The sequence below is a fragment of the Haloarcula halophila genome, assembly GCF_029278565.1.
In the GTDB taxonomy this organism is placed as follows: domain Archaea; phylum Halobacteriota; class Halobacteria; order Halobacteriales; family Haloarculaceae; genus Haloarcula; species Haloarcula halophila.
This window is the reverse complement of record NZ_CP119560.1, coordinates 342,816-458,158: the sequence shown is the minus strand read 5'-3', so window position 1 is coordinate 458,158 and position 115,343 is coordinate 342,816. Positions and strand designations below refer to the sequence as shown.

95 protein-coding genes and 1 pseudogene (2 of these 96 cut by a window edge) are annotated in these 115,343 nt (G+C 61.7%); 50 read left to right on the top strand and 46 right to left on the bottom strand.

Going from position 1 to position 115,343, the window contains the following annotated elements:
• The 4 genes in view from P0204_RS18105 to P0204_RS18090 are tightly spaced (at most 35 nt apart) and all read left to right on the top strand, a layout consistent with a single transcriptional unit that may run on beyond the window.
• Positions 1-497 carry the 3' portion of an ABC transporter substrate-binding protein gene (locus P0204_RS18105; protein ID WP_276223613.1) on the top strand. It extends 460 nt beyond the left edge of the window, so the window shows 497 of its 957 coding nt (coding positions 461-957); the start codon falls outside the window, past its left edge; the stop codon is at positions 495-497.
• Between the two features lie 35 nt (positions 498-532).
• Positions 533-1,156, top strand: coding sequence for an ABC transporter permease (locus P0204_RS18100; RefSeq protein WP_276223611.1), 624 nt, complete (start codon positions 533-535; stop codon positions 1,154-1,156).
• Positions 1,153-2,112 (top strand): ABC transporter ATP-binding protein, encoded by a 960-nt coding sequence (locus P0204_RS18095; RefSeq protein WP_276223609.1) that lies wholly within the window; start codon positions 1,153-1,155, stop codon positions 2,110-2,112. Before P0204_RS18100 ends, P0204_RS18095 begins: the two co-directional genes overlap by 4 nt.
• On the top strand, positions 2,105-2,797 hold the full coding sequence (locus P0204_RS18090; RefSeq protein ID WP_276223606.1) for an ABC transporter permease: 693 nt from the start codon (positions 2,105-2,107) through the stop codon (positions 2,795-2,797). The genes P0204_RS18095 and P0204_RS18090 overlap by 8 nt, the downstream gene beginning before the upstream one ends.
• A gap of 4 nt (positions 2,798-2,801) precedes the next feature.
• Here P0204_RS18090 and P0204_RS18085 read toward each other — a convergent pair whose 3' ends face one another.
• Positions 2,802-4,283 (bottom strand): HAL/PAL/TAL family ammonia-lyase, encoded by a 1,482-nt coding sequence (locus P0204_RS18085; RefSeq protein ID WP_276223604.1) that lies wholly within the window; start codon positions 4,281-4,283, stop codon positions 2,802-2,804.
• A 138-nt stretch (positions 4,284-4,421) separates the two neighbouring features.
• Between P0204_RS18085 and hutU the strand changes: the two genes are divergently transcribed.
• From hutU to P0204_RS18055, 6 genes are all read left to right on the top strand, one after another.
• Positions 4,422-6,131, top strand: coding sequence for a urocanate hydratase (gene hutU / locus P0204_RS18080; RefSeq protein WP_276223602.1), 1,710 nt, complete (start codon positions 4,422-4,424; stop codon positions 6,129-6,131).
• A 2-nt stretch (positions 6,132-6,133) separates the two neighbouring features.
• The gene (locus P0204_RS18075; RefSeq protein WP_276223600.1) at positions 6,134-7,525 is read left to right on the top strand and encodes a dihydroorotase; all 1,392 of its coding nucleotides are present in this window, start codon (positions 6,134-6,136) and stop codon (positions 7,523-7,525) included.
• A 91-nt stretch (positions 7,526-7,616) separates the two neighbouring features.
• Positions 7,617-8,615, top strand: a complete 999-nt coding sequence (locus P0204_RS18070; protein ID WP_276223598.1) for an NAD(P)H-dependent amine dehydrogenase family protein — start codon at positions 7,617-7,619, stop codon at positions 8,613-8,615.
• A gap of 3 nt (positions 8,616-8,618) precedes the next feature.
• The gene (locus P0204_RS18065) at positions 8,619-8,759 is read left to right on the top strand and encodes a hypothetical protein (protein WP_276223596.1); all 141 of its coding nucleotides are present in this window, start codon (positions 8,619-8,621) and stop codon (positions 8,757-8,759) included.
• A gap of 28 nt (positions 8,760-8,787) precedes the next feature.
• A complete protein-coding gene (locus P0204_RS18060) occupies positions 8,788-9,792 on the top strand; it encodes a YeiH family protein (protein WP_276223594.1) in 1,005 nt (334 codons plus the stop codon).
• Between the two features lie 59 nt (positions 9,793-9,851).
• Positions 9,852-11,453, top strand: a complete 1,602-nt coding sequence (locus P0204_RS18055; protein ID WP_276223593.1) for an N-acyl-D-amino-acid deacylase family protein — start codon at positions 9,852-9,854, stop codon at positions 11,451-11,453.
• Here P0204_RS18055 and P0204_RS18050 read toward each other — a convergent pair.
• From P0204_RS18050 to P0204_RS18040, 3 genes are all read right to left on the bottom strand, one after another.
• The gene (locus P0204_RS18050; protein WP_276223591.1) at positions 11,450-11,893 is read right to left on the bottom strand and encodes a RidA family protein; all 444 of its coding nucleotides are present in this window, start codon (positions 11,891-11,893) and stop codon (positions 11,450-11,452) included. The two genes, P0204_RS18055 and P0204_RS18050, sit on opposite strands and share 4 nt — an antisense overlap.
• 89 nt (positions 11,894-11,982) lie before the next feature.
• On the bottom strand, positions 11,983-13,239 hold the full coding sequence (locus P0204_RS18045) for a Zn-dependent hydrolase (RefSeq protein WP_276223589.1): 1,257 nt from the start codon (positions 13,237-13,239) through the stop codon (positions 11,983-11,985).
• A gap of 1,367 nt (positions 13,240-14,606) precedes the next feature.
• Entirely contained in the window at positions 14,607-15,383 is a 777-nt protein-coding gene (locus P0204_RS18040; protein ID WP_276223587.1) for an IclR family transcriptional regulator, read from the bottom strand.
• A gap of 438 nt (positions 15,384-15,821) precedes the next feature.
• Between P0204_RS18040 and P0204_RS18035 the strand changes: the two genes are divergently transcribed.
• Positions 15,822-16,586: an SDR family NAD(P)-dependent oxidoreductase gene (locus tag P0204_RS18035; RefSeq protein WP_276223585.1), complete on the top strand. Its 765-nt coding sequence runs from the start codon at positions 15,822-15,824 to the stop codon at positions 16,584-16,586.
• 43 nt (positions 16,587-16,629) lie between these two features.
• Positions 16,630-17,703 carry an Ldh family oxidoreductase gene (locus P0204_RS18030; protein WP_276223583.1) on the top strand — a complete coding sequence of 358 codons (1,074 nt, stop codon included), beginning with the start codon at positions 16,630-16,632 and terminating at the stop codon, positions 17,701-17,703.
• A 53-nt stretch (positions 17,704-17,756) separates the two neighbouring features.
• Here P0204_RS18030 and P0204_RS18025 read toward each other — a convergent pair whose 3' ends face one another.
• Entirely contained in the window at positions 17,757-18,536 is a 780-nt protein-coding gene (locus P0204_RS18025; protein WP_276223581.1) for an SDR family NAD(P)-dependent oxidoreductase, read from the bottom strand.
• Positions 18,537-18,661: 125 nt separating this feature from the next.
• On the opposite strand from P0204_RS18025, the gene P0204_RS18020 reads away from it, so the two are divergent.
• The 5 genes from P0204_RS18020 to P0204_RS18000 all read left to right on the top strand — a co-directional run bounded on the left by P0204_RS18020 (position 18,662) and on the right by P0204_RS18000 (position 23,595).
• Positions 18,662-19,753: an ABC transporter ATP-binding protein gene (locus P0204_RS18020; RefSeq protein ID WP_276223579.1), complete on the top strand. Its 1,092-nt coding sequence runs from the start codon at positions 18,662-18,664 to the stop codon at positions 19,751-19,753.
• A gap of 108 nt (positions 19,754-19,861) precedes the next feature.
• The gene (locus P0204_RS18015) at positions 19,862-21,337 is read left to right on the top strand and encodes an ABC transporter substrate-binding protein (protein WP_276223578.1); all 1,476 of its coding nucleotides are present in this window, start codon (positions 19,862-19,864) and stop codon (positions 21,335-21,337) included.
• Positions 21,338-21,423: 86 nt separating this feature from the next.
• Positions 21,424-22,383, top strand: coding sequence for a carbohydrate ABC transporter permease (locus P0204_RS18010; RefSeq protein ID WP_276223576.1), 960 nt, complete (start codon positions 21,424-21,426; stop codon positions 22,381-22,383).
• Positions 22,380-23,261 (top strand): carbohydrate ABC transporter permease, encoded by an 882-nt coding sequence (locus tag P0204_RS18005; protein ID WP_276223573.1) that lies wholly within the window; start codon positions 22,380-22,382, stop codon positions 23,259-23,261. The genes P0204_RS18010 and P0204_RS18005 overlap by 4 nt, the downstream gene beginning before the upstream one ends.
• Positions 23,262-23,379: 118 nt before the next feature.
• Entirely contained in the window at positions 23,380-23,595 is a 216-nt protein-coding gene (locus P0204_RS18000; protein WP_276223571.1) for a hypothetical protein, read from the top strand.
• Between the two features lie 650 nt (positions 23,596-24,245).
• On the opposite strand, the gene P0204_RS17995 is transcribed toward P0204_RS18000, so the two are convergent.
• From P0204_RS17995 to P0204_RS17980, 4 genes are all read right to left on the bottom strand, one after another.
• Positions 24,246-24,803, bottom strand: coding sequence for a hypothetical protein (locus tag P0204_RS17995; RefSeq protein ID WP_276223570.1), 558 nt, complete (start codon positions 24,801-24,803; stop codon positions 24,246-24,248).
• The gene (locus tag P0204_RS17990) at positions 24,800-26,125 is read right to left on the bottom strand and encodes a divalent metal cation transporter (RefSeq protein WP_379802034.1); all 1,326 of its coding nucleotides are present in this window, start codon (positions 26,123-26,125) and stop codon (positions 24,800-24,802) included. Before P0204_RS17990 ends, P0204_RS17995 begins: the two co-directional genes overlap by 4 nt.
• Positions 26,126-26,238: 113 nt before the next feature.
• Positions 26,239-26,778, bottom strand: coding sequence for a helix-turn-helix transcriptional regulator (locus P0204_RS17985; RefSeq protein ID WP_276223568.1), 540 nt, complete (start codon positions 26,776-26,778; stop codon positions 26,239-26,241).
• Between the two features lie 139 nt (positions 26,779-26,917).
• The gene (locus tag P0204_RS17980) at positions 26,918-27,562 is read right to left on the bottom strand and encodes a hypothetical protein (protein ID WP_276223565.1); all 645 of its coding nucleotides are present in this window, start codon (positions 27,560-27,562) and stop codon (positions 26,918-26,920) included.
• A 270-nt stretch (positions 27,563-27,832) separates the two neighbouring features.
• Here P0204_RS17980 and P0204_RS17975 point away from each other — a divergent pair, with 270 nt between their 5' ends.
• Positions 27,833-28,816 (top strand): hypothetical protein, encoded by a 984-nt coding sequence (locus P0204_RS17975; RefSeq protein WP_276223563.1) that lies wholly within the window; start codon positions 27,833-27,835, stop codon positions 28,814-28,816.
• Between the two features lie 6 nt (positions 28,817-28,822).
• Here the strand turns inward: P0204_RS17975 and P0204_RS17970 are convergent, their stop codons facing one another.
• Entirely contained in the window at positions 28,823-29,488 is a 666-nt protein-coding gene (locus P0204_RS17970) for an HD domain-containing protein (RefSeq protein ID WP_276223561.1), read from the bottom strand.
• Positions 29,489-29,948: 460 nt separating this feature from the next.
• On the opposite strand from P0204_RS17970, the gene P0204_RS17965 reads away from it, so the two are divergent.
• Positions 29,949-30,980 (top strand): Gfo/Idh/MocA family protein, encoded by a 1,032-nt coding sequence (locus tag P0204_RS17965; RefSeq protein ID WP_276223560.1) that lies wholly within the window; start codon positions 29,949-29,951, stop codon positions 30,978-30,980.
• 217 nt (positions 30,981-31,197) lie between these two features.
• Here P0204_RS17965 and P0204_RS17960 read toward each other — a convergent pair whose 3' ends face one another.
• On the bottom strand, positions 31,198-33,330 hold the full coding sequence (locus P0204_RS17960; RefSeq protein WP_276223558.1) for a hypothetical protein: 2,133 nt from the start codon (positions 33,328-33,330) through the stop codon (positions 31,198-31,200).
• On the bottom strand, positions 33,331-35,196 hold the full coding sequence (locus P0204_RS17955; RefSeq protein ID WP_276223557.1) for an AAA family ATPase: 1,866 nt from the start codon (positions 35,194-35,196) through the stop codon (positions 33,331-33,333).
• A gap of 401 nt (positions 35,197-35,597) precedes the next feature.
• On the opposite strand from P0204_RS17955, the gene P0204_RS17950 reads away from it, so the two are divergent.
• The 7 genes from P0204_RS17950 to P0204_RS17920 all read left to right on the top strand — a co-directional run bounded on the left by P0204_RS17950 (position 35,598) and on the right by P0204_RS17920 (position 42,904).
• The gene (locus P0204_RS17950; protein WP_276223555.1) at positions 35,598-36,023 is read left to right on the top strand and encodes a hypothetical protein; all 426 of its coding nucleotides are present in this window, start codon (positions 35,598-35,600) and stop codon (positions 36,021-36,023) included.
• Positions 36,024-36,859: 836 nt separating this feature from the next.
• Entirely contained in the window at positions 36,860-37,147 is a 288-nt protein-coding gene (locus P0204_RS21165; protein WP_379802033.1) for a winged helix-turn-helix transcriptional regulator, read from the top strand.
• A 268-nt stretch (positions 37,148-37,415) separates the two neighbouring features.
• Complete coding sequence (locus tag P0204_RS17940; RefSeq protein ID WP_276224002.1) at positions 37,416-39,029, top strand: sensor histidine kinase; 1,614 nt, start codon at positions 37,416-37,418, stop codon at positions 39,027-39,029.
• A gap of 194 nt (positions 39,030-39,223) precedes the next feature.
• On the top strand, positions 39,224-41,116 hold the full coding sequence (locus P0204_RS17935) for a hybrid sensor histidine kinase/response regulator (protein ID WP_276223553.1): 1,893 nt from the start codon (positions 39,224-39,226) through the stop codon (positions 41,114-41,116).
• 262 nt (positions 41,117-41,378) lie between these two features.
• Positions 41,379-41,699, top strand: coding sequence for a DUF7471 family protein (locus P0204_RS17930; RefSeq protein ID WP_276223551.1), 321 nt, complete (start codon positions 41,379-41,381; stop codon positions 41,697-41,699).
• Between the two features lie 57 nt (positions 41,700-41,756).
• Entirely contained in the window at positions 41,757-42,317 is a 561-nt protein-coding gene (locus tag P0204_RS17925; RefSeq protein ID WP_276223550.1) for a nitrous oxide reductase accessory protein NosL, read from the top strand.
• A gap of 68 nt (positions 42,318-42,385) precedes the next feature.
• Positions 42,386-42,904 carry a winged helix-turn-helix transcriptional regulator gene (locus P0204_RS17920; protein WP_276223549.1) on the top strand — a complete coding sequence of 173 codons (519 nt, stop codon included), beginning with the start codon at positions 42,386-42,388 and terminating at the stop codon, positions 42,902-42,904.
• A 1-nt stretch (position 42,905) separates the two neighbouring features.
• Here P0204_RS17920 and P0204_RS17915 read toward each other — a convergent pair whose 3' ends face one another.
• The 10 genes from P0204_RS17915 to yicI all read right to left on the bottom strand — a co-directional run bounded on the left by P0204_RS17915 (position 42,906) and on the right by yicI (position 55,622).
• A complete protein-coding gene (locus P0204_RS17915) occupies positions 42,906-43,718 on the bottom strand; it encodes an ABC transporter permease (RefSeq protein WP_276223547.1) in 813 nt (270 codons plus the stop codon).
• A complete protein-coding gene (locus tag P0204_RS17910) occupies positions 43,715-44,431 on the bottom strand; it encodes an ABC transporter ATP-binding protein (RefSeq protein WP_276223546.1) in 717 nt (238 codons plus the stop codon). The genes P0204_RS17915 and P0204_RS17910 overlap by 4 nt, the downstream gene beginning before the upstream one ends.
• On the bottom strand, positions 44,428-46,341 hold the full coding sequence (locus P0204_RS17905; protein WP_276223544.1) for a NosD domain-containing protein: 1,914 nt from the start codon (positions 46,339-46,341) through the stop codon (positions 44,428-44,430). The genes P0204_RS17910 and P0204_RS17905 overlap by 4 nt, the downstream gene beginning before the upstream one ends.
• A gap of 90 nt (positions 46,342-46,431) precedes the next feature.
• The gene (locus P0204_RS17900; protein WP_276223543.1) at positions 46,432-47,406 is read right to left on the bottom strand and encodes a C-terminal binding protein; all 975 of its coding nucleotides are present in this window, start codon (positions 47,404-47,406) and stop codon (positions 46,432-46,434) included.
• Positions 47,407-47,770: 364 nt separating this feature from the next.
• Positions 47,771-48,082, bottom strand: a complete 312-nt coding sequence (locus tag P0204_RS17895; protein WP_276223542.1) for a DUF7521 family protein — start codon at positions 48,080-48,082, stop codon at positions 47,771-47,773.
• A gap of 1 nt (position 48,083) precedes the next feature.
• Complete coding sequence (locus P0204_RS17890) at positions 48,084-48,455, bottom strand: ArsR/SmtB family transcription factor (protein ID WP_276223540.1); 372 nt, start codon at positions 48,453-48,455, stop codon at positions 48,084-48,086.
• 365 nt (positions 48,456-48,820) lie between these two features.
• Positions 48,821-49,546, bottom strand: coding sequence for a LolA family protein (locus P0204_RS17885; protein WP_276223538.1), 726 nt, complete (start codon positions 49,544-49,546; stop codon positions 48,821-48,823).
• Between the two features lie 1,715 nt (positions 49,547-51,261).
• Positions 51,262-52,041 (bottom strand): IclR family transcriptional regulator, encoded by a 780-nt coding sequence (locus P0204_RS17880; protein WP_276223537.1) that lies wholly within the window; start codon positions 52,039-52,041, stop codon positions 51,262-51,264.
• 53 nt (positions 52,042-52,094) lie between these two features.
• Positions 52,095-53,222: an ABC transporter ATP-binding protein gene (locus P0204_RS17875; protein WP_276223536.1), complete on the bottom strand. Its 1,128-nt coding sequence runs from the start codon at positions 53,220-53,222 to the stop codon at positions 52,095-52,097.
• 57 nt (positions 53,223-53,279) lie between these two features.
• Positions 53,280-55,622, bottom strand: coding sequence for an alpha-xylosidase (yicI, locus tag P0204_RS17870; RefSeq protein WP_276223534.1), 2,343 nt, complete (start codon positions 55,620-55,622; stop codon positions 53,280-53,282).
• A gap of 91 nt (positions 55,623-55,713) precedes the next feature.
• Here yicI and P0204_RS17865 point away from each other — a divergent pair, with 91 nt between their 5' ends.
• Genes P0204_RS17865 through P0204_RS17855 form a run of 3 tightly spaced genes read left to right on the top strand, consistent with a single transcriptional unit; the run spans position 55,714 to position 60,239 of the window.
• On the top strand, positions 55,714-57,942 hold the full coding sequence (locus P0204_RS17865) for a glycoside hydrolase family 3 N-terminal domain-containing protein (RefSeq protein ID WP_276223532.1): 2,229 nt from the start codon (positions 55,714-55,716) through the stop codon (positions 57,940-57,942).
• A 43-nt stretch (positions 57,943-57,985) separates the two neighbouring features.
• Positions 57,986-59,251 (top strand): mandelate racemase/muconate lactonizing enzyme family protein, encoded by a 1,266-nt coding sequence (locus P0204_RS17860; protein ID WP_276223530.1) that lies wholly within the window; start codon positions 57,986-57,988, stop codon positions 59,249-59,251.
• Positions 59,252-59,273: 22 nt separating this feature from the next.
• Positions 59,274-60,239, top strand: a complete 966-nt coding sequence (locus tag P0204_RS17855) for a C-terminal binding protein (RefSeq protein WP_276223529.1) — start codon at positions 59,274-59,276, stop codon at positions 60,237-60,239.
• A gap of 120 nt (positions 60,240-60,359) precedes the next feature.
• Here P0204_RS17855 and P0204_RS17850 read toward each other — a convergent pair whose 3' ends face one another.
• Together P0204_RS17850 and P0204_RS17845 are read right to left on the bottom strand one after the other, a co-directional pair.
• On the bottom strand, positions 60,360-61,220 hold the full coding sequence (locus P0204_RS17850; protein WP_276223528.1) for a carbohydrate ABC transporter permease: 861 nt from the start codon (positions 61,218-61,220) through the stop codon (positions 60,360-60,362).
• A 1-nt stretch (position 61,221) separates the two neighbouring features.
• On the bottom strand, positions 61,222-62,214 hold the full coding sequence (locus P0204_RS17845) for a carbohydrate ABC transporter permease (RefSeq protein WP_276223526.1): 993 nt from the start codon (positions 62,212-62,214) through the stop codon (positions 61,222-61,224).
• 245 nt (positions 62,215-62,459) lie between these two features.
• Here P0204_RS17845 and P0204_RS17840 point away from each other — a divergent pair, with 245 nt between their 5' ends.
• From P0204_RS17840 to P0204_RS17820, 5 genes are all read left to right on the top strand, one after another.
• Positions 62,460-63,437, top strand: coding sequence for a YeiH family protein (locus P0204_RS17840; protein WP_276223524.1), 978 nt, complete (start codon positions 62,460-62,462; stop codon positions 63,435-63,437).
• A gap of 57 nt (positions 63,438-63,494) precedes the next feature.
• A complete protein-coding gene (locus tag P0204_RS17835) occupies positions 63,495-63,818 on the top strand; it encodes a UxaA family hydrolase (RefSeq protein ID WP_276223522.1) in 324 nt (107 codons plus the stop codon).
• Positions 63,819-63,820: 2 nt separating this feature from the next.
• Entirely contained in the window at positions 63,821-64,987 is a 1,167-nt protein-coding gene (locus P0204_RS17830; RefSeq protein ID WP_276223520.1) for a UxaA family hydrolase, read from the top strand.
• Complete coding sequence (locus P0204_RS17825) at positions 64,987-65,991, top strand: Ldh family oxidoreductase (RefSeq protein ID WP_276223519.1); 1,005 nt, start codon at positions 64,987-64,989, stop codon at positions 65,989-65,991. The genes P0204_RS17830 and P0204_RS17825 overlap by 1 nt, the downstream gene beginning before the upstream one ends.
• A gap of 76 nt (positions 65,992-66,067) precedes the next feature.
• The gene (locus P0204_RS17820; RefSeq protein ID WP_276223517.1) at positions 66,068-67,456 is read left to right on the top strand and encodes an ABC transporter substrate-binding protein; all 1,389 of its coding nucleotides are present in this window, start codon (positions 66,068-66,070) and stop codon (positions 67,454-67,456) included.
• Between the two features lie 112 nt (positions 67,457-67,568).
• On the opposite strand, the gene P0204_RS17815 is transcribed toward P0204_RS17820, so the two are convergent.
• Both P0204_RS17815 and P0204_RS17810 read right to left on the bottom strand, forming a co-directional pair.
• Positions 67,569-68,444: a dihydrodipicolinate synthase family protein gene (locus P0204_RS17815; RefSeq protein WP_276223515.1), complete on the bottom strand. Its 876-nt coding sequence runs from the start codon at positions 68,442-68,444 to the stop codon at positions 67,569-67,571.
• Positions 68,445-68,535: 91 nt separating this feature from the next.
• Complete coding sequence (locus P0204_RS17810) at positions 68,536-70,914, bottom strand: methyl-accepting chemotaxis protein (protein WP_276223513.1); 2,379 nt, start codon at positions 70,912-70,914, stop codon at positions 68,536-68,538.
• A 122-nt stretch (positions 70,915-71,036) separates the two neighbouring features.
• Here P0204_RS17810 and P0204_RS17805 point away from each other — a divergent pair, with 122 nt between their 5' ends.
• Positions 71,037-72,014, top strand: coding sequence for a DUF726 domain-containing protein (locus tag P0204_RS17805; protein ID WP_276223511.1), 978 nt, complete (start codon positions 71,037-71,039; stop codon positions 72,012-72,014).
• A gap of 61 nt (positions 72,015-72,075) precedes the next feature.
• Entirely contained in the window at positions 72,076-73,557 is a 1,482-nt protein-coding gene (locus tag P0204_RS17800) for an aldehyde dehydrogenase family protein (protein ID WP_276223509.1), read from the top strand.
• A 13-nt stretch (positions 73,558-73,570) separates the two neighbouring features.
• On the opposite strand, the gene gfo6 is transcribed toward P0204_RS17800, so the two are convergent.
• Positions 73,571-74,656 (bottom strand): D-xylose 1-dehydrogenase Gfo6, encoded by a 1,086-nt coding sequence (gene gfo6, locus P0204_RS17795; RefSeq protein WP_276223508.1) that lies wholly within the window; start codon positions 74,654-74,656, stop codon positions 73,571-73,573.
• 84 nt (positions 74,657-74,740) lie between these two features.
• On the opposite strand from gfo6, the gene P0204_RS17790 reads away from it, so the two are divergent.
• Positions 74,741-74,914, top strand: a complete 174-nt coding sequence (locus P0204_RS17790) for a hypothetical protein (RefSeq protein ID WP_276223506.1) — start codon at positions 74,741-74,743, stop codon at positions 74,912-74,914.
• A 459-nt stretch (positions 74,915-75,373) separates the two neighbouring features.
• On the opposite strand, the gene P0204_RS17785 is transcribed toward P0204_RS17790, so the two are convergent.
• The 3 genes from P0204_RS17785 to P0204_RS17775 all read right to left on the bottom strand — a co-directional run bounded on the left by P0204_RS17785 (position 75,374) and on the right by P0204_RS17775 (position 82,023).
• On the bottom strand, positions 75,374-77,056 hold the full coding sequence (locus P0204_RS17785) for a sensor histidine kinase (RefSeq protein WP_276223504.1): 1,683 nt from the start codon (positions 77,054-77,056) through the stop codon (positions 75,374-75,376).
• A gap of 549 nt (positions 77,057-77,605) precedes the next feature.
• The gene (locus P0204_RS17780) at positions 77,606-80,083 is read right to left on the bottom strand and encodes an efflux RND transporter permease subunit (protein WP_276223502.1); all 2,478 of its coding nucleotides are present in this window, start codon (positions 80,081-80,083) and stop codon (positions 77,606-77,608) included.
• Positions 80,083-82,023: a COG1361 S-layer family protein gene (locus P0204_RS17775; protein ID WP_276223501.1), complete on the bottom strand. Its 1,941-nt coding sequence runs from the start codon at positions 82,021-82,023 to the stop codon at positions 80,083-80,085. Before P0204_RS17775 ends, P0204_RS17780 begins: the two co-directional genes overlap by 1 nt.
• A 350-nt stretch (positions 82,024-82,373) precedes the next feature.
• On the opposite strand from P0204_RS17775, the gene P0204_RS17770 reads away from it, so the two are divergent.
• Together P0204_RS17770 and P0204_RS21160 are read left to right on the top strand one after the other, a co-directional pair.
• Complete coding sequence (locus P0204_RS17770) at positions 82,374-82,721, top strand: helix-turn-helix domain-containing protein (protein ID WP_276223499.1); 348 nt, start codon at positions 82,374-82,376, stop codon at positions 82,719-82,721.
• Positions 82,721-83,059 carry a DUF7521 family protein gene (locus P0204_RS21160; protein WP_419181156.1) on the top strand — a complete coding sequence of 113 codons (339 nt, stop codon included), beginning with the start codon at positions 82,721-82,723 and terminating at the stop codon, positions 83,057-83,059. The genes P0204_RS17770 and P0204_RS21160 overlap by 1 nt, the downstream gene beginning before the upstream one ends.
• A 28-nt stretch (positions 83,060-83,087) precedes the next feature.
• Here the strand turns inward: P0204_RS21160 and P0204_RS21000 are convergent, their stop codons facing one another.
• The 3 genes and pseudogenes from P0204_RS21000 to P0204_RS17760 form a co-directional block, all read right to left on the bottom strand.
• Positions 83,088-83,285, bottom strand: coding sequence for a hypothetical protein (locus tag P0204_RS21000; protein ID WP_336406476.1), 198 nt, complete (start codon positions 83,283-83,285; stop codon positions 83,088-83,090).
• A 225-nt stretch (positions 83,286-83,510) separates the two neighbouring features.
• Positions 83,511-83,675: pseudogene (locus P0204_RS20995) on the bottom strand (hypothetical protein); the annotation flags it as partial.
• Between the two features lie 353 nt (positions 83,676-84,028).
• Positions 84,029-84,751, bottom strand: a complete 723-nt coding sequence (locus P0204_RS17760; RefSeq protein WP_276223498.1) for a hypothetical protein — start codon at positions 84,749-84,751, stop codon at positions 84,029-84,031.
• 421 nt (positions 84,752-85,172) lie between these two features.
• Between P0204_RS17760 and P0204_RS17755 the strand changes: the two genes are divergently transcribed.
• A complete protein-coding gene (locus tag P0204_RS17755; protein WP_276223497.1) occupies positions 85,173-86,132 on the top strand; it encodes a mannonate dehydratase in 960 nt (319 codons plus the stop codon).
• A 108-nt stretch (positions 86,133-86,240) separates the two neighbouring features.
• Here P0204_RS17755 and P0204_RS17750 read toward each other — a convergent pair whose 3' ends face one another.
• From P0204_RS17750 to uxaC, 8 genes are all read right to left on the bottom strand, one after another.
• The gene (locus tag P0204_RS17750) at positions 86,241-87,989 is read right to left on the bottom strand and encodes a glycoside hydrolase family 2 protein (protein WP_276223496.1); all 1,749 of its coding nucleotides are present in this window, start codon (positions 87,987-87,989) and stop codon (positions 86,241-86,243) included.
• A gap of 292 nt (positions 87,990-88,281) precedes the next feature.
• The gene (locus P0204_RS17745) at positions 88,282-89,466 is read right to left on the bottom strand and encodes an ABC transporter ATP-binding protein (RefSeq protein WP_276223494.1); all 1,185 of its coding nucleotides are present in this window, start codon (positions 89,464-89,466) and stop codon (positions 88,282-88,284) included.
• Positions 89,467-89,468: 2 nt separating this feature from the next.
• Entirely contained in the window at positions 89,469-90,383 is a 915-nt protein-coding gene (locus P0204_RS17740; RefSeq protein ID WP_276223493.1) for a carbohydrate ABC transporter permease, read from the bottom strand.
• Between the two features lie 3 nt (positions 90,384-90,386).
• Complete coding sequence (locus P0204_RS17735; protein WP_276223491.1) at positions 90,387-91,343, bottom strand: carbohydrate ABC transporter permease; 957 nt, start codon at positions 91,341-91,343, stop codon at positions 90,387-90,389.
• Positions 91,344-91,373: 30 nt separating this feature from the next.
• The gene (locus P0204_RS17730; protein ID WP_276223489.1) at positions 91,374-92,915 is read right to left on the bottom strand and encodes an ABC transporter substrate-binding protein; all 1,542 of its coding nucleotides are present in this window, start codon (positions 92,913-92,915) and stop codon (positions 91,374-91,376) included.
• Between the two features lie 224 nt (positions 92,916-93,139).
• Positions 93,140-94,630 (bottom strand): family 4 glycosyl hydrolase, encoded by a 1,491-nt coding sequence (locus P0204_RS17725; protein WP_276223488.1) that lies wholly within the window; start codon positions 94,628-94,630, stop codon positions 93,140-93,142.
• Positions 94,631-94,836: 206 nt separating this feature from the next.
• Positions 94,837-95,622 (bottom strand): SDR family NAD(P)-dependent oxidoreductase, encoded by a 786-nt coding sequence (locus P0204_RS17720; RefSeq protein WP_276223487.1) that lies wholly within the window; start codon positions 95,620-95,622, stop codon positions 94,837-94,839.
• Between the two features lie 104 nt (positions 95,623-95,726).
• Positions 95,727-97,091 (bottom strand): glucuronate isomerase, encoded by a 1,365-nt coding sequence (gene uxaC, locus P0204_RS17715; RefSeq protein ID WP_276223486.1) that lies wholly within the window; start codon positions 97,089-97,091, stop codon positions 95,727-95,729.
• Positions 97,092-97,791: 700 nt separating this feature from the next.
• On the opposite strand from uxaC, the gene P0204_RS17710 reads away from it, so the two are divergent.
• The 9 genes from P0204_RS17710 (at position 97,792) to P0204_RS17670 (ending at position 107,060) form a co-directional block, all read left to right on the top strand.
• Positions 97,792-98,556, top strand: coding sequence for an IclR family transcriptional regulator (locus tag P0204_RS17710; RefSeq protein WP_276223485.1), 765 nt, complete (start codon positions 97,792-97,794; stop codon positions 98,554-98,556).
• 191 nt (positions 98,557-98,747) lie between these two features.
• Complete coding sequence (locus P0204_RS17705) at positions 98,748-99,686, top strand: dihydrodipicolinate synthase family protein (protein ID WP_276223484.1); 939 nt, start codon at positions 98,748-98,750, stop codon at positions 99,684-99,686.
• A 50-nt stretch (positions 99,687-99,736) separates the two neighbouring features.
• Positions 99,737-100,810, top strand: coding sequence for a mannonate dehydratase (locus P0204_RS17700; protein WP_276223483.1), 1,074 nt, complete (start codon positions 99,737-99,739; stop codon positions 100,808-100,810).
• 88 nt (positions 100,811-100,898) lie between these two features.
• On the top strand, positions 100,899-101,744 hold the full coding sequence (locus P0204_RS17695; protein WP_276223481.1) for an NAD-dependent epimerase/dehydratase family protein: 846 nt from the start codon (positions 100,899-100,901) through the stop codon (positions 101,742-101,744).
• A 1,056-nt stretch (positions 101,745-102,800) separates the two neighbouring features.
• The gene (locus P0204_RS17690; protein ID WP_276223479.1) at positions 102,801-103,082 is read left to right on the top strand and encodes a DUF8028 family protein; all 282 of its coding nucleotides are present in this window, start codon (positions 102,801-102,803) and stop codon (positions 103,080-103,082) included.
• The gene (locus P0204_RS17685; RefSeq protein ID WP_276223477.1) at positions 103,079-103,264 is read left to right on the top strand and encodes a DUF8106 domain-containing protein; all 186 of its coding nucleotides are present in this window, start codon (positions 103,079-103,081) and stop codon (positions 103,262-103,264) included. Before P0204_RS17690 ends, P0204_RS17685 begins: the two co-directional genes overlap by 4 nt.
• A 644-nt stretch (positions 103,265-103,908) precedes the next feature.
• A complete protein-coding gene (locus P0204_RS17680) occupies positions 103,909-104,778 on the top strand; it encodes a universal stress protein (protein WP_276223476.1) in 870 nt (289 codons plus the stop codon).
• Positions 104,779-104,954: 176 nt separating this feature from the next.
• Positions 104,955-105,770, top strand: coding sequence for a hypothetical protein (locus P0204_RS17675; RefSeq protein ID WP_336406471.1), 816 nt, complete (start codon positions 104,955-104,957; stop codon positions 105,768-105,770).
• Between the two features lie 102 nt (positions 105,771-105,872).
• Positions 105,873-107,060, top strand: a complete 1,188-nt coding sequence (locus P0204_RS17670) for an ABC transporter substrate-binding protein (protein ID WP_276223472.1) — start codon at positions 105,873-105,875, stop codon at positions 107,058-107,060.
• Between the two features lie 517 nt (positions 107,061-107,577).
• Here the strand turns inward: P0204_RS17670 and P0204_RS17665 are convergent.
• From P0204_RS17665 to P0204_RS17655, 3 genes are all read right to left on the bottom strand, one after another.
• Positions 107,578-109,050 (bottom strand): methyl-accepting chemotaxis protein, encoded by a 1,473-nt coding sequence (locus P0204_RS17665; RefSeq protein WP_276223470.1) that lies wholly within the window; start codon positions 109,048-109,050, stop codon positions 107,578-107,580.
• 368 nt (positions 109,051-109,418) lie between these two features.
• Positions 109,419-110,480 (bottom strand): thiamine ABC transporter substrate-binding protein, encoded by a 1,062-nt coding sequence (locus tag P0204_RS17660; protein WP_276223468.1) that lies wholly within the window; start codon positions 110,478-110,480, stop codon positions 109,419-109,421.
• Positions 110,477-110,794 carry a thiamine-binding protein gene (locus P0204_RS17655; RefSeq protein WP_276223467.1) on the bottom strand — a complete coding sequence of 106 codons (318 nt, stop codon included), beginning with the start codon at positions 110,792-110,794 and terminating at the stop codon, positions 110,477-110,479. The genes P0204_RS17660 and P0204_RS17655 overlap by 4 nt, the downstream gene beginning before the upstream one ends.
• Before the next feature lie 126 nt (positions 110,795-110,920).
• Here P0204_RS17655 and P0204_RS17650 point away from each other — a divergent pair, with 126 nt between their 5' ends.
• Positions 110,921-111,940 carry an AIR synthase family protein gene (locus P0204_RS17650; RefSeq protein ID WP_276223465.1) on the top strand — a complete coding sequence of 340 codons (1,020 nt, stop codon included), beginning with the start codon at positions 110,921-110,923 and terminating at the stop codon, positions 111,938-111,940.
• A gap of 44 nt (positions 111,941-111,984) precedes the next feature.
• Here the strand turns inward: P0204_RS17650 and katG are convergent, their stop codons facing one another.
• A complete protein-coding gene (gene katG, locus P0204_RS17645) occupies positions 111,985-114,117 on the bottom strand; it encodes a catalase/peroxidase HPI (protein ID WP_276223463.1) in 2,133 nt (710 codons plus the stop codon).
• 245 nt (positions 114,118-114,362) lie between these two features.
• On the bottom strand, positions 114,363-115,343 hold the 3' portion of the coding sequence (locus P0204_RS17640) for an ABC transporter substrate-binding protein (RefSeq protein ID WP_276223461.1). It continues 210 nt past the right edge of the window; 981 of the gene's 1,191 nt are visible here — the last part of the coding sequence; the start codon falls outside the window, past its right edge — the gene reads right to left on this strand; it ends in the stop codon at positions 114,363-114,365.

The window sequence follows — 115,343 nt, the reverse complement described above, 5'->3', positions numbered from 1 at the left end:
CGGACTGGCAGGAGGAAACCGGCGTCGAGACCCTCTCGGGGTTGGCCGAGTACATCAACGACGGCGGCGAGGTGACGTGGGCGGTGTCACAGGAGTACATCAACAACCCGACTGCCTTCGGGGATCTGCCCGACTTCTACGGGTACAGGGAGAACATGGACAACGTCACCTACGAACGGATGGCGATCGGGACCATCAACTACCGGGCAGTCGCGGAGGGCGAGGTTGACCTCGGCGTCGGCTTCGCGACGAACCCGAACTTACAGGAGTTCGACATCGCGACCATCGAGGACGACCAGAACTGGTTCGTCATCTATTACCCCGCGCCCATCGTCGACCAAGACGTGCTCAATGACACCATCCGCGAGGCGCTGAATGCCCCCGCCTCGGCGCTCGACACCGAGACGATGGTCGAACTGAACGCTCGGGTCTCGATTGACGAGGAGAGCCCCGAGAACGTCGCACAGGACTGGCTCGAGTCCGAGAACCTGCTATAGACAGTCCAATGATTCTTCGAGAGACAGTCGATTGGATGCTCGGGAACACCGACCTGCTCGTAGAGCAGTTACTCGAGCACATGGACATCGCGTTCACGTCTATCGGTATCGGAACCGTCCTTTGGGTTCCCCTCGGCGTGGCCATCTACCACTACGACCGGTTTTCTACGCCGGTCATCGGCGTCGCGGGGATGATACTGACCCTGCCCAGTCTCGTGTTGTTCCCCCTGCTCATCCCTATCGTCGGGATCGGAACGACACCCGCGATAGTGGCGCTGGTGCTGTACGCGGCGTTGCCAATCACGCGGAACACGTATACGGGTTTGGAGGAGGTCGACACCGCGGTCGAACGGGCGGGAGAGGGGCTCGGAATGACCGAGCGACAGTTGTTAGCTCGCGTGAAGCTACCGATGGCAGTCCCGGTGATATTCGCGGGAATCCGGCAGGCTGCGGTGCTGATTATCGGTATCACGACGATCGCGGCCTTCTTCGGGGCGGGCGGGCTCGGCGCGTCGATCTTCGCCGGTATCAGGCTCAATCTCCCGAAACAGATCGTCGGGGCGACCCTCGTCGTCTCCCTGTTCGCGATTCTCACTGACTACGGACTGGGACTGATACAGCGACGGATTCCGGGCGGAAAGCGGGGGCTCAACGCATGATAGAACTCAACGACGTACGCAAGGTCTACGGCGACAGTACCGAGGCGGTCAGTCAGGTGAGTTTCGAGGTCGAACAGGGCGAAACGGCGACGCTGGTCGGCCCGTCCGGGTGTGGCAAGACGACGATGTTGACGATGATAAACCGGCTCACAGAGCTGACCGACGGGGAGATAATCATCGACGGGACGCCGATCAGCGAACACGACAAGATAGAGTTGCGACGCAACATCGGGTACGTCATCCAGGAGATCGGCCTGTTCGACCACATGACCGTCGGGGAGAACATCGGTCTCGTTCCGGACCTGCGGGGATGGGACGAACAGCGAAAGCAGGACCGCATCGACGAACTGCTGGAGTTGATCCAGCTCCCCGCGGGCGCGAAAGACCGGTATCCCGAGGCCCTCTCGGGCGGTCAGCAACAGCGCGTCGGTGTCGCACGCGCGCTGGCGGCCGAGCCCGACATCATGCTCATGGACGAGCCGTTCGGCGCGCTCGACCCGATCACGCGCGAGGAGCTACAGGACGAGTTTGTCGAGATTCAGGCCGGGCTCGACGTGACGATCGTCTTCGTCACACACGACATCAACGAGGCGTTGAAGATGGGTGACAAGGTCGCGGTGCTCAACAAGGGGGAGCTGGTGCAGTACGACTCCCCAAGGGACCTACTCGCGAACCCGAAAAACGAGTTCGTCGAGGACTTCGTCGGCGAAGACCGCCTCCTCAAGCGGCTCTCGCTGATTTCCGTCCGCGAAGTCATGACCTCGCACGAATTGTCCGACCGGACGGAGACCGTGTTGCACCCGGACGACAGTCTGAAAGCCGCGCTACAGACGTTCTATCACGCGACCGAGCCGCTGTCGGTCATCGAAGACGGGACGGTCGTCGGCTCGCTCAGCGAAGAAGACATCCGAGATGTCGCCTCTGACTCCACGGTCGAGGGTGTCACGAATGTTTAGTCCGCTCCAGGGCCTCGCGACGGGGTGGTTAGAGTACATCATGGCGAATCAGAACCAGTTCCTCGAACTGCTCGCCGGCCACATCCGGATGGTCGGCATCGGCGAGTTGATCGCCATTATCATCGCCGTGCCGGCGGGTATCCTCGCGACGCGAGATCCCCGCGCTGCGCGGGTGATCGAGAGCCTCGGGGCGACCGCACAGACGATTCCGGCGCTCGGGGTCGTTGCGCTCACGTTCACGGTTCTCGGGCTCGGCCAGCGGCCGACGATTCTGGCCATCGTCATCTACGCCGTCTTCCCGATCCTGAAGAACACGGTGGCCGGCATCCGACAGGTCGACGACTCGATGGTCCGGGCGGGCCGGGGTATGGGGATGACGAACCTCCAGCGGCTCCGACAGATCGAACTGCCCTACGCCTTGCCCGTCATCTTCGCCGGGATTCGGACCTCGACGGTGCTGTGTATCGGCGTCGCCTACATCGGGGTCTTCGTGGGCTCGGGCGGACTGGGTATCTGGGTGCAGGCCGGGCTCACGTCGGTTAGCTACGACATCATGCTCGCCGGCGCGATTCCGGGCGCGTTGACCGTGTTGGCCTTCGACCAGCTGTTCAAATACATCGAACAGGCGGTCACGCCGGAGGTCATCTCGGGCGACCTCGAAGCCGACACGAATGTGGCGGCCTAACGGCTCACTCGATATCGACGCCGCTTTGCCTGACTGCATCCACGAGCGATCTGTCCCGAACTGCGTCACCCAGCGACGAGATGTCGGCCGACCACGGCACGTCGCCGCTCCGCACGTCGGCCGCGTCCTCGACGAACTCCCGGGCAGCGGCGAGACCGGGGGGCAGCGTCGTCCCCGTCTGTCGTGTCGCACGGGCACAGCAAATGAGTTCGACGGCGACGACGCGGGCGATCTTGTCGACGGTCGCCAGCAGGTTCGCGCTGGCGACGTTGCCGGCACTGTGGATGTCCTCCTGTCCGGAGGAGGCGATAAACGACCGGTCGCTGGCCGTATCCAGCGTCCCCGCTTCGGTCACTAGCGACGCCGCGGCGTACTGGGCGCGCGCGAGGCCGCTTTCCAACCCCGGCTCGTCGGCCAGGTGGGGGCTGTGTTCGTCGGCAGCTAGCAACAGTGACGATCGCGCTTCGCTTCCGGCACCGACTTTCCGCGTCGTCAGTGCCAAGAGGTCGGCGACGCCGGCGACGTACTGGGCGTTGAACGTCCCACACGATCGCGCGGTCTTGTCGGGGAAGATCAGCGGGTTGTCGGTCGCGCTGGCGAGTTCGGTCTCGACGGTGTCAGTCGACATACCGAGGTGTTCACGCAGTGCACCGTTGACCTGTGGCAGACACCGAATCGAGAGCGGGTCCTGTGTCATGTCCGCCGAGGACGGTGTCGCGCTGGTCAGCACCCGGACGTGTGCGGCGGTGGTGGCGTGGCCCGCCACGGGCCGGGCGTCGAATATCCGCTCGTCGAAGGCCCCCGGCTCCGTCCCGACGAGTTCGAACGTCCACGCGCCGGCGATGTCGGCCGCTGTCACAAGCGCCCGGAGGTCCGCAATCGCCACCGCGGTCCGGGCCGTCGTCACGGCGGTGCCGCTGATAAGCGCGATGCTCTCCTTCGGTCCGAAGCGGAACGGGTCCAGTCCGGCGGCGTCGAGTGGCTCCGATCCCGAACACCGTTCGCCGTCGACGAGCGCCTCGCCCTCGCCGGCCAGCACGAGGCCGACGTTGGCGAGTTCACACGCGTTGTCGGCGCTCCCCTCCGAGGGGATCAGCGGGAGCACGTCCATGTTGAGGAGCGTGCAGAGCCGGTCGACGAGTTCCGGGCGGACCCCGGACACGCCGACGGCGAGCGCGTTCGCGCGAACGGCCAGGATGGCCCGCGTCAGCCGCGGCGACACGGGCGGTCCCGTCGCTGTCTGGTGACTGCGAAGCAGGTTCTGCTGGTGTTGTTCCATCTCCTCGCGGCCGACCGAGATGTCCTTGAGGTCCCCGAAGCCGGTGTTGACCCCGTAGACCGAGATATCGTCGCCGTCGATGATGTCGTCGACTGCCGCCCGACTCTGGTCCATTCGTTCCCGGGCGTCGTCGGTGAGTTCCATCGGTTCGCCGTCGGCCACGGCCCGCACCTCGTCGACGGTGAGACTGCCGTCGATCGGTATCATGACACCACAGCGAGTGGCGGACTAGCGGTTGTCTTGGCTTGCATTGTCAGTGGTCCGAGAGGCGGTGCGAGCGGAATAAAACATTGACCCTCCGAGGGGAGAGGCTATTTATTTGCGGTAATTGGGGCCAGTGACCCTATGGCGAGCGAGACACCCAGCGACGTGTGGCGCGAGTACCGAGGCGCGCGGACGGGGACGGAGATCGAGTGTGAGGGGTGGCGACAGGAGGCCGCCCTCCGTATGCTCAACAACAACCTCGACCCCGAAGTCGCCGAAGACCCCGAAAACCTCGTCGTCTACGGCGGTGTCGGACAGGCGGCTCGCTCGTGGGACGCCTACGACACGATAGTCGAGACCCTCCGGGAACTGGAGAGCGACGAGACGCTGGTCGTCCAGTCTGGCAAGCCTGTGGGCCGGCTCCGGACACACGAGCGAGCCCCGCGAGTGCTCATCGCCAACACGAACCTCGTGAGCAAGTGGGACAACTGGGAGGAGTTCCGGCGGCTCAAGGCGGACGGGAAGATGATGATGGGGAACTATACCGCCGGGTCGTGGGGGTATATCGGCTCCCAGGGCGTGTTACAGGGCACTTACGAGACGCTGGCCGCGGTCGCCGAGCAGGAGTTCGACGGGGACCTGACCAACCGTCTCGTGGTGACCGCCGGCCTGGGCGGGATGGGGGGGAACCAACCGCTCGCGGTCACGATGAACGGCGGCGTCTGTCTCGTCGCCGAAGTGAGCGACGAGCGCATCCAGCGCCGCATCGACGAGGGGTACTGTCAGGAGTCGGCCGCTTCGGTCGAGGACGCACTGGAGCGGGCACGGGCGGCGATGGAGGCGGGCGAGGCCTGCAGTATCGCGGTGCCGGCCAACGTCGTCTCGCTGCTGGAAGGGATGCTCGACCGGGAGTTCGTCCCCGACGTTATCACGGACATGACCGCCGCCCACGACGAACTGACGGGGTACTATCCGGTCGGCTATACGATCGACGAAGCCGACGACCTCCGTGAGCGGGACCCCGACCGCTACCGCGAGGAGAGCCTCGACACCATGGAACGGCACGTGCGAGCGCTGCTGGACATGTACGAACGGGGTGCGGTCACGTTCACCTACGGGAACGGTATCCGAGGACAGGTCGCGGACCGGCGCGGCATGACCGAGGCCCACGACCTCCCGGGGTTCGCACCGGAGTACGTCCGACCACTGTTCTGTGAGGGCCGTGGCCCCTTCCGGTGGGTCGCCCTCTCGGGGGACCCCGAGGACATCGACCGCACGGACGCGCTTATCGAGGAACTGTTCCCCGAGAACGACTCGCTGTTGCGCTGGATCGACCTCGCACAGGAACACGTCGACTTCCAGGGACTGCCCGCGCGGGTCTGCTGGCTCGGCTACCAGGCCGGCGAGGACGGACTGAGCGAGCGCGCCCGGTTCGCGCTCCGAGTGAACGAACTCGTCGCCGAGGGCGAGATAGCAGCGCCGATAGTGGTCACGCGCGACCAACTCGACGGCGGGAGTATCGCGAACCCCAACGAGGCTACCGAAGACATGAAAGACGGGACCGACGCCGTCGCCGACTGGCCCATCCTCAACGCACTCCTGAACTGCGCCGCCGGCGCCGACATCGTCAGCCTCCATTCGAGCGCCGGGGCCGTCGGCGAAGTGACCTCGACGAACAACCACGTCGTCCTCGACGGCTCGGAACTGGCCGAGGAGAAGGCCCGCCGCGTCTTCGACGTCGACCCCGCGAGCGGGGTCATGCGCCACGCCGATGCCGGCTACGAGAAGGCACTGCGGGAGGCCGACCAGTCCGGTATCGAGATCCCGATGGGGGACCAAGTGGGGGAGTGACGATGCACGACGTTGCCATCAAAGGCGGCACGGTCGTCAGCCCCGAACAGGGCGTCTTCGACGCCGACATCGGCATCGGCGGGGAGCTGATAACTACCGTCTCGACGGCGGGCGACATCGACGGGGACCGGGTCATCGACGCCACCGGTCGGCACGTCTTCCCGGGCGTCATCGACCCGCACACCCACTTCGGGCTCTTCCGGCCGCTGGCCGACGACGCTGACACGGAGTCACGTTCGGGGCTGGTGGGGGGCGTCACGACGACCGGGAACATCTTCCGACGGGGGAAGTCCTACCCGGACATCATGGACGACTTTTTCGCGAAAGCGGAGCCGAACTACCGCCACGACTACTTCTTCACGCTGGGGCTCCTCTCGCACGATCACGCGACTGAGATAGACGCGGTCATCGACGAGTTCGGTATCACGTCGTTCAAGTGGTACATGAACTACAAACTGCAGGCCGCGGAGCGGTTCGGCGTGGAGCAGAACCTGCTCGACGACGTGGCCGACCACTTCATCTCGGAACTGGCGGAGATCGACGAACCGACGACGCTCGCGTACCACGCCGAGAACGCCGAGATAACGGCCCACCTGACCGAGCAGCTACAGGACGCCGGCCGGGACGGGTACGACGCCATCGTCGAGCGGTTCCCCGGATACGCGGAGGCACAGAGCCTCGTCGCCGGCGCGTCACACACCCGACAGCACGGCTACGACGACGACTTCTACGCCGTCCACGTCAGCGCGAAGGAGACGGCCGAGGAACTGGCCCGCCTGCAGTCGATGGGCTACGGGGTGACCGGCGAGACCTGTACGCACTATCTCTGTCTGACGAGCGAGGAGTGTGACGACCGGATGAAGATCAACCCGCCGATCCGGTCGCAAGCCGACCAAGATGCCCTCTGGGAGCATCTGGCCGGGGGGACCCTCTCCATCGTCGGGACGGACCACATCGCCAACAAGCGGGCGAACAAGATCGGCGAGGACATCTGGGAGTCGATGTGGGGCTCCCCGTCGACAGCGACGATGTTCCCGCTCGTCCTCTCGGAGGGGTTCCACGAGGACCGCCTCGGGCTCCGGCGCGTCGCAGCCGTGACGAGCACCAACGCCGCGAAGGCGTACGATCTCTACCCGAAGAAGGGATCGCTCCGCCCGGGGACCGACGCCGACATCGTCGTCGCCGACATCGAGGAGACGAAGACGGTGACCCCGGAGCTGTTGCAAAGCAGCGCGGACTACACGATGTACACCGGGCGGGAGGTAACCGGCTGGCCGACCCAGACGCTCGTCCGGGGGCGAATCGCCTACGAGAACGGGGAGGTGACCGCCCCGCCAGGCCACGGCACGCACATCGACCGGCCGATAGCCGCCGGCGACGAGCGGGACGGGTGACATTGCCCCTCCATTCGGAGCGGGGAGAGATACCCGCGCAGTCGGCGTTCGTCACGTACTGAACGCCGGAACGAGAGCCGGCATCACAGCCATGACAGACGAGACACCAACCGCTGTTCAGTACGGTATCGGGCCGATAGGAAGCCGCATCGCGAACGCCGCCCACCGGACCGGGTTCGAGTTCGTCGGGGCCGTCGACATCGACCCCGAGAAGGTCGGCGCCGACCTCGGGGAGGTCGCCGGGTTCGGCGAGTCCGTCGGCGTCGAGGTGACCGACGACGCGGCGGCGGCGCTGGCCGCGGATCCCGACGTTGTCTTCCATTCGACGGTTTCGGACGTCGAAACCGCGCTCCCGCAGTTACTGGAGATCGTCGAGTCGGGCGCAAACATCGTCTCGACGACCGAGGAGCTGGCGTACCCGCAGTGGGCCGCGCCGGATGCCGCCGTCGAACTGGACGAGGCAGCGACTGACAGCGGCGTGACGGTACTGGGGACCGGTATCAATCCCGGGTTCGTGATGGACACGATGCCGGCGTTCCTCTCGACGCCGATGGCCAGCGTCGACCGCGTCACCGTCGAACGGGTACAGGATGCCGCAAGTCGCCGGGAGCCGCTACAGCGGAAGGTCGGGGCTGGCGTCACTGTCGAGACCTTCGAACGCGATATCGCCACCGAGGCGGGCCACGTCGGGAGCACGGAATCCGTCGCCATGCTCGGCGACGCGCTCTCCTTCGACATCGACGACATCGAGGAGACCATCGAACCGGTCATCGCGGAGGATCGCGTCGAGACGGAGTATCTCACTGTCGAAGCCGGCGAGGTGGCCGGCATCCGGCAGGTCGCACGCGGCTACGCGGACGGCGAGGAGCGCATCACGCTCGACCTGCAGATGTACGTCGGTGCCGACGAGCCACGCGACGAGGTCCACTTCGAGAGCAAACCGCCCGTCTCCGTCACGGTTGACGGTGGCTACCACGGGGACGTGAGCACCTCCGCGGTCGTCGCAAACGTCGCCCCGACGGTCATCGCCGCCGACCCGGGCCTGCGGAGCATGACGGACCTGATACCGACGTTCACCCGGGAGGTCTGAACGATGGCGACCGCCGACCGCGTGACTCGACTGCTGGTGACGGCCGCGGGACGCGTGGCCGCCCTCGACCGCGGTTGGCGGGCGATAGTCGTCGCGGCGCTGGTCACTGGCCTCGTGATCGGTGGACTCCCTATCCCGTGGTGAGGTCGGGGGACAACCAACCGGCGCACAGATGAGGGCCACACTGCTTGAGACCACGGAGCGGTACGCTCCGTGGCTGCTCGTGCTCGCTGGCATCGCGCTGGTCGCCCGCGGGCTCGGCTCCGTCCTCCCTTACGCGACACCGCTCATCCTCGCCGTCACGCTGGGACTGGTCGTGGGTAACGCCCTCTCGATACCCCGATGGGTCGAACCCGGAGCCGACACACACAAACTCTGGCTCGAAGCGGGCATCGTTCTCATGGGTGCGCGAATCTCGATCGGAACGGTGCTGGGCGTCGGGCTCGAACTGCTGGCCGTCACGTTGTCGGGTGTCCTCGTGACGATACTGGTCGTAGAGACGTTGAGCCGCACCGTCTTCGGCATCAAGGGGAAGCTCGGTTCGTTACTGGCCGCCGGGGCGGGTATCTGTGGGGTCTCGGCCGTCGTCGCGGTCGCCGGAAGTATCCGAGCCGACGAGAGACACGTCGCCTACGCCGCCGGGACCGTCCTGCTTTTCGATGTCGTGACGCTGTTTGCGTACCCCGTAGTCGGGGCGTCGCTCGGACTCACCGACCGCGTGTTCGGTATCTGGGCGGGCATCACCATGTTCAGCACCGGCCCGGTCACGGCGGCGGGATTTACCGTCTCGGAGACTGCTGGAGAGTGGGCGACGGTCACGAAGGTCACACGGAACCTCCTGTTGGGGCTCCTCGTCGGTGGCTACTCGCTCGTTTACGCCGACACGGCCGAGGACTTCTCGGTACGGACGCTCTGGGACTCGCTGCCGACGTTCGTCCTCGGCTTCGTAGCGCTCATCGTACTCACCTCGACGTCGTTCGTCTCCCCGAGGGCGACACAGGAGCTAACGAACGCCTATCGCTGGCTGTTCCTGCTCGCCTTCGCCGGCCTGGGACTGGAGATCGATATCGGAGAACTCCGGGCGACAGGTATCGAGCCCGTGGTAATCGTGTCGGCGGCGCTGCTCGTCGCCAGCGTGGTGACGCTGTCCGTGCTTGGACTGGTCTTTTCGGCGTAACCTTCCGTATCCATATGGGGCGTGTATATATACGCGAGTTGCCGGTCCACAGTAGCGCCATGAGCACGACGCTTCTGCAGAACGCGCGCATCGTCGACGGGACCGGTGCCCCGTGGTTCCGCGGCACGGTCCGTCTCGAAGACGGCGAGATATCCGACGTGAGTCGCGTCCCGGAGCAGTCGATGGACGCCGAGACCGTCGTCGACGTCGGCGGGAACGTCGTTTCGCCAGGCTTCATCGACACCCACTCGCATTCGGACCTCCAGTTGTTTGCCGACCCGACGCTCGCGCCGAAGATCCGGCAGGGGATCACGACGGAGATACTCGGCCAGGACGGGTTCTCGATGGCCCCGATGTACCGGGAGGGCGGTGCCGAGGAGTGGCAGGATCAGCTGGCTGGGCTGGCCGGCCGGGTCGACCACGAGTGGAGCTGGGGCGGCGTCGGCGCGTATCTCGATGCCGTCGAGGAAAGCGGTGTCGCGCCTAACGTCGGCACGCTGGTCGGCCACGGGACGGTACGGTTCAACGTGTTGGGGATGGAGGACACGGAGCCGACCGACGAACAGCTGTCCGAGATGCGGGATCTCGTCGCCGAAGCGATGGACGAGGGGGCGTTCGGGCTGTCGACGGCGCTGGTCATCACGCCGTGTTCCTACGCCACGACCGAGGAATTGACCGCGCTGGCCGGGGAACTGTCGCCGTACGGCCGTCCGTTCGTCGCCCACATCCGCAGCGAGCGGGGGGACATCTGGAACGCCTTGGACGAGTTCGTCAACATCGGCGCGGCGGCCGGCGTGCCGGTCCATCTCTCGCACTTCAAACTGGGCGGCCCGCTCCAGCACGGCAAGTCCGACCGGGCACTGGCGCTCGTCGAGACGGCCCGCGAGCGGGGCGTCGACTTTTCGGCCGATCAGTACCCCTACACGGCGAGCAACACACTGCTGTCGTACGTTCTGCCGCCGTGGGTCCACGCCGAGGGACCCGAGAAAACGGTCGAATACCTCCGTGACGAGCAGGCCCGCGAGCGCATCAGAGCCGACATCGAACAGGACCGCATCGAGGGCTGGGACAACCCCGGCGCCTACTCCGGCTGGGAGAACGTCGTTATCGCCTCCGTCGAGAGCGATGCAAACAGCGACGTCGAGGGCGAGTCCGTCGCGGCCCTGGCCCACCGGTGGGATACCGAGCCGGTCTACGCCGTCTGTGATCTACTGGCCGAGGAGGAACTTGGCGTCAGTGTCATCAACCACTTCATCGACGAGGATGACGTGCGCGACATCCTCAGCTCCGAGCGGGTCAACGTCATCACCGACGGGCTCTTCGGCGGAAACCCTCACCCACGGGTCTACGGGGCGTTCCCGCGCGTGCTGGGCAAATACGTCCGCGAGGCGGATCTCCTGTCGCTGGAGGAGGCCGTCCGGAAGATGACCTCCCTGCCCGCGCGGTCGATGGGGCTAGACACGAAAGGCATCGTTCGCCCCGGGATGGACGCGGACCTCGTCGTATTCGACCCGGATATCGTCTCCTCACCGGCGACGTACGACAACCCCAGACAACATCCTAAGGGCATCTATCACGTGCTCGTCGACGGCGAGTTCGTCGTCAGGGACGGCGAGACGACCGGCGCGACCCCGGGCCGGGCGCTCCGGGCATCGCGTTAGAGTTTGCGTACCGTCTCGCCGTCGGGCTCGATGGCCTCGATGTCGGCCGGCGAGAGGGGGACCTCGACCTCGATCTCGACGAGGTACTCCTCGTTGGCCAGTTGGTCGTGGCCGAGCACGGTGTGACACGGGTACGGCTCGTCGAAGGTCTCCCAGTAGACCTCCTTGTAGCCGTCGTAGTAGTGTTCGGCCGGATCGACGATGTGTGTCGTCACCTTCGAGATGTCGCCGAAGCCCTTGTCGATAGCGTCGAGCAGAATCCCGACGTTCTCGTAGGCCTTCCGGGCCTGCGTCTCGATGTCGTCCCCAACGACCGTCGAGTCGGCGTCCATGGCGACTTGCCCGGCCATGTAGAAGGTCTCGCCGTCGATACGCGCGTGGTTGTAGCCGATGTCCCGGGCGTCTTTGAGCTCCGGGGGGTTGATAGTGTAACTGGTCACAGCCCCACCATCACCGATATCAGGGAAAAAACGTCACCCTCCGGATGGTGGTCCGACAGCCCTCCCCCCAACTGGACCCGCGCCGCCGGTCATTCGGTGTCGTCAGATGCGAGTGAGCGAACGGTCTCCGCGAGTACGGCCGTCGCCGCGGCGCAGTCATTCCAGTCGGTCCACTCCCGCGGGGAGTGTGAGTAGCCGCCTTCCGACGGCGCAAAGAGCAGTCCGGCGTCGGTGACGGCGGCGACGTTGGCCGTGTCGTGCATCGCTCCAGACGACAGCCTTACCGACTCGACGCCGGTCGCTGTCGCCCCAGCCTCGGCCGCCACGAGAAACCGGTCGCTGCAGGGTGTCGGGGCGCTGTCCCGGTACCGCTCTATCGACGTGTCCACGCCCCGACTCCGCTCCAACCGCGCGAGGCTGTCCCGGCAGCGTTCGACCATCCGCGTCATGTTGTCGTGGTCGACATCCCGGATGTCGAGGTCTAACTCCACCTGCTCGGGGACGATGTTCCGCGCGTTCGGCGCGATAGATCCCTTCCCGGCAGTCGCCACCGCGGCTCCGCTCGTCTCGGCACAGTCCCGACCGGCACGTTCCAGATCGAGGACGAACTCCGATGCCGCCGCGAATGCGTCGGTTCGCTCGTCCATCGGCGTCGAACCCGCGTGGTCCGCCTCGCCGGTAATGCGCACCTCACAGTTCGTGATGCCCGTAATCGAGTCGACGATACCGACTCCGGCACCGGTGTCCGTGAGCGTCGTCCCTTGTTCGACGTGGAGTTCCACCCACGAGTCCCACCGATCGCCCTCGACTGTGTCGTCCCCGGCGAAGCCGATACCCTGCAGGCTCTCTTCGAGGGAGACGCCGTCGTCGTCCGTGAGCGACAGGGCTTCCGAGGGCGTCCGCTGTCCCGCCGCCACCGACGACCCGAGGGTTCCGACACCGAACCGACTGCCCTCTTCCTCCGTGAACGAGACAACCTCGATCGGCCGGTCGGGGGCAACGTCGGCCGACTGCATGGTACGGACGCTCTCCAGTGCCGCGTAGACCCCCAGCGGCCCGTCGAAGATTCCGCCCCGCGGCACGGAGTCCAGATGGCTCCCGGCCGCGACCGGTGCGGCCTCCGGATCACAACTTGCCGGCGTCCAGCGACCGACGATGTTTCCCACAGGGTCGACGCGGACGGACAGGCCTGCTGCAGTCAACCGTTCGACGAAGCGCTCTCTGACCCGCCTGTCAGCCTCGATTCCGGTCAGAACGGTCCGACCGACACCCCCGGACGAATCGACTGCCCCGAACCGTGCGTTCGCCTCGATATCCTCACGCAGACGGTCCGCATCGACGTGCATATCTCACGCTTCGCCGCCCCGTTCATAAATCCGTGACCACCGTTCGGGTGGTTCTGTTTAGGGACCATCGTACCGGTTCCCCGACGCAGAAGTGTCCAGCTGTTGGACAAGGCAGATTGATAGTTCGGTGCGGACCGACACGTGTCGGGGGCAAGAACTCCGACTATCTCTCCGGCACCGTCCACGCCTGCGCTAATCGATTAGTTCGTCTTGACCCGGCAACGCGTCCACGGGCCGCTCTTGGGTGCGCGTCCGGAGTGTGGCTCTACAAGTATTGTCGATACAGAGTCCAGTAGCGACCTGCCGTACAGTCACTGACGAACGGTATCATCGATTCTCTCCCATCTATACGGCTACCTAGTGGCGCGGGAGCTTCCCGAACCATCCCTCAATCCTATTCCCGGGACACGACTCCCAGGGTTAGGCACCACTTCTCTGTTCCATCCGCTGGACTCTTTTTACCGAGTTAGCGGGGGTAACATTTCGGCATCGCCAGCAGTTCCGAGTCTGATTTCACTGTTATAGAGCCCTCAGTTGTCGAGTGGTCGGGAGTAGTGACTGGACTCTGTACAGGGCGTTCGACGATCACGGATCTCATCGAACACTGGATGAAATCTCGACGCTGGGAGCGTATTCGTAAATACTGGATCTAAATATGCATACTAATACTTACTTAGATCCAGAATGGTATTATATTATATTAGAATTCGACCGTATCGCGATCATTCTTATTGGTACGGCCCAAATATCAACTGAAACGGTTATTTTGACTTTCGTATTCTGTATTAGTGGTCGTATTTTATATACAGGATCTCTTTAGCGGCAGATAATTCAATTTCGATCTTAAAATTCTAATCTCACTCTAATTCATACAGGCCTGTATATATCTATACCTTCCACTAGAAAGAAACAATCGACCGGCCGGTTGCTCCCACTCGTGACCAACCAGACCACCATCAAGCAGAGATCACTTTCGCTGAGACAGCAACTCGGAACCTTCTCCGGCGATAGTGGTAATTGTATTTTCCATGATAGTCGCTTGCATAACGATCGTACAGATGTTATTGACGGGCGGGTCTGTGGTCACCATACATCTGGATAGGGACCGATCGGTGTTCTTCGGAACCGCCTCCGATCTCGGCTGGGACCCGATCAGTATGAGCGCTCACGACAGGAGTTCCCCATTACTCGTTTGCAGCATGATATAACATCTGCACATCTGGGATATTGTGGGCCTTGGAGTTGAGAAACGGTCAACTCAGGCTGGTACTGCTATACAGTCGACTGGTATGCTAGCCACTGCTGAAAGTGGGTTATCATCACAATAGTACATGATGGTACGTCCAACAATGCTGAACGCACGGTACTCAATAGTATTTGTATTCAAGTTCGATTACGTTCACGGTGTTTCGGATCGAGTCGATCAACTGCTCAGTATCTTTTTTCGAGATTCGACGTTTGGGGCCAGAAATGGAGATAGCAGCGACTGGAGACGGTTCGTCTTCGTATTGGAGCATCACCGCGATGGCCTTGATCCCCTCCCGGTGTTCTTCGTCCTCAACGGAGTAGCCCTGTTGGCGGATTTGTTCGAGTTCCGTGTACAGTTCCTCAGGGTCTGTAATGGTGTGCTCGGTAGCCATCGGGAGCCCATGTCGATCGATTATCTCGTCAACTCGTTCGTCTGAGAGTTGGGCGAGCAGTGCCTTCCCGAGTGCCGTCCAGTTCATGTGTGCGAACTGCCCCGAGGGTGCGTTATCGAAGACGCCTTCCGATGGTTCCGAGGTATATAGGAGCACTCGCTTCCCTTTCTCTTCGATTCCGAGGTTGGCTACCTCACCCACTTCCATCGACAGTTCGTCGATGTGAGGGCGGATGGCTTGGAAGACCCGCATACTTTGTCGGGTTTTCCCACCGATCTCTAAAAACCGGAGGCTGAGCCGGTACTGGCCGTCATTGTTGACAACCCAGCCGTTGGAATTGAGCGTGTCGAGGTACGCATGTGCTGTACTCTTCGGGATATCTAGCCGAGCTGCAAGAGCCGAGACGCCCATCTCGCCGTGCTCCTGTAGCGTCTCGATGATTTCGGTCGCCATGTGAAGGGCTTGAATCTGATGCTTCGACCGTTCGTTTTGTGCTTCGGTCATATCCCGAAATCTGTCCCGTTTTATCATATAGGTTGTGCTGCTCCCGTCTGGTTATCCTGGACAACTATAATTTACTTTTATGAGGTATATCGAGGCCCTACTGACTCTACTGTCCGCGTACAATACAGCAAATCCGTCCAATCATACGGAACGATTCAGTGACCGTTTTACCAGGATACACCTCTCCGCGGAGCGACCGGAGTCCGTGCATACGTTGAGAATGTGAAAGACACAATGGTTAGCTAGTGAGATCGAACGCTCAGAGTGGGTGGTTAGAGCCTGGCTTGCTCCAGCGGTTTTGATGCCGTCTCTGATGCCAGACGGACCTATGTCCAACAATGCTGAACGGATGTGTCTGGATGTCTCTGTCCGGAGCACTCGCCCGCTGGCTAAAACGGCACAACAAGTTATTTTACGCACCCTGCAGATGTTCTCGGTATGACGGCACGATTAGACTCAGAGGTAGCGTTTGTTGTCGGAGCATCGTCAGGTATCGGTAAGGCTGTGGCCGAACGGTTCGCTCGTGAAGGCGCACAGGTCGCCGTTGCGGACATCCGGGAAGAACCACGTGGCGGTGGGCGTCCGACCCATGAGGTGATTCGGGACGACGGTGGCGAGGCGGAGTTCTTCAACTGTGACCTCACGGATCAATCCGTCGTCGACGATGCTGTCGGAGCAGCAGTTGACACCTTTGGGGGAATCGACATCGGCTTCAACAGCGCAGGAGCTATGACCCGCGGTCCGATCACTGAAACGGAAGAGTCAGACATGGAGATGGTCATCGACGTAAACCTCAAGGGGCCGATGCGCTTTGCGAAAGGGGTGCTTCCCGAACTCATCGAATCAGACGGAACGCTGATCAATATCTCCTCGGAGGCGGGTGAACGCGGTATCGAAAATCTACCCGTCTACTGTGCTAGTAAGGGGGGTGTGAACACACTCACGAAACAGTTGGCAGTGGAGTTCGGCCAGAAAGGTGTCAACGTCAATGCGATTGCACCCGGTACGACGAAGACAGCCATCAACGAAGAGGTTCGCGAGGAGAACCCGGAATGGGTCGAGGAACGACGGAAGGCGATCCCTATCGGCCTACTCAACGAGCCCGAAGATATCGCTGAACTTGCCACGTACCTCGCTTCCGACGGCGCCCGTAAAGTCAACGGTGCCGTGGTCAATATCGACGGGGGAACAACGGCGGAGTAACGACGGTCACTACTGAAGCTCTGCATCCGGAGATCAACTACTAATGGTTCAATCAGACACGAACACGCCACGTCGCTTCGAACCGGACCAGCTTCGGGAGTTCGTCGGAGCAGTGCTCCAGTCCGGCGGAGTTGTCAAAGAGCATGCGGAACAGGTAGCCCACGGACTGGTTCGAGCAGACATGCGCGGGGTCGATTCACACGGAGTCTCCCGACTGGAAGCGTATATGAAAAAGTTCGAAGGGGGTGGGTTCAACCCGGATCCGGATATCCAGACCCACCGTCTCGGTAGCGGATCGGCACTGGTTGACGCCGATGACGGGCCGGGACAGAGCGCGGCGTTGCTGGCGATGACAGAAGCGATGGACTTAGCCGAGGAGACAGGGGTCGGAACAGTCGCTGTAAGGAACAGCAATCATTTCGGCACCGCTGCGTACTACACGGAGTATGCGTCCGACCGGAACTACCTGGGGATCGCCATGACCAACGTCGGGTCGGACGTGATCCCGTTCGGTGGTGCGACTCGGTTCCTCGGTACGAACCCCATATCGTTCTCGGTTCCGACCGATCGGTCGTTCCCGATAACGCTCGATATGGCCACCAGCGTCGTTGCTATGGGGAAGATCCAGGAGGTTTCGCGTCGAGAGGATACCGAGATCCCGCCAGAATGGGCCGTCAACGAACACGGCGAACCAACGACAGATCCACACGAGGCGGTCGCAGTCCGTCCGTTGGGCGGCCCGAAAGGGTACGGGCTGGGTATTATGGTAGACGTCCTTTCCGGGGTTCTCTCTTCAGCGGGGACAAGCCCGACCGTTGGTCCACTGTACGACGACTTTGATAAGCCGATGCGTCTCGGCCATTTCGTTGCCGCAATCGACATCGAAACGTTTCGGGACACAGAGACGTTCAAAAGGGAGATCGGCGAGTATATCGACCAACTGAAAGCCATCGAAACCCGGGACGGATTCGATGAAATACGGCTCCCAGGCGAGATTGAGGCCGAACAGTTAGCCCAGCAGGAGGAGGCCGGTGTCGAACTGCGACCGAGTACCATCGAGCGCCTCCGATCGGTCGGAGGCACATACGGCGTTGACCTCCCCGAGCCGGTCGGGTGACCGCAGGCTTCTCTTCACATCGATACAAAAGACCCGCCGGACGGGGTCGTCAACTACTCGCCGCTGCTCCCCCACGCGTATGCTGTCCAGCCCCCGTCCGCGTGGAGCACTTCGCCCGTCACGTAGTGGTCAGTGTTGACCAGAAAGGTCGCGCACTCGGTCATCTCATCAAGCGTCCCGAAGCGACCAAGCGGTGTTCGGTTCCGAATATCCTCGTCAGTGTAGTCGGCGGCGGATTGGGTCTGATCGGTGATATCCGTCTTGATGAATCCCGGAGCGAGGGCGTTGACGTGGATTTCGTGCGGTGCCCACTCGACGGCAAGCGTTTGGGTTAGGTTATTGACACCGGCCTTCGCGGCGCAGTAGGGTGCCCGTTTGTGGAGCCCGATCCCGCCCATAATCGATGAGATGTTGAGAATCGCACCTCCCGACTCCTGTTCGATCATCTGGCGACCCGCCAGTTGGGACCCGAAGAACACGCCCGTCAGGTCTACGTCGATGACATGGCGCCAGTCCTCCGGAGAAATCGATTCGGCCGGTCCGATGCGGGTCAAGCCGGCGTTGTTCACCATGATATCCAGCGACCCGAACTCGTCGACAGTCGCCTCGATCATGGCCGCCATCTCATCGTGGTCCGTAACATCGCTCTCGACAGCGATAGCCGTGCCTCCCTCGTTTTCGATTTCGTCGGCTACTGTTTTCGCGCGCTCACGCGATCGTGAATTCGTCACGACCTTCGCTCCCTCCGCTGCGAACCGTTTCGCTATTGCCGCCCCGATACCAGTACTTGATCCTGTAACGATAGCTGTCTTTCCTTCGAGTTGACGGGACATATCCGTCCCCAAGTTCTGGATACGGACTCATTATTCTATTGGTGGTTCATCGGCCACGTTGGATTCTCGGGACTCGTTCCTAGTCCATGAAAAATAATATATTATGTCGGTCTCATCGTAGCAGTATGACGCATATCGAAGTAGACTCATTGACGAAACGATACGGTGATCTCCTTGCTGTCAATAATATCAGCTTCGAAGTCGCGGAGGAGGAGTTCCTCACCATCGTCGGACCGTCGGGGTGCGGTAAGACAACTACACTCCGATGTATTGCTGGGCTCGAAACGCCGAGTGAGGGGCATATCCGGTTCAATGGCGAGGATGTCACGGAGGTTCCAGTCAATGATCGAAACCTGGCGATGATGTTCCAAAGCATCGCGCTCTACCCGCATATGACCCTACAAGAGAACATCGAGTACCCGCTTAAAGTCAAGGACGTCCCAAAGGCTGAGCGAAGAAAGCGAGTAAAGGAAGCGGCTGAGCTCATGCAGATGGACGAAGAACTCGATAAGTACCCGGGGAATCTCAGCGGTGGCCAGCAACAACGAGTCGCCCTCGCCCGGACTGTCGTGGGTGATCCGGTTGCGTTTCTGATGGACGAACCGCTCAGTGATCTCGACGCAAAACTCAAGATCGAGATCCGCAAAGAGATCCAGCGCATCCACGCTCGGATCGGTGAACCCGCTGTGTACGTCACACACGATCAGGAGGAAGCGATGACGATGAGCGACCGGATCGTCGTCATGAACGACGGAAATATCGAGCAGATCGGTGGCGTCGACGAAGTGTATCAGTACCCGGCAAACATGTTCGTCGCCGAGTTCATCGGGAACCCCAGCATGAACTTCGTCCGCTGCTCGCTCGAATCACTCGGTACCGACGATGCACGAGTTGCCGCCGACGGATCGATCGTCGAATTCCCGATCGAACGTCGTGCCGATGGGTTTACAGGGGATTCGGTAATGCTCGGAGTCCGTCCCGACAACGTTGACTTGTCGGGGACCGGTCATTCGTTGTTGTCAGGCCGACTTTCGCTCTTGGAGGCACTCGGGAACCAGTCGTTGGCTACCATCGATGGGCCGTACGGAGAACTCTCCGCACTGATTCCACGTGACAGCGATGTCGAGGAGGGTACTGACGTTACTATCAGTGTCGACCCCTCGGAACTGTACTTGTTCGACCCGGATAGCGAGAATCTGATAGCGCGGAGCCGGTGACCGCCGACTCTAGCCGTTACTCGTTGTGTGCCCGACCAACTGGCACGCATATTATGTGCCCTGCTTTTGTCCACAATTTTTATGTAGGTTCCCTTTGTGGTCTGTACTATGCGGGACGACGAAAGTGAAAACCACGCTGACAGCACTGAGTGTAACCGTAGTGGTTCCAGCCACAGACGTCGTGATGTATTGAAGTTGGCCGGGGCAGGGTCTGTGACTGCGCTGACGGGACTGGCCGGTTGTAGCGGAGACGGGGGTAGCGGCAGTAGTGACGGGAGTAGTGGCAGTAGTGACGGGGGGAGCGGCGACGGGGGAACGACAACCGCAGATGCCGGTGACGGCGAGTGGCCGGACTTGAGTGGGACGGAGGTGCACTTCCTCACTGATGAGTCCAGTGAAGCTTTCACGAGCTTCTTCGAGCGTGTGAAAACTGACTTCGAGGAGGATACCGGAGCGACCGTCAATCTGGATCTGGTCAATCTCGGAGAACAGGGGGAGCGTCTCTCGCAGTTGATCCAGGCTGGTGATCCTCCGGATGTGATGCAGGCTGTCCAGACGCGGGTCGTCCAGCTTCAGGATCAGGGTGCTGCCGGACCAGTCAATTCAGCGGTCAACGACATGATTGACCGATACGGCGAACCCGTCAGTGGGACACGCGTGCAGGCTGATGGTGACGACTACGCAGTCCCCTGCTGGATCAACCCCTCCGGACAGTGGTACCGAGAGGACATATACGAGGGTGAGCCCGAAACCTGGGACGACATGCTGAATTACGCTAGCCAAGCAGATGATCCAAACGGAACTCGCGGAACGTCGATACCGCTTGCGCCGGCGCTGTGTAACGATTCGTTCTTCTTGGCGTACCTCTACGCGAACGATGGAAAGGTCTGTGAACGTGACTCTAACGGGGAGGTTCAGTGCATCATAAACGAGGGGGAGAACCGCGAGCGGTTCATCGAAACACTGGAATTCTTCAGCGACCTCTACCAGTACTCGCCGACCAATGCGAACGCGAGCTGTTCACAGCAGGTACAGGCCATTCCAACCGAAACATCAGCTGAAGCCGGTTACGTGGGCGCCCGACCGAAAGTTCAGAGTGTCCAGCAGGACAAAGATTTCGCGGGTGAGGTGCGTGCGTCACAAGTCCCACAGAACCGGTCCGAACAGAGTCATGCGAACGCTATCGCGTATATGACCTTCGCGAACGCGAACGTCGAGGCCGGAAACGCGTTCATCAGCTACATGTTCCAGGAAGAGTACTTCATCGACCTCCTGTTGTTGACTCCCATCCACAACAACCCCGGCTACCCGTCTATCCGGGAGCATCCCGACTATCAGACTGGCCTCGAGAATCTCGATGACGCATGGACGGATGACGACATCGAAACCTCTCTGGCCTTCGCCGATAATATCCAGCCGTTCAGCCAAGAGACATCGCCGCCGAATCCCTATGCGGGAACGATTTACAGTTCGAAACTCCTGGTCGACATCCTCAACGACGCGACGATCAACGAGCGTGACCCCGAAACCATCGTTGAGGAGTACGCCGGACAGATCCAGTCCGTCATCGATCAGGCTCGGTGATGCACCGGCCACCAGCGGCAGGGACGGGGAACCAGCACTCCGAATCAGGTAAACATTAAAGAAGTATCAATCCAACGTTCCTACTAATGTCAACCGATCTATCGACAAACCTCCGAAACATATGGCGCCGGCGGTCGGGGTATCGTGACTCACTGTACCGGTTTCTTTCCCGTCGTCGGGTCCTCGCAGCGATCACGATCCTCCCGGCGTTGTTGTTGTTCACCTTCATCACCCTCGGGCCGATCCTGTGGGCTATCGCCGCTGGGTTCTACGAGATCCCGGTGTTCTCTCCGCAGTGGGAGTTCGTCTTCCTCGATAATTATGCGGAGCTTTTGGCCCAGGAGACGTTCTGGGTCTCAGTGTGGCGGTCGGTACTGTTCGCCGGGGGCTCTACGACGTTACAGCTCGTCGCTGGGATCGGGATCGCGCTTCTGGTCAACCGGTCGTTCAAGTTCTCAAACGTGGTCCAAGCGATCGTTATCCTTCCGTACATGATTCCGACAGCTGTACTTGGTTTCATCGCCCTGTGGATGGGTAACGCACAGTGGGGCGTTATCAATGAGGTGCTACTCTCGGTCGGCTTGCTCGACCAGCCGTTCAGCTGGTTCGGGAACCACAGCACGGCGATGATTGCCGTCATACTCACGAGCAGTTGGAAGTTCACGATTTTCGTGACGATCATGGTTCTCGCCCGGCTGCAGAGTATTCCGGAGAACCACTATGAAGCTGCCCGCGTTGCCGGTGCCAACACGTTCCAGGTGTTCAAAGACATCACCCTCCCGAACCTCAAGAGCGTCATTTTCATCGTACTCCTGTTACGTGGCGTCTGGATGTTCAACAAGTTCGATATCGTCTACATCCTGACGGGAGGCGGTCCCGGCGACGCGACGCGACTAGCCCCGATCTACGCGTACGAACTCGGATTCGGTCTCACACGGCTCGGAATGGCAGCAGCAATGTCGACACTGTTGTTCGTGTTCCTAGCCGGCGTTGCTGTCGTCTACTTCAGAGTCCTTGAACCGGCCAAGGAGGTGCGGACTGAATGAGTTCCCCGCCTAGTGTGGTCGACAAGCAGTCGCTCGCGTCACGTATCGGGTACAGGCGGGTTCGTCGACTGAAGAAACTGGCACTCTGGGGAACAGTCGCACTGGTTCTTACCGTCGTTCTCGTACCGATCCTCTGGATGTTGCATACGTCCATCCGTCCCCAGGATCAGATCTTCACTGAGCAACTTCAGCTCATCCCGGAAACGATCTCACTGGTGCACTATCGGACGCTCTTGTTTGAGACGGACTTCCTGACGTTCTACAAGAACAGCCTCCTCGTAGCCGGGGGTGTCGTGGGCCTGACTGTGCTGTTGTCAACGTTGGGCGGGTACGGACTCGCGCGTATCGATTTCCCGTTCAAACGACGGTTTGCCCGCTTGGTCCTGTTCGGATACATGTTTCCAGCCATCCTGCTATCAATCCCGATGTTCATCATTTGGAACGAGATCAACCTCACAAACAACCTCGTGGGGCTTGTTCTGGCCGAAACAGCCCTCTCGCTTCCTTTCTCGCTCTGGCTGATGTGGCAGTTCTTCCAGACGGTTCCACAGACACTCGAAGAATCGGCTCGCATCAACGGTGCGACGCGGTTCGAGGCGTTCAAGGATATCTCGCTCCCGATGGCGAAACCGGGAATGATCGCCGTCGCGCTGTTCTCCTACGCAGTCTCTTGGAACGAATACACGATCCCGAAGGTACTGATGTCCGATCGTGAACTGTGGCCCCTGACTGTCGGGCTGTTCACGCTCTCGGAGGGGCAACGTGTCTTCTGGGGACAGATCATGGCCGCGAGTATCCTGATCGTCCTACCAGCGTTCGTGTTTGTCTTCTTCCTCAGACAGTACCTTCTCGAGGGGTTCCGGACCACCGGTGTCTGAGCACTTTCCTCTATCTACTTTGTCCTCAGGTGAGTGCCGGTGCAGTTGACAGATGTCGAGTAGTCGAAGACCAACATCCGTTTTTACTGGTTCGATGTGGGCAACGGCCTCTCGGTGAGTGAATCGGGAACCCACTCGGTTCATCGAGACCGACGAGGCTGCACTGCTCGAACTGTTCGAGCAGGCTGTCACCGAATCTGACGGGTTCACCACCGACGCGACCCTCTCCGATGGCGGTACGACGAAGCGCTCGCTCCGCCTCCACTGTGAATCCCGGCAGTCCAGAGACGGGGATCACTCTTGCATTGGACTGTTCAAGATATTACGGACGTAAAACGCAGAGAGCAGCGCATCGAAGTCCTCCGGCAGACGAGCCAGGAACTTCGTTCCGTGCGTTCACGACAGGACATCGCCGAGATCATCGCAGACGCCGCTGGACCCCTCGCCCAATCGGGGCCGAAGCGATAACGCGTATCGGCTGGGTAAAGCGATCGAGAGCCGTCTGAATAATCGTCTGGGATGCTTCGAGACGTATTGGCAATTAGCACATTCAAATAAGTGAATTGTAATGTGCAGCGGGCAAAAACACAAATGTATATGGAAAATATAACTACAAAAGAGACACGAATAGGAAAATACCGACGAAACGGGACGGATTCGCTGATCGACGATGTCTTTGACGACTTCGTCATCACGCGACAGTGCAATCCTCTGTGCAGCCTCAAGAAATACATCGCTCTCAGCAAAGAGAGTCGCACAGTCCTCGACCGGTCCCGGTTCGTCCCTATCGGCGTCGCAAAGTCAGCCAGAGGGTCACGTTCGACGACAAAATAGGGGCCGGGTCCGAGGGCGGCGGGAACATCCTATCGCTCGAACCCGGCGGCTTCGACGCGACCGGTCAGTCGGTCACGACCTCTCGCCCCGGTGAGACAGAGCGTCTCGGCGACTGTCTCAGGCACGTTGACAGGCTGTTTTCGGCCGTTATCAGTCACCGAGCGGAATAGTCCGGTCGGCCCACGCCCGCAGTCCCTGGACGACGTCGCGTTCCCGAACGGAAACCGGGTTGTCCGTCCCGAGTTCGTCACTCTCGAACGCATTGAGAACGGCCGTTTCGGCGGTGTCACAGTAGTCAAGCAGCTGTTCGACCGATTCAGGCGCGTGCTGGTAGCCGATCGTAACGTCGTTCACGAAGACGGCGGCGGGAGCGGCTGGCGCGTCCGCGAGCCGGTCGGCCGCCGCCATCGCATTTTCCCTGGCGAGCTCCCGCATTTCCGCTTGACTTTCACTTTCGGCCCGGGGCGCGTGCGCGTCAACTCTCCCGATCCAGACGTCCGTCGGGATATCCGTATACCGTTCGAGCCATCGACCGAGGATGGTCCCGTCGCGATCGTACTCCGGGCCGAATTCGAGGAGAACGACGTCCCTCTGCCCCTCACGCTCGATCCACGCCTCCATGGCGCGGGCAGTGAGTTGTGTCTTGCCGGCTTGGGAGGGGCCGACGATCAGCGTCGATCCCTCGAGCGGAAAGTCCAGTTCAGTCACGCGAGCGCGCCCTCCCCTCGGATGAACTTCCCGAACACTCCGAGTGTCCCCACTCCCAGTACGACTGCGAAGAGCAGAATCGCTCCCGACAGCGGGCTGATGCCCGTAGCGACCTGTTCTCTGACGAAGTTCGCCGCGAGCGTTCCGGAGACGAACAGCAGGGCGAGTCCGGCGAGATTTGCGAGCGTCGAGTTCGGTTCGGGGACCGCCGACGAGTTGAGCAGAGACAGCACGACAGCGATCGCGAACGGCGTTCCGACGGTCCCGATCGCGAGCACGAGCGCCAGCTGACTCAGGATCGGCCCGCCGATGAACGCGCCCGGAGCCGAGAGGAGCGCCGCGACGACGAGTAGCCCGCGGTATCGGTCGTCCTCGACGGTCGTTCCCCAGCCGAGTTTGTCCGCGAGGAGGAACGGCGGGACGATCGTGTTTGCACCGAGCGTTGAGACTGCTGCGCCCAGGAGCCCGACGAGGAAGAGTGACTGTGCGAACGGACCCGCGAGCGGTCCCAGCGACTGTGCCGCTTCCACGGTCGAGAGGTCGCCAGTGGTGAGGACACTCGCTGTGACGAGGTAGATCGCGACGCTGTAGGTCCCGAACGCGACCAACATCGACGCGACGACGTCAAACGTCGCGAGATCGGAGTCGTCGTCGGTCCAGCCGCGTGCACGCATCGTGTAGGAATGCATGGTTATCAGTGTGATGTGGACGGCACCGCCGAGGATTCCCGCCGCGACCAGCGCGCTTCCGGATGGGAGCGACGGAACGAGTCCGCTGACCGCTGCAGTCGAATCGATCGGAACGACGAACAGCGACGCGACGAACGCGACGACGACGCCGCTGACGAGGACTTTGGCGGCGACTTCGAGGAACCGGTACCCCCGAGTGGCGAGCCCGATCGCGAGGATACCCGCCCATACGACACCCCAGATACGACTGTCGACGCCAGTTACGGTCGCCGAGACGCCGGCGACGGTCTTCATGATCAACAGCTGTGCAGCACCGGCTGCAACCACCACGTCGAGAACGAGCAGCCAGGCCCAGGTGTCTCCGAGTTGGTCCGCGACGACGCCGACGATACCGCGTTCGGTGAGCAGTCCGAGACGCATCGCGAGGTACTGGGCGAACGCCCCGGCGACGGCGGAGAGGACGACGACCCAGAACAGTTCGTATCCGAAGGCACCGCCGGCAGTGATAAGCGATCCCATCGTCGCCGGACCCGCGGCGATCGCACCGGCGACCCACGACGGCCCCATGTTCGAGAGGTACGATCTCACCCGGCCGGCCGATGTCGGCTCCCTGCTACCCGTCGGCGTTTGCATACCACCGGTTCGGAACACGCGCCGTATGAAGGTTTCTACACGGTGGTACCTCCCAGTGGTACTCGTGTGCGGTTCCCGATTGGCACCGACTGGCTTATCGGTCGACGTTGCTGCTATGTGAGCAACACTACGTTACCCATCCCTCTGCGTTTGCGCTCGACGAGTTCTCTCGTCTCCAGGCTGTCCAGTGTCCGACTGACGGTTGCTTTCGAGAGGTCTGTCCGCTCGACAATCTCGCTCTGTGGGAGGACACCATCGGCAGCGAGTACCGTTCGGTACACCACCTCCTCGTTGTCCGTGAGCCGCTCCGAAACCGACTCCCACTCGTTCCGACGGGCCTGTAGTAGCTCGTTGCTGGAACCATCCCTAGACTGCCCGAGAGACGAGTCTACTTGTTCGTCGTCTGTTGTGGGTGTCGGTGCTGAGCCGTCGGAGAGAAGGGCCGTCGCACTGGCCCCGGCGCCGACAGCCGCGAGCGTGATACTAACGATATCACGGAGCGTGAACTGCCAGCTCGCGGTCCCGAGCCGTGTGCTTCCGTCGGCGACTGCAACCACGGTCGGTGTTGCAGTCAGGAACTGTGCGACGAGAACCGCTGTCGCGGTTACGAGGGTCCCTGCCGCAAGCAGTTCGGAACGTGGGAACCGTGTCATCGGCGTTCACCCGCTCCCGTGCTCGCCAGAAGTGACCGCCAGTGCGGCCGCATCTGCGTCGTGAGACGGCTACCAGCGATCCAGCACGACCGCTGTAGGCAATGCACAACGGGCGGTCGATCGAGTGGCCGTTCCTCGTTCATCGGCTGCTCCCCCTGTCGAGTCGAACGAGTGATTCGACGGTCGTTGTGGGGAGATCCACCACGACACTGTACTGTGCGTTGGAGTTGGCCGGTGTCACGACCACGAGCACGCGGTCGGTGCTCCACCAGGACTCGCGTCGTTCGAAGACGATCGTCTCGTCTCGCTTCTCGACGGAGAATGCAGACGCGTTAGCGGCCAGCGCCGTCCGTAGTGAGGCGTTCGGTGTCGCACCGACGACGGCTGCGCGGTCACTGGCGAGCCGTGCTGGGATCCGATGGACAGCGTATGTGGCGTCGTTCGGTGGCGGGATGTCCGCACCGACTGTTTTGGCGGACGAGACGACCTGTTGGGCTCGGAGACGGGTTTCTGCCGACACGGCCGGCGGCTCACGGTCGACGACTCGAACGATGTGATAGCCGTCTGTTCGGCGTATCTCGACCCGAGAAACGGTGCGAACGTCCTCGACCAACACCTGTGGTCGTCCGTCGCCGACTGTGGTGACGAGGCTCCCGTCCTCGATCGTCAGTCGGTGCGAATCGTCGGGCACGAGCCCGATGACGCTGCTGAAGACGCCTATGCTACTACCGAGGACGACCAGTGACAGGACGAACACCAGTCGGGAGGAGGGGACCACGGGCATGATTGGGACTGGCGATATCGACAGTAAGAATCTGATGGTTTCCAGGGATGAAACAGGAGTGAAACGCGTTTCAGACGTGTTTCACGCCCGTTTCCAACGGTGACTTACAAGGGTTTTCGTACAACCCGCGAGCACAGCAGTCGGGACGACCAGTTGCAGTGGACTGCGGGTTCACTTTCGACGGACCCGCGGCCGCCCGATCGGTCTCCACCCGGCTGTTGCCGGAGAACACGATGACACAACACGATCGATTCGAACGGAGTGAGCAGAATGCAACGTGACTACAGACTCGCGACGTACGCGTTCGGTATCGCGATCGTTCTGTTTGCGACCAGCGGTGCTGCCCTAATGGTGGGTGCCAGTCCATCCGCTGGCCCTGTGGAGGATCCTGGAACCGACACGAGTAGTACGAAGCCGAATACTGACCAGCAACAGGACTCTGAGACGGTTCGCGAAGCCAACGGTGTATACACCTTCCAGCAAGCCAAGCGCACGTGCAGTGGTGCCCTCCGCCTGGACAGTCCGAACCACACTAGCACCATCCACCAGGTCGGAAACGTGACAGTGACGCTCGTCTCCCACCACGACGGCATGGTCGTCGAGGAAGTCGGGCGCCAGCATCTCGCTGAACGCGTCGTCGACGCGACCCACACTCGTGCAGGTCTCGGTGCGTACACCCACCTCGAAGTTCAGGTCAATCAGTACTACGAGTCCACAGCACGCGAGGACCCGCTCGATATCGCTGGCATCCGCGTTCGACCCGCCGGGGACTGCCTTCCATACGTCCGTGGGACACTCAATGGCACCAACGAGACGATGTCGGTACAGACTGCCCGAACGGACGTGGACGAGGTTCGGCTGAATTTCACCGACGGGGTCGAGTCGCTCGATCGGGACGACCGGGAGCTGATCGAGCGGCTTGTCGTGAGCGATCCGCAGACGAGTTACAACGTCCGGGCACATCTGGATGCGACGACGTTGCAAGCGACGGTCACAAAAGCGACCGCCGACGGCTACGTCGATGTCGAACTTCGGCGCCCCGACAGAAACGGTAGTTCGGTGACGATAACCGTCGATCTCGACAGAGAGACCGTTGTCACGTCTGGGGTCGAAATCCAACTCGACCGATCGGACGTCACGATGGCCGATGAAAACAGTTCGATCGACGTCCGAAACGCGTCTGAGAGCTCCGGCCCCGTCGCTATCGAACTCAACGAATCGAATATCACGGTGGTGAACGAAACGGGCGACTAAGCGAGGTCAAGGGATCTCACTGGTCCCGATCTCGCGGCTGAATCGGGCGAAGAACTGTTGCAGGAACTCCCAGCGTGACTCACCGAGGTGTCGGCCGGGCTCAGTGTACAGCGCGTCGAGTCGTTCACGAGCCCACTCGCGAACGAGTCCGATATCGGGGAGCTCCGAGGACTCGGTATCGAGCGTGGCTGTGTCGTCGATCACGGCGTACTGCGTGCCGGATCGTCCCGACCGTTCGCCGACAATACAGGCGAGTCGGACGATCCCGACAGCCCCGACCGCGTCCAGCTTGTCGGCGTCGAACAGCAGTTTCGCTTCGATCGTCTCCGGATCGGGGGAGCTCACTCTGAGACTATGGGCTCGCAGACAGTGCTCGATCGCAGTCAGTTGACCGTCGGATACCCCCTCGTCCCCGAGGAGTGCTGTCGCTTCTGTTGCCGCCCAGTCGCCGTGCTCGTCGACCTCGTCGATACGTTCGAGTGGGCGACCGATATCGTGTAACCAGGCTGCTGCAACCAGGACATCTCGATCCACACGATCGGGATGCCTCTCGGCGAGTCGGACTGCGACGTCACGGACCCGTTTGGCGTGGAAGATATCGTGGGCGGGGAGAGCGTCCTCGTAGTATTGGAGCGACAACTCTCGGGCACGATCGCCGACTGTGGAGGGCATATTGCCAGCACGGGGTCGCAGACGGTTTAGTAATTGTGAACGCCACAGACAGTCGAAGCGGTCGGATCGATACCGGAACTGCTGGGGCAGTGCTGGTTGTACTCCGCCATCTTAGTGGTATACCACTTCAGGATGAATCCCGCTTAGTTATGGGTTCGGATACGGAATAGCCTCGTGCGGGCCACTCCGACGAATTGGACTCGATCCGCCCGAAACTCGCGCCGGACCGTGGATCGAATTCGATCTCCCGTTGGGGCCACGAACGAGCGTATAGACGAACACGCCTGTCTCCTCGACGACGACCCCACTGGCTTTCGATAGCAGTGCGACCCGTACTGTCACAGTTGCTCGACTACGAAGAGTCGAACGTCAACGTGCTCACCGAACAGCGAATCGTTCGGCGTACCGCTGTTTCGTTCTCGGGGCGAAGTTTTAGCACGGGTGGGGGTGAGCACGACATATGTACGAACGTAACAGCCTGTCCACGCCAATCCGATGGGGCGTGATCGGCTGTGGCGATGTTCTCGAACGGAAGAGCGGTCCCGCGTTCCACCGATCCGAACGAAGTCGCATCGGGGCCGTCGCCTCCAGCGACGGCGAATCGGCCACACGGTACGCGGCGGCCCACGACGTGCCGGTCGCAACCGGTGACGCCGAACAAGTCATCACGGACCCGGAGATCGACGCCGTCTACGTGGCGTCGCCGCCCAACACCCATGAGGGTTTCACCGTTGCCGCGGCCGAGGCTGGCAAACCGGTCCTCGTTGAGAAGCCGATGGGGCGTAGTCTCACGGAGGGGCGTGAAATGATCGACGCCTGCGACCGGGCCGGTGTCGAACTGTTTGTCGCGTACTACCGGCGGTTCCACCCGCATGTCGAGGAGATACAGAAGTTGCTCGCGGAGGGCCGGATCGGTGAACCGGTGTCCGCCATCGTCAACCACGCATTCCCGCGACCGAACGACAGCGGATGGCGCGAAACACCCGAGATCAGTGGCGGCGGCTGGTTCGTCGATGCGACTTCTCATCGCGTCGACCTACTCTGTCACCTGTTGGGCGCGCCGACTGAGGCTACCGGCGTCGTCCGCTGTGATGACGGAGACAGTCGAACGGAGACGGCCGTCTCCCTGTCACTCGCTGTCGCGGATGGGATCTGCTGTACAGTGACGAGTGATTTCGTCGGCGCGGGTTCGACTGATCGCTTCGTGATTCGAGGCACGGCGGGTTCGATCGTCGCCGAGACGCTGGACAGCGGCGGTTTCACCTACGAGGTCGCCGGAGAGTCGGGGAGTGTCGCATGCAACCAACCAGAATCGACACACGGTGGCCTCCTCGATCACGTGGAGGCCGTCCTTTTGGACGGGGAGACGAACCGTTCGACCGGTCGGGACGCCATTCAGACAGAGGCGATTTTGGACAACTGCGTCCGGAGTGCGTACGCGGACGCGATCCCGACGACCGTGTGGGATGGATCGTTCCCGCTGACCGACTGACGTTCGGGTGCTGTCGGCTCGCTGTTGGGTCACGTCGTGGTATTCCCTCCACGGGCCGTCGTGGAACGGGTACCCGTTGGTGTCGCGGCGATTGGTGCTGGTTGCTGGTCGCAGATCGAAACGGCGGAGGCCACGCCCTGGTGTTGATCGAGCGATCCGCGCCGACATGAGCCGCTGTAGGGTTCGTCGTCGACCCGTCTGAGGGCATCAGACCACACTACCAGTCGAAGACGATGGCAGGGACAATCAACAACGTAGTGAACAGCACCACCAGTTGTTTCCAGACAAGGAGCATACCCGAGCGACACACCTGGACCACGAGTTCGAGTGTCCGACTGACTCCGATCGACAAGCGAGCGAAAAGCAAGAAACAGAGGCTACCGACGAGACCCACGAGGGTAGTCGAGATCCCGAACCGGGCTGGTATCCTGTAACAGAACGCAAACACAGTCACCGAGAGGACCGCTCCCGCGGCTACAAGTATGCTCCTGTTGGCGACGACTGTCTGTCGTATCCCTGTTCGTGATTCAGTACCCAGACTAGAGGCAGCAGCAAGCTCTCGGATCTGAATGGCGACCGCAAACGGGAGATAACTAGCAACGACAGTGAGAAGCGGCACCGCCGCTCCTGCTATTGGACCACTCCCGACGACAGGCCCCGTCATCTCGAATACTGGTGCCATCGGAGCGAACTGTCGAATCCACAGCGTGGTCAATCCGAAAAACACGCCGACATCGAAAACTGCCTGATGATGTCTTGGGTAGTTGAACGACGCGATATTCTCGTTACTCGTGTGTGCCGACTCCCCATCGTCGAAGTGTGCGCGTTCCGCGGGTCGAACCACCGTATCGTACTCGGTCTGGTAGTTCCGAGCCCCGATTCGTTGCGGGATAGCAACACCGTACTTGATCTCTTTCTCACCGGCTGCCGGAACAACTGTAGTAAACTCCACGCCAGCGTCCGTGCGTGCCCAGTCCTCGACCTGGTTCGTATCGTACATCCATATCTCGTGGTGTTGCCATTTCGTCAACGGATCGCTGATTGACACCTCGACGCTCTCATCGTACTCCGAATCCAGACTGAACTGTACGAGTTTTTCACCGCCATCGTCGCTCTTTGTGACTGATTTCCGGACGCGCAACTCGTCGTGGTCGTTGCCGCCATCGAGTTCCGAGAACAACAGAGAGACCAGGGAGAAGTAAACCAACAGGCCCCCAACAAGAAACTGAAACAAGGTGGGACCGCCCACTGGGTCGGAAAACACGTAGCGGTCTACCAGCAGACCCACGCCGATTGCCGTCGGCAACAGTCCCACTGCAAGCGAAGTAAGCGATTCTCGTTGTAGATCAGCGTTACGCCGAGATATCAAGAGCGCGCGGCTACAGTACAGATACGCGTAGAGACCGACACTCGTCGCGACGAGGAGCAGAAACAGAAACCCCAGTGGAGCCACGGAGAAAAAATCGGCTGGCGAACGGAACCGAATCACGAGAGCGACCAACCCGACGACAGCAAGCACGGAGGTGACCCACACTGCCATCACGACCAGTGCTGCGTGTTCCCAAACGGTGGTCGCACCCTCGATAAGGCGTTCCGCAGGATCGCTGGGCAGCGGAGAGTTCCGCGAGACGAGGAGGAACCCGAGAGCGAACACCTCGGCGATCGGACTCAACAGACTGAATTCCGCGAGAAACACGCCGACGAGTACGACCAGAACCAATCCACGGACGACATAGCCAGGGAGACTGTTTGCCCGAGATGAGCCATGAGGGATAGTCGCATACACGCCAGCGAATAGCACGCCGCTCCCGAGAGCGGTTCCCCCGACGATCAACGGGGTGAGTGGGACCGTAAGTGGTGCAGTGGATCGGACACCGATGGTGGCGAATAGCTGTCGGAAGCCCGCTTCAGCTAGCAGACCGGCGGCCGCGAACGGGACGACTAAGAGCAGCCTGGCCAGAGGAGAGGAGGGCCACTCCGTGTCCGCAGGACGGATCAGTCGGGGGACGTAGTAGAGCGCTAATGCAAACAGGAACAGCCAACTCAGCCCCCACATCAAGTTCCCGTATCCGACCACCGAGACGAAAACAACGACCGACTCTAGCCACTCGATCTCCTGTAGTCGCAGGAGAACGAGTCCAGAGCCGGCCAGCCAATCGAGGAGGCGCGGGAGGAAGTTCGCGGAGAGATCGAAACCGAAGAGCCAATAAACCAGTTGTCGAAGCCGCTCCGTCAGGCCGGATTCGACGGCTGTGGTCCCGTCAGCGGTGGCTGGTGCATCGGACTGCCGAAGCGACGGCTCATCAGCTGTCTTATCAGCAGTTGGTTCACTCTGTGTGTCCTCTGGCATTCAGGTGATGTATCGTGGTGGTCCGTCTTCCCCGTCTGACTGGTACTCAGACGCTGCTGCCGCAAGTCCCTCGGTCGAAAGGGGCTGTTCGTTACGTACTGCGGTCCGAGCGGCCATCTCGGCGACCGAACGGATGTCGTCGGACGCGAGTCCCGCAACCGCAGCCGCTGCCTGGTCCCAGTCGAACCCGTCTTCGAGGATCTCGTCCGTAAGCGTGGAGCGAAGCACTGTTTTTCGGGTGTCGACATCTGGCCGACTGACTTCGATTCTCACCTCGAAACAGCCAGTGTCTCGGACGGGTGATGCGACCTCTGCTGTCCCTGTGGCAGTTCCGATGACGAGTAAGTCCGCCGCTGCCAACTGTCGTAGCTGCCCCGCAAGCCGATCGACGAACGTGATCCCCTGTCTGACGTCCGTTGTGATCGGTGCGAGCCGGTTGAGGTCGGTTATAACAACGACGCAGGGGGTGTTCGCTCGTGCGATAGCGAACAACTCGGACATCCTGTTGGCTGGACCCCGTTGCAACTCCGTGCCGAGCTGTTCCGGGGAAATGACGACAAGCGGGAGCCCGAGTTCACCTGCGGTCGCCCGCGCCAACTTGGTCAGGATTGAGCTGGAGGGGCCATGAAACAATGCCCCGTCGACATCAGCCAGCCCGACCGTCTCGTACCATGCGTTGTTCCGAACCGGATCAAGCAGGCGCGTCTGGATCCGCTGTTTCGTCTCTTCCATCCCCAATACGTCCGAAAAGCGGGTTTGCACGTCCGTCTCGAGCGTCTCTGTCGCTGAGATGTTCACCCCATCGGGCTGGACTACCGACACGTCGGTCCGACCCTCTGTGACAGAATCGTATGCGGGGAGCCAGTTGGCAATGCTCGTCCCGGTCTCGGCAACTGCCGCCGAAAGATGGTGTTCGTCGATCGGTTCGCTCGCACTGAGGGCGTGCCTCGAAGCGATCTCGGCCAGCGTTTCCACGTCGCTGGAGGCGTACCCGGCCGTCGCCGACACCGTTTTCGAGAGGTCGAGAGTACTCGTCACTGGCCGACCGTCGAGTGCGACACGCAGTATCTCACGTCTGGCTCCGGCATCCGGTGGCGGGACCTCGATCCTGTCGTCAAACCGCCCCGACCGCCTGATCGCCGTGTCGATGTCTTCGAGTCGGTTTGTCGTCCCGACGACGACGACATCGGAGCCGTCGATAGCCGCGAGTTCGACGAGCAACTGGTTCACCATCTGTTGTTGTGAACTGGTCCCCATTTCCGAGCGACTGGCGGCCACGGCATCGAGTTCATCCAATAACAGAACACAGGGTTCGTTCGCCCGAGCTGTCTCGAAGAGCACTTGGATGTTCTGTGCGGCCTCCCCGACCCATTTGCTCGTAATGTCGGTCGGTGTGGCGGAAATCAATGCGAACCCGGACTCCCCCGCCAACGCGTTCGCGACGAACGTTTTTCCACACCCGGGAGGGCCATAGAGGAGGATCCCGTTCACGGGACTGATATCGTATTCCTCGTACGCATCAGGCGATGTTATCGGAGCGATTACTCGTTCTTCGAGTCGCTGTTTTAGATCTTCTAACCCGCCTACATCGTCGAAATCCGGTAGTTCCGACGGCTTTCGTATTCTCGGCGTAGGCTCCTCGCCGGCCTCCGTATCGGCTGTGTCACTGACGAGCAGATAGACGACACTCCATATAACGAGCCCTCCCGCTGCAATACCGGCATATCGGGGGTCGAAGGTCGTGACTGTTCCAACTGTCGCTCCCACGACCGCTCCAACGAGTAGCAGCGGCGGGAGTCTGTCAGTCTCGGGCAGCAACGATAGTACGGCGACGACGAAGAGCGCCAACGTCACTGCTAGAGACATCGAAACTCTATCTCAGCCAACACGAATCTAAAGTATTAGTTTCGTGGTATGACGAAATTGTTGCCGCAATTCGGCAGATAACGCGGGCCACGTTGGCACGGTTTTGTAGCTATCTCGGTTCATCAGTTCGCTGCTGCCAGGCAAGCGATGGTACGCCGTTCTCAGTCCGATTCGTCGGAGATAGCGACGCGTTCTTCCGAACAGTACCGGTATCGTGACTTGCCGAGCCACGGCAATCCATGGGTTTCCGGGACACCCGCGGGATCGACAGTACCAATTGAAACGATGTACACACCGATCGGACTGCAACCGTACGATCGGGTGTGCAGCGATGTTCACTGGCTCCTGTAATTTTTGGCCTGCTACCCAACGCGTAACTTGCCGTAGCCGGTGTATTCTGTATGGACCAGCGCCGAGACACGCCCATCGTAGATGTCTCCGGTCTGGAAATGGAGCTATACTTCGAGATTGACGAGTCGTTAGTCGACCCTCGGGATACAGACACGATACCAAGCGTTAGATCTGCGACCAACGAGTTGGCTTCAGAACTGGCTGTAGAACCCTACATACAAGCAGTCAACCCGGTTCGCTACTGTCTGACGCCGGGTCTCTCCCCGATTTACCGCAATCTTCTGGAACTATCGGTCGCCACGGACACGACAGTCCCATCTCATCTGTTCGCGAACCGCCTGTACAACCGTCTCAAGCAGCGACCGGAGGTGCGCTTCCTTCAGGTCGGCGACGAAACGATCCCGTTCTCGGAAGTAGCGACCCAGACAGAGTTTGCACGCCAACTCACCGTCGTATCGAGGAACGCCAGCGAGTGACGGCTGTCTCAGTCGTCAAGAGAGCGTATGATCTCGATAGCCGAAACTCTCCTCTCGCGAACGACTCTCCAGCGCTGTATTCACGACCGGTTGACCTGTTGGCTCCACCAGTAAGCCAGAACTGGGGCCCCGGAGCGAGTGATGCACGATCGCTCAGGAGAGAGTCGGGGATCATCCAGGGCCCCACCGACCGAGTCGGGTGGTCTGGTGATAAATCGTCGGTCGATATCGAGCGCTGTACCGCGGTTCCCGGTCAGGGAAGAGCCCGCTGCTAGCTATCCAACAGCGCCTGGGCTGGACGGCCGTCACGACGGGCTGCCCTCCTATCACGTGCCCCCGCCCGAGCAGGTCTGCTGGACGTGTATCTCGTAACCGACTCGGGGCAGGAGGTAGCGACGACGGCGCAGTCGCTCCTGCCGAATCGGAGAACCCAAAGGGGAACCGCCGAACCGCGAGGAGACATGACGACCCCGCGGTCGGCGCTGAAACAGGTGGTCAGTCGGGCCCCGGTGGGAGTGCTCGGGGCGTGTGGAAGGGGACTGTGAAGCGGGAACCGGGACCCACTAGATCGGTGTGGCCACCACAGACATAAATTTTCTGGATCGCCAGAGGGCGGCCCCGTCGGAGGTGGCCGATGAGTCGGCTCCCGGAGCTGGGTAAGTACATCACGCTCGCCGACAACAACAGGGATCCCTGGCTGCTGGTCGTCGGTCGGTGTCATCCCTGCTGGTGGCGCCGAGACTGGCAAACCTAACCATTGAGTGCCGGAGTTTCCGGATGGAGTCGCACCTGCCGAAACGATCGACCGGCGAACACAAGGGATCGGCCGACCGGGCATGACATCCTTCCGGAGTTCAGCGGATGGCCGACCGCTCGAAGCGGACTGGCATACCGAACCATTCCCGCCGGGAGACCGCCCAGTGTTGCCAGATTCGCACGTTCGGATCGTTCGATACCGGCGACGTAGTGTCCGTGGACGGAACTGTCGGATCGTACCGTCACCACAGACGACGGGAAGTCCTGTCGCAGTGTCGTACTCCCTGACGCCGAAAGGGGAAGAACTCCACTCGGCGTTCGATGAGATCCACGAGTGGGGAGAAAAGTGGATCACTGCTGAAAGCTGATCAACGGGAGCGTGAGACCTATCGGTCAATACGGAGATCTTGTTGACAGACTGTTTCAGTTGGTACGATAGCTGAGAAAACGTACCGGCTTTAGCCACAAATGATCTGGGCCCTGTGTAGATCTACCGAAAAGCATAGGATCTGAGAACCGTTTAATGGTTGGATAGTGGCAGAAGCACTGACGATACTGGGGAGTACGATTCTGCTCGGCGTATCGCTCGGCGTAGTCGTCAGCGTCTGGCTGGCAACGGTCGCGTATCGGAACGATATGCCCGTCAATCGTGCGTTTTTCGGTCTCAATCTCGCGAGTGCACTGACCTGTGTCGCGATACTCGCGATGTATCTCAGCCCCAGCGTTCCGGTCGCCTTCGCGAGCCACGTGATCTATACAGGCTTTATACAGGGAATCGCCGTGCTCTTCGTCCTATTCGTAGTCGTGTATACGGGAAACCGGGCCTGGCTCACGTCCCGGCGGGTCGCACTCCTCGGGGGAGAGCCAATCGCCTTTACACTTCTATTGGCCACGAACCCGTTTCACAGGGTAGTACTGCACGACGTCAACACTACCCAGTTCGAGGGGCTGACAACGATTCAAATTCAGCCGACAGTGGTCTCGGACCTCCAGATCCTCTACGTCCTATTCTTGACGGTGGCTGGGTACGCTCTACTGGTACGCTTCTATTCTCAGACCCGGAGCTTCTATCGGAAGCAGACTGGCCTGATCTTACTCGGTGGTCTCCTCATTCCGATCGGCGGGTTCCTGTATCACGGTGGAGTTACGCCGATCAACTTGACTCCCTTCGCGCTCGTGGTCAACAGTGGCATTATCTGGATCGCACTGTTTCGGTACGATTTCCTCGATGTGACTCCTCTCGCAGCTGATCTACTGATCGAAGAGATGGACGACGCTGTCCTCGTGACCGGCCCGGAGGAGAAAATTTACGACGCAAACGGCGCGGCCGAGCGGCTGTTTGCCCGGGACCAGACTCCGTCTGCGGTGAACGCGGACTCTGAGCGGAGTCTGACTGGACGGTCACTGACGGACGTTTCGCCGTCGCTCGCAGCGGCGATAGATGACGAGGAACCCTTCGTTTACACGACCAGCGAGAACGATTCGGTGACATTGGACCCGAACGTGACATCGATAGAGGACCAGTTCGGCATCCGTCGGGGACTGCTGATCGTCCTGCGTGACGTGACCGAACAAGTACGCCGAGAGGCAGAGCTAGAGCGTCAGAACGAACGCCTTGAGGAGTTTGCAGGTGTTGTCAGCCACGACTTGCGGAACCCGTTGGCTGTCGCGGACGGATCCGTTGCTCTGGCCCGTCAGGAGGACGACACGGCCCACCTCGACAAAGCGGCCGACGCGATCGATCGGATGGACGCACTCGTCACGGATCTTCTGGCGTTGGCCCGTCAGGGACAATCGGTAGACGATGTCGAACAGGTGACGTTAGCCTCGGTCGTCGACGATGCGTGGCAGAACGTCGATGACCACGAGAAAGCCACGCTGGTCAATAATGCCGAAGGGGTCCTCAAGGCGGATACCCAGCGTCTTCAACAACTGTTCGAGAACCTCTTCCGAAATGCGGTCGAACATGGCGGGTCGGGGGTGACGATCACCGTTGGTCGCGAGGATGACGAGTTATATGTGGAAGACGACGGTCCGGGCATCCCAGCTACGGAACGTGACCGTGTCTTCGAGTACGGGCACACCTCGTCGTCTTCGGGGACCGGATTCGGCTTGGCGATCGTCCAGACGATCGCTCAGGCACATGGCTGGTCTGTCCGTCTCACTGAGAGTCAGAACGGCGGTGCGCGTTTCGTTTTCGGCGATCTCACCGGAGCGACTCCTCACAGACAACAGGCCGACTCGGCGTGACGCAGAGTTGAACTCATCTGACGTACTAGAACCCCCTCAGGTCGCAGCCATCGCTGACCAGAGTTCGATATCTTTCGTTGCCCCCGAAGTACGTCTTTCACTATCCGGTCTGTGGTACTATTTGTCACTAGGGTTGAAGATGGCCGATACTCACGCCCCAACCGTTATTGGTTGCCTCAATCACGCTGTACATAATGAACGAGCTTCCAGACACCATTCAGGTTCTTCACGTCGACGACGAACCTGATTTCGCTGATATGACTGCTACCTTTCTTGAACGCGAGGACGAGAGGTTCGTTATCGAGACAGCCACCAGTGCGAGCGCTGGAGCAGCGCAACTCGAACAGAATCGGTTCGACTGTGTGATCTCGGACTACGATATGCCCAGCCAGAACGGGATTGAGTTCCTCAAGTCTGTCCGGGAGCAGTATCCCGAGTTGCCGTTCATCCTCTTCACTGGGAAGGGTTCGGAGGAAGTGGCTAGCGATGCGATCTCTGCTGGCGTGACCGACTACCTCCAGAAGGAAGGCGGTACTGACCAGTATACGGTACTCGCGAACCGTATCACGAACGCCGTCGAACACCAGCGGACACGGGAACACGTCGAGCGAAGCGAGCAGCGGTTGCGTGAGATCGTCGATTCGCTCCCTCATCTGCTCTACGTACTCGACGAGAACGGGAACTACCTTCTCGTGAACGAAGCGCTCGCGGCCTTTCACGACTCCACTGTCGAGGATATCGAAGGGTCGAATATCGCGGAGGTGCTCGATGGGTCCGCCGCCGCGCAGTTCCAGCAATTTATCGGCGAAACACTCGAAACGGGGACGACAAAGCGGGCTCCGGAGGTCGAAGTTTCCGATCCGGACGGTGAGACACACGTCTTCGAACCGCGATTACAACCGTACGAGTTCGGCGATGTCGACGATCGCGCTGTCCTCGGTATCGCAGCGGACGTCACCGAGCGCAAGACATACGAGAGGCGTCTCGCAACCCTCAACGAAACGACGCCGGAGTTGATGGCCGCAGAGACGCGGACGGAAGTCGCCGAGATCGGGGTCGAGGCCGCCGCCGACGTGCTGGGGTTGGAGGCGAACGGGATTCATCTATACGATGAGCAGAGCGGGCTTGTCCCGGTCGCGCAAACCGACGCTGGACACGATCTCGTCGGCGATCCGCCGACGTTCACGGGCGAGGACAGCATCGCGTGGCGCGTCTACGAACAGGGCGAACCACTCGCGATCGAGGACGTCCACGACCACCCGGACATACACAATCCGAACTCCCCAGTACGGAGTGAACTCATCCTCCCACTCGGCGAGGCGGGAGTTTTGATCGCCAGCTCACCGACGGCAGCAACCTTCGACGACGAGGATAGCGTCCTCGTGGAGATCTTGGCCAGCAACATCACAGCGGCGCTCGAACAGGTCGAGCGGACTGCAGAGATACGCGCTCGCGAGGCGGAACTGGAACGTCAGAACGAACGCCTTGAGGAGTTCGCCAGCGTCGTCTCCCACGATCTGCGGAATCCACTGCAGGTGGCCCAGGGACGACTGGAACTCCTGAAAGAAGACTGTGAAACCGAACAAGTAGCCCCCATCGAGCGAGCGCTTGACCGAATGGATGTGTTGATCGAGGATATCCTGACGTTGGCTCGCGAGGGCGTCAGAGTGAACGAAATGGAAGACGTTGCCCTCGGAGAAGTCTGCGACGCGTGCTGGCAACACGTCGAAACGGGCGAGGCAACACTCGAAATCACGACCGACAAAACGATCCAAGCCGACCGAAGCCGTCTCCAGCAACTGATAGAGAACCTCGTTCGGAACGCTGTCGAACACGGGGGTGATGCTACCACAGTGACAGTGGGGGACCTCGACAGTGGGTTCTACATTGCAGATGACGGGCGGGGAATTCCAGCCGACGAGCGCGAGTCGGTGTTCGATGCGGGATACTCAACGGCAGACGACGGGACGGGCTTCGGTCTGAGCATCGTCAAGCAGGTCGCTGACGCCCATGGGTGGACTATCAGGCTCACAGAAAGCGAGACCGGTGGAGCACGCTTCGAGATCACTGGAACCGAACAGGCCTGATTGCGGAGTATTGGAGGGTGTCGATAGAAGCCCGAGCTCTTCCGCACATGCAGGACTACCGGCCGGGCTCGTTCGTCCAGTTGTCCTGTGGCAACTGTCGACAGCTAGTTGCCGACGCTTCCGTCGACCTGACCACGTCCGCCCCGGTATCGTCGAGGGGCTTACTCGTCTTTGCAGAACCGTCACGACTCTACACCACGCGAAGACGCAGTTGGACGTCGAAAACGTTTCTACGGTCACTCCCGAAGTCACGTGTCGAGCGATGCTCCAACTAACCGGCGAGTGGCTGGGACGGGGCGAAGCCACGGTCCTGCTGGTACTCATCGGACTCGCGACACTGGGCACAGTAGCGTTGTTTCTCGTCGCCACCGCCGGGACGCTCCGCCGTCGGAACCGGACGTACCTGCTGTTGACGGTCGCTATCGGGCTGCTCGTCGTCCGGTCTGTCGTGGGTCTCGGAACCGTGTTCGGTGCCGTCCCAATGCCGATTCACCACCTCGCCGGTCACGGTGTCGACCTCTCGATCGCGCTGTTGGTGCTAGCGGCTATCTTCGCCGTCGACAGGCCAGAGGCCCCGGAGTGACTGGTTTTCGATGACCCCACCAAGAGCCATTTGTCCGTCGTCGGGGTATCCACCGGTATGACCGAACGGAAACGCGGCCCGACACGACGAGACCTGCTCACCGGGACAGCGGCGATGCTGACACTCGCCGGCTGTCAAAGCGGTGGAGAAACAGCTGCGCCGGTCACCATCGCAACGGACGAGAACTGCGACCAGTGTGGCATGGTCATCTCCGAACATCCCGGGCCGGTCGGGGAGACGTACTATCGGAACAACACTCCCACCGGACACGACGAACCGGCCCGGTTCTGCAGCACGAGCTGCACCTATCGTCACCGGTTCGCCAAAGAACAGGAGGGATGGACGCCGGCGACGACGTTTCTCACCGACTACAGCGCCGTCGACTACGAGGTCCGGACCGACGGGGGTGCCACCGTGCTGACACACCATCTGGACGCGTCAGCGTTCACCGTGTCGGCGGAGCTCACTGTCGTCGCCAACAGCGATGTGGAAAGTGCGATGGGGACTGCCATCGTCCCGTTCGGGGACGAGGGTGACGCCGAGTCGTTCACCGAGGAGTACGGGGGCCAGACCCTCCCCGCAGAAGCCATCCAGCGCGAACTAGTCAGTCGCGGGTAGGGGATTCCCGAGAAGTGAGAACGAACGGTGGGCTGTTGTAACTCCGGTGGGTAATCGAGAGATACCGAATGCCCACGGTCAGAGAGCGAGTGAACGAGCACGTCGAAGCCAACCCAGGGGTCCACTTCACCGCGGTCAGGGAAGACCTGAATATCGCCACGGGACAGGCCCAGTACCACCTCAGAAAGCTGGAACGGGCCGGCGATATCGTCGCCGAGGAGATCCAGGGCCGGACACACTACTACGACCGGTCATACGACCCGTGGGAGCGTCGCGTCCTCGCGTTCGTCCGGCGGGAGACGGCGCGGGCACTACTGGCCCACCTCATCGACGATGGACCGCTCGGAGCGGCCGAGTTGGCCGACCGACTCGACCTCAGCCGGAGTACTGTCGCGTGGCACGTCTCCTCGCTGAACGACACCGGCATCGTCGAGAAGTCGTACGGTGAGAACGGCCGTGTCGTCGTCGAACTGGCTCGGCCGGACGAGACGCGCCGGCTGCTTGATGACGTGACGCCATCGCTCGCAGACCGCCTCGTCGACCGGTTCACGCGCCTCGTCGACGAGAGTCTGGCCGATTCCAGGTGAGTCACCGCAGGTGGGCGACCGCCGCTGCGCCAGCTAGCGTCGCCGCCCACCAGCCAACCAGCGCACCGGTCGCGAGCCACCCCGGGACGAACGACGACCGGGTCGGGACGGCCACGTACAACACCTGGTCGAAGACCAGCCCGCGGTAGGCACCGGCCGGTGTGACTGCGAGGACCCCGCCGAGTGACTCGCTCGGCAGGACACTCCCGTCCAGTGCCGCAAACACCGCTACGTCCCCGCCCACGGTCAGCACGAGCAGGCCAGCCAGTGCGAGAACCAGGGCGCGGCTGCGGGAACCGGCTAGCACCGACAGCAAGACCACCAGTGAGAGCGAGACGAACCCGTACAGCAGCGTTAGCGCGAGAAACCGCAGGTACAACAGGGGCGAGTCGATGCCGCGATGACTCGCGAACACCGTCGTCTCGGGACCCGCCGTCGTCGCGACGTACACGCCGAGTGCTGCGAGGGGGACACCGACGACGGCCGACAATACTACGGCACGGCCCGCGTACGTGCCACCGACGTACCCCCACGTCGGCAACGGGTAGGTCTCCATCACGTCGAGTTCACCCCGGGCGATCGGGTCGGCCATCGCGCGGTAGCCGACTGCGAAGGCCACGGTCGGGACGAGTATCTCGACGACGACGAGCACGTCGACGACGGTCGGGACGTAGCCGCCCGCCGGGCCGCCGGCGGTGGCGACGCCGAAGACGGCTATCGTCGTCACCAGCGCCAGCGCGAGGAAACTCCGTGTTCGGACTGCCGCCTGCACCTCTCGGGCGAAGACGCGCCAGACACGTTCGGCCGTCGTCATGCGTCACTCCGTCCCGTAACGACGGTCGTCTCACCCGCCAGCAGTGACGCGAACGTCTCGTGTAGGGGGCCACCGGTTCTTTCCCGGAGCGACGCCGGACTGCCGGCCGCACGCACCTCCCCCGATTCGAGGACGACGAGATGGTCGGCTGTTCGCTCGACGAGCGGGAGGTCGTGGGAACTCACCACGACGGTCCGGCCCTCGGCGGCGATAGAGTCGATGATCTCGAAAATCCGTTCGCTCATCGCCGGGTCAAGCCCGCTGGCTGGTTCGTCGAGTACCACCACCGGCGGGTCACCGGCCAGCGCCTGTGCGATACCCAGTAGCCGCCGCATCCCGCCCGAGAGGCCTGTCACCGGGCGTTCGGTCACGGCCGCCAGACCGACTGCGTCCAACAGTCGGTCGGGGTCGTCGTCGACGAGATCGGCGTAAAACGCGGCCGTTTCGGCGACGGTGAACCCCGGCCGGAACGTCGGTTGCTGGGGAAGGTAGCCGAAGCGTCGGACAGCCTCGGGGCCATTGTACTCGACGGTCCCCAGCGTCGGCCGCTCGACGCCGAGCAGGAGTTCTAGGAGCGTCGTCTTTCCGGACCCGTTCGGGCCGATGAACCCGGTCACCGCGGACGCTGGGATGTCGAGTGAGACCGAGTCGAGTGCGGTCACGTCGCCGTACGACTTCGTCAGTTCGTCTGTCGAGAGTGGTGGGGGAGTCATGGCGATACATCCGTCGTGGTTTCGTTCCGTACCATAGCGACAGTCTCGGGGTGGGCAGGCGCTGACAGCGGGTGAGTGTCGACGATACTCCCGCGGCGGAAGCCGGGTGTCGTCCCGCGTAAGGCTCGGAGCGCGCGGACGCTGGGTGCCGAACGGAGGACGACCGCCGAGTCAGTGTGGTGGAGTCGTCTGTCCACGGTGTCGGTCGGTGAGTACGGTCGGGTCAGCGTCGGCCCACCGTCCACCGAGAGATCGTAGGCGCCGCTCCAGTAGTTCCCTCGGCCGTCGTCGGTGTACCACCGCAACGGTCCGGGACCGGAGACGGCATGCTTGTCGTTCGCCACGAAGTCGTTCTCGGTGACGGTGTTCGACGGCAGGACCGTGGCAGCGGTGATGCCGATGTCGCTCCCGTAGACGACGTTGTCTTCGTACAGGGAGCGGCCGGCGTTCGCCGACAGCCCGCGTGTCGTATTGGCGACGACGTTGTGGCCGACGTAGCTCCGACTCCCGGCCATCAAGATGCCGCTGCCGGCGTCCCGAACGTCGTTGCCGACGACTGCGTTGCCTTCGGGGTTGGTCATGACGACGATACCCGCGTACTTCTGCTCGCGGGCGGTGTTGTCCGCGACGAGCGCCGACGAGGTGTACATCAGGTGGACGCCGAAGCGGCCGTCCCGGAAGGTGTTGTCGCGGACGACGGTCCCGTCGGCGCGGTGGAGATAGATGCCATCCCGCCCGCCGCGGAACGTACTGTCTTGGACGACGACATCGCTGTGCATCCCGACGACGCCCATGAAGCCGTCTTGCCAGTTGTCGGTCCCGTTGACGGTAACGTTCTCGACGACGGCGTCCGGCGTCCGCCTGAGAACGAACCCGCTCGACCGTGTCTCGACGGTGACGTTCGAAACGGACAGCGCCGAGGCGTTTCGCGCGGCCACGGCGGCGTCGCTGTTCCCGTAGGCCGCCGTCACGGTCGCGTCCCATGCGGAGTCCTCCGCCGTCGACGTGTTCCCGACTGTCTGGTTGCCGACGCCGGTGACCGAGAGGCCGGTGAGCCCGACCCGGTCGGCGGTCACCCTGACGACCGTGCCGTTGCCGCCGCCGTCGAGTGTCGCGTTCCGCCCACGCAGCGTTATCGGGTCGTCGACGGTCACCCGCTCGTGGTAGCTACCGTTCGGGACGACGACGGTGGTGTTGGGCGGCGCGGCGTCGACGGCGGCCTGTACCGTGGGTGCGTCCTCACCGACGACGACCGACACCGGCCGCGTGTCGAGAGTGCGGGCCGTCTGGACGGTCTCGTTGGTCGTCGATCGCCGGTCCGTGACCTGTTCTCGAACGGCGAGGGGACCCTCCACCCCGAACGAGTGGTTGCGGAGTATCGACCAGTCGATGACCCGGCCGCCACAGCGGTCTGCGAACGCCGCGGCGTCGGCGTGGGTCCCGAACGGCACCACCACGGGTCCCGAGGGAGCCCGCGTGCTCCCGTTGACGACGTAATGAGCCTCGATCGCTGCGGTCCATCCTGTCGGCCCGTCGGTCCGCAACGTACCGCGCTCGCCACAGGTCGCACCGGCGCCACTGTAGTCGGAGACGTACACCGCGAGCGGGTAGCCGAACTGTTGTTCGTGACCCGGTTCGGTCAGCGCCGCGACCGTCCGGTCGAGGCCGACGTACCCGACCACGTAGCGGTACTGCGAATAGAACACCTCCGCTCGTGGAACGCTGATATCACGACTGAGCGCACGCTGTTCGTCGGCCATCGTGATGCCACGCTGGACGGTCCGGTCGAACGGAACGGGATCGGGCCGCTCGCTGCCGAGGTCGGCCGCGAACGCGGCACCGAATACGATGGGGGCGACGACGAGACCGACTACAGTGACTATCTGCCACGGCGACAGCGTCGAGCGCATCTATCGACGGTACGAAACCGCTCCTAAAACGCTGTCTGGTAGACCCCTCGAAACTGTTCCTCGCCAACGAGACTGACCGTGATGGAGGTGTCAGCTCCACACCGTGTCTGGGGTGACAGCGTTGTCGGGTTGCTCACCTCGTAGTACTGCAGCAACGCCCTCGGCAACGCCTTTCGAGAGGTCCGTCTGGCTCTCTTCGGAGTACCATCCAGCGTGGGGCGTGAGCACGACATCGTCACGGTTGAGCAGTGGGCTGTCGGCGGCTGGCGGTTCGGATTCGAGCACGTCGAGGCCAGCACGCGCGATTTCCCCAGTAGAGAGGGCCTCGACGAGTGCAGCTTGGTCGATGACTCCACCGCGGGACGTATTCACCACGATACACTCCTCGGAGAGACGTACAAACTCCGCCGTCGAAAACAGATGACGAGTCGCCTTGTACAGTGGAACGTGAATTGAGCAATACTCTACCCGGTCGAGTAGTGTCTCGAACGCCACCTTTTCGACACCATAGTCACGCATCCGGGCCTCGGAAACGTGGGGATCGGTCGCTATCACCTCGACCCCGAAAGTCCGGAGCTTCGACGCGAGTCGGCGTGGGATGTTGCCGAATCCGACTAGCCCCAGCGTCCGGTCTGTCATTCGATGTAACGGCTGTCCCTGCTGCCAGTCCCATGTGCCAGCTTTCACCGCCCGATCGTACTGTGGGACTGCACGGACACATGCCAACAGAAGCGACAAGGCATGGGTTGAGACCTCTTCGAGGGAGTACGTAGGCACATTCACCACGGTGATGTCATTGGCGACTGCCGCATCGAGGTCGATATTGTCAACGCCGATGCCGGCCCGCCCAACGACTTGTAACGATGCCGTATTATTCAGTACCGCTGCCGTGACTGGGGTCTGTGCGTCGACAATGATCGCCTCTGCATCCCGGACAGCGCTGCTGACGGCGGCTTCGGTCTTCTCTTCAAGGATCTCTATCGTCGCGTCAGCAGCCTCCAGTATGTCGGATTGGTCTGTCGGATCAACTGTTTTGGAATCACAGAGTACAACGGTTGCAGTCATCCTGACTGACGGTATCGAACCCTCCACATACAATACTACTGCCGGAGACAGCCTGTGGTCAACCACCACGACGTGTAGATAGCGATATGCAAGATATGCACATCGAAGAGTGTAGACGTCGACTGGATCGCTCTCGTGTAGAATTGCGCAAAGCCCCGATAACGAGACATTCAACGACTGATTCGGCGGATTCACCAGCTAGATAACGTGAGCGGTAGTAACGCCCAGTTGTGCAGCTCTAGAAGACGTGTATTGCGTCCCCTCGCGGTTGGAGAGTATCGCTTTGGACCGTCCTTGCACTCGGCTGGACCGTACCGTGTTGGTCGGTGTCACCATCATAACTGTGTCGCTCGAACGCGCATCGTCATCCGCGCCGGTGGAGTGAGTACGCAATGAAGAGGACACCGATGAACTGGAGCATCCGCGTGACGAGAGTGAGCGGTTGCTGGAAATTCGACGGGAGAAGATTGCCCCGTAGCAGGGCTGAGCCGACGAACGCGACAGTAAACGCGGCGGCAGTGAGGAGAAACAGGCCAACGGACAGGTACTGCATGGTGAGGCTGTCGTGCCGGCGGTAGCCCCGGTATGCCTGGTACCCGATGTACGCACCGATGATCGTCGACCCGAAAGCCAGTGTGAGAATGAGCCAGTCGGCAATCGTGGATATCAGGACCATATTATAGATTCTCCCACATTTTCGTGAACCGGTCCGCCGTATCGTCCTCGTCTTGTCCCGGGAACGCCGGCGTCGAGCGGCGTTCGATACGTGGCTCGAACGCCCCATCTTCGAGGGTAAGTGTGAACTCCGAGAGCGTCGCTCGGTAGACGCTGTAATCGTTTCCCCCAGTCTGGATCTCCGTTCGCTCTGCCAGCAATCCGTGTTCCTGTAACCACTCAACTCGGCGGTATACCGTCGGTTCCGACATATCACACTGCTGTGCGAGTTGTTGGGCGGACATTGGTTGCTCACTCGTTGCTGCGAGGATATCCCGGGCGTACTGGTCGCTGAGCAACTCGAGAACGTCCTCCAGCGCCGGGTCTTCGCTCACGTACCCGAACAACAGTTGGGGCGCGAATAAAGTACCTTGCCACTTGCTGACCCAGAAAACGGTCGGGGGACGGGATGGAGGGGTGTGCGCGTCAGGGGACCGAGGGAGGGGCGGGACCAACATACCGTTACTGGAGTCAGGCGACGGACTGGACCGGTGAAGCGACCCAGGCCATGACTTGCCCTCGGTGTCAGGGTCCGACTGGGGGTGACTGCGGGCCGAGGGTGTTCCGTACCGGCTAGCATAGCCGTCCGTGATCCGTCGCAACTCGAGGGTAGCGTCGTACCATCTTATAATGTGGAACCGGCTTTCTGACCCAGAAGCCGGGGGGAATGTATTTGAGCCCACACAGGCAGTTGGTGGGATCAAGTAGCTGGACAGCCGACCGACCGACCGACAGCGATCAGCTGTTGTCTGGTGGTTCCCGTTGCACGAACGGTGTATCGGTATCTCTCACAGTTCCAGGACAGCATCAGTGTCGGGCCAAAGGAAAGCACCGCCTGTCGCCCATCGATAGTAACCGCCGTTTCTCCGTTCTCGGGCGGATACGTGAAGTTGTACGCCGAGATCGAGATACTGCTTGTCTCGTTGACGTACTGGAGGCCGACGCTGCGGATTTGCCCCTCGGTCCTCGTTGCTGTGGTTAGTTCGTACGACATCGGTAGGTCCGGCGTCGGCACCGTGACCGTAGTATCTGACCGTAACTCGCCGATACTGTCGTACTGTCGGACAGTGGGCGTGGCCGGCGTCTCAAGCGTCGTGTTCGGGGTCGGTTCGAATCGGAACGTTCCTTTCGGGAGCTCAGGAGTGACATGCACGTCGGTGTACGTTGTCGTCAGTTCCCGCTCTACCCCGTCGTGTATCCACGTGGTCTGTCGCTGGATCGGATACAACAACTCCGTATCGACCCAGAGTGTTTGCTGATGGCTGATATCTTCGTCGGGACTGGTAATATTGATAACATACACCTCCCGTCCGTTCAGCGTATCCGTCCCGGTGTATCGGATCTCATACGTGGTGTTCGGAACAGTGTGTGGTGGGTTCATGCCGCCGCGGTCGCCGGGTACGACCGGTAGTGGCTCGACAGGCATCGAAGGGCTCGAATCGTCGCTAACCAAGCGCGTGTGAACGAGGATCCGTTCGATCCGCTCTAGGGTCGAGTCGTCCGAGGGGGTATCTTGCAGACCGATTCGGGTTACCGCTTGCTCACTCCGATCGTGCAACCAGAGGGTCGAACCGTTCGAGACGCGGAGGTCGTATCGTCGCGACGAGTTACTCGTCAGTCGGTGACGGCGTTTGTCACTCCCTGGTACCGTCGTGACATCGTACGTGGCACGAGCCGTAACTGTCCCGTCCCGTTTGACAACGGTTGTCCGGGTCGCGTTGAGGCCGCCGATGGAATCGTACGTTTCACTGATATTCGATCGTACCGCTGGTGTCTCGGCGGTCGCCGTGGAACCCGCTGCCCAGGCGGCGGTGGTAATCGATATAACGGCGACAGCACAGGCGATAGCGATAACAAGGGTGGTAACCGAGAGGGGCCGTCGGTAACGGTCTGCGGGTCTCGACATATCAAGCGCTCCGTGAGAGGGGACTCGGGTAAGACGTGTATCGCCTGTCGTATTAAACCCGCTCTTTCTGAAGGGAGGGCAGTCACTCGGCTCTCTCCTCTTCTCACGGGTCCGAGCTTCCGTAGACACGGATTCGAGTGAACACAGTCACCGGTGATCACCGTAGTCGGCAGCGTCCACAACGAACTGTCTGCCAGAGCAGTAGATGAGTCGTCGAGTGATTCGATCGACTGGCAGGAGATACCTTCGATAGTAGCCTGTGAACATCACTGCACACCCGATCGTACGACTGCAATGCGATCCATGTGTCTATCGTTTCAACTGTTACTATCGTCTGCCCTACTCACCCCGTAGTATTCATTAATAATGCGTACTGTATCCATCAAATGCCGATAGAAATAGCAATATCTCCTTTAAGTTGCTTGGAAGGATAGAAAATCTCTGAAATAACTCTATTTGGATTTACTTTAAGGATAATTTGCCAATTCTATATTTAATATCGGATACCTGCCGATACAAATCCCAAACTCGGGGATATAAAGAACGTACTTGCTTCGAGACTACGTATTACCGTTTATCGGTGTTAATGAGTGAGCTGGATACGGATTGAGAGGGCACGCGTCACGATCCTCATTCACGTCGTGTTCGCGACTCCCGAACGAACCTGTATCGGCCCGGGAACAGCGCCACGGGACTGTCTGTCTCGGTGTTGGCTGTGTCCCACAGATCAAATAACAGCCGTACACCTGTTTTACCCAGGGAGACCGGTGTCGATAACCGAAGAGAGGGATAACAGCCGTACGGTTGTTACGTGTTCCCTACAGCTCGGCGTCCGGTCCAGTTCGGTGTCATGGGGAACTGAATTATGGATTCGGGACAGTCGTGCGATTACTTTCGCCTGAAAACCCGGCTCCACACCCAAAACAGCGACTGGCAGTATTTGCGACTCGCGAACGGACTACAAACCGGTGAGAACCGTCGTCGTGGACGCCTGTCAAATCCCGAATAGCTGACCGGTGACCGGCGTATCGGGAGACGAGAGCCGCAGTGTCTCAGCGATACCGTCAGGGACCGTCACCGGCAGCCACAGGAACACCACACAGTTGTATTCGCGTCTCACAAACGACGACGAACGAGCAACTGTGCGTGGCGACGTTCCAGATCCTGAATCCGCCCACAAGACGGCCATACAGTAACGGGACGGAACAACGCTCTGTTTGGCTAGCGCGAACGGTCTAGACCTGCGTCGCGTTCACTTCGATCACGTTCGCCGCTCCCTGGACTATCTCGGGGAGTTCCTCGTGGAACCGGTCACCCTTGAACCGGCTCGTCGGTCCCGAGATGCTGATCGCACCGTAGATAGCGCCGGTCGGATGTTCGATCGGAGCAGCGATACATCGCAGCCCCTTGAGGATCTCTTCGTCGTCGAAGGCAACGCCCTCCTCACGGATCCGTTCGAGGGCCTCGAACAGTTCCTCGCGGCTGGTGACGGTTTTTTCGGTCCGCTGTGGCAGCCCATGTCGCTGAATGATCTCGTCGATCCGCTCGGTCGACAGTTGCGAGAGGATGGCCTTCCCCAGCGCGGTGCAGTGGAGATCCTTCCGATTACCGGTGTAGGAGGCTGTCTGGATGGCGTTCTCCCCACGTGCCTTGTGGAGGTAGACGCCCCGGCCGTGTTCCTCGACCATGAACTGGGCCACCTCCCCGGTCTCGGCGGCCAACCGATCGACTTCCTCTTTGGCGACCTCGTAGATGTCGATCTGGTTTTTCGCGTACTCGCCGACATCAACGAACCGGAGACTGATCTCGTAGGTGTCGCCGTGCTTCACGACGAACTCGTTGTCGGTGAGCGTCGCAAGGTGGCTGTGGATCGTCGCTTTCGACCGGTCCAACTGCTCCGCGAGTTCGGAGACGCCGGCCCCGTCGTTCTCACGGAGCGCTTCGAGGATGTCACAGGATATCTGGACTGCCTGGACGCGTCGTCCCGATCCGGGCTGGCTCGGTGGCTCGCTCATACTCGACAGTATGGCGAGTACACACTTAATTGTTCGCGAGAAACAAACGGGGGTTACGCCCGGACCGTGTCGAACGTCTCGTCGAGTTCGCTGTTCTTGACTGCCGCTCCGTTCCGGCCGTCGAAGAGGTGGATCTTCTCCTCCGGGAAAACGACGTGGACCTCGTCACCGGACTCGATCCGGCGTTCACCGTCGATGCTGGCGGTGTAGTTCTGGCCACCGACCTCGAAATACGCGTAGGTTACTTCGCCCATCGGTTCGACGACCTGGATTGTCGTCGGGACTGCGTTCGCCTCGTCACCGCCAACCAGTTGGATATGCTCCGGCCGGATACCGAGTGTCAGGTTCCGGCTGGCCTCGGTGAGTGCCTCCTGGGTCTCAGTGGAGATATCGTACGTAAACTCGTCGTGTTCGAGCTGGTCGTCGCTCTGACGGACGGAAAGGAAGTTCATGCTCGGAGAGCCGATGAACCCGGCGACGAACTGGTTGACCGGCCGGTGATAACATTCCAGGGGTTCGCCGATCTGCTGGAGTTCGCCATCGTCGAGGATCGCGATCCGGTCGCCCATCGTCATCGCCTCGGTCTGGTCGTGGGTGACGTAGATCGTCGTGATATCCATATCCTGCTGGAGTTGCTGGATCTCGGTCCGCATCGTCGTCCGGAGCTTCGCGTCGAGGTTCGACAGCGGCTCGTCCATCAGGAACACCTCCGGTTCACGGATGATCGCCCGACCCAGGGCGACACGCTGTTGCTGCCCACCGGAGAGGTCACCGGGCTCCTTATCGAGCAGTTCCTTGATCTCAAGCAGTTCCGCGGTCTGCTCGACGCGCTGGTTGATCTCGTCTTTGTCCAGGTCGCTCGTGATCTTCAGCCCGTAGCCGATGTTCTTCCGGACGGACATGTGAGGATAGAGCGCGTAGTTCTGGAACACCATCGCCATGTTGCGCTCTTTGGGTTTGCGGTGTGTGATGTCCCGGTCGTCGAGGAGGATCTGCCCGGATGTCGTCCGCTCCAGTCCGGCGATACACCGGAGTGTCGTCGACTTCCCACAGCCCGACGGGCCAACTAGGACGAGAAACTCCCCGTCCCGAATGTCGATATTCAGTTCGTTGACTGCAACGATGTCGTTAGCGCCCGATTCGAATACTTTCGTCAGGTCGTTCAGTTGTAGGCGTCCCATTGTATCACCGTGGTTCGTTACCGCACCATTCAGCATCTCGATTAATAAATCCACCCCTCAGACGACGATCGTCACGCCGGTTCCGGTATCGGTCCAGGTACCGGCGTCGGGGTCAGTACTGACCGCCTCCAGCGTCTCACCGTCGACGACGACCGTCTCGGGGGCCGCGTCGCGGATGGTCACGGTCACGCGGTCGGCCGTGCACGCCCCGAGGTCGACCGACAGGGTGTCACCGCCGGCGTCGACCGTGAACTCGACGAGTGCGTCCGCGTCCGCGTCGTAGAACCGACCCTCTGCGTGGCCGTCCGCCAGTGTCGCGTCGAGTTCCAGTTCCGCGGGCGTCCCGGGCTGGACCGACTGGGTGGGTTCGCGTTCCGGGAGGACACTGCCGGCCCGGACGAACACCGGCATCTCGCTGATGGAGACGTCGACGTCGACGGTCCGGCCGCCCTCGTGACGCTGTCCGGTCCAGTAATCGCGCCACTCGCCCTCCGGGAGATACACCGACCGGGTCCCACTCTCCTCGAAGACCGGCGCGACAAGCAGATCCTCGCCCAGGAGATACTGCGTGTCCATGCGGTGGACCGTCGGGTCGTCCTGGTACTCCAGAACCAGCGGGCGCACGACCGGGAGGCCGGTCCGGGCGGCGACCTCCGCGTACGTGTAGAGGTACGGGAGCAACCGGTAGCGAAGGCGGGCGTACTCCCGGAAGACGTCCAGGGCCTGCTCGCCGAACTCCCAGGGTTCCCGCGGCGTGGTCCCGTGACACCGGCTGTTCGACGAGAGGAGGCCGAACTGCGCCCAGCGGGTGTAGACGTCGTCGTCGGGCGTGCCGCGGAAGCCGCCGATGTCGTGGCTCCAGAAGGCGATGCCCGACAGCGAGGCGGAGAGTCCGCCGCGAAGCGCCGCGCTCATCCCGTTCCAACTGGTCTGTGGGTCACCGCCCCAGTGCATCGGGAACGCCTGGCTCCCGGTCCAGGCCGACCGGCCCCAGACGACGGCCTCCTCGGGGCCGTTGACCTCACCGACGGCTTCGTAGACCGCTTCGTTGTAGAGGTACGGGTAGAGGTTGTGCATCGTCTTCCCGCTCCGGCCGTTGGCGAAGACGGCGTCCTCGGGAACGTACTCGCCGTAGTCGGTCTTGAAGACGGCGACGCCCTGTTCGAGGAGTCGGTGGTGTTTGGCCTTCCACCACTCGACGGCGTCGGGGTCGGTGAAGTCTACGAGCGCCCCGCGGTAGTCGCCCTGGCAGGTGTTGTCCATCACGTAGGCGTCGCCGGTGCCGTCGGTGACGAAGTAGCCCTCGTCGACCCCCTCCTCGAAGGCTTCGGTCCCGACGGGGACGTGGGGGTGTTCCCACAGGGAGAGCCGGAAGTCGTCCTCGCGTAACTCGTCGATCATCCCCTCGGGATCGGGGAACTGCTCGGTGTCCCACTCCAGGTCCGTGGACTTGTTCGCCCGCATCCAGAACGGATCGAGGTGGAGCACGTCGCTGGGAATCTCCTCCTCGCGCAAGCGCGCTGCTACGTCCTCCAGTTCCTCGCGAGACTCGTAGCCCAGTCGGGACATCCACGTTCCGAACGACCACTTGGGTGGCCGCGAGGGACGGCCGGTGACGGCGGTGTACCGCTGGAGGATGTCGTTGAACTCCGGCCCGTAGAAGAAGACGAACGAGAAGTCGTCGTCGGCGACCGACATCGTCCCCGAAGCAGTGGAGGTCTTCCCGAAGTCGTAGTGGACCCGCGCGGTGGTATCCAGCAGGAGGCCGTACCCGTTCGTCGAGAGGTGGAAGGGGATGTTCTTGTAGGCCCGCTCGGTCTCCGTGCCGAGCGGTTCCTGGTGCCAGAGGTCCAGTTCCCGGCCACGGCGGTCGAACTCGACGAACTGCTCGCCGGCGCCGTAGATCTTCTCGTCGGGCGAGAGCCGGAACGAGGTTCCGGTCCGGTCGACCCGCCGGGGGTTGTGGTTGATCTCCTCCTGGGTGAACCCCAGTGCGTCGACTCGCTGGCGGCCGAACACGTCGGGATCGGCCCGCTGTTCCTCGAAGACCGTCTCGCCGGTATCGGCGTCCACCACGGCGAAAGACCACTCGTCGAGGCCGACGGTGATCGAGAGCGCGCCGGTGTCGACGGTGAGTGTGCCGTTGGACTCCACGATGTCCAGCGCCACGTCGGTCTCGACGGCGTCGGTTTCGACGGGCGGGTACTCGCTGTCCGTGTGTGTCTCGGGGTTGGCGAGCAGTTCGAACCGGAAGGTCCGCGGGTCGTAGACGGTCAGTGTCACCGGGACGGTGCGGTCGGTCACCGGCTCCGGGGCGTCGATCTCACAGTCGAACCGGACCCGCTGTCCGTCGACCTCGTAGTCGGCCACGGCGGCGACGGTAATGCGTTCGCTGGTCATCCTATCGGGTGGGGGCGTCTCTCGGTAATAAAACTACCCCGTCGTGCGTGGCTTTTTTTCGGTGGGCGTCGATACTCGGGACGAACACCCCATGACAGGACCAGCGATCGACGACCTCGTCGCCGAGTTGTCCCTCGACGCGAAGGTCGCACAACTCGGGACCGTCCGGATCGGGTCCCTGCTTGACGACGGCGCGTTCTCCCGCGAGCGGGCACGTGCCGAGATTCCGCACGGAATCGGTCGCGTGACGCGGGTCGGCCGCGAGAGCGGCCTCGAACCGACCGAACTCGCGGGCGTCGTCGCCGACATCCAGTCGTTCCTCCGGGCGGAGACACCCCACGGGATTCCGGCGTTCGTCCGCGAGGAGAGCCTCTGTGGCTACGCCGGCCGTCGCGGGGCGACGGTCCCCCAGGCCATCGGGCTGGCCAGTAGCTGGGACCCCGCCCTCGCGCGCGAGGTCGCGGTGGCGGTCGGCGAGCAACTGCGAGCAGTGGGCTGTCAGGTGACCCTCTCGCCGGTCGCGGACCTGGGCGTCGAACCCCGCTGGGGGCGGATCGAGGAGACCTTCGGCGAGGATCCGGCACTGGCCGCCGAATTCACACGGGCAGTCGTCGGGGGACTGGGCGACAGCGGCGTCGACGCCACGCTGAAACACTTCGTCGGGCACGGACGACCCGCGGGCGGGCGCAACCGTGCGCGCCCGAAGGCCTGCCTCGGCGAGCTGCGCGACGCCGATCTGATCCCGTTCCGGGCCGGGATCGACGCTGGCGCGCCGTCGGTGATGGCAGCGTACAACACCGTCGACGGGGTCCCCTGTCACGCGAACCGGCGGTTGCTGACCGAACTGCTCCGCGAGGAGTGGGGGTTCCGGGGGACTGTCGTCTCGGACGGTCGAGGGATCGAGATGCTGGCCGACGACTACGGCGTCGCCCCCGACAGGACCGCGGCCGGTGTCCAGGCAATCGAGGCTGGTATCGACGTGGAACTCCCCGAGACCGAGTGTTTCGGCGACCGGTTGGTCGGCGCGGTTAGGGACGGCCAGGTCGACGAATCGACTGTCGACAGGGCAGTCGGTCGCCACCTCCGACAGAAGGCCGACGCGGGACTGTTCGCGGCGTCCGATTCAACCCCGGACCCCGAGCAAGCACACGAAGCGTTCGGGACCGACGCCGTTCGCTCGCTCGCCCGCCGGGCCGCGCGCAGGTCGCTGGTGCTGTTGGAAACCGACGGTGTCCTTCCGCTGGCGGATGCCTCGTCGGTCGCCGTCGTCGGTCCAAACGCCGACGCGGGCCGGAACCTGCTGGGGAACTACTCGTACGCCGGCGCTGAGAACGCCGACGGTGGCATCGAGGTGGTGACGCCGCGAGCCGCCCTTCGCGAGCGCGTGGCCGCGGTAGCGTACGCAGAGGGCTGTGGGGTCCGGGCCGGCCCGGACGACGACATCGAAGCGGCGGTGGAAGCCGCCCGCGGCGCGGATGTGGCGGTCGCCTGCGTCGGCGGCCAGTCCGGAATCGATGTCGAGCGTGACTCGCCGGGGACGGCCGGTGAGGCCCTGGACCGTGCCGAACTCGGACTCCCAGGCCGGCAGTCGGAGCTGATCGAGCGAGTGGCGGCGACGGGGACGCCCCTCGTGGCAGTTCTCGTCAGCGGTCGCCCGCTCGCGGTCCCGGACGTGGTCGAGCGGGCCGACGCGACAGTGGCTGCGTGGCTCCCCGGGCAAGAGGGCGGGGCCGCCATCGCGGACGTGTTGCTGGGAGCCGACCCCGGTGGCCGGCTCCCGGTCTCGCTCCCGCGGTCGGTGGGCCAGTTGCCGATCCACTACCGACAGGACGCTGTCTCCCGGGGCGAGTACGTCTTCACCGAAGGGACGCCGCTGTTCCCGTTCGGCCACGGGGAGAGTTACGCGGCCTTCGAGTACGGCGAGTGCTCGGTCGCCGCCGAGGAGAGTCAGACTGACGGTACGATCACCGTATCCGTCAGCGTCGAGAACGTGGCCGACAGGGCTGGCAGCGAGGTCGTCCAGTTGTACGCCCGCCACAGGGGCGGGCGTACGGTCCGGCCCGAGCGGAAACTGGTCGGGTTCGAGCGCCTCGACCTCGACGCCGGGGCGCGGGCGACGGTGACGTTTGCCCTTCCGACGGCGACGCTGGCCGTCCACGACCGCGACGGGCGACTCGTCGTGGAGCCGGGGACCGTCGACCTCCTCGTGGGCCGGTCGGCTGCCGACAGTCGTGGGCGGGCGACCGTGGAACTGCGCGGGGAACCCACGCGGCCGGACCGGCGACCCCACCGCGCCGCGTCGACCGTCCGGACCCGATAGCCCACCACAATCTTTAACCGGGCAATCCACGACTCCACAGGTGATGACACAGGACGATCAACCCGACTACCGGATTCCACAGGGCGGCGGCGTCCCCTGGCGCGACATGGGGATGGAGGAAACTCACCGCCCACCCGAGCGAGATGTCGAGATCACCGACATCAAGACGATGGCCATCGCGGGCAACTTCACGTGGGGCATCGTCAAGGTCGAGACCGATTCCGGCGTCTACGGCCTGGGCGAGACGTTCCGTGCCGAGGCAGCTCTGGACATGGCCGGCCGGATGGACGTCGACCTCGTCGGCGAGAACCCACTGGACACCGACCGCATCCGCGAACTGCTCGAACAGCGCTACACCGGCTGTGGCCGCATCGGCCAGGCCGCCTTCACGGCCATCGAGACCGCCTGTTACGACATCAAGGGCAAGCTGTTCGACGTGCCCGTCTACGAACTGCTGGGCGGGAAGTACCGCGACGAGATCAAGATCTACTGTGACACCCACGGCGGCGAATCGCTGGGCGAGGCCCGCGACCACGACCCGAAGGACGTCTACACGCCCGAGGGCTACGCGCGTGCGGCCCGTGAGGTCGTCGACGAGGGGTTCGAGGCGCTGAAGTTCGATCTGGACGTGCCGACCCACGCCGAGTACGACGAGGCCAACCGGCGGATGGACAACGAGGCCCTGGAACACAAGGTCAGCCTGGTCGAGGCGGTCCGGGACGAGATCGGCTACGACATCGACCTGGGGATGGACCTCCACTGGAACTTCACGACCGAGACCGCGATCCGGCTGGGCAAGAAACTCGAACGGTTCGACCTGGCGTGGCTCGAAGACCCCGTCCCGCCGGAGAAGACCGAGTCCCAGAAACGGGTCACCGAGGCCCTGGACATGCCGGTCCTGACCGGCGAGAACCTCGTGAAGACGGACCAGTTCAACGAAGCGGCCCGCGAGGGGATGATGGACATCGCCGCGCCCGACGTGAACAAGTGCGGTGGCCTGGGCGAGTACGTCGACATCGCGACGGTCTGTGACCTCTACGGCGTTCCGGTCGCCTCCCACAACATCTCCAGCCCGCTGGGGACAGTCGCCGGCGCACACGTCTCGGCGGCCATCCCGAACTTCCTCTGTATGGAGTGGCACTCCCGGGACGTGCCGTGGTGGAACGACATGTGCAACCGGGTCGAGGGCTCCGGCCCCATCCTCGAAGACGGCTACATCGACGTCCCCGAAGGCCCCGGCCTGGGCGTCGAACTCGACCGTGACATCTGCGAGGAGTACCTCGTAGACGGCTACGACCTGATCATCTGAGTCCCGCGAATTCTCTCACACTATGTCTGAACACACTGTCGTCGTGACCGACCACGACTTCACGGACCTCTCGATCGAACGCGAGGGCCTCGACGGGGTCGCCGAGGTCGTCGAACTGACCGGCGATGTCGGCGAGTCGGCCGAGGACGCCCACGAGACGCTCGCCCGTGCGGACGCGGTCATCAATCTCCGGTACGACCTGAACGCCGAGGCGATCGACGCGCTGACCGACTGCCGGGTGATCTCCCGGTACGGGATCGGCGTCGACAACATCGACGTGGAGGCAGCCGGCGAGCGGGGGATTCCCGTCACGAACGTTCCCGACTACTGTCTGGAGGAGGTCTCCGTCCACGCACTGACGCTGTATCTCGCGCTCGCACGCGGGCTGAAGCCCTACGACGCCGACGTGGCTGCGGGCGGATGGGACCGTGACGTGGCGACACCGATCCACCGGCTCTCGACACAGACGGTCGGCGTCGTCGGCTACGGCGCGATCGGCCGCGCGGTCGGCGAGCGGGCCGACGCACTCGGAACCGACGTGATCGCCAGCGATCCCTTCCTCTCCGAGGCGGACGTGGCCGACGACCCCGCGACGCTCGTGGAATTCGAGGAGCTGTTGGAGCGGGCCGACTTCGTCACCGTCCACTCCCCGCTGGTCCCCGAGACCCGCGGGATGTTCGACGCCGACGCCTTCGAACGGATGAACGAGGACGCCTACTTCGTCAACGTCGCTCGCGGCCCGATCGTCGACGGCCAAGCGCTCGTCGACGCCCTGGACTCGGGTGAGATCGCCGGCGCGGGTCTGGACGTCTTCCCCGAGGAACCCCCGGCCGCGGACGACCCGCTCCGGGACCACCCGGACGTGCTGACGACGCCACACGTCGCCTGGTACAGCGAGGAGGCCAACGACCAGCGCCGGCGGACGGTGACCGACATCGTCCGCACGGTCTTAGAGGGCGGCGAGCCCTGGAACGTCGTCAACGACTGACGCCGCCGCTGATTTTCACGGGTCGCTCGTCGGACAGCAAGCGGTGACCCGGAGCGCGGTCCGGAACGCGTCCGCTGGCGAGCAGAGCGAACGCGGAAGCGGACGGGAAAACTGGGCCGTTCAGGCCTTGCCGGTCGCGGTCAGCCCCTCGACGACTTTCCGCTGGAAGAACAACATGAAGAGGATCAGCGGCATCACGGACATGAACACGGCGGCCGAGATAGTTCCCCAGGGATACTGGAACTCACCCTGGTACAGTGCGATCCCGACAGTGATCGTCCGCATCTGGTCTTCAGTCATGAACGTCAGCGCGAACAGGAACTCGTTCCACGCGTAGATGAAGACGATGATCGCCGCAGTCGCCATCGCCGGCGCGGAGACCGGGAGGATGATCCGGAAGAGGACGCCGATCCGGGAGAGGCCGTCCATCAGGCCTGCCTCCTCCAGTGAATCGGGGAGTTCCTTGAAGTACGCCTGGAAGATCCAGACTGCGAACGGTAACTGGAAGGCGGCGTAGGGGATGATCAGTCCCAGGTAGTCGTTGAGCAGCCCCCACGAGCGAGCCAGGCTGAACAGCGGGATCAGCCGGGCGATGAAGGGCAACATGGCAGTTCCGAGGATGAGCAGGAGGACGGGGAGCTTGAACCGGAAGCGGAGCCGCGAGAGAGCATAGCCCGCGAGCGCGCCCAGGAACACGTCCAGGATAGCGGTCCCGGAGGCGACGATGGCGCTGTTGAGCATATAGCGGAAGAACGGGGCCTGCTCCAGAGCTGCCTGGTAGTTCGTCAACGTCGGGTTCCGCGGGATGTATTCGACGGGGAACGTGACGACGTTCCCAGGCTGTTTGAGCGAGGTGATCAGCATCCACAGCACTGGGAACACCGAGACCAGAGCGATGATGAAGATGCTCCCGTAGAAACCGACCTTCTTCCCGACCCACTGGAACCGGTCGATCTCGAGGGGGTTGGAATCGTAGCTCATCTCACCGCACCTCCGGTTCGTACAGCGTCCCGACATAGAGCATCGCGATGCCGAGCGCGATCAGCGTGATGATGCTCGCGGTCGCAGCCCCCTCTCCGAAGTTGAGGCGGTTGAAGGTGATTTGGTGGTCGAACAGCACGAGCGTGGTCGTCGCGGAGGCCGGACCGCCGCCGGTCAGGCCGTACGGGAGACCGAAGGCCTGGAACGCCGGGAGGGTCCGGAAGATCAGCGCCACGAGCAGCGTCGGCTTCAACAGCGGCAGCGTGATGTCCCAGAACTGTCTGATCCGACCGGCACCGTCCATCCTGGAAGCCTCGTAGAGGGTGTCCGGGATCGACTGGAGGCCGGCGAGCATGATCAGCGCCATGAACGAACTGGTCTTCCAGATCGTGATAAACAGCATCGAGAGGAGCGCGGTGTCGGGTTTCGCCAGGAACGGGAACGGGGTCTGGAGGATGCCGATCCGGATCAACAGATCGTTGACCACGCCGTACTGGCCGTTGAACATCCAGGCCCAGATCCGGGCGTTGATGACCGTCGGGATGGCCCAGGGAAAGAGGATCGCGGCCTGAGCGAAGTACTTCCCACGGAAGTCACGGTTGAGCAGCAGTGCCAGGCCCAGTCCCAGCGCAGTCTCGATGGGGACGCTCACGAAGGTGTAGATGAGCGAGACCCGCAGGGCGTTCCAGAACCCGTCGCCGCTGAGGAACTGCTCCAGCAGGGGGCCGCTCCCGTAGAGGCTCCGGTAGTTCTCCAGGCCGACGAACTCTTTGGGGGTCATCTCCAGGACGTACCCCTGGTAGAAACTTCCGACGATAGTGTCGAAGATGGGGTAGAACGACACCGCCAACAGGAACGAAACGACCGGTGTCAGCAGGATTACCGCCAGTTCCTCCTCGGAGAACCGGAGGTCACGATACCGTTGTAATCTGTTCTGCCGCCGTGGGTCCTCGGCGTAGCCGGACCCCGACGAGCTCTCGACTGAGTCTGCCATTCGTCCCCGACGTGAGTCGTCTTTCATTATAAAACTACGGGGGCACGCCCGCGGGAGCCGGCGTCGACAGTGAAATTTTATATAGGAGGCGGTTCCGGGTTCACCCACATGGACGTGAAGCGTTCGCGCACTCGGACCGAGAGACTCGTGTCCCGCTGTCGTCGGAAAGTCCTGGCCGTAGACCGGGGCTGGAAGGCGACCGCGCTCGGAGTCACGATCGTCCTCGCGACGACGCTGGCTCCCTGATGAGTTCGGTCCGCGAACTGGCACCGGGACTGGTGGTCCTGTTGGTGCTAGCTGCCCTCGCCCGAGTCGTGGGTGACGCCACGCCGCTGAGTCCGTTAGTCGTTGCCATCGCCAGCGGTGCAGGAGTCGCCGCCACCGTCGGCGTGCCCGAGTGGGCCGAGGCCGGGATCGATCGTCACAAACTCATGTTAGAGACCGGGATCGTCCTGCTGGGCGCGCAGTTGACCGTCGGCCAACTCGTCGAGACCGGGCCGCTGGTGATCGTACTGGCGATGGGCGTCGTCGTCCTCGGTGTCCTGTTCATCGAGACCGTCGGGAAACGGGTTGGGATCGAGTCACGGACCCGATCGCTGCTCGCTGCCGGTGCGAGCGTCTGTGGCGTCTCGGCAGTACTGGCCGTTGCCGGGAGTATCGACGGCGACGAGGCCGAGATCAGCTACGCCGCGGGCACGGTGTTGCTGTTCGACGCGATCACGTTAGTCGTCTTTCCGATCGTCGGGTCGGCGCTTGGCCTCCCGGATCGTACCTTCGGGATCTGGGCCGGACTGAGCCTCTTCTCGACCGGTCCGGCGGCGGCGGTTGGCTTCGCCGTCTCGGAGACGGCCGGCCAGTGGGCGACGATCACCAAACTGGTTCGCAACACCTTCATCGGCGTCCTGGCCGTCGGCTACGCGATCTACTACGCCACCGGGACCGACCAGGCAGACGCGAGGGAGATCTGGTACCGGTTCCCGAAGTTCCTGATCGGGTTCCTGCTCGTCGCGGTCGTCGTCAACCTCGGGCTCATCCAGGCCGGGACACAGGCAGCGATCGGGACGGCCGGGGACTGGCTGTTCGCGCTCGCGTTCGTCGGCCTCGGCTTCGAACTGAACCCACGCCAGCTCAAAGCGACCGGAGCCAAGCCGATCCTGGTCGTGCTCGCGCAGTTCCTGGCAGTGAGCCTGTTGGCACTCGGCGCAGTGACGCTGGTGCTGTGACGGTCCACGGGCCCAGGAGAAAACGTTATCAACTGGGGCGTCCGTCAACCGAAGTGTATGGCCGACAGATATCTAGAAGTCGTCGAACCGGAGGATAACGTCGCGACAGCGCTTCGTGACGTCGAGGCCGGGGAGACAGTCACGGTCGCAGTCGGTGACCAGGAGCGAACGATCGAGATGCTCGACGACGTGAACTTCGGGCACAAGCTCGCGATCGAGGACATCGCCGACGGCGAGACCATCACGAAATACGGCAAGAGTATCGGCAACGCAACAGAGGACATCCCGGCGGGGACGTTCGTCCACGTCCACAACGTCGAATCGAACTACGGCCGCGGTGACCTCGCGGGTGACGAAGAAGTCGAGGCGGTCAGCGAGTAACCATGTCCGAATTCCTAGGCTACGAACGAGACGACGGTAGTATCGGCATCCGCAACCACACAGTCATCGTGTCGACGGCGCCCTACGCCAACGACACGGTCAAACGCGCGGCGGATATCGTCGACGACGCGGTCCCGATCACACACCCGCTCGGGCGCTGCCAGACCAAGCCCGACGTGTTCCAGACTTACCGGACGCTGCTTGGGTACGCCACTCACCCCAACACGTACGGAGCAGTCGTGGTCGCCCACGCTGGCGAGATCGTCGACGGCGACGAACTGGCCGGAGACGTCGCAGAGACCGGTCGGCCGAGCGCGTCGATCAACATCCACGAGGAGAAGGGTGTGATGAACGCGCTCGACGCCACCGTCGACGCCGCACGAGAGATGGTCCAGGACGCGAGCGCCCAGCGTCGGGTCCCGGCGGACATGTCGAATCTCACGTTCGGGATCAACTGCGCCACCTCGGACACCACCAGCGGCCTCTGCCAGCACAAGGCAACCGCGGGCGCGGTCTGGCGGCTCATCGACGAACACGGCGGTCGTGGCTGCTTCGCCGAGACGCCGGAGTTCTTCGGTGGCGAGACCGAACTCTCCGAGCGGGCAGTCAACGACGAAGTCCGCCAGGAGATCCTCGATCGCGTCGGAAACTGGGACAAGCGTCTCCAGGCCACCGGCTACGACGTTCGTGGCGCCCAGCCGACCCCGGACAACATGGACGGCGGGCTCACCACCATCGAGGAGAAGTCCCTCGGCGCGCTCGTCAAATCCGGCGACGGCCCGATCCAAGACATCGTCGACTACGGGGCGAAGATCCCTGACCAGTCCGGGATGTACATCATGGACACGCCCGGCCACGGGGCCGAGTCTGTCACCGGCATCGGTGCCGGCGGCGCCCACTTCATGGTCATCTCGACCGGCCAGGGTCACACCCTCTCGAACGCCGTCATGCCGACCCTGAAGATCACTGGCAACCCACACAGCGCCGAACGGGTGCCCGAACAGACCGACGTCGACGTGAGTGAGGCGCTCGTCGGCGACGAGACCATCGAGTGGGCGACCGACGAGCTGTGGGACGAGGTCATTGACATCGTCAACGGCAAAGTGACCCTCAGCGAGGCGATGGGCGAGAGCCAGTTCGCCATCCACCGCATCGGCCCCTCGACATAATGGAGATCGACCGGCAGCGCGCGGTCGCGGTCGCCGCCGACGCCTTCCGCGCGCACGGGATCTCCGACGCCGACGCCGAGCAGACGGCCGAGGTGCTGGTGAGCGCCGACGCCCGCGGGAAACACTCACACGGCCTGCTCCGACTGCCGCGGTTCGTCCGCGGCATCGAACACGGCAACGTCGATCCCGACGGGACCATCGAAGTGGTATCCGACCGGGGCGGCGCGGCCACGATCAGCGGTGGCTCGCGGCTCGGTCCGGTCGTCGCCAGCGCCGCAGCCGGGGAGGCGATGGACCGAGCCGACGAGTTCGGCGTCGGCGCGGTCGGCGTCCACGACTCGAACCACCTCGGAATGTTGGGCTACTACACCGACCAACTGCTCCAGGAAGGATACGTCGGCGTCGGTATCACGAACACCGAGCCGGCGATGCCCCCCTACGGCGGCGCCGAACCGGTGCTGGGGACCAACCCTATCGCCATCGGCCTGCCGACCGATCCGGCGTTCAACCTCGACATGTCTACGTCGGGGATCGCCCGCGGGACCGTCCTCCACTACAAGGAGACCGACCAGGAACTGCCCGAGGGCGTCGCGCTCGACGCCGACGGCCAGCCGACGACCGACCCGGCCGCCGCTCTGGACGGAACGATCCTCCCGTTCGGTGGCGCGAAAGGCTCCGGACTCGCCATCGCCGTCGAGGTGTTGGCCGGCGGCCTGGTCGGCGCCGCGATGGGAACCGACGTTACCGGGACCTACCACACGGAAGACCCCTGTACGAAGGGGGACCTGTTCCTGGCGATCGACCCAGAAGCGCTGGGCGCTCGGGAGTTCAGCGAACGGGCGAGTACGTTCCTGACGCGGCTGACCGAGAGCGAGCAGGCGGCCCACGTCGACGAGATCCGATTACCGGGCCAGCGCTCCGTCGAACGTGACCGGACGGTCACCACCGTCGAGATCGAGGACGACCTCTGGGACGAGGTCCGAACGATCGCCGAGAGCGCTTGAGTCCCCTTTCTTTTCCCGTAATTGTAGTATGAAAAACAATAACAATTAATAGGGGTTGTTCCGAACGTGGGTGTGTATGACAGACGAAGTCTCTGACAAGCGTAGGCGGCAGCTTATCAAAACGGTAGCCGGTGGCAGTGTCGTGATGCTCGCCGGATGTGGCGGGGACGGCGGCTCCGGCGACGGCGGGTCCGGTGACGGTGGCTCCGGCGATGGAGGCTCCGGTGACGGTGGCTCGGGCGACGGCGGTTCCGGTGATGGCGGTTCCGGCGACGGCGGCGGATCGACGTCGATGACCTACGTCTATCCGGGCTATTTCAGCAACGACGCCGAGAACCTGGTCCCGATGTTCGAGGAGGCCAACAGCAGTATCACCGTCGAGTCTCAGCAGACTCCCTCGGACGCGTCCTCGACACGCGAGTACTACGTCAACCAGTTCGTCTCCGGGTCGTCCTCGTTCGACGTGGGGAACATGGACGTCATCTGGCCGGCGGAGTTCGCCGGGAACGGCTGGGCCGCGGAGGTCAGCGATCCCGAGGGCCACACCGACAACATGCTCCAGACGCCCATCGACTCGGTGACCGTCGACGGCACCATGTACGGGATGCCGATCCACACGGACGCCAACGCGCTCTACTACCGGACTGACCTTCTGGAGGAGGCCGGCTACGACGGGCCGCCCGAGACCTACATGGAGCTAGTCAACATGGCCCAGGACATCAAAGAGCAGTCCGATCAGGACCTCAACGGCTACATCTGGCAGGGTGGCTCCAACGAGGGGCTGACCATCATGTGGCTCAACTGGCTGTGGGGCATGGGCGGCAGTGTCCGTGACGGCAGCGGGAACCTCGTGGTCAACACCGAAGAGGGAATCGCGGCGCTGCAACACGCCGTCGACCTCATCCACGAGTACGAGGTCACGCCGGAGTCGATCCCGGCCTCCTCGACGGACCAGAACCGGCAGACGTTCCAGCAGGGCAACACTATCTTCATGCGCAACTGGCCCTACGCCGTCGCGTTGATGAACGAGGACGGCTCGGCCGTCCAGGGGAACTTCGACGTGGCGCCGATGCCGAAAGCGGAGGGCAACCCCGACGCCCAGAACTCCTGTCTGGGCGGGTGGAACCTCTTTATCAACGCCGCGTCCGAGAACAAGGAGGCCGCACAGCAGTTCGCCAGCTACATGGCCTCGATGGAGGCCCAGGAGACGATGGCGCTGGAACACAGCCGCCTGCCGGTCCGGGAGGAACTGTACAGCGACGAGTACTACGAGCAGGCCTCTCAGCTTGAGACGTTCGCACAGATCGTCGATCAGACCAGCGCACGGCCGGCGACCGCAAACTACTCGACGTTCTCTGAGATCGTCTACACCAACTGCAACGCCGCGCTCGTCCAGAGCAAAGAGCCCGAAGAGGCGCTCAACGACGCCCAGGAAGAGATCGACAGCGAGGTCAACAACGCCTAAGGCTCTTCCGGCAGTCCGACGCCCCAGTCTGCATCACGCCGTTTTCCGGTCGCAATTCCGAGAAGCCCCCGGCTCGCCAGTGTCGTGTTTCGACCAAAACGACCGCCAGTCCTCAGACCGTCGGTTCGCCGACCTGTTCGGAGATCCGACTGTAGGTCGCCGCCAGCGACGCCCGTTCCTCGTCGGTCAGTTCCGGCAACGGCGGGAGCGGACCGCCGATCTCTAGTCCGTCTACCCCCGAGAGGTGTTTGATCGCTGCGGCGGTGGGCATGTCGCTGGTCGCGGTGACGAACGGCGTGACGATTGCCTGCATCAGCCGGCGGGCTTCCGCTAGATCGTCGGCGGCGTAGGCCTCGTAGAGGGTAGACAGCGGGCCGGGAAAGACGTTCGCCGGGCCGGCGATGAGTCCGTCGGCCCCGAGTTCGAGCGAGGCCGTCGCCAACTGCGTCGCCCCTTGGAAGAGCAGGAAGTCCTCCGGGGTCTCACTTGCGATCCGGTGGTGATAGGTCAGATCGCCGGACGTGTCTTTCAGGCCGGCGATGGTGTCGTGCTCGGCGAGCCGTGTGACCAGGTCGACACCGAGTTCGTTACCCGTCAGCGGCGGGATGTTGTACAACAACAGCGGGAGCGGCGATTCGTCGGCGATGGCAGTGAAGAACCGTTCGAGGCCGGGCTGTGTAGTCCCGAGGTAGTACGGGGAGACGACGACGGCCGCGTCGGCGCCCGCGGCGTCCGCTGCCTCGACGTTGTCAAGGACCGCGTCGACGCTGGTGTCACAACAGCCCGCGAGCACGGCGGCCTCGCCGTCGGTCTCCTCGACCACGATCCGGACGACCCGACGGTTCTGTTCGGTCGTCAGGCTGGGAAACTCGCCGATAGAGCTCCCCGGAAAGAGTCCGTGTACGCCACCGTCGACGAGTTTTCGCGTGAACTGCCTGAGAGCTTCGTCGTCGACCGACCGCCGAGACCCATGGGTAGGCGTCGCCATGGGAACGACTGTTCCCGAGAGATTCATGACTATCGCATGGAGGAGGACTTAGTTATAATTTGGGATGACCCAACACACTTCGGCGGGAAGACTACCCCCGCGTCTCCGGGTCCGAACTGCCCGTCTCGCTCACTTCGAACGTCGAGAGCCGATCCGAGAGTGTCGTGGCACGGTCCCGAAGCTCCTGGGCCTGTTCGGTGACCGTCGAGACGGTCTCACTCTGTTCGGTAGCGGCGTCTGCGACCGACTCGGCCCGTGTGGTCACGTGTTGGCTGATCTCGGCGACGTCGTCGATATCGCCGGCCACTTCCTGGGTCGTCCGGGCCTGTTCGCCGGTCGCGCGATCGATCTCACGAGCGTTCTGGTCGGTCTCCTCGATGTGCTCGACGATATCGTCGATGGCAGCGAGCACCTCCTCGACCGTCCCAGCGGCCTCGCCGACGGCGCTGTGCATCTCGTCCATCGCGTCGACGGTCCGGTCGGTCTGTGATTGGACGGCCTCGATCCGGTCGGCGATCTCGTCGGTGGCGTCCTGTGTCTCCTCGGCCAACTGTTTGACCTCGTCGGCGACGACGGCGAAGCCATCACCCTCTCCGCTGGCGGTCGCCGCCTCGATATTGGCGTTCAGCGCGAGCATGTTGGTCTGCTCGGCGATATCGGCGATGAGGTTCGCCACGTCCCCGATCGCACGCACCTGCTCGTCCAGATCGTCCATCTGCTCGACGGTCTCACCGGCGTGTTGTTGCAGGGCGTCCATCTCATCGAGGGCCGTCCGGGCGGCCGCACGCCCCTCGGTCCCGCGCTCGACCGACCGCTGTGCGGACTCGGCGACCTCGCTGGCGCTCGCGGCGACCTCCTCGACGTTCGCCGACAGCGTGGAGGTCTCTTCCGCCATGTTGTCGAGACGCTGGGACTGGTCGCTGGCACCCTCGGAGATCTGGCTGACCTGATCACTGACTGTCTCGCTGCGCTCCTCGACGTCCGACGCCTGCTCGACCACGTCGACACTTGCGGCCGCCACGTCGTCGGCGAACCGTCGGACCTCGGCGACCGTCCCCTCCAGGTCGTCCATCATCTCGTTGAACGCGGCGGCGATCTCGGCCATCGCCTCCGTGTCGACGTCCTCGTCGAGGCGACGGTGGAGTCGTCCGTCGGCACAGGCCCGCATCGTCTCGCCGTAGGCGGCCGCTCGCTCCTGGAGCTGTTCGGAGAGCCGATGTGCGCGGTCCCGAGCGTCCTCCGCGTCGGCCTGTGCCGCCTCGGCCTCGGCGCGTGCGGCCTCTGCGTCGTCCAGGGCGGCCTCGGTCTCGGCGAGTTGCTCTTTGAGCGAGGTGCGCATCCCGTCGAAGCTCTCGAAGAGCCGGCCGATCTCGTCGTCACGCGAGGTCGACAGCTCCACGTCGAGATCGCCGGCCTGCATCTGTTCGGCCCGGCGGCGGAGTCGCGTGAGCGGGACGACCGTCTGGCGACCGAGCGCGGTGGCGACGACCCCGAGGACCAGGATACTGCCGAGGACGATCCCCAGCACGTTCTGGCCGACCGAGCGGCCGATGGCGTAGGCCTCGCTGCTCGGGAGCGACACCGTCACTACCCAGTCGGTCTGTGAGACCGGGGCGAAGGCTAATACCCGATCCGACCGCTCGACCGAACTGACGGTCCCGTTCTCTGCGGTCGTCGAGAACGCGGTGGTATCAGTCACCGCAGCGACCGAAGCCGGGTCGTCGGCGGTCCTGCCGCCGGGAGCCAGAACGATATTGCCGCCCGCGTCGACGATCGTCGTCTGTGAGTCGGTCCCGCCCGCGATCCCATCGAGTTGAGCGTCGATCGAGCCGACGACGACGACGGCGCGGTCGGTGTCCGGGACGGGGCTGACGAAGGCCATCACCGTCTGGTTCGAGCGCCGATACGCGGCGTCACTGGTCGCGACGACCGAGGAGACACTGGAATACTGCTGGACCGCCTCGACCTGACGCGTCCAGGGTTGATCGGTCTCGGCGATCGACTGGCCCACCAGGTCGAAGGCGGTGCTACTCCGGACCTCGCCGGCTTCGGTGTCGACGACGTGGACGGCGAGGATGTCGAGTGTTCCCAGGTTCTGTGCGCTCCGCAGATAGCGGTCGACGGTTGTGGACTGCTGGGCCTGCATCGGCCCGGCAGCGGAGATGAACCGCGTCTGGACTTGCATCTCTTCGACCCACCCGCCGATCGCGGTCGCCTGCATCGACGCCCGGGACTGGAGTTGCGTCCGGGTGTCCTCCTGCAGTTCCGATTGGATCTGGAGGTAGCTCCCGGCGCCGATCGTCGCGATGACGACCAGGACGACGAGCATCGAGATGGCGAACTTCGCTGCGTACCGCCGGCGCACGAACTCCGGGGTGAGACGACGCGCCGCTGCCCCGACGGCAGAGACCACGCGGGAGCGTACCTGTGACTCTCCGTCCGACGAGGCGGACGCTGAACTCGCTGGCATGTGTGAGGCGAGTTAATGATAGTATTTAATAATTCGCCTCCAGCTATCACGTTCGAAGTCGACCGGACGCCGTGTCAACGAGAGTCATAACAATTATGCTATCCGCGTTCGAGCGTCGACTTGTGCCATCACGACGACAGTTCCTTACGGCACTCGGCGGCACAGCCTCGGCGATCGCTCTGGGAACGGGGACGGTTGCTGCACAGGAAGGTGAGGACGAGACGGATCTTCCGGATGGATTCCCGGCGGCCGAAGATATCAGTACCACGAAACCGCCGTCGGTCCCGGAGTCGTTCCCGACGATCTCGACGGACGGCCACTTCACTCCACTGTCCGACCCCGGCGAGGTCTCTCTCGTCGACGGGGAGACGCCGACGAGTTACGACCTCCACGGTGACTGGAGCGGGTTCGACGACGCCGACGAGATCCAGGTCCTCGTCCACGGGTTCGTCGATAGCGTCCCACATCTCTGGGGACGGTACCAGACCGACCAGGCCCGGACCGGCCTCAGAGACGCGGGGTATACCGACGCGTTCACCGCCGCGTTCACCTGGGACTCGGACGTGAGCTGGCCCGACGCCAACGAGATCGCCGAGCGGAACGCGCTCAAGTTCGGCCAGTGGGTCCGGGACATCCGCCAGTCGGACGACCGGCCCATACGGATCATCGCCCACTCGCTGGGCGCACGGGTCACCTGCTCGCTACTGGAAGAACTCCACCTGGACGTGAGCCGGTTCTACTCCTCGCAGGGCTCCCACCACACGCCCGAAGAGGGCGTCGTTGACTCCGTCGCCCTGCTGGGCGGAGCGATCGACAACGACGCGGTCCAACTAAACCGGCGGTGGGGCGAGGCCATCGAGTACTCCGCCGGGGAGTTGTACAACTACTATTCGGACAACGACGCCGTACTCGGGCAGGGCTACTACGCGATCGACCAGACCGACGCAGTCGGACACACGGGCATCGCTCACGCACCCGAGGCACCGGAGAACTACACCGATCGGGACGTTACCGACGACGTACAGGCCCACGGCGACTACGACAGCGCCGACAACGAGGTCGGCGTCCTCGACGACGTCGTCGAGGACTTCGGCGTCTGAACGGCCCCTGACGGTTCGGGGCTGCGTAACACTTATAATTCTGATGACCCACCCCACGAGTATGAGCCAGCAAGCAGCGACACGCCTCGACAAGCAGATGCTCATCGGCGGCGAGTGGGTCGACGCCGACGAGCGCACAGACGTCATCCACCCGTACGACGGCGATCTCGTGGGGTCGGTCCCGATGGCCAGCGACGGGCAGGTCGTCGACGCGATCGACGCCGCCGAGGCCGCCTTCCAGGCCTCCGATCTCTCCGCCTACCAGCGCTACGAGTTCCTCCACGAGACCGCCCGTCTGGTCGAGGAACGCGCAGACGAGATCGCCCGTATCCTCACCAGCGAACAGGGGAAACCGATCTCGGAGGCCCGCGGCGAGGTCGACCGGGGGGTTCAGACGCTCGATCTCTCCGCCGAGCAGGCCAAACGGATGTTCGGGGAGTACGTTCCGATGGACGCCCAGAAGGGCTTCGCCCGCGACCACTGTTTCACCCAGCGCGAACCGCTGGGCGTCGTCGCCGCCATCACCCCGTTCAACTTCCCGCTGAACCTGATGGTCCACAAGGTCGGTCCCGCTATCGCCGCCGGCAACGCCGTCGTCGGCAAACCCGCCTCCAACACCCCACTGACCTCCATCGCACTGTTCGAGTGCCTGGACGACGCTGCCGACGCGGTCGAGTTCGATGTCCCGGACGGCCTGGTCAACGTCGTCACCGGCTCCGGCTCGACGACCGGCGACGTGATCCTCGACCACGACGCCGTCGAGGCCATCTCCTTTACGGGATCGACGCCCGTCGGCAAGTACCTCGCCAACAACAGCGGCATGAAAGAGATCACGCTCGAACTGGGCGGGAACGACCCGACGATCGTCTGGGACGACACCGATCTCGAAGAAGCCGCGGTCCAGGTCGTCGGCGGTGCCTGTTCGAACGCCGGCCAGGTCTGTAACAGCGTCGAGCGGGTCATCGTCCCCGAGCACATCGAAGAAGAGTTCGTCGACGCACTCGTCGACGCCTGTGAAGACCTGGTCGTCGGTGACCCCTTCGACGACGAAACCACCATCGCCTCGATGGTCGACGACAGCCAGTTCGAGGACGTCGTCGAGATCTTCGAGGCGACCGTCGACGCCGGCGCGACCGTCGAGTGTGGCGGTAACTACGGCGGCGAGTTGGGTCCGCGGACCTTCGAGCCGACGGTACTGTCGGGCGTGACCCCGGACATGCCGGCCGCGAAAGCGGAGACGTTCGGCCCGCTGGTCCCGGTCATCACCGTCGAGGACTTCGACGAGGCCCTCGAAGAGGCCAACAACACCAACTACGGCCTCGAAGCCGGCCTGTTCACCCAGGACATCGACCGTGCGAAGCGTGCGGCCGACACGATCGACGCCGGCGGCGTCAACATCAACACGGTCAGCGGCTTCCGGGCCGACCACATGCCCTACGGCGGGTTCAAGGATTCGGGCGTCGGCAAGGAAGGTATCAAGTACGCAGTCGAGCACTTCTCGCGGGAGAAACTCGTCGGCTTCCACCAGGGCTTCAACGCCTGAGTCCGTCCCGTTCTCAGTCGACGCTGACCCACTGATCCGTCTCCGCGGCTTCGTAGACGGCCTCCATCGCGCGCATGTCGACCAGCCCGTGGTCGCCGTCGGCGTGGATCGGTTCGTCGCCGCGGAGGCGGTCGGCGAAGTAGTCGAACTCCGCCAACATCTGGTCGACTTTCTCGATGGTCACCGACGCCCGGCCGTCGCCCCGCGAGACGTGGAGTTGTCGGGTCTGGTCCTGGAAGAAGGCCGGTTCGATCCGGACCTGGCCCTCCGTCCCGGTGACGGTGATCCCCGAAGACTGGCGGGCGTTGTGGCTCGCGTAGAACTGACCGTACACTTCCTCGGGGAACTCGACGGAGAACGCGACCGTCTCGTCGACCTCGTCGAAGGCGGCGTGGCTACTGGACGTGTTGCCGGTGACCGAACGCGGGTCGGCGTCGAGCAGGTACCGGGCGGTGTTGAGCGGGTAGATGCCGATGTCGAACAGCGCGCCCCCGCCGGCCAGTTCCTCGTCTAACCGCCACTGGTCGGGGTTCGGGTCGATCCGGTCGAGCAGGCGTTGTGACATGTCGCCGGTGACCGACATCGGTTCGCCGACGTAGCCCGCGTCGATCAGGTCCTGCGCCCGGCGGACTGCCGGCTCCGTATGCATCCGGTAGGCGATCATCAACTCGACGCCGGCCTCGGCGGCGACGTCCCGGAGCCGCGCGGCTCGCTCGCTGTCCCGTTCCATCGGCTTCTCACAGAGGACCGCCTTGCCCAGGTCGGCTGCGGTCTCGACGTACTCCAGGTGGAGCGCGTTGGGCGTGACGATGTAGACGGCGTCGTAGGCATCGCTGGCGACGCCGTCGTGGAACTGCTCGTAGGTGATCCCGTGGTCCGCTCCCTCCGTCTCGGCAGCGACACGTTCGGCTTTCTCCGTCGAACTGCTGACCATGACCGACGGCTCACAGCGGTCGCTCGCTTCGAGTGCGGGCAGCGCCCGCCCCTTCGTGAACCAGCCCAGACCGATGACCGCGAACCGTACCGGCTCGACGGTGTCGGGGTCGACCGTTTCCCAGTCACGCGCACAGCTATCCTCGACGATTGCACTCAGCTCCATATCGGCACCACTGGCCCGTGGCTCATAAATCGAACCCCTGCGGTGAACGAAACAGTTTTACGCGCCAGGTGAATGAGTCCACTCGTGCCACCGGACGATACAGACATCTGTCCGTATCCGGGCCACGATACCGTCAGGTGTCCGGAGTGCTGGACGGATATCCCCGGTCTCGTCCCCGGCGGGACAGCCGAGGACCCACAGCCCCGCTGTCCCGCCTGTGGCGAGGTCATCGATACGGTCGTCATCACCGACGACTAACGCGTCTCACAGGGCTCGCAGAGGGGAGAAAGAGTCGGACGGACTTCCGTTCACGCACCTACGTTTCCATATCGAGTGCAGCACTTCTGAGCTATACGAGTGGAAACGAAATATCGGTACAATTTCCTTATACGATATTATAATATGGATATTCACGTCTGAAAAGTCATCGATTTGAACAATGGGACCTAAATCAGATCAAAATCCAAACTTCTGGAGTTTAAAGGGTTCTATTCTCTATTAGGACGCGATTGAGGCGACAGTAGCCGACAGTTATAGTACCCATTGAGCTAATTTACACGTCGATCGGATGATTGTAGTTCGATCTGGTGTACATTGATTCTCAACGGCTACTGTAATTTCCGGCGCCGACGAGTTCAACCAGCCGTTCGATGCGGTCTCAGTGACTGCTTCTAGCGACCTGGGAAGCATCCAGGTTTCGCGGGAGACGAGCCCGATTTATCCGGTCTCCTCCCGGATACCAGTTATCTCGAAACGAGCGCCCGAGCTATCGGTTACCTGAATGTCCCAGCCATGGGCTTCGACGATGTCGTGGACGATAGAGAGTCCGAGTCCGGTCCCGTCATCACTCGTCGTATATCCGTGTTCGAAGATCCTTCCACGTTCCTCAGCGGGTATGCCGTCCCCATCGTCTTCAATGTATAAGCCGATTAACCCCTCACCGTCTGTCAGGGTTTCGTCAGCTCTGAACGTGCCAATGTGAACGGTAACCGGGGGCTCGTTGTGATCGAGTGTATTCCGGAAGAGGTTCTCGAAGACGGTGAGGAGACGATTGCGGTCTGCCTCGACGAGTACGTCCTCCGAAATCCGCATATCGAACGTGGACTGGTCGGTATGTACGTGTTGCCAGGCTTCGGTAGCGACCTCCGCGAGGCGAACTGATTCCGCGGTTTCGACAGTTTCGCCGGCTCGAGCCAGCTTCAATACGTCGTCGATGATTGTCGCCATTCGCTGGAGGTTCCGTTGGATTGTCTCAAACTCGTCGGTAGAGACGTCTTCTCGGACGAGTTCGAGCCGGCCCGTAACCACTGTCAATGGATTCCGGAGATCATGCGACACGACACTGGCGAATTCGTCAAGCCGCTCGTTCTGCCGCTGAAGACGGTTCTCCTGGTGCTTTTGAGCAGTGATATCTCGGAATACAACGGTCTGTCCTGTCGCCCCGCGTCCGTATTCGACTCGGGACGACTGATATGAATAGTACCGCTTGGTACCGTCGACGTGAGTGACGAGGTCTTGAGGGCTCTCTTCGTCAAAGATCGGGTCTAATTCCGGATTCAGTTCTCCGAGACGCTCCGCGTCCATCCCAACTTCGACGTCAAAAACACGGCGAGCGGATGGGTTGACGTCAGTAAGGGTGAACTCCGAATCGAAGTTCAGTATGGGGTCATCGATATCATTGATAGCCTGGTCCCAGGCAAAGTGATTGACACTAAATAAGTGGGGATTGGATTCCTCTCGAATGGCGACTAAGAAAATCACGCCAGTCGCTGCGATTCCATACGCTGTGAAGTTGACAGACGTGAGATCGAGAGTATGTGCTACTGAAATTACTACGGGAATACTCATCGCCCCGATTAGTAAGCCGACTTGAATTTTCCGTGCCCGGTTGTCAGCAGTCAACAGTTCGCCACCCAGGACCGCAAACGCCGCGAACGTGAGGCCGTATCCAAAAACCCAGAGATCGAACATCCCCCAAGAGCCAAGCGTCGTCGTGAGCAGTCCGTTCGTCAGAGTGACCTGGGAGTAGACGAGCCACCGAGATTCCGGTATCCATACGAGACACTGAGTTATGACTGGAACAAGCAACAAGACACGAAATGTATGCTCTGAAACCGTTTGTTTGTTGGCGAATTCGGTAGCGAACAGGAACCACGAGATCCCCGTGAAAGTAGCTATAAAGAGGAGGAACCTATCGGAGACGATCGATACCGTCGCGTTCCAGAATATCGTTTCGATACCACTGGTGAGTGCCCACCCCACACCAGCGAGCATCATGAGAGAGAACCACTTTATCGCCGGTTTATCCACATCGGATCTGACTCGCAGCGCGAGGAGGCCGGTAATCGGCGCCGCTCCGATCATCACCAACCCGATGAGCGGTTTTGCAAAGAGGGGCATTATGTTCTCCCAGACGATTCGACTGCCACCCAGGCGCTATGATCCGATATCAATATCACATTTCAAAACGCTCAACGATAACGGCGTCGTGGGATCGGCTACGTATCAACAGCGATCCTCCACCGGAATCAGTCTCCTTATCCACTCCGGTTTCAGAAGTGCTTGTATATAAGTATCCGGGCGCGTTTTCAGATTTGGGAACCCTATCCCGGACGACTCGATAGTCGAACCCAATTCACATAGCTGTCCACCGTCCCGTGTGATCGGGGACAAGCACGCCAACACTACCGTCGCAACGATCGCATCGTTGTCAGAATCGGGTTCGGGTTCTGCAACCAGTCCAGGTTGACAGCTCCCGTTCGACGCCGGACCGGGAGTTGATTACAGTCAGCGGTGTCAATATCGCCGGTATCGATCGCTATCTGGCGAGGACAACGAGGATACCATGCGTCTGCGGCGTACGAGCAGCGCCGGGCAGACGTCACAGCGGGGGACGCCTGACCGGCCCCTCGATGGGCTCGCGTAGCCGACGCACCACTCGTTCTGTGGCTATTGCAGTACCGGACGGAGACGCGTGAACCGATCGAGATCCCACTGATGTACTCGTTCCCAGAGCAACACAGCGGGTGGAAGTGCGATCACCGCCGCGAGGAACGAGTAGGTGACACTCAGACCGATCAGGACCCCGAAGTTACCGAGAATCGGGGTAACGGCCAGTGCGAGCGCACCAGTGCCCAGCGCGGTCGTCAGCATGCTTCCGAACAGTGCGCCGCCTGTGCCTGTCAGCGTCACCATCATCGCTTCGTGGGCGCCGATCGTCGCATCGTACTCGTCGATGAACCGGTGGGTCGTATGCACCGAATAGGCGATGCCAACCCCGACCGAGATAGAGAGGATCGTCGCCGTCAGTGCGTTCAGCGTGATGTTCAGATATCGCATCGTTCCGAGCAAGAACGCGATGGCCACCAGTATCGGGAAGACGTTGACCACCCCGAGCAGTGGCTTCCGTTCCAAGATACCGTAGATAATCACGAGGAACGCAGCGGTCAGTCCGACTGCCATGACGAGCCCCTGAATCGCCGACTGGAAGATGCGATCCATCACCGCCGCGAGGACGACGACGCTCCCCGTGGCCGTCGCTTCGAACTGGAGCCTGTCCGCTAGTTCAGCCCCGCCAGCGGTCACCTCTGTCTGTGTGGCGTCGGAGTCTGTCTGATATTCGATCTGCGCGGACCGGTAATCCTCCGTGAGGTATCGTTCGGCCCGGTCACTCGCCGAGGACGAGAACAGTTCGTCGTAGATCTGTTCGAGGTTTTGGTCGGGAATTCCGTTGTCGTTCTGGTCGTTTCGGGCGACCAAGGCGGCGAATTCCTCGTTTTGATCAGCGTGGGATCTGATGACGGTGACGATGCTCCGTGCCTCTGCCTGCCCGCCAGGTCCGACTGCAAGTGACTCCGGCGGATTGTCGTTCGGAGCGGCGAGGGCTTCGAGCGCGTGATCTTGCTTGAGGTTCCCCTGGACGTGTATTTTCACAGTACTCCCCTGACTGCTCCCGAACTTCTCGTCCAGCAAGTTGATCGTTGACGTGATGGTGTATTCACCTGGACTAAACGGCGCAGGTAACTCTGTGAGATAGGTCGGAATCTCCTCGGGCGGAAGGAAGTCCTCGTTCTCGAACGAGGTACCGACGCCCGACCCGTACGCGCCCATCAGGCCACCGGACAGGAGTAACCCGACGACGATCACCGTCGGGGCGTACTGGCTCACCTGTGCGGGAAACGCCAACACTCGTCCGAGCGCTGAGTCCTCCGACGCGATCGGAGTGGAGTTGAATTCCGGAACGCCGAGACGCGTGCGTAGGTCATCGCTCACCAGCTTGGCCGCGGGCAAGAACACTCCGAAGAGAAGGAAGGTGAAGAGAATCCCAACTGCCGAAGCGATACCCAAGTTCCGAATCGGTGTGAGGGTAGAGATGACGTTCGCACCGAATCCAAACACTGCGGTCACGGTCACGATGACGAACGCGACGATGAGCTGGCTGTTCGCCTCCCGCATCGCTTCGACCGCCGCGAACCCGCGTGCCGTCTCCTCTCGATAGCGATTGATGATGTGGATACCGAAGTCGACGCCGACAGCAAGCAGTAACACCGGGACCGAGATCATCTGCTGGCTGAACGGGATCCGTGCGTACCCGAGGAACCCGAACGTCCAGATAATCGTCATCACGAGCGCGACCAGCCCCAGCAGGACGTCGATGGGGTCACGGTACGCGACCACCAGGAAGACCAGTAACAGGAGTATCACCACTGGCATCACGATCAGCAGCGAATCCGACATCGACTGCCGTATCTCTGCTTCGGTGGTCCCCGATCCGAACGCACGAACGTCGCCGGGCATATCGTCAGCGACCGTCTGGAGGCTCGTCTGGACAGCAGTCAGGTCGTCGAAACTCCCGGGGAAGTCGTGCGAGATGGTCGTGATCGATGCGGACGCCGAGACACTGGTGGGATTGAAATCGTTCGAGACCGACCCGGTAAATCGGGACTCCCCTTCGAGCTCCCGAACAGCCTGTCTGATTTCGGACTTGGGCGCACGTTCGAGCGTCCGCCGGTACCCTTCCGGTGTCGTCGCCGACGGGTTCAGATGCTGCGCGATGGTCGGAGCAGGGCCACTAGCCGACTCCATCCGGAGGTCGTCACGGTCCGCGACGCGTTCGATAAGGCGTGCGTCACGGACAAGTGCTTCTTTGGTCAGCACGTTGCTGTCGGTCCGAATGAGTTGCGTCGTGTCTTGTGTGTCTGCCTGGAACGGATCTTCAAACTTCTGGGCGACTGCGTCTTCGGCTTCCTGTTCCGGTAGCCCCTCGGTGAACGCGTCGAGTCCGCCGGCGCTCACTTGCACAGACGCCAACCCGCCGGCAAAGACCGCCGTAACAAGCAGAAACACGACGATGACTGCTCGCGGTCGATCCACGATCGTCGTGTTGAGGCGTTCTGTCGCCGTTTCGACCCGATCCGCCAGTGACATCAGTCACGCCTCCAGTAGACGACTGCGACACCACCGATAACAGCAACTCCCAGCCCGAAGATGAGTGGGAGCGGCAGGCCGCCGCCGCTCTGGGGAGTCGCATCGACTGGCTTCCTGAACGTGTCCGACAGATGGGTATCGCCACCGCTATCCGTATACCGGAAGTCGAACGACATCGGATACGTGCTCCCCGCTGTCGCGGAGGACGCCGCCGACACCTCGAAGGCCAGCGTCGCGGACTCACCGGGCTCCAATGACTCGATATAACTGGTGTCCGTTCCACTGATGCTGAGTGGGTCGTCGGCAAACAACCGTGCCTCGACGTCGGTAACCGTCTCGTCGAGGTTGTTCGTCACTTCCACCGAGACGACCCGTGTGTTCCCCACGGTGATCGTTCGGTTTTCGACCGCGAGAGCGAACTCGTCCTCGCTGGCGGCGACGGCCGACTGGACCGACAGCGTGTCGCTCGTCTGCTGGTCACCGCTGTCGTCCTCGTAGCCGACGGTAAAGTCGAACTGGCGTGGTCCCTCGCTGGCGCTGTCTGAGGTATCGACGCCGAAACTCACTGTCGTCGACTCGCCGGGTTCCAGATTACCGACAGCGTACTGGGTTTCTTGCGGGGAGAGATTGGAGTGGTCGCTCTCCCAGTTGACCACGGCGTTCTCGACGGTCCGGGGACCATCGTTGACCAGCGTGGCTTCGAGCGTCCCGTCCTGGCCCGCTTGCAGCGTCCCGGAAACGTCCGACAGCGAGAACTCCTGTTTCGGCGTGGTCTCGATACCGAGCGAGAGACTGTCGTCGGTGCCCGCGTCGCCCTCTGGGTCATCGTACTCGACCGACGCCGACAACGCGTACGAGCGGACCTCCGAGTTTGCACTCGCAGTCGCGTCGACGGTCACGGTCCGGACCTCCCCGGGGCTCCACTCCCCGACGAACTGTGAGGTGGAGGTGGCTCCGCCGAAGGTGATATCGCTGCTCTGTGAGGTGACCGCCACCGTCGCGTCGTCGACGGTGACCGGCCCGTCGTTGCGAAGTGTCAGTTCGTACTCCCCGGTGTTGCCGACGGGCACCGTCGAGGAGGTGTTGACGACTGCGAACGACTGTTCGGGTGCGGGGGCGATACCGACCGTGTTGTCGACTGACTCCGTTCGGACGCCGTCGGTGTTGTCGAAGGCCACGGACAGGCCGAAGTTGTGCGGCTCGGGCTCGGCGTCACTGGACGAAGCGACCCGGTACTGGAAGGTTCGGCTCTCGCCGGACTCCCACGTCTCGACGAACCGGGAACTCTGCTCGCCGCCGCCGACGGTGAACTCGCCGTTCTGGCTCGCCAGCGTCACTGCAGCGTCAGTTGCGGCCGTCTCACCCGTGTTCTCGACGGTGAGTTCGACGCCGCCTGTCGAACCGACCCGCGCGCTCGAATCGACATCGACCACGTCGAAGGTTGCGTCGTCGCTGACCCGGACGGTGACGTACTCAGTTTGGGAGCCGCTCTCGGAGTCACGGGAGCCCACCGTCTCGGAGATGTAGCTGTAGTAGTCGTAGTTCAACTCAATGGGGACGCGATAGGTGCCGGGGTCGGCGTCGTCGTCGACGCTGACTTCGAACGACACCGTCCGCGACGAACCCATGGCGAGATCGCCGGTAAGCTGCCGTGAGGTCGATATCGATATCGGAGCGTCGCTGGAGCCGACGTCGACCGTCAACCCACGGGCGGTGGTCACCTCGTTGTGTAGACTCGGGTTCCTGATGGAACTGGAATCGAGCTCGCCATTGTTCGAGAGCACGACATCGAATGTCGTCTCCTCACCCACCGCGACTGTGTTGTCCGCGAGCGCGACCTCGATCTCGGGATTTCCGGTTACGGCGGCAGTGACAGGCCCAGTCGCGGCCGACACCATGACGGCGGCGAAGAGGACGCTCGCAATACTGCTACGCTTCATCGTGGCTCCCCCCGTGGGACCGTGCTCGTCGTGAGCAGGCTCCAACCCTGTAGAATTCGGGAGAGTCTTTCATCCGCTGATGGTGACCGAACAGTGTGCTGCAACAGTTCTCGTATCACGAGCGAACAGAAGGAGAGTGGGGAGTTAAACAGGAATCCAGATTTTCCAAGCCGGAAAAACTGCATTAGAGCCGGTCAGCGTCCGTTTGACACTCTCATACACACTCGAAAGATTTCCGTGAACAGACGCTTCGACGGCGTTCACTCCAGACGGTGAAATAGTGTGAGTCGGTTTTCAGAGCCAGAAAATCAGCAATCATACCAAGCATGCCCCCGATAAACGACTAACACGTGAGTGAGGATACCCAGTCGAGCGAGATTTACGCCCTCCTCGACGACGAATACGCTCGTGCGATCCTCACGTCAACGAACGCGACGGCGAAATCGGCGAAGGAACTCAGTGACGAGTGTGATGCGTCGCTCCCGACGATCTATCGACGTACCGACCGTCTCATCAACTGTGGACTGCTCGAGGAACAAACCGAGGTCGAAGAGGGCGGCCACCACTACAGTGTCTACAAGGCACGGCTCAAACGCCTCACAATAGAACTAGCAAACGATGAACTCAAAATCGAAGTCGAAGAACAACCGACGGACAAAATGGCGGATCGGTTCACCGAGATGTGGGGAGAAATCTGATGCAACCGAATCAAATTGACCCTTCGGTGGTCCCCCCGCACTACCTTGTTCTATTGGTAGTGACTTTACTCGCTGTTGGGATGGGGGTATTTATCGCCTACCAAGCCTACCAGGGATACCGTCGAAGCGACAGACGACAGATGCTGTTTCTCGCGATCGGACTCGCGCTCATTACTGTCGTTTCCCCGATAATGTCGCTTGTAATCTCGGTTACTGCGCTACAGTTCGAACTTGATCTGGTCGTGTATACACTGTACTCACCGATGGTAAGTAATATCGTCAAAATTATCGGCACCGGATTCATTATCTATTCACTTTCCTTGCGGAGCCACTCGTGAGAGCCCCCTGTGTTGCACACTGTTCCGCTCAGGGCGGCGTCGAGAGCATCTTCGAGTGCTTCGTCGCCTGGTTTTCTCGGTAGTCCGGAGTCTCCGTATCGAGCCGCCACGTGGAGATCGTCTTCAGAACGACGACCAGACTGTTCGAGTTCCCTTCGCCCCAGATGGTGGTCTCCGACCGCGGGTCGGCTGGTGACGCGTCCAAACCGTTGACGAGTGCGCTCACGAGGGTTTTCGTCCGTCGATCATCACGAGTCGCCCAGCGCCGTCCGCGGGACCTCGGTGCGGTGCTGAAGTTCGTGTTCGAACGTTCGGTTCTTCGGCCGAGATGGCCCAGAACTGCTTGGGAGACGACTGGAGGACATCGACGAGTCCCCGTGGTGAATTCGTCGATCGCGTCATAGACACGGGTCCGTGGCACCTCTGACACCTGGCTCACGTCCCTGGCTGTCCCCGATCCCAAACTCGCAAGGGCCACGAACGTCCGCGCAGCGTAAGGACTCAATCCCAATTGTTCGAGTTGCTCGATCGCTGCGGACTGGGGGTCGTCAGTTGGATCGTCGCTCGTCAGTTTCGGTAACTCCCGTAGCACGAGCCTGACCACCTCGCGGGACATGACCGGGCGTGCACGTAGCAGTACGGTGGTTTGGACACGGCACTAGACTACGTACAGTTGGGGGTTGATAAAACCCGACATGAGGAATTCGCAAATATAAATAAGGATAAATCGGGTATATAGACTCATATTTATGTATTTAAATTCATAATTCGCAAAAAAGCGCAATACTATGACCATCTGTCCCATCTATGTATCTAATTTACGGATAATTGGACAGACACTTCTCGATCTGCGTCTTCAACCTGTCCTAAGAACTTTGAGATTCTCTTGGAGGCCCGTAGTTAGATTCGGGGACCCTTATATGGCCCTCGTTTGTACCGTCACAGCCCCTTGGAGGCTGTCGTCGTCACTCAGACTGTCCGCATCGACTCGACGAGACGCCTGTGGGCGGCGGCGAGGGCCTCCTGGCACACGACTCCTTGGTCGGTGGAGCTGACACCGATCGTAACCTTCACTCGCACGCTCCCGGAGCCACTCGGCAGTACCACCAAGGTTCTGTTGTACGGCAGTTCCTGCTTCTCAGGCCAGGCGAACACATGCACGTCCGATCCGACGTCGTACTCGTCGGTCAACTCGGGGTTGTCTTCGTTCTCCACTACCTCGTCGACGCTACTATCAAAGTATCCCAGATTCTCGGTGTCGTGTACCGCGATCACCGTTGCACCCTCGTCGAACTGTATCCGCAACCGTCTCGCGATGCCCACCTCCGTCCCCACGAGGTCTACCTGCGGGATATCGAAGCTCACGTACGGGTCCTCGTCGGGCCACTCCCGGCTCGTGTACGACATGGGCACCGACGGACAGCCGCTGCCACCGCTGTCGCCGTCGTCCTGCTCCCACGGGAGGTCGGCCGATTCTTCGCTCGACGTGGTTGCCGCTGATTCCGTCGGAGTGTCCGTCACGTCACCGTTCGACCCGCTAGCCTCGGTATCAGTCGTGTCGTCCTCGCCGCCCGGCGTCTCCTCACTACCGCTGCCACCGCATCCTGCGAGGGTCGCAGTGGTGATCGTTCCACATAGGGCGAGCAACTGTCGTCGTGTCGGTGCCTCGGATGACGGTCGTTTTCCACTCATCATCCGACGATTCGTGGCCGGCCATACAGAAGGGGGCGCTAAACACCTAGCGTGTGGCCACAGATGACTGGAAGCGATATTTTAGGTTGCTCCGCAGATGGCTGGAACCCTCTCTTCACGAATATCATCTTCGATCGAGCACCGAATTGCTTCACGGAGTACCGAGATTGCGGTGAGTGGAGCGTTCTACGACATCCGTTTTATCGCTGTATGTACCATCGAGTTCGCCGGTTTTGTACTTCTTTTCCAGTGATCTAGGGGGCGATCTCCCACTTGTTTGAATAGCCGGACCTGTCTCTCTCTATCTATGGCGGGCGATCCCGGACAACTTCGGCGGATAATATAGCGCTCACGACGGTAGACAGCCGCCTTTCCATCGAAGACGAAAAATTATATGCCAGTGAGGGTCGTTCCTGACCGTATGGTCCGACCAAGCCTAGTGCTTCCGCCGGAGCCCGACGAGCGGTGGGAGCTCGCAAAGCAGATGGGTGTCACGGATGCGGTTATCCACCCGCTGGAGATCGGCGACGACAAGACGAACTGGACCTTCGACGAGCTCCGGCAGTTACAGAACTGGTTGGAGGGGGACGGTATCGAGTTCTCCGTGCTCGAAGGGAGCGTCCCGCTGACAGACCGGATTCGCCTCGGACTTGCTGGGCGCGACGAGGATATCGAGGAGTTCAAGCAGTTCCTCCGAGACTGTGGTGAGTTGGGTATCCCGGTGGTCTGTTACGACTGGATGGCCGGGGTCCGTTGGGCTCGGACGGGTGCACACGTCGAGTCCCGAGGCGGCTCACTCGTCACTGAGTTCGACAACGCGGACATGCAGGGCGGTCCGCCGGTCCCAGCCGCGGAGAAGAGCCACGAAGAGATTTTCGACGCCCTGGCGTACTTCCTGGAGGAGGTCGTTCCGGTCGCTGAGGAAGCCGGGGTGAAACTGGGACTCCATCCGGATGATCCGCCCCGCGAGACGGTCCGTGATGTGCCACGGATCGCAAACAGCGTCGAGAACTACGATCGGATTCTCGACGTGGTCGATAGCGAACACAACGGTGTGACGTTCTGTCAGGGCAACTTCGCCGCGATGGGCACGGACATCCCGTCGGCGATCCGGCATTTCGGTGACCGGATCAACTTCGTCCACTTCAGAGATATCGAGGGCGACGAAGACGCCTTCGTCGAGACGTGGCACGATGACGGTCCGACGGATATGCACGCCGCGATGGCCGCGTACGAGGAGGCCGTGGCCGACGAGGTCCCCATGCGCCCGGACCACGTCCCGACGATGGCCGGGGAGGACAACTCCAACCCCGGCTACCACACGAAGGGCAGGCTGTTCGCCATCGGATACATGCGTGGCCTCCTCGACTCGGTCGAGTGACACCGCGGTCCACGTGAGCTTCCGGGGCACTCTCGTTCGCTCGCGTACAGGGAGCAAACCGGTCCGCGGGACGCGAAGCTCGGCGACGAGGTCGCCTCGTCAGTGGAGTCAGGACTGCGGGACCTCCCCAGAACGGTAGAACCGTCGCAACAGGTCGAACGCCTGTTTCTTGCGCCCGTGCTGGTCGATGATGCCCTTTCGGTTGTATCCACGCTGGTACTCGTTCTGGCGAAACGGGGCTCGGAAGTCGAACAGAATCCACGGTGACAGCCCCGCGATCTGGTCGTTGTCGGCGATCGCGTCGATCTGCTCGCGATAGATCCTCGCCTGGTATTCCTCCGTCCACCGGTCGTCCTCACTACCGTGATTCCCCCACTTCGCACCGGCACCCATCTCGGAGACGACGATGGGCGTGCCGTCCGACTGCTCCTGGAACTGTTCCATATCGGTTGCGTCGCCGTAGTACCAGCCGTAGTACTCGTTGATACCGGCGACATCGAGATGGGCCGAAAGCGGGTCGTCGAGGACGAGGCCGTCAGCACGCTCGTCGACGAAACACGCTGCCGTCACCAGGCGAGTGCTGTCGAGGTCACGGACGTACTCGGCCATCTCGGGAAGCACCTCGTTGCGTGTGGCGTCAGTGTGGTCTGTCTCGTTGGCGATCGACCAGAGGACGACGGAGGCGCGGTTCCAGTCACGCTGGACCAACTCCCGGAGTTGCTGTCGGTACAGTTCCCGGACGCCCTCGTCGCCGAAGTCGATGTCCCAGTAGGCGGGAACCTCCTCCCAGAGGAGAATCCCTTCCTCGTCGGCCAAGCGGGCCATCTCTTCGGTGTGGGGGTAGTGCGCGAGCCGCGCGTAGTTACAGCCGAGTTCGTTGAGCCAGTCGAACCGTTCGCGGACGGCCTCGCTATCGAGTGCCCGCCCTTTCCCGTCGGCTTCCTCGTGTAACGACACACCCCGGAGCCACACTCGCTCCCCGTTGACAACCACGTCGCTGCCGTCGATGGTGACCTCGCGGAAGCCGACCTGGTCCGAGATAGTGTCGTCACCGTGTCGCACACGGACTGTGTACAGTGTCGGCTCGGCAGGGTGCCAGAGATCGACGTCGGAGTCGGCGAGCGACACCTGGTCGTGAAACCGGGAGCCACCGTCCGCGGCGAGGTCGGTGGCGACGGACAACGCTGGAATTTCGACGGTGACGGTCCCGTCGGGATCGCCGTCGATCCAGGCTGTCACGTCGATATCGACGTGCCCGTCCGACAGTGTCGTCTCGACCTTGAAGTTCCGAACGAAGGTGTCCGGAACGTTGACGAGTTCGACCGACCGGTTGATCCCGCCGAAATTGAACCAATCGGTCGCTTCGTTCGGGATCCCGTCCTCGTAGCGGTTGTTGTCTGCGAGCACCACGAGGTCGTTCCTCCCCGCCTCCAGGAGATCGGTGACCTCGAAGCTAAACGGTGTGAACCCCCCCTCGTGGGTACCGACCCGCTCGCCGTTCAGCCACACTTCTGCCCTGTAGTTGACGGCACCGAACCGGAGGAACGTCCGACCGTCGTCGGCACCGAGCGAGCGGTCGAACTGTGTTGCGTACCAGACCCATCCCTCGAAGTGGCGGAACTCCGGGAGTTCTTCGCCCCAACTTGCAGGGATCCGGACCGACCGTCCGTCGGTGATGTTGAAATCGGTCGGCCGATCCGATCCCCGGGACGAGTCGGGCTCGTAGATCTTCGGGACCGTGACGTCTTCGCCCGCGAAGTCCTCGAAGTAGTTCTTGTATATCTCGTACTGGTCCGGGATCGCTTGCCAGATACCGTCGAGTCCCGCCGTCTCCCGAGGATACGCTAGCAGTTGCATTGTCAATCGGACTCACCCCGCAGACAGATAAATAGGTGCCGAAGTCGACGGACGGTTCGACTCGGACGCATCGGTGCGATCGCAACCGAGCCACACTCGGCTCTCTAGTCCCAATTGAACCGATCTACACACCGATACCACTGTAGTCGTGCGATCGGGCATACGGTGACGTTCGATGGCTACTAGAGCCGTGATCTGAAGCGTATCCGCAGAGAAGACGATTGTCTCCGGTTTCCGAGACCGCTGTCGGCCGGGTCCGTCTGTGAGACGGACGGTCGCGTTGCTGAGCTCCTCAGTCGCCCGTTTCGGCCTGTGTCGTACTCGCCTCACTCTCACCGGCCATCTCCGCGATACGGTGAGTGAGCGCGTCGCCTGTCTCGTTGTCGAACAGGTGGATATTCTGTCTATCCAGTACGACTTCGATGTCGTCGCCTTCGGCCATGTCCGAGTCCGGGTCGATGCTCATCAGCAACTGGTCGTCGGTCGCGGTCTCCTGGGACATCGAGGTCTCGCCATCACCTAACAGCAGGTAGACGAAGATCTCGTCACCCATCGGTTCTAGCACGTCCGATCGTGCCCCGATCGTGCCACTGGGATGGGCGAGTTCCGTTGCCTCTTCTGCCGGGTAGACGTCTTCGGGACGGACACCGAGGGTCACGTCGTCACCGGGACCGATCCCCTCGATGGTCGCCGGATCGAATTCGACCGAGAAGTTCTCTGTCTCGACCGCGTTGTTCGAGACGGTGCCCTCGACGAGGTTCATCGATGGGGAGCCGATGAACCCGGCCACGAAGAGGTTGTCGGGCTCGTTGTAACAGGTCAGTGGCGCGGCGATCTGTTGGAGTTGCCCGTCGTTCAGCACAGCGATGCGGTCGGACATCGTCATCGCCTCCTCCTGGTCGTGAGTGACGTAGATGATCGTGGTGTCCAGTTCCTTGTGGAGGCGCTGGAGTTCCGTCCGCATGTGGACTTTGAGTTTCGCGTCCAGATTCGCCAGCGGTTCGTCCATCAGGAACACGTCCGGTTCGCGGACGATCGCCCGGGCGATCGCGACACGCTGGCGCTGCCCGCCGGACATTTCGTCCGGCATCCGATTGAGCATATCCTCCAACTGGACGATGTCGGCCGCCCGATCGACGCGGCGGTCGATCTCGTCCTGTGGGTAGTCTCGGAGTCGGAGGCCGAACGAGATGTTGTCGTAGACGTCCATGTGGGGGAACAACGCGATGTTCTGGAACACCATCGCGATGCCCCGGTCTTTCGGCGGGAGGTTCGTCACCTCCCGGTCGTCGATGTAGATCGACCCCTCGGTCGGGATCGTGAGACCGGCGATCGTCTCCATGGTCGTCGACTTCCCACAGCCGGATGGACCGACGAAACAGATGAACTCGCCATCGGAGATGTCGAGGTTCATGTCCTTTACCGCAGTGACGTCTTCGTAGCGTTTCGTGACGTGTTCGAGTTTGAGATCTGCCATTGTTACTCCTTGAGTGCTCCTGAGGTCAGTCCGCTGACGATACGTTCTTGGGCGATCAAGACGAGGATGACTATCGGAATCGTCGCGACGAGGCTTGCGGCGGCCATCTCCCCGTAGTTGACCTGGAACCGCTCCTGGAACCGGATCATGCCCCAGACCAGCGGTGCGCCGTTACTAACCTCACCGTCGTTCATCAGGAACGAGAAGAAGAACTCGTTGTACACCATGATGAACGTGAGAACGCCCGCAGTCGCCACTCCGGGTGCCGACAGCGGCATGATGACCCGGAAGAGCGCGCCGAGGCGAGTCGTCCCTTCGACGCGTGCGGCGTCCTCCAGCCCATCGGGAATCTGGGCGTAGAACGTCGTCAGGATGAAGATCGACAGCGGCATCATGATCCCCAGTAGCGGGATGATAATCCCGAAATGCGTGTTGAACAGGTCCGGCGGGTAGACGCCGGCCACACCGACGTTTCCGGTCAGCAACCGGAACAGCGGAATCAGGTACGACGCAGCCGGGAAGTAACTGATCGCCAGGATGACCAGCATCAGCGGTCGACGGAAGCGGAACTCCATACGACCGAAGACGTACCCCGCGAGGCTGGCGAACAGCAACACTAACGCGGTCGTCACTGTCGAGATGATGAGACTGTTGAGGACGTACCAGTGGAACGGTGTCGTCCGGAAGATCTCGATGAAGACGCCGATGTTGAACCCCTTGGGCAACAGCCAGATGTTGGACATGTTACCGGGGGATGTCAGTGCGATGACGAACAGCCAATAGATGGGGAACAGCGAGATGAGCAGGAACGCCCCGATTCCGATATACAACAGATATCGGTAGACCGTTTCCGGGTTGCGCATACTGTAGTCAGCCCATCTCGAAACGAGCCCGCCGCCTGCGTTGTTGTCAGCCATGAGTTAGACCTCCCTGTATTTGAGTAGGTATATCGACACGACAGTGCCGATGATCGATGCAGTGATGAACGCGACAGTAGCGGCGTTCGCGTAGTTCCCAGTGTCGAACGACTGCACGACCATACAACTCAGCGACGGGACGACGGAACAACTCGTGATCGCCTCGATCTGGCCGTAGATACGCATCGCACCGATCGTCCGGAACAGCAGGGCGATCAGCAGCGACGGCATCACGAGCGGGAACGTCACGAGCTTGAACCGCTGCCACGGCGACGCACCCGAGACTTTCGCGACGTTGTACAGTGACCGGTCGATGCTCTGCAACCCGGCCAGCACGATGAGTGCGATGAACGCGGACTGCTTCCAGACGTCCGCGATGATGACGACGACGAGTGCCGTGAGCCCGTGAGACAGCGCGTTCCGTGAGAGATACGGGAGCCAGGCTGTCAGTTCGGTCGCGAACCCGAGTCCGGGCGTGAACATGATGTAGAAGATCATCCCCTGGATGACGATCGGGAAGGCCCACGGGATGATGATCGCCGCCCTGACGAACCGCCGACCACGGAACTGTTGATCGAGGACGAGCGCCATCCCGAATCCAAGAAACGCCTCCAGTATGACGCTGACGAACGCGAAGATGAACGTCACGATGAGACCGCTATTTATCGGGTCCTGGAACGAGAGGAACGGGCTCGGGAGGATCGCGTCGCGCTGACCGGAGAGGATCTGCACGTAGTTCTCCAGGCCGACGAAATCGCCGTAAAGCCCCGACAGCGAATTGGCGTGCAGCGAGATCTCGAAGGTGTATATCAGCGGCCAGATCGCGAGCGCCGTGACCGTCAGCAGGGTCGGAAGCAACAGCAGATACGCGAACCGCGTATCGCTCATGTTCGCGATCCACTTGGTCGCGATCTGGTGGACCGCCTTTATTGGATTTTGGCTTTGATTAGAGGACGACATAGTCTCTTGAAATATAAGCCGCCTGGTGGTCTAGGAGTACTGCCCTTCGATGGCCTCCAGGTCACTCGCACAGTCCTCCATGGCCTGTACGGGTGCCTTCTCCTGCCGGTAGACCGCGTTGACGTTCTCCGAAATCGGCGACCACTCCTGGAGCCAGACTCTCGAAGCGGGGCGCGGAATGACGTACTTCGCCGACTCGACGAAGGTGGGCACGTAGGAACCGAGCGCGGTTTCCTCGACGACGCTGGATTCGAGGACCGACGGTTTCGGCGGGACGTTCCCCTCCTGATCGAATCCGGTGATGTAGAAGTCGTCGGAGACAGCGGCTCTGATCACTTCTTTCGCCGCCTCGGTCTTGTTCGAGAAGCTGTTGATCGCGTACGACCAGCCACCCAGTGCGGAGTTCCCTGCGACACCGGTGTTCTCGTACTTGCTCGAGGCGTTCTCGGCGTACGGAAGCACCATGTAGCCGAGTTTGTCGGCACCGAGTTCGTCGACTGCATCCCACATGAACCCGCCCCAGTTACGATGCATGACCGCATCGCCCTGGAGGAACGGGTTGAGCGAACCCTGGTACTGCCATCCGGAGATCTCGGACGGGGTGATACCGCCCGCAAAGCCGTCGTCCTGGATCGCGTGCTCGTCGTCGCTCCCGTAGATGAACCGACGCATCATCTTCAGCGAGTCGATGACCGGCTCTTCGGTGACGGTGATCGGGCGGTCCCCGACAGGCCCGTAGAGGTTGTCGCGCCCGCCGAAGTACGCCCCGCCCCAGCTCGTCATCTGCTCGTTGAACGGACAGCAAGCGAGCGTCTGAGAGACGTTCCCTTGCGTGGTGAATCCGTACGACGTGTCGTTTTGCTCCTGAAGATCCGCGGTCACCTGCGAGAGTTCCTTCCAGGTGAGCCCCTCAGTCTGCCAGTTGTTCTCGTCCGGCGAGTAGCCGGCCTCTTCGGCCCAGTCCTTCCGATACATCATCCCCGCGATGTCGATGTATCGGGGAACTGCGTACTGATCGCCGGTTTCGAAGTCCTGTAGCGCGTCGACGACGGGGCCGAAGAACTCGTTTTTCACCTGATCGACGAGGTCGGGCATCTCATCGGAGAGGTTCAGCAGGTAGTCCCGTGAGATGAACGGAGCGGCCCAACCGGTGTCCATGTCGATGATGTCCGGACTGGCACGTTCCGCGCTGAACCACTTCTGGTACTGGCTGCGAGTGCGATCGAACGGGACTTCGGTGAACTGCACCTCGATATCGTCCGAGAGCCCGTTGCTGTGCATCGCCTCCTTGTACGCGTTGAGAATGTCGTCCGAGACTTCCCCGGCGACCGACAGCGCCCAGTTGACGGTCGTGGCCCCGGTGTTACTGCTCTGTGTATCGGTCGCAGTGCCGTCACCGCCGGACCCTCCGTCGCTGCCGCCGTCGCCGCCACTGCCACCGTCGCCGCCGTCGCCGCCGCCACCGCACCCGGCGAGGCCTGTAACACCTGCTACGCCGGTCGCCGCGACGAATCGACGGCGGGAGATTCCGTTCGAGCCACTACGTTCGGTTGATGAGTTTCGTTCCGACATCACAAACTCACTGTTCCCACCTATCATATAAAAACCTACCGGAAGAATATGTACGTTCATCGATCCCTCGTAGGAAACAACCCGACTCGAAGCGCCCATCGAGGGCGTCTGCCGCCCACGGCTCCCACGGGGGCCCGTCAGTTATGCGTCGAACGAGACAGAAAATCGTTCGGCGCTGGAATCCGGGTTCCCGACAGACTCTCACGTGGAGAGTGAGTGATCGACTATTCGAGGTCGAACTTCGGGGATTCGTTCAGTGTCTCGGACTCGCCGAGGTTCCAGTCGTCCAGGAGCGGCTGGAGCGCGTTACACATCTCGGCGAAGAGGTCCCTGGCAGTCTCCGTCTGGAGCGTCTTGACCTGTGGATCGTTCAGGAAGCCCTGGAACGCGTAATCGACGTCGTAGCCGTCGAACGCGGCCTCGATGATCGTCTCCTGGTTGTTGATCTGCTGCGTAACCTGGGTCTGGACCGGCCGTGGCAGTGAACCGCTGACGATCGGCCGAACGTTGTTCTGGGTCACGACCGCGTTTGTCTCGACAACGGCGTCTTCCGGAGCGTCCAGCATCTGGCCGTTGTTGGGGAGGTTCACGTGAGTCCGCATATCGGAGAGACCGGCGAGTGCTTCCATGAGTTCCGTAATCACTTCCCCCGTCTCGGAGAGGTCGAACTCCTTCTCGCCGTCCATGAACTGTTGCACCGTGTCAGCCTCGTCGTCCCACCGGGCCAACCGATACGAACTCGGCGTCCGGAGGACGCCCCACCGGTTCAGGTCCTCCGGCATGTCCTCCTGGAGGAACCACGTCGCGAACTCGACGAGGTGGCGGTCGCCCGCCGCGGGCAACACCCCGAAGCGCTTGAACAGCTCGTAGGTGACTTGGTTGTTGTCCTGGAATCCGGGGTGCATCGAGTGGGAGGTGTCTTCCAGTTCCGATTGCGTGTACTCTCGAACGACCCCGTCCTTCTCCATGTACTGTTCGACGACGGGGAGCAGTTCGTGGCCGTTCCAGGAGGCCTCGTCCACCCACGTGAAGTGATTGACACCCTGGACGTTGACCTCGATCTCGTCCCGGGAGGGCTTGGGGACGTCGAACTGGTCCTCGACGATCTCTGCAAGAAGCTCTTGTGCGTGGAACACCTCGTGACAGAGCCCGAGCGCGTTGATGTCCGGATACTCCTCGTACAGCGTCCGGGTGACGTAGGTCACCGGGTTCGTGTAGTTCAGCACCCACGCATCGGGACAGTGTTCCCGAACCGCTGCTGCGATATCACGGTAGACGGGAATCGTCCGCATCGCACGCATGATCCCACCGGGTCCGCTCGTGATCGCGACGGCCTGATGGATTCCGTACTCCTGGGGGATCTCCAGGTCGTATTTCATCGACTCTGTCGGCGGGTACTGCGTCGAAAGGATGACGAAATCGGCGTCAGTGAGGGCTTCTTCCCGTGATTCGACGGCACGATACGTCCAATCACCGACCGCGTCCTCACGCTCCTGTACCCAGTTTCCGAACTCCTCGTTTCGTTGTGCGCTCTCGTGGTCCGTGTCGTACAGTACGACTTCCCCGGACATGGTCTCGTCGAGGGCGAGTTCCTTGGTTAGGTTTCTCGCCCACAGTCGGCTCCCTCCGCCGATGTATCCGATCTTCACGTCGTCCGGATCGACGGGTGCCTCGCTTGATACCGGTAGTTCCTGCTGGTCTGTAGTTCCGCTCATGTTGGTTCAGCACTTAGTCGCGGTGGCAGAAATAAATAGTTTTTGTATGGCCCGACGGCAGCGGATTTGCGGTTCGGAACGTGTACTGGGGGCACTCGATATCGGCCGTGATCGTGGCCGGTAGGCAGCCCACGGGGGTCGTCCGAGGGAATCAACACCCATAGCTACCGATACGCACCACTGATCGGTGTCTGGCTGGACTGGAGTTACGCTCGGCCTTCGTGGTACCGCCAGGCGTCCGAGGTCCACCCGCCATCGGCGTGGAGCACCTCTCCAGTGACGAACGTGTCGTCCCGGGCGAGGAATGACACGCAGTTGGCCATCTCCTCGATCGACCCGTAGCGGGCCATCGGGGTCCGTCGTTTGATATCCGTGTCGGTATATCCCGCGGATTCCTGCGTCTCGTCCGTAATGTCCGTATAGATGAACCCCGGTGCGAGCGCGTTCACCGAGATGTCGTGTTCGGCCCACTCGACGGCGAGTGTCCGTGTGAGGTTGATGGCACCGCCTTTGGCCGAACAGTACGGTGAGCGCAGTGCGAATCCCATGCCGCCCATCATCGAGGCCACGTTGACGATTGCGCCGCCATCGCTGTCGATCATTTCTTTGGCGGCGAGTTGCGAACAGATGAACGTTCCCGTGAGGTCCACGTCAACGACCCGACGCCACGTCTCTATGTCGAACTCCTCCGCTGGATCGGTCTCGACGATCCCGGCGTTGTTTACCAGAACGTCGAGCGAGCCGAACTCTTCGACAGTGGCTTCGACCATCGCGGCCACCTCGTCGTAGTTCGAGACGTCCGCCTGCACAGCGACGGCCTCCCCGCCGTCGGCTTCGATCTCGGACACGACTTCTTCCGCTAGATCCGCCGCCGAGCGGTAGTTGACGACGACAGACGCACCTTCGTCGGCAAACTTCTGTGCGATTCCCCGCCCGATTCCGCGGGATGCACCGGTGACAATCGCAGTTTCGCCTTGGAAAGACTGACTCATACATAGGAGCGTTGTCCGAACTCCTATTTTTATTTTTCCCTGTGTGCCCCAACGGTCGACTCATCGTGCGTCTCGAAACGGGTACCGGGAGACGAGTGGGCCAGTTAGAAGCTATAGAGTGATTTCGGGCGGTCGTACGACAGGTGATGCCCCAACTGTGTCGCGTGTTCTGTCGGTATCTGCCCCCGTTCGACCATCTCGCCGAGCGTGTTGGCCAGCACCCGTCGAAACATCTCGAACCGGGAGCTAAACGACATGAGTTTTCGTGAGTCACTGACCATTCCGGCGTGGTTTGCCAGCAGGTCGACGCTCCCGACCTGGCGTAACTGTTCCTCGATCCCGTGTGGGCTGTCGTTGAACCACCACGCGGGACCGACGCTGACGTTGGGAAAGGCCCGCGTGAGCGTCGTGATCGAGGGATAGTGTGTCGGATCGACCGTATAGAGGACGATCTCCATCTCGTCGTCGAACCGGTTCAGGAAGTACCGGAGGTTCTCGGTCAGTTCGATCGTCTGTGTTGAGACGTCTCCGCCGGCGTCGGCACCGACGGTCTCCGCGAGCGAGTCTCGGTAATCGCGGACCGGTCCGATGTGTAGTTGCGTGACCCAGTCTTTCTCGGCGTTGAGTTTCCCGACCGCTTCGATGAGAAACGCCTGCAGGTCCCGCAGTTCCGTCTCGGTGAGGTTGTGCCCGTCGTGTGCCCGCCGGTAGACAGTCCGTGCCCGTTGTCTGCTAACTGGACGGGACACCGGTTCGGTCAGACTGAGATCGCTCGCCCGGCATCCGTGATCGTGGAAGTAATCGTGCGTTTCGGCCAGGGCGTCGAGGAATCCCGAGAGCGTCGACGTATCTGTTCCCGTCGATGCGGCCAGTTCCTCGACAAACTCGCCCCAGGCGGCGTCCTCGACGTGAACAGCTCTATCGATGCGCCAGGTCGGACACACATCGATCCCGTCCACCTCCGTCGCCGCTCGTTCGTGTGCTTCGAGATCCGAGGTGGGATCGTCCGTCGTACACAGCACTTCGACATCCATCTCCTCGAGGAGTCGCTGTGGTCGCATCGACGGGTCGTCGAGCTGTTGTTTCGTTTCCGTCCAGATCTCCTCAGCGGTGTCCGCCGAGATCGGTTTCTCGATACCGAACTGTCGGCGCAGGTCGAGGTGAATCCACTCGTAGGTGGGGTTTCCGGCGAGTTCAGGGAAGATCTCCGCCAGGGCGAGCCACTTTTCCTTGTTGGAGGCGTCTCCGGTGATCTTTCGTTCCGGGACGCCACGCTTTCGCATCATCGACCAGACGTAGTGATCTGTACTACCTTCGACTTCCCAGATGTCCGTCCATCCCTCGTCGACTACGATTTCCTCCAGGTCAGCGTGGCTGTGAGGATCAACGATCGGGAGATCACGAATACTGTCGTATATTTCCACCGCAACGTCTGAATCGAGGAGGTAGTGGTCATCGATGAATCCCATGTATCGGCGTGGCAATCACTCACGTAAAAATGTATCGAGAGCTGGCTCGTGAGTCCGGTTCTCGGCTATCGAATCAATGAATAGAGGCATTTATGCGGCTGATTACGGCGGGTATATCGTGTGGAGGTATGTGGTACCAATTAACATTCGCAGGGTGTGGAAGATATTTATCCACTTCGGGCTCCGTAAATTAGTGCATCGTAGACGGGTATTCTCTATGAGAGAATATCCCTGCTTACGGCTACATACCAAGCGTGGAAAGGGGGCAAAGAACAGGATGTGTCCCATATTATAACAGGTGTACGTTTATGATCCGAAGGTCGGTGGCTCTTTTTCGTGGTGGCTCAGTTCGCGATCTCCCCTCACAAACCGGGGTAAGAGTACGGTAGCTCCGGGTAGAGTGGAGATTCGAGCCTAACGAACCATCTTCCCAAACGCCTGGTCACAGTGATGGAGCGAACAATAGCGCTGCTACCGACGACCGGCAGGTGTCCGGGAGCAATCCCAGGTTCCGGACATTTGTCTAACATATGTACACCTATTATTTTATCCGCTCTACGAACGGTTTTCAGATAACAATGAAGAATATTCACATCTACTTCTCAGTTGAGTACGACGAATTCAGCAGTTCTCGGGCCTATATCCAGGGATTCGACAATAGTGAACAAGAACTAAGTGTCTGTGCCATCTATTTTGATCTATGCCGACAAACACACCACGAAAAATCGGGGCGGTCCACAAGACCTGTAGGATACTCGAAATCCTTCAGGAGCGGGACGAGGCGGGTATCACCGAGATAGCTGAGGCGATGGACTTCTCGAAGAGTGCAGTCCACGGCCACCTCGCCACGCTAGAAGACGAGGGATTCGTCGTCAAGGACGGACACCAGTATCATCTCAGTCTCCGGTTTCTCGATATTGCCGAATCGGTGAAGGGACGGGTGGCGAAGCGTGAGATCGTCCGTGAACAGGTCCGCATGCTCGCGGAACAGACCGGGGAGGTCGTCCACTTCGGTTCCGAAGAGAACGGCCGCGTCGTCTATCTCTCCAAGTCGAAAGGGGACGCCGCCGTCGAAACCGCTTCGCAGGTTGGAAAGCGGATGCCGATGCACTCGACATCACTCGGGAAGGCGATCCTCGCGGAACTGCCCCAGGAGACGGTAGAGAATATCCTCGAGCGACACGAGATGACCGAGCGGACGGAAGCGACGATCACCGAGCCGGATGCGTTGTTCGACGAACTCGAAACCACCCGGGAACGTGGCTACTCGATCGATGACGAGGAGAACCTCCCAGGTGTCCGCTGTATCGGGATGGCAGTGACCGACCCCGATGCCGGAGTGTTCGGTGCGCTCAGTGTGTCAGGCCCCTCACAGCGGATGACCGACGACCGGATCGAAAACAAACTCTCGGAGATGGTGGCACAGGCAGCCAACGTCATCGAAGTGAATTCGATGTACTCGTAGGGTGTCGCAGGCCCCCAGTGATCACGTGCGATGGTTCGTCCGGACAGAAACTCTCGGTACGTCGGAGCGGTTCGTGACGACCATCAGGACAGCGTGGGTCAGAATCGGTCTCCAACTACCAGTATGAGTCGGCCGCTATCCGCTCGATCTTGGAGGTAGGTTTAAATACCGGCAATGACATGTTATGGACAATGCCATTACAATTCGACACGGTCAAACAACGCCTCCGAGGTGTCTCCGTCGGTCTTCTAACCCCATTCGACGGGGATGGGGAGATAACGCACTGGAAAATCGAGGAAAACGCACAGGAACATTACAGGAAGGGAATCAGGACGTATCTGACTGCGGCGAACATCAGCGAGTTCCACTCACTGTCCCAGCAGGAGCGGGTCGGCGTAACCGAGACCAGCGTCAACGCATTACCGTCCGATGCCTGTGTTCTCGCGGGTGTCGGCGGAAGCACGGAATGTGCGCAAGATCTGATCCGACAGTACGATCGGATCGGCGTCGACGCGATGATGGTCATGCCGCCGGACCACACCTATCTGCACGAACAGGGTGTGCTCGAATATTATCGCAAACTGGCGGCCGTGACGGAGACGCCGCTGGTCCCGTACGTCCGGGGGTTCGATCCCACGGTCGAGTTCTTACTCGACCTATCGCGGATGGAGAGCGTCGCAGGCATCAAATACGCACTCGATGACCCAGTCAAACTCGGCGCTGCGACGACCAGGGGTCCGGACGACGTGGTCTGGGTTGATGGGCTGGCTGAGCCGTACGCTGTCTCCTACTGGGCGGAAGGCGTCGAAGGGTTCTCCGCGGGAGTGAGCAACTTCCGTCCCGAGGTGGGATTAGCCCTGTTCGACGCACTTTCCGACGAGAACTGGAGCCGAGCCCGGGAACTCAGAGATATCTGTCTCCCATACCAGCAGTTCAGGGACGAGCCGGGGCAGGACAATGCAATCCCGGGTGCGGTCAGCGTCCCGGCGGTAAAGCAGGGACTCGAACTCGCGGGGATGTACGGTGGCACAGTCCGTGAGCCGATCTGTCCCCTCACCGAGTCAGAGCTAGAGCAGGCAGAAACCCTCTACAACCGACTCGACGACGACATCAGCCAACTGATCGAGTGAGGGGTCGGAGCACAAGAATATATAACACTCCCACCGAACCACAGTAATATATGAAAGAACTCACGGCGGACGGTTCGGGAACGCCGGCGTTACGGACCGGACTCCGGACCAGAACGCTTTCGGACGAACGGCTGGAGTTCTGCCGTCAGATCGGTGTCGAAGATATCTTCCTCGATCACCGGGACCCCCGCGGGGATGTCTTCGCCGACGAGGGAAGTCACGACGAGGAGACGATCACCATCGACGAGGGCGTTGTCCCGTCAGTCTCGGATCTCGTCGCGGCCCGGAACCGAGCCGAAGACGCCGGACTGCGGCTGATGGGCATCCAGTCGCTCAGCTACAACGTCTACGGGAAGATCATGCTGGGGGTGGATGGGCAGGACCGGCAGTTAGAGACGATCAAGCAACTCGTTCGCAACGTTGGAGAGGCAGATATCCCGATCCTCGGCTATCAGTGGAATCCACGTGGGGTCGTCCCGATGCGGACGTCCCAAACAGTGCAGCTCCGGGGTGGAGCACGTGGCCGTGGATTCGATATCGACGATATCGACGAGCCGTACGAACGGGCTCCGGAAGTCGAACGCGAATACGAGGAGGCAGAACTCTGGGACAATTACGAGCGGTTCCTCGAAGCGGTTCTTCCCGTTGCCGAAGAAGCCGGTGTCACGCTGGCACTCCATCCGGCGGATCCGCCCACGGTTGAACAGTTGGGTGGGATTCCGCGGTTGTTCCGGAACGTCGAAGCGTTCGAGCGAGCGATGACCGCAGTTCCGAGCGATAACCACGGTCTCAAGCTCTGTCTGGGTTGCTTCTCGGAAATGCCGGGGACGGATGTCACCGAGGTCATCGAACGGTTCGGCGAAGAGGATGACATCGTCTTCGTACACTTCCGCGATGTCATCGGTACCTGGCCGAGTTTCACGGAGACGTTTGTCGACGACGACCGGAGCAACTTCGATGCGCTGACCGCCATCGGGGCGCTGCAAGACGTCGGGTTCGACGGCGTCATGGTCCCCGACCACGTCCCGACGATCACCGGAGATACGGAGTGGGGACACCGATCTCGTGCGCACGCTGTAGCCTACCTCAACGGACTGCTCGAATGCTCCCGGCGCTCTCCCTGAGACCGATGTTCCCCTCGTGGAAAGCGGCACCGTAAACGGACGGCGATAAACACTAACTGGATATGACACGACAAACGTCCACCCCGTCATGAACGTTCTTGTTACTGGTGCCTACGGACGCTGTGGCACCGCGATCATCGATCATCTCGATGGGCGGTCCGATTACGAGTTTACCTACTTGAACCGGTCCGATCGGGCGTCGGACCACCGGTACGGGCAGTTCGACACCCACGTTGCCGATATCACGGAGTACGAGGCGATTCGTCCTGCGTTCGACGGACAGGATGCCGTCGTCCACCTTGCTGCTTACCCATATATCGACGGGGACTGGGCCGATGTTTTCGAACCGAACGTCGTCGGGATGTACAACGTACTCGAAGCAGCCCGCGATGCGGGTGTAGAGTCGTTCGTGTTCGGGTCGACCAATCACGTCCAAGGGATGTACGAGGAGACGCTCGCACCGGAGCTATACCGTCCGGATTTTCCGTTGAAGATCGACCAGAACGATCCTGTTCGGCCGGATTCGTTCTATGCGGCGACGAAGTCGTTCGGCGAGGATCTCGGTCGCTATTACAGTGAGTCGGTCGGCACGCCAGCGCGGTTCTACGCGCTCAGAATCTGTACGGTACTGCCATACACGCACGATACCCCGTACGGTCAGGCAGAACAACGGGTCGCAGATGGTGATCTGACCCGAGACAGTCAGGAATACCGGCGGTTGGTCACACGGACGAAGGCGATGTGGCACTCCCGGCGTGATTTCGCACACCTCGTCGACTGCTGTCTGCAGGACGACGATGTCTCCTATGGCATCTTCAACGGAGTGAGCGACAACGACCGGCGATGGTTCTCGATCCGTCACGCGCGTCGACGGCTCGGATACCAGCCGATGGATAACGGTGAAGCGTACGATCACCCAGGGAACAACCACTAGTAGCCATCGGGGATCGGTGCGCACCCGAACACACCGTTTGCGATCGGTGTCGAAATCGCCCCAATTGGGACGGGGACGAACTATCGTCCGGGTCCGGGTACCTCGGATAGCGAACACAGCGTTTCCTATCGAAATCCGGATGCCAAACCTCGGATAGAAAAATACGTTAGTGGAGTTCGATAGACAATATTTCGTACTCGATATGGGTGGTTAAAGGACATATTTCGAGATGGGGGGGGAGAAGAGTATTCGAGCCGGGAAGACCGATTTTGTACGTTCAGACCGAGAAACCACTCATCTCGTTGTCGCTACCGACCACTACATCGAACCGAAAACCAGGAGTTCGACCCTCAATAGGTAGTCGAGGATGGATTTAGTCAGGTCTTGATGGATATTTGCTAGCGAAAGTTCCGATATAGGCGTGCGTTGGCGAAAACTTCCATACATTGCAAACGAATCGAAGGATATTTCATGACTATATGGAACTATCTAGCGTAGTGCGAGTGAGAGCTGAAATCTGGGGAGGTGAGTGTGGGATAGTCATCGCGAAACGACACCCCCCACGGAGCTACCCTGGGCGCCGTCATATCAGACGAAGAGGGTCGAGCGGTTGAGCGATGGGAGTTAGTACGGCGGGACTGCTGGAAGACGGCGCCCACTGGGATGGTTTCAGACTAACCGACAAAACCGCTGCTATGAGGGGACTATACCGATCCGGAGTCCTCCCCAGTGCAGAGGAGACCCAAGGAAATTGATAGGGTACTGCTCAGGAGGAGCACGAGGTGCCACGACGACCCCGCAGTATCTCGTTCGTCTGATCGACACACATCGGCTGTCGCTGTTCGAACGACTTCGGGAGTGAGCCGTGGACCTCGTCAACGGATGGATTCATATCCCAGTAACACCCTCAAAATGCAGTGTAAAACCTTTCGAGTGTTTTGTGTCGGTTTCGGATTGGTCTCACCCATCCGTAAAAAGTGGTAAAACCACCGGGTGAATAGTAAAGCGATCCGAATCCACACTGACGGTCTGTGTTTTATATGGGGTTGCCAGTGCATGGCTGAAGTACGCGATCCAGTCATGTCCACCGCCGATCCCTCCATCCCACGACTGCCCGCCGGGGCATCGAACCTGCAAGCACTCCTAGCGACGGTCGTCGAGACGCTACTATCCGTCTTCCGGGGTCTCGCGTTCTGGGCGACCATCCCGCTCCCTCTGGTCATTGCGGGGACGCTCGCGACAAACGTCGTCGCGACTCGGCCGCTTCTGGTCGGTAGCCTGGTCGTCCTGAACGTCGTCTGTGCCGCTCTCGGTCACAGCCACTCCCCGAGCGTATGAGCATCCACAAGCCCTCCGTTCCGGACATCCAGCCACACCACTCGAAGAGCACGTTGTTCTGCCGGTCGTGCGAACACGCGAGTCCCATCGATGGCGACTGGATCGCGGACGACTCGGTCCATCGTGAGCGGCGTCTCTGTCCCCGCTGTAGCGCCGTCGTCGTCGATCAACCTGCCACCTGATCCGACGGTACGGTGCTTTCCTTCGGATAGCAGTCCGCTGATCGCGACCTTCTGCGTTCCACGAAAGCGCCTGGAGTAGCCCTCTTCCACGAATTCTGAATGGGATTCGGAACTGGCCAAAAGTCCAGACAAACCATCCCAGCAGGTCGAAGAGAACCCCGATACTTCAACACGTTCCCAAGGAGCGGATACAGTTGAGTGACAGAAACCGTCGCTTCTCGTTCAGCCCGAGCCAGTGGATTCCAACGACCGTCAGCGACCTTCGATCGACGATCCACCGTGGAATCCTCCGCGGACGCGGCTACTTCGAGCGGTGCGACGATACGACCAGTACGAGCCACGGGAGAAAGCCAGGTTGTCGAAACCCGGCAAGCCGGAGTGCCTCTGACAGAGCACAGCAATGCTGCATCCTTACTACCGCTCGGACGATCATAAGAAGGGCAGTTACACCGATGTCAGTGGGATCAAACACCGACATTCCGATCGTCGTGAGGGATGAGCGACTGCTGACAAACGGGCGGGTCCCGTCAGGGTGGTACCCCCTCCCGACCACGCCCGGGGACCGCTGCCCAGTCCGTCGGCGACGGATGATACATGACGTGAGAACTGTTTTGTGACTGTTCGTCGTAGCCGCCGCTAGTGACATGTACGATTCGATCCTGCTCCCGGTCGACGGCAGCGAACACGGGGCCAAGGTCGTCCATCACGCGGCCGAACTCGCGCAGTGGACGGAGGCAACGATACAGGTGGTGTCCGTCGCCGATACGACTCGGGACAGCGTTACCGTTGTCGACGGCAACGTCGTTGACGCACTGGAACGGGAGGGAGAGACCATCGTCGCGGATATCGCGACGACCCTCGAAACGCTCGGTGTCGAGCACGGAACCGATGTCGTTCAGGGCAGTCCAGCCCCGACAATCGTCGACTACGCCGAGCGATACGACTACGACCTGATCGTCCTGCCGACCCACGGCCGGACCGGCATCTCACGCTATCTGCTCGGGAGTGTCACGGAGAAAGTCGTCCGTTTGTCCGATATCCCCGTCCTGACTGCTCGAATGCACTCCGATGAGCAATTGCAGTTCCCATACGAGACGATTCTCATCCCGACCGACGGAAGTCCTGCGTCGACCGCTGCCGCCAAGCATGGTCTCGCTCTCGCGGCGACGCTCGATGCGACAGTACATACCCTCTCTGTCGTGGATGATACGTCGCTGGGTCCTGACGTTCGCTCTGCGATCCCGACAGATGACCGCGAACGTCTGGCGACTGAGGCTGTCGAAAACGTGGACGCAGACGCTACTGAGTACGATCTTTCGAACGTCCACACGCACGTTGAACACGGGTCGCCTGCGGAGGTACTCAGAGAGCATATCGAAACGAACGACATTCACGCCGTCGTGATGGGGTCCAGCGGCCGCCGTGGCGTCGATCGAATCTTGCTTGGGAGTGTCGCCGAAAAGACGGTCCGAACAGCGCCAGTTCCGGTCATCACCGTCCACGAACAGTCGTAGTCGACTGCCTTGGCGTGGCAGCACACGGATCTGTAGTCGGGAAATTCGTTCTCAGGAGTGTGGATTCGCCACCAGCTCTCGCAGCACCAACCGCCGAGGAACCGCTAGTAACCGACCTTATCGTCGTACTTCACGACCCACAACAGTTAATAGTATAAATCTCTTGTCACACTATCGTGAATGACTGGAGCGATCGGTTAGAATCCGGCTCAGAGATTCTGCGCCGGCAGGCAGTTCGAATTCCACTCCCAGATGTGGAGGCAGAACGGGACTTCCATCGAAACATGATGCGGATTGCGGCCGCCGGCGACCGAAAGAGCGAGTTGCTCGACGACCCGGACGTTCCGTTGACGGAAGTCTACGAGGCCGAACTGGATGAAATGCGACAGAGTTTCGAGCATCGCCTGCAGCAAGTCGCTGGTGAGGATTACTACGATATCGCGACCGCGTATCTCGACGGGGAACGTGACGACTGGATCGGGGCACTCGCAGCGTATTACCTGGAGTGTTACTATCGGTTACAGGAACGATATACGGTCGACGAGCAGATCTTCTTCTTGGTGATCCTCCGATACCCGGAGTGTTTCACTGTGAACCTCAGTTTCCTCACCGGTACTTTCAGCTCCGACGCAGTGAGATACGAGTCCTCCAAGCACGTCGATGCCGATCTCGACGAGCAAGAGCGGGAACAGCTCCACGGCGACTGCCAGTACACACAGCACCGGGCTGCGCAATACCTTCGGGAGAACGTCGATTGCATTCGAGACGCTGTCCCGGACCCGGATACGACCCCGTTCGAACAGCGTCGATACGGTGGGTTCGTACATATTACGGGGAGAAACGGGTCGATGTTTCACGAGATTCTGGAGTCCCTCTCGCCGGATCCGGACCGGTTCGACGAGACACCATCGACACCTGGCCTCGTTCCGGAGGGACCAGCGGCCAAGCGAGCCAAGCAGGAGTTCCTGACCGATACCGAGGTCCTGATCTGAGCGTGGGCGCTCTGTATCGACAGGCTCTGTGATCTCCCGCCGAAGTATTTCGGCTGGCCTAAAATTCGGAACTGTATTGTATATTTAGGCTGGCCTAATAATATGGCAGACGATTACGGCGGTCAGGAGGCCCCGACGCGGCGAGACTACATGAAGTACGGCGGCGCAGTCATCGGCGGCGGCCTGCTCGCGGGCTGTACGGGCGATAGCGGGTCTGACGGTGACAGCGGGCCGACGGACGCCGGGACGGCGACAGACGCTGATACCGGCTACTCGGTGACGATGGAGCCGATGGGAACCGTCGAGTTCGAAGAGCCGCCGGAGACGTGGCTCGCGTTTCTCAGCACGTACGGTGATATGGGTATCGCCCTGGGGAAAGCCGATGGTCTCCGTGGATTGTGGAATCCAGAAACGATGCCGGCGACGTTCTACGACGCTCTGCCGGGCGTGGATGTCCCGTTTGCGGACATCACACCGATCGCAGTGAACGGCGAGTTCGACAAGGAGGTCTTCTACGAGTTGGACTGCGACGTTCATCTGACCGATCCCAACTGGCTCCGTCTCCTCTCCGACGATTGGAACGAGGACGACGCCGATGAGATCGCCACCCAGGTCGGCCCGTTTCTCGGGAACTACATCCGGCGACGTGGGGACGCCTGGCACGACTACCGGTACTACTCGCTGTACGAGGCCTTCGAGATCGTCGCGGACGCCTTCGACGAGCGAGAGCGGTACGAAGCGTTCGCCACGGTCCACGACGAGATGCAGACGACCATCGAGGAGAGGCTGCCGCCGTCGGAGGATCGACCGACTGTCGGATTAGTGTCGGTTAACTCCGACTTCGAAGCAGGATCGTTCTCCGTCTATACGGTGCAAAACTGGAACAATCACAAGCAGTACCAGGATTTGGGGATGCGCGGGGCGTTTGATGACCACATCGAAGGAAACGGGGACTGGGATTATGAGCAACTGCTGGAAGTCGATCCCGACGCGATCGTGTTCCAGTACGGCTTCTCGCACGTCCCGACCGAGGAGTTCGAGTCCCGAAAGGAGACGATGCGTACGGATCCGGTCGGCAGTCAGCTAGCAGCGGTCCAGAACGACCGCCTGTATCGCGGTGGCAGCGCTTATCAGGGACCGGTCGTCAACCTCTTCCAGACGGAGGCGGCGGCACGGCAGTTCTACCCCGAGGCATTCGGCGAGTGGAACGGAGTAGAGACGCTTCGTGAAGGCTCGCTCACGCTGTTTGACCGCCAGCGCGTCGCGGACATCATCAACGGCGACATCTGAGCCGTAACACCGTCTGTGGCGAGTCGACCGGCAGGAACCCTGTTAGGACGTCGCGGTCGGCGTGGCGATCCTCGGCTCGAAGCTGTGGTCACCGGACGCTACTGGCCGCCACCGGTGGCTATCTGTTGATGGAACTGCTCGGCTGCCTCGATAGTGGACTCAGTTTGCGCCTGTAGTCGGTCGTGATCTGTTCGGTGTGGCGGCACGTCTCGTTGGCGAGGGCTGTCGAGTTGGGTTCCAGTACTGCTTCGTCTGCCGACGGCGGGTCGGCTCTATTCGCATCGCTGTTAGTCTCTTCCCGAACCACGCCGTCGGTTACAATGATGTTTCCGTTCCCATCCACAGAGTCACGTCGTTCCCGCGACAAATTCTGCCTCACTTGAACCAGCTAGTTGGTTCGATTAAAAATAGTTCTCTGCTGAAAACCACATCTGATGGTTTTAGCCACGTTCGTGCCTTCACAGAGCGTACCGGTGCGACAGGAACCGCCGACGGTGCGTGACAGTACCGGGGTGACTCAGCGGGTCTCGTCTCGCTCGATAACCACGGAATCCTCCGCACTGTTCGTGTCTATTTGTTCGACGGTCTCTGCGAGCTCTTCGATAGCGGCCTCGATATCCGAAACGAGTCGGGACTGTGTTTCGTTCGCTTCGTCAACCGTCTCGATCTCTTCGGAGACCCGCTTGGCTCGGTCGGTGGCCGAATCGATGATACTCGCCACTTCTTCGGTCCGAACCGCTTGGTCGTCCGTGGCCTCGACGATGTCTTCCATCCCGGTCGACGTGTCGTTCACGACCTCGACGATCTGTTCCTGGTTGTCGACCAGCGTACGGATCGCGCTAGTGCTATCGTGGATCTCTGTCGTCACCGATTCAATGCTTTCGATGGTTTCGTCGGCCTCCTGGCGCGTTTGGCGGATGATTTCTTCGATGCGTTCTGATTCGGACTGGACCTCCTCGGCGAGCGACTTCACTTCGTTGGCAACGACGGTGAATCCGCTCCCGGACTCGCCGGCGCGTGCCGCTTCGATATTCGCGTTCAGCGCGAGAATGTTCGTCTGATCGGCGATGTCGTTGATGACCTCGACGATGTCGTCGATCTCGGCCACCTGTTCGGCGAGCGTATGCGTCCGCTCGGCCACGTCGTCGCTGCTCTCGGCGACGTCTTCCATCCGGCCGATGACGTCCGTCCCGGATTCAGTGCTCTCGATAGCGAGCTGTTCGGCTTTCTGTGCCCGTTCGTTGATCTCCTTTGCCGAGGCTGCTATCTCCTCGACCGTCGCCGAGAGTGAACCGACCTCGCTCGACACCTCCTCCATGTTGTCGACCTGCTCGCCGGCGAGCGAGTCAGCAGTGTCAATGGCATCCTGGACGCGATCGGTCGTCTCCACAGCCTCGTTCGCGAGTGTCGCAACTTCGTTGGACACCTGCGACTGCGCGTCGGTGATCGTCTGTTGTTGCGTAACGAGCCCAGTAACGTCCGATGTCGTCTCGAACCCGCCGATAACTTCACCCTCTGGGTTTCTGAGCGGAACACCGCTCGAACGGACCCATCGCTGACCGTCCATCGTGGGGATCTGTCGGTAGTTCGCTTCGCGTCGGCTTTTCCCTTCACGGGCGACGGTCTGTGCGAAGGTTTCGTCGTCGGCCGATATCGGGAAGGCCTCGTGGGTCTTCTTTCCGAGAACGGTCTCCTTGTCGAATCCCAATCCGGATTCGGCTTCCGAGTTGAAATACGCCACCGTATCGGTATCGTCGACGACGAACCCGGTCTGGGGAAACTCTTCGATCACCTGTTCGAACAGTCCCCGCCAGTAGTCCCTCTCGTATCGGAGACGTTCCAGTTCGTCTGTCGTCTCCGGTTCGGGCTGGATGTTCCCGGCGGACGCGTACTCGGACCCACTCTGTGCGTCTTTCACACTGGCACCTCCGTCCGGACGTGGCTCAGTCGAGTCGCCTTCCCCGTTGCTCTCGTCACTCGGTTCTGTCATTACCCTCACTGTCGGTGAGAGGGTATTAAGCGACACTCTTCGAGAATCACAGATGATACTTGAAACCGCCGATAATGTTTAAAAATTGAACTTCCACGTCCGAAAGTAAGCTCGCTGTCACGTAGCCTCTCTCGCTCGCTATTTCATCCGTTCGAGATGCTATTTGATAAGATCACTGTCGGTGTTCCGTATTCCAGTTGTTCGGAGTCCATACTCTCCTGACGGCGTCCTACGGATATTCAAACAGCAATGAGTCTCGGCTGCGACGGAAGTTCAGGGACACAAAGCGAACCGATCGGCATGACAGAACGCCCGGAGAGTCGTTCGAGGGCTGTTCTCTGGCAGTCCAGGTCCGTCTCAGGTCGGCCTTACTTCTCGGCGACTTGCCTGCTCCAGTCCTCCCGCCAGGTGTCGAGGTTTTCCGCGAGTGCGTCGTAGCCGAACTGGATGGGTTGCTCTGGCTCGTGTGCGTACTGTGCGAACTCCTCGGGCAGTGAAGCGTTCGAGACGGTCGGTAGACCGACGTTCTTGACGGCGACTTCCTGTTGGACGGCCGGATCGAGCATGAACGAGGTGAACGTATCGACGAGTTCGCCCCGATCGGTCGCCGCGAACTTCGCCGTCCCGTCGACGTACGCGTACCCTTGGTCGTTGGGGAAGGCGATTTGGTGACGGCTCATGTCTTGGTTCTCGGCCGAGGCATACACCTGGTCCGTCGAGTAGGAGACGACCATCGGCTTCTCTTCCTCAGAGTAAGCAGCGTAGGCGTCGCCCCACGAACCCAGGATGGTGACGCCGTTGTCCATGAGGTCGGCCCAGTAGTCGAGATAGCTGTCCGCGCCGATGGTGTTGATCGTCCACAGCAGGAAGAGGAGGCCGGTCGTCGTGCTCTGTGGGTTCGCGAGCAACAGCGTGTCGGCGTACTCCTCGGTGGTCAACGCTTCGAGGGTCTCCGGGGGTGAGACCACGCCCTCGTCGTAGACGAGGCTGACGTAGGACGCCCCGGTCGGGATGACGCGGTTCTGGGGATCGAACTCGTAAGCGTCGACGACGTTGTCGCTGTTCTCGACGGCACCGGTGTCGTAGGAGGTAAACAGAGGGTCGTCGAGTTCCTGGTCGGCGTTGACCAGGTCCGGTGGGGTCACGCCAATGAAGGCGTCAGCACCCAGATCAGCGCCCTGTTGCTGGCGCTGGAAGAAATGCTGGAGGCCGCCGTCGGGGACGACCCACTCCAGCGTGAGGTCGTGGCGGGACTCGAACTCCTCTTTCACCCAGTCGCCGGCGCTCGTACTCGGCGCGTCGATGAAGGAGTTGTACGTCCCGATCCGCACGGTGTCGTACGACGGGGACGAGGACCCCCCCATACAGCCGGCAGTCCCGAGCGCAGCAGCGCCCCCGACGGCCTTGAGGAACGAACGGCGCCGTGTCATCGCTGACTCCGTGCCGGCCGGCCCAGGTGTGTCTCGACCCGATCGACCTTCTCCTCGACGTCCAGACGCTCCTCCCGGAAGTGGTCGATCTTGAGATCGGTGATCGTCCGCGAGGCGTCGACGGCCTCCGTGGCGGCCTGTGCCGCGTCGAACACCTCGCTCAGTTCGTCCGCCTGGATCGTCGTCTCCATCGGATTCGTCTCGTACTCGACGTCGAACGCCTCCAACGCGTCGATCGCCTTCGCGATCTCGGCGTCGAACTCCGCGTCCGCGTCGTCCAGCGGCGCAACAGATAACATCGCAGTGACGGTCATCACTGGATTCTAGGGACACTTAGTGATATAAGTCGGTGGTTCAGGGAACGGACAGCCCTGCGACAGGAGTCGCGTCGTGCCATCGAGACGCAGGAAACTTGTCCCAGTCACACCCAGAGCGAACCGATGACCGACCGGGGAAAGATCGATAGCCGGGTGTTCGCGGAGGTGATCGCCCCGAAGTTAGGGGCACAGAGAGAGGACGTGGCGCTGGGACCGCGACACGGCGTCGACTTCGGCGTCCTCTCGATCGGGGACCAGGCCGTCGCGCTCGCGACCGATCCGATCTCGATCCTGCCGGCGCTGGGGTTCGAGCGCTCGGGTCGGATCGCCCTCGATATCGTCCTCACCGACGTAGCCGTCTCGGGGCTTGCGCCGACACACTTCGCGATCACGCTGACGCTCCCGACCGGGATGACCGACACGCAACTCGCAGCCACCTGGGACGGGATTCACGAACACGCGCGCGATCTCGGAGTCAGTATCGTCGGCGGCCACACGGCCAGATACGAGGGCGTCGACTACTCCTGGGTCGGCGGCGGGACGGCGCTGGGCGTCGGCAGCCACGACGACCTCGTCCGGCCTGACGGCGCCGACCCTGGCGACGACATCGTGATGACGACCGGGCCGGGCACGGAAGTCGCTGGCCTGTTTGCGACCCTGTTCCCGTCAGCGCTTGGCCTCCCGGCCGAGACGGTCGCGACGGCGCAGGAGCGCGTCGAGGACATCCTCGCCGTCAGCGATGCGCTCACCGTCGTCGACGCTTGCGACCCGACGGCGCTGCACGACGCCACGGAGGGCGGCGTGGTCGGTGGCCTCACAGAGATGGCGACGGGCGCAAACGTCGTCTTCGACGTCGAGCGATCCGCTGCCCCCGTTCGCCCGGGTGTCGAGGAAGTCTGTCGGGCTGTCGATCTCGACCCCTGGTACATCTCGAGTGCGGGGACACTCCTGGTGACTGCACCGCCGGTGGAGGCCCGGCGAGCAGTCGATGCGCTGGAAACGACCGGGACACCGGCAGCCGTCGTCGGAACGGTCCACGAAACCACCGGGGATGACTCCGGTCTCGTCCTCGACGGTACCCGTGTGGAGCCACCGGCTTCGGACCCGGCCTGGAACGTGATGGCGGAACTCTCGGAGCGGTGACCGGCGAACAGGCTACACGATGGCCCTGACCCGGGCCGAGAAGCTTATTCGAGGTCGAAGCGGTCCAGCGTCATCACCTTGTGCCAGGCGTCAACGAAGTCCTGGACGAACTTCTCCTCGGCGTCGTCGGCGCCGTAGACCTCGGCGACCGACCGCAGCCGGGAGTTCGACCCGAAGATCAGGTCCAGACGGGTGGCTTCCCACTCCATCTCGCCCGTCTCGCGGTCGTACCCCTCGAACAGCTCACGGGCCTCCGAGACTGGCTCCCACTCGATGTCCATCGTGAGCAGGTTCGTGAAGAAGTCGTTAGTCAGCTTCCCGGGCTGGTCGGTGAGGACACCCAGATCCGTGTCCTGGTGGGTCGCACCGAGTGCTCGCATGCCGCCGACAAGCACCGTCATCTCGGCGGCGGTGAGATTCAGCAGCTCCGCCTTGTCGACGAGTAGATCCTCGGCTCGTTTGTCGACGTCGTCGCCGAGGTAGTTCCGGAACCCGTCGACCTTCGGCTTGAGCGCCTCGAAGGACTCCTCGTCGGTCTGTTCGGCCGTGGCGTCGACGCGGCCGGGTTCGAACGGCACCTCGATGTCGTAGCCGGCTTCGGCCGCCGCCTGCTCGACGGCAGCGTTCCCGCCCAGCACGATCAGGTCGGCCAGCGAGACCTTCGTCCCGTCCGAGCGGGAGTCGTTGAACTCCGCCTGGATTTCCTCGTAGGTCTCCAGCACCGTTTCGAGCTGTTCGGGCTCGTTCACGTCCCAGCTCCGCTGTGGTTCGAGCCGGACGCGGGCACCGTTGGCCCCGCCGCGCTTGTCGCTGTCGCGGTACGTCGAGGCCGACGCCCAGGCAGTTTTGACGAGCTGTGAGGTCGAGAGGCCGGCGTCCAGGATCTCGGCTTTGAGGTCCTCGACGGCGGCGGCATCGATGGTAGCGTAGTCGGCGTCCGGCAGGGGGTCCTGCCAGATCATCTCCTCGTCGGGGACTTCCGGACCGAGGAACCGTTCCGGCGGTCCCATATCGCGGTGAGTCAGCTTGTACCAGGCTCTCGCGAAGTTGATCCCGAACTCCATCATGTTGTCCTGGAACTCCTCCAGAATCTCGCGGTAATCGGGGTCACGCTTCAGCGCGATGTCGGTCGTGAGCATCATCGGCGTAACCTCCTCGTCGGGATCGTGGGCGTCCGGCGCTTTGCCGATGTCGTCGTCGACCGGCGTCCACTGCCAGGCACCGCCGGGACCCTTCTGGGCCGCCCACTCGTATTCGAGCAGGTTGTCGATGTATCCCATGTCCCAGTCGATCGGCGAACTGGTCCAGGGGCCTTCGATACCGCTCGTGATCATCGCGCCCTCTTTCGCGCCGTCCTGTTCCCAGCCGAGACCCTGTTGTTCGATGGGGGCGGCCTCGGGTTCGGGACCCATGTTCTCTTCGGGGTCGTCCGCACCGTGGACCTTCCCGAAGGTGTGGCCGCCGGCGATGAGTGCAGCCGTCTCCTTGTCGTTCATCGCCATGCGGGAGAACGTCTGGCGGATGTTCTTCGCGGACAGCTCGGGGTCGGGGTTGCCGTCGGGACCCTCCGGGTTCACGTAGATCAGCCCCATCACGGACGCGCCGAGCCCTTCCTGGATCTCACCGGCCTCGTCGAAGCGCTCGTTGGCTTCCCACTCGTCTTCGGGACCCCAGTCGACGGCCTCGTCGGGCTTGTAGGCGTCCTCGCGGCCGCCCGCGAAGCCGACCGTCTTGGCACCCATCGATTCGATGGCGACGTTCCCCGCCAGGATGATCAGGTCGGCCCAGGAGAGCTTGCTGCCGTACTTCTGTTTGACCGGCCAGAGCAGCCGCCGGGCCTTGTCGAGGTTCGCGTTGTCGGGCCAACTGTTGAGCGGCGGGAGCCGTTGCATCCCCTCTGCCGCGCCGCCGCGGCCGTCGCTGGTCCGGTAAGTCCCGGCGCTGTGCCAGGCCATCCGGATGAACAGCGGTCCGTAGTGATCGTAGTCGGCCGGCCACCAGTCCTGCGAGGTCGTCATCACGTCTTCGATATCCGCTTTGACCGCTTCGAGATCGAGTTTCTGGAACTCCTCCGCGTAATCGAACTCCTCACCCTTCGGGTCGACCTGCTCCGCGTTCCGGTCGAGAATATCGACGTTCAACTGGTTTGGCCACCAGTCACGATTTGTCTTACTCATCGACCAGTAATTTGTCCCTTTGCCAGTTAAGCTTGTCCAAGTCGGAGACGAATTCTTGGTACTAGACAAAGTAAAGTTGTGTATCGAGCGAACCGTCGGCGGTGCTACCGCCCGGATTCGGGTGGGTGTGGTGGTAGTTCGACCAATACGGCACTGGTCGTTTTCGGGCTCGAAACGACTCCGCGAGAGACGAACAGCCACCTGTGGTGAGAAGCCGATCGTACGGCTGTGCCGACAGATTGCGGTTAGTCGTCGATGCCCTCGGTGATGATGCGAGCGAGGCGGTCGCGATCGAACAGTTCGTCCTCGGGGAACTGTTCGGGGAAGTATCCCTTCGCGTACCGCTCGATCATGAACAGGTTGTGCAGCGGGCCGCTGTAGATCGGCCCGCCGCGGAACACGCGGTCGTTCCGGACGGCCGTCAGTTGGCTCCCGATCTCGTGGTCTTCCAAGTGCGAGACGACCGCGTCCTCGAACGCCTCCCGTGTCAGCCCCGTCTCGTGGTACCGGACCAGCAACGAGTCCGGGTCGACCTCCAACAGCGCCTCGTAGTCGATGGTTCCCGTGTCGCTGGTCGACAGCCCGTCAATGTCCGTTCCGGCGAACGCGTCCGAGAGTCCCAGCGTGTGGAAGTGCTCCTTGTTCGCGCCGTTGCCGGACAGGCGGTACGGGGAGAACTCCTCGGGTGCCTTCCCGCCGAACACGAGCGCGGCGTTGGGGCGGTCGTTCGGGGCGGGCAACCGGGACTGGACCGTCGCGACGAGGTCCGCGTGCAGGGACTGGATCGCCTCGAACCGTTCCCGTTCCTGGAAGATTTCGGCGACCTTCTCGAAGGCCTCGTACAGCGAGTAGTACCGGTAGTCGTGCCAGGCGTCCGTCCGCCGGAAGATGACGTTCCCCAGGAACGGCGCGACGTTCCCGCGGATCTCCGCGAGGTCCTGCTGGTCCCAGGCCTGGAACCAGTCGGTCAGTGCGTTCGGATCGATCAGATGGAGGTCCGCGTCGATCTCGTAGAACGGCTCCTTCGAGATCCCGTCGTTCCACAACTGCGTGAGGTCGTCGAGGTCGATCGAGACGCCCGGCAGTTGTTCGTAGTGGATAGTCTTGTACCGACCCCGATACCAGATCGACTCGACTGTGTCTGCCTGACCCAGCGCGACCAGCATGTCGATGTAGTCAGCCGTGAACGGGGCGACGGTCTCGGGAACCGACTCGAACTCGACGGT

Coding starts and splice junctions, on each gene's coding strand:
- P0204_RS18095 (WP_276223609.1), top strand. CDS start 1,153: ATGATAGAACTCAACGACGTACGCAAGGTCTACGGCGACAGTACCGAG.
- P0204_RS17800 (WP_276223509.1), top strand. CDS start 72,076: ATGAGCCAGCAAGCAGCGACACGCCTCGACAAGCAGATGCTCATCGGC.
- P0204_RS17705 (WP_276223484.1), top strand. CDS start 98,748: ATGCCATTACAATTCGACACGGTCAAACAACGCCTCCGAGGTGTCTCC.
- P0204_RS18060 (WP_276223594.1), top strand. CDS start 8,788: ATGAGGGCCACACTGCTTGAGACCACGGAGCGGTACGCTCCGTGGCTG.
- P0204_RS18065 (WP_276223596.1), top strand. CDS start 8,619: ATGGCGACCGCCGACCGCGTGACTCGACTGCTGGTGACGGCCGCGGGA.
- P0204_RS17710 (WP_276223485.1), top strand. CDS start 97,792: ATGCCGACAAACACACCACGAAAAATCGGGGCGGTCCACAAGACCTGT.
- P0204_RS17845 (WP_276223526.1), bottom strand. CDS start 62,214: ATGGCAGACTCAGTCGAGAGCTCGTCGGGGTCCGGCTACGCCGAGGAC.
- P0204_RS17990 (WP_379802034.1), bottom strand. CDS start 26,125: ATGCAAACGCCGACGGGTAGCAGGGAGCCGACATCGGCCGGCCGGGTG.
- katG (WP_276223463.1), bottom strand. CDS start 114,117: ATGAGTAAGACAAATCGTGACTGGTGGCCAAACCAGTTGAACGTCGAT.
- P0204_RS17835 (WP_276223522.1), top strand. CDS start 63,495: ATGGCCGACAGATATCTAGAAGTCGTCGAACCGGAGGATAACGTCGCG.
- P0204_RS18010 (WP_276223576.1), top strand. CDS start 21,424: ATGTCAACCGATCTATCGACAAACCTCCGAAACATATGGCGCCGGCGG.
- P0204_RS21165 (WP_379802033.1), top strand. CDS start 36,860: ATGACATCCTTCCGGAGTTCAGCGGATGGCCGACCGCTCGAAGCGGAC.
- P0204_RS17930 (WP_276223551.1), top strand. CDS start 41,379: ATGCTCCAACTAACCGGCGAGTGGCTGGGACGGGGCGAAGCCACGGTC.
- P0204_RS17780 (WP_276223502.1), bottom strand. CDS start 80,083: ATGTCACTGGCGGATCGGGTCGAAACGGCGACAGAACGCCTCAACACG.
- P0204_RS17940 (WP_276224002.1), top strand. CDS start 37,416: ATGCCCGTCAATCGTGCGTTTTTCGGTCTCAATCTCGCGAGTGCACTG.
- P0204_RS18055 (WP_276223593.1), top strand. CDS start 9,852: ATGAGCACGACGCTTCTGCAGAACGCGCGCATCGTCGACGGGACCGGT.
- P0204_RS17730 (WP_276223489.1), bottom strand. CDS start 92,915: ATGTCGGAACGAAACTCATCAACCGAACGTAGTGGCTCGAACGGAATC.
- P0204_RS17700 (WP_276223483.1), top strand. CDS start 99,737: ATGAAAGAACTCACGGCGGACGGTTCGGGAACGCCGGCGTTACGGACC.
- P0204_RS17665 (WP_276223470.1), bottom strand. CDS start 109,050: ATGACAGAACCGAGTGACGAGAGCAACGGGGAAGGCGACTCGACTGAG.
- P0204_RS18045 (WP_276223589.1), bottom strand. CDS start 13,239: ATGCACGTCGATGCGGACCGTCTGCGTGAGGATATCGAGGCGAACGCA.
- gfo6 (WP_276223508.1), bottom strand. CDS start 74,656: ATGGAGCTGAGTGCAATCGTCGAGGATAGCTGTGCGCGTGACTGGGAA.
- P0204_RS17670 (WP_276223472.1), top strand. CDS start 105,873: ATGGCAGACGATTACGGCGGTCAGGAGGCCCCGACGCGGCGAGACTAC.
- P0204_RS17650 (WP_276223465.1), top strand. CDS start 110,921: ATGACCGACCGGGGAAAGATCGATAGCCGGGTGTTCGCGGAGGTGATC.
- P0204_RS17840 (WP_276223524.1), top strand. CDS start 62,460: ATGAGTTCGGTCCGCGAACTGGCACCGGGACTGGTGGTCCTGTTGGTG.
- P0204_RS17865 (WP_276223532.1), top strand. CDS start 55,714: ATGACAGGACCAGCGATCGACGACCTCGTCGCCGAGTTGTCCCTCGAC.
- P0204_RS17925 (WP_276223550.1), top strand. CDS start 41,757: ATGACCGAACGGAAACGCGGCCCGACACGACGAGACCTGCTCACCGGG.
- P0204_RS17695 (WP_276223481.1), top strand. CDS start 100,899: ATGAACGTTCTTGTTACTGGTGCCTACGGACGCTGTGGCACCGCGATC.
- P0204_RS18070 (WP_276223598.1), top strand. CDS start 7,617: ATGACAGACGAGACACCAACCGCTGTTCAGTACGGTATCGGGCCGATA.
- P0204_RS17880 (WP_276223537.1), bottom strand. CDS start 52,041: ATGAGCGAGCCACCGAGCCAGCCCGGATCGGGACGACGCGTCCAGGCA.
- P0204_RS17950 (WP_276223555.1), top strand. CDS start 35,598: ATGGACCAGCGCCGAGACACGCCCATCGTAGATGTCTCCGGTCTGGAA.
- P0204_RS18035 (WP_276223585.1), top strand. CDS start 15,822: ATGACGGCACGATTAGACTCAGAGGTAGCGTTTGTTGTCGGAGCATCG.
- P0204_RS17810 (WP_276223513.1), bottom strand. CDS start 70,914: ATGCCAGCGAGTTCAGCGTCCGCCTCGTCGGACGGAGAGTCACAGGTA.
- P0204_RS17685 (WP_276223477.1), top strand. CDS start 103,079: ATGAGCATCCACAAGCCCTCCGTTCCGGACATCCAGCCACACCACTCG.
- P0204_RS18020 (WP_276223579.1), top strand. CDS start 18,662: ATGACGCATATCGAAGTAGACTCATTGACGAAACGATACGGTGATCTC.
- P0204_RS17980 (WP_276223565.1), bottom strand. CDS start 27,562: ATGCCCGTGGTCCCCTCCTCCCGACTGGTGTTCGTCCTGTCACTGGTC.
- P0204_RS17935 (WP_276223553.1), top strand. CDS start 39,224: ATGAACGAGCTTCCAGACACCATTCAGGTTCTTCACGTCGACGACGAA.
- P0204_RS17735 (WP_276223491.1), bottom strand. CDS start 91,343: ATGTCGTCCTCTAATCAAAGCCAAAATCCAATAAAGGCGGTCCACCAG.
- hutU (WP_276223602.1), top strand. CDS start 4,422: ATGGCGAGCGAGACACCCAGCGACGTGTGGCGCGAGTACCGAGGCGCG.
- P0204_RS17920 (WP_276223549.1), top strand. CDS start 42,386: ATGCCCACGGTCAGAGAGCGAGTGAACGAGCACGTCGAAGCCAACCCA.
- P0204_RS17875 (WP_276223536.1), bottom strand. CDS start 53,222: ATGGGACGCCTACAACTGAACGACCTGACGAAAGTATTCGAATCGGGC.
- P0204_RS17680 (WP_276223476.1), top strand. CDS start 103,909: ATGTACGATTCGATCCTGCTCCCGGTCGACGGCAGCGAACACGGGGCC.
- P0204_RS17690 (WP_276223479.1), top strand. CDS start 102,801: ATGGCTGAAGTACGCGATCCAGTCATGTCCACCGCCGATCCCTCCATC.
- P0204_RS17915 (WP_276223547.1), bottom strand. CDS start 43,718: ATGACGACGGCCGAACGTGTCTGGCGCGTCTTCGCCCGAGAGGTGCAG.
- P0204_RS17975 (WP_276223563.1), top strand. CDS start 27,833: ATGCAACGTGACTACAGACTCGCGACGTACGCGTTCGGTATCGCGATC.
- P0204_RS17720 (WP_276223487.1), bottom strand. CDS start 95,622: ATGAGTCAGTCTTTCCAAGGCGAAACTGCGATTGTCACCGGTGCATCC.
- P0204_RS17985 (WP_276223568.1), bottom strand. CDS start 26,778: ATGACACGGTTCCCACGTTCCGAACTGCTTGCGGCAGGGACCCTCGTA.
- P0204_RS17725 (WP_276223488.1), bottom strand. CDS start 94,630: ATGAGCGGAACTACAGACCAGCAGGAACTACCGGTATCAAGCGAGGCA.
- P0204_RS17740 (WP_276223493.1), bottom strand. CDS start 90,383: ATGGCTGACAACAACGCAGGCGGCGGGCTCGTTTCGAGATGGGCTGAC.
- P0204_RS17965 (WP_276223560.1), top strand. CDS start 29,949: ATGTACGAACGTAACAGCCTGTCCACGCCAATCCGATGGGGCGTGATC.
- P0204_RS18090 (WP_276223606.1), top strand. CDS start 2,105: ATGTTTAGTCCGCTCCAGGGCCTCGCGACGGGGTGGTTAGAGTACATC.
- P0204_RS18085 (WP_276223604.1), bottom strand. CDS start 4,283: ATGATACCGATCGACGGCAGTCTCACCGTCGACGAGGTGCGGGCCGTG.
- P0204_RS17960 (WP_276223558.1), bottom strand. CDS start 33,330: ATGCCAGAGGACACACAGAGTGAACCAACTGCTGATAAGACAGCTGAT.
- P0204_RS18005 (WP_276223573.1), top strand. CDS start 22,380: ATGAGTTCCCCGCCTAGTGTGGTCGACAAGCAGTCGCTCGCGTCACGT.
- P0204_RS21160 (WP_419181156.1), top strand. CDS start 82,721: ATGCAACCGAATCAAATTGACCCTTCGGTGGTCCCCCCGCACTACCTT.
- P0204_RS17955 (WP_276223557.1), bottom strand. CDS start 35,196: ATGTCTCTAGCAGTGACGTTGGCGCTCTTCGTCGTCGCCGTACTATCG.
- P0204_RS17785 (WP_276223504.1), bottom strand. CDS start 77,056: ATGCCCCTCTTTGCAAAACCGCTCATCGGGTTGGTGATGATCGGAGCG.
- P0204_RS18100 (WP_276223611.1), top strand. CDS start 533: ATGCTCGGGAACACCGACCTGCTCGTAGAGCAGTTACTCGAGCACATG.
- P0204_RS17895 (WP_276223542.1), bottom strand. CDS start 48,082: ATGGTCCTGATATCCACGATTGCCGACTGGCTCATTCTCACACTGGCT.
- P0204_RS17755 (WP_276223497.1), top strand. CDS start 85,173: ATGGTCCGACCAAGCCTAGTGCTTCCGCCGGAGCCCGACGAGCGGTGG.
- P0204_RS17860 (WP_276223530.1), top strand. CDS start 57,986: ATGACACAGGACGATCAACCCGACTACCGGATTCCACAGGGCGGCGGC.
- P0204_RS17655 (WP_276223467.1), bottom strand. CDS start 110,794: ATGACCGTCACTGCGATGTTATCTGTTGCGCCGCTGGACGACGCGGAC.
- P0204_RS17900 (WP_276223543.1), bottom strand. CDS start 47,406: ATGACTGCAACCGTTGTACTCTGTGATTCCAAAACAGTTGATCCGACA.
- P0204_RS17660 (WP_276223468.1), bottom strand. CDS start 110,480: ATGACACGGCGCCGTTCGTTCCTCAAGGCCGTCGGGGGCGCTGCTGCG.
- P0204_RS18030 (WP_276223583.1), top strand. CDS start 16,630: ATGGTTCAATCAGACACGAACACGCCACGTCGCTTCGAACCGGACCAG.
- P0204_RS17905 (WP_276223544.1), bottom strand. CDS start 46,341: ATGCGCTCGACGCTGTCGCCGTGGCAGATAGTCACTGTAGTCGGTCTC.
- P0204_RS17815 (WP_276223515.1), bottom strand. CDS start 68,444: ATGGCGACGCCTACCCATGGGTCTCGGCGGTCGGTCGACGACGAAGCT.
- P0204_RS17825 (WP_276223519.1), top strand. CDS start 64,987: ATGGAGATCGACCGGCAGCGCGCGGTCGCGGTCGCCGCCGACGCCTTC.
- P0204_RS17885 (WP_276223538.1), bottom strand. CDS start 49,546: ATGCCTGTCGAGCCACTACCGGTCGTACCCGGCGACCGCGGCGGCATG.
- P0204_RS17855 (WP_276223529.1), top strand. CDS start 59,274: ATGTCTGAACACACTGTCGTCGTGACCGACCACGACTTCACGGACCTC.
- P0204_RS17820 (WP_276223517.1), top strand. CDS start 66,068: ATGACAGACGAAGTCTCTGACAAGCGTAGGCGGCAGCTTATCAAAACG.
- P0204_RS17850 (WP_276223528.1), bottom strand. CDS start 61,220: ATGAGCTACGATTCCAACCCCCTCGAGATCGACCGGTTCCAGTGGGTC.
- P0204_RS18040 (WP_276223587.1), bottom strand. CDS start 15,383: ATGACCGAAGCACAAAACGAACGGTCGAAGCATCAGATTCAAGCCCTT.
- P0204_RS17745 (WP_276223494.1), bottom strand. CDS start 89,466: ATGGCAGATCTCAAACTCGAACACGTCACGAAACGCTACGAAGACGTC.
- P0204_RS17910 (WP_276223546.1), bottom strand. CDS start 44,431: ATGACTCCCCCACCACTCTCGACAGACGAACTGACGAAGTCGTACGGC.
- yicI (WP_276223534.1), bottom strand. CDS start 55,622: ATGACCAGCGAACGCATTACCGTCGCCGCCGTGGCCGACTACGAGGTC.
- P0204_RS17750 (WP_276223496.1), bottom strand. CDS start 87,989: ATGCAACTGCTAGCGTATCCTCGGGAGACGGCGGGACTCGACGGTATC.
- P0204_RS17970 (WP_276223561.1), bottom strand. CDS start 29,488: ATGCCCTCCACAGTCGGCGATCGTGCCCGAGAGTTGTCGCTCCAATAC.
- P0204_RS18075 (WP_276223600.1), top strand. CDS start 6,134: ATGCACGACGTTGCCATCAAAGGCGGCACGGTCGTCAGCCCCGAACAG.
- P0204_RS17775 (WP_276223501.1), bottom strand. CDS start 82,023: ATGAAGCGTAGCAGTATTGCGAGCGTCCTCTTCGCCGCCGTCATGGTG.
- P0204_RS17830 (WP_276223520.1), top strand. CDS start 63,821: ATGTCCGAATTCCTAGGCTACGAACGAGACGACGGTAGTATCGGCATC.
- uxaC (WP_276223486.1), bottom strand. CDS start 97,091: ATGGGATTCATCGATGACCACTACCTCCTCGATTCAGACGTTGCGGTG.
- P0204_RS18015 (WP_276223578.1), top strand. CDS start 19,862: ATGCGGGACGACGAAAGTGAAAACCACGCTGACAGCACTGAGTGTAAC.
- P0204_RS18025 (WP_276223581.1), bottom strand. CDS start 18,536: ATGTCCCGTCAACTCGAAGGAAAGACAGCTATCGTTACAGGATCAAGT.
- P0204_RS17760 (WP_276223498.1), bottom strand. CDS start 84,751: ATGAGTGGAAAACGACCGTCATCCGAGGCACCGACACGACGACAGTTG.